Genomic DNA, 105,754 nt, shown 5'->3' with positions numbered 1-105,754 from the left:
GCGGCCTGGCAGACCTTCTCGGACACGACCCGGCCGGTGCCGACACTCTCGCGATCGACGGCAAGAGCGCCCGCGGCTCGCGCCACGGCGCCACCCCGGCCGCGCACCTGCTGGCCGCGATGACCGGCACCGGGATGACCGTCACCCAGCTCAGGGTCCCCGAGAAGACCAACGAGATCACCTGCTTCGCCGCCCTGTTGGACCCCTATGACCTGCAAGGAGTCACGGTGACCGGCGACGCACTGCACACCCAGCGCGACCACGCCCGCTTCCTCGTCGAGGCGAAGCAGGCGCACTACGCCTTCACGGTGAAGCGGAACCAGAAGAACCTCTACGAACAGATGCGAACCCTGCCCTGGGGCGAGGCGACAGCGAAGTTCTACGACCGAACCCAGGGGCACGGCCGCAAGGAGACCCGGGTCGTGCAGGTGCTGACCGTCACCGACCTCGGCGTCGACTTCCCGCACGCCGCTCAGGTCGCCAAGGTCGTACGCCACCGCACCGACACCAAGACCGGCAAGCAGAGCCGCGAGACCGTCTACGTCATCACCGACCTGACCAGCCGCCAGGCATCCCCCGAACGCATCGCGAAGATCTTGAGGGCGCACTGGGTGATCGAAAACAGGCTCCACTTCGTCCGGGACACCGCCTTCCGCGAGGACGCCTCCAAGATCCGCACCGGGCACAGCCCGGAGAACATGGCCACCCTCCGCAGCTTCGCCATCAACCAACTCCGCACCGCCGGCCACACCAACATCGCCGCCGCACTCCGCACGACAGCCCTCCGCCCCTACGAGCGGCCACTGACCATCCTCGGACTCAACTGACCTGCACCAACGCACGATCAACGAACTTTGCAATCGCCCTGACCTCCTGGCCCCTCAGTCCGTCGTGATGGCATCGGGCGTGAACCGGGTGCAGACAAACGCAGAGACCTACTCGTTTCCCGTGATTCGATCCGACTTCACTGCGGGGTTCGTGGGCGGGCTGGATGACCTCCCTACCGGTGGCTTCGGAGCAGCCGCTGAAGGTCACACCGAAGAAGATTGCCGCCGCTGACATGCTCGCCAATGAGCTCATGGACGATGGTGGTTCGGCGTTCCTGGACCCTGTTGCCAAGTCATTGATGCGGTCGCTCTCTCTGGGCTTCGACCGCGAGGCCCTGTTGGGCACGGGCGCCAACAAGGGCTTCGTGGGAATCGCGAACACGCCGGGAATCCAGACACACGCGGTCACGGGAGGGTTCAAGGACCTTGACGCCTTCGTTGCCGCGTTCGGGAAGCTCGAAGCGGTGAACTCGAAGGCAACGGCGGTCGTGATGCACCCGACCACCTGGGCCGACCTCATGGCACTGCGTGAAGCATCGGGTTCCCTGAAGCCCCTCCTGAGCGAGTCCGCTGGTTCACCCACGGCCGGTGTTCAGCGCTCGATTCTGGGCGTTCCGGTGTGGATCTCGTCCTTCATGCCGGTCACGACCGTTCTCGCCTATGAGGCGGACCAAATATTCGCCGTATGGCGCAAGGACGCGGGATTCCAGATCTCCGATCAGTTCGGCTTCCTCAAGGACGGCACTGCGGTGCGCGCCATCGCCCGTGCCGCCATCGCTGTCCCGAACGCCGCCGCCGTCTGCAAGATCACCATTTCCGCGTAAAGAGGAGCTGCCCGAATGCCTTATTTCAACACCACCAACCTGGCAGTGACCATCCGAATGATCGGCTACATGTCCTACAGCCCGACCTCTGACGGCATCCCGTCTCGTGTTCTGGAGAACGGCCAGACCTACGAGGTCCCCCAGAGCGAGGCTGAGTGGCTGGTCTCCGCTGAGCTTGCGGAACTGGTCGCACGTGATCGTTGAATTGACTACCGGCGTGCGCATCGACCGTGCGTCGGTAGGTGCTGGGATGCGCATTGCGTGCCCCTCCGACGTGGCCGGGCATCTGATCGAAAAGGGCTGGGCTCGGCAGGTGGCGACTGGCCACCGGAGCGACGGCCGGACACTGCTCGCGCTCAAGGCCCGCACTGTCCCCGGCACCAACGAGGACCTGAGCGAGTGGCCTTCATGGATGAGACCGGCATGGATCAGGCCGGACGGCCGGGTGTCCCACAGTGGGGATGACCGCCAGTGGGTTCCCGCCCACTGCCGCGCATGCCCGCGCTTCTCTTACGCGCTGAGAGACCGCCTGCCGACTGACGCTCAGCGTGAAGCCAAGTCGGATGCCTGGGTGATCCTCTGCCCACGGTGCCGCGACTGACGTGGACCACGTGGTTCCCCTGTCGCGCGGCGGTGAGGACGTGGACGGCAACGTTCAGGTGCTGTGCCGCCCGTGCCACAAGGCGAAGACCCGCGTGGACCTGGGCTACGCGGGTCTTCCCTTCTGAGTACGCGGGGCCTCAGACGCCGGCGGCACCCTGGATGGCGGCCTGGGTGGCGATGTTCGGGACAACGGTTCCCCAAAGGCCACCGATGGCACTCCCGGCGGTGTTCATGAGGTTGTCAAAATCTGAAGCGCTAGCTGTCGAAGCGGAGAACGCGACAATCGCGACTGCTCCGACGATGACGGCAGTGATGCGACGCATGAACGGCCTTTCCTCTCTTTGGCAGGTTGCCTAGCCATGGCTTCCCGCAAGTGAGCCTGTGCATGTGCTGTGTCGCTCGTGTGGGTGAGGTTCCCCCACTGTGCGGGAGTGGTTGACTAGCTGGTCAGGGCGGGTTGACGTGGTTTCAGATTCAGTTGTTCGGTGCCTGCCTGGTTGGCGTAGTGCTTCTCCTCGAACTCGATGGGGCTGAGGTAGCCGAGTCGTTCCTGGATGCGGCGGGGGTTGTAGAAGCCGTCGATGTAGTTGAAGAGCGCGAGGCATTTCCCTTCCGAAAGAGGGGAGGGGGAGAGCGGTCCGGAAGTTCCCGCGCGTGCCCGCCGGCGATCCCGGCCCCAGCTCGGAAAACGCGCCCTGGGTGCGGCTCCTTTTTTGGGCCCTGGGCGCTGTCTGACCTGGGCAAAGCCCGTTCCGCACCCCTGAGAAAGGCACCCTTAGTGGGCCGCTAAGCCCCGTGAAGCACCCCCGAAGCCCCCGATGGCTACCCGTACCGGGTGGCTGTCGGGGGCTTCGTCGTGCGGCTGGGAGGCTCAACCACCTTGTCCGCACGCCCTCTTGCGCCCGTCAGCCACAGGGGTGAGGCTCGTGCACGCTCATGCAACCGACTCGACAGCGGGAGCGATCGTGAACCTAAAGTTCCTCGGCATCATCCCCAACACGCCGACCGACGAGTCTCCGACGATCTGGCTCGACGAAGAGACCGGCGACCTCCTGATTCAGTCGTATCAAGGCGACTGAGGAAGAGGTGAAGGCATGCCAAGAGATCGGTTCGATCCCGGGCCACTCCACCGATGTGCCGGACCACGAAACGATCATCAGGCTCCCCGCGGTGATGCTGAAGTACATCCCGCGCCCGGACGGCATCGGAGAGGCAGGAAGTGCAGCCACCCGCGCGTAACGCACTGGCCCAGGCCCGGCACTCTGCCGTGCATCTTGAGTTGCGCGACAGCTACATGCGCGACGATCCCGAGTTCATCGCGTGGCAGCAGGGCGCGCGCCTTGAACCGTCCGACCGGTCTTCGTGGTGGGGCGGCTGGCACGACGCCGTGACGGCCGCGACGGCCCGCGGGGTCGTGGTCCGCCGGGCCCGCATCATCTCGGAACCCATCAGTGACTACATCCGGTACGAGTACGACTGCACGTTCACGAACATCGCTGCGGGTGAGTTGGTCCGGTGGCTTCCCCGGCGACAGACGACGGACCTGGCCTTGCCGGGTACGGACTTCTGGGTCTTCGATGGGGCGCAAGCCCTCTTCCACCACTTCACCGGGGACGGCCAGTTGGACGAGGACGGGCGGGAGTACACCGACGACCCCGAGAGGTTGAGCCTGTGCACCACAGCTTTTGAGGCTGTGTGGCAACGCGCTATTCCGCACGAGGAGTACAAGCCGCGCTGACCGGTCACCACTATGGCTGTCTCTCCCTCTTCGAGTGCCCAGCAAGCCCGGCAGGCTTTGGCGAACCGTCTCGCTGAGCTGTGCCGGGATGCCGGGCTGAGTGGACGCGATCTCGCCCGGCTGTGCGGGTGGCATCCGTCGAAGTCCTCCCGGATCATGAATGCCCGCACTCCCCCGTCCGCCGACGACATCCGAGCGTGGTGTCAGGCGTGCGGTGCCGAGGCGCAGACGAACGATCTGATCGCCTCTCTGCGGACCGTCGAGGACATGTGGATCGGCTGGCGGCGCATGGAGCGCGCCGGCCTCAAGCAGGCCCAGGAAGCCCGACTGCCGCTCTTCGAGCGAACCCGCCGGTTTCGCGCCTACTCCTCGTGGTTCATCCCGGGGCTGATCCAGACCTACGGCTACACCGAAGCCGTCTTGCGTGCCGTCCAACGGCGACGGGTCGAAGTGGACGACGTGGCGGATGCCGTCGCAGTCCGCATGGAGCGTCAGCGCGTGCTCTACGAGGGTGCTCGACGCTTCGCGTTCCTGGTTGAGGAATGGGTCTTGCGGAACGGGATCGGCGGTTCGGATGTGCAGGAGGAACAGCTCCGCCATCTCCTCACGGTGGGCTCACTGCCCACCGTCAGCCTGGGCGTGGTCCCCACACGAACCGAGCGTTCCCGGATGCCGGTGGAAGGGTTCTGGATCTCCGACACCGCACAGGTCAACATCGAGCTGGTCTCCGGCTACCTCACGCTGACCCAGCCGAGCGAGGTTGCCGCGTACGCGGACACATTCACCGAACTGGCCGACATGGCCGTCTACGGGGCGAAGGCCCGCGCGCTGATCACGAGGGCCATCCAGACTCTCAGGTGATGGCTGTGCAACCTCGTGCAATCCGCTGGGAGGCGCAGCTCCGGCGTTCCTAGCGTGGTCGCTACACGGACGACACGAGGAGCGGCCCCGTGAAGGCGATCACGTATGCGCAATCCCCGGTAGAGCTGCCGTTGCGAACTGATCCGGAGCGCGTACCGGTGGCCGGCTGCGGGGTCTGCGGCGCCCTTGCGGTACAGCGCCGGGAAGCCCGCCTCCGCGGCGACCACTCCACAGTCAGCGATTGCAACGTGGAGCTCCGGAACCATCCGCATCCCGAGGGAGCGGCATGAGCGTGAGAGCCGTGCTCCGGTACGTCAGCTACGTCATGCACCGCCACCCCTCAGCGGAAACGACGGCTACGGCGCGTTGCCTGAGCCCGGACTGTCAGTGGACTGCCGCGCCGACGGGGAACGCGGACGTGTGCACCGACATGTGCATCCAGCACACCGGCCGGACCGGCCACATGACCTTCCTCCGGGAGTTCTCGGAAGTCGCCGTGGTGGAGCGGGTCCGGTGAGCGGGCGGCCCCGGCTGACGGTCCGGGTAGTCAGCGGGGGCTCGGCTGGCCCGGTGCGGATCTTCCGATCAGGAGAGCCCGTTCAGCTTCTGTCCCGTGATCCCGTCGCTGTGGCTCGGTTCCGGCGAGAGGGCTACTGGCAGGGGTGGGGGGATGAGTTCCCGCCGTGCCGGTGTCCTCAGCACAGGTGAGCCCGCTCCAGCTCCCAGACGGGCGGGCACGGTAGCTCCGGAAGTGATGTCGCTCACGGAGAATGGCCCTGTGCTGGAGATGACGCGAGAAGCCTTCGAAGAGCTGGTGTCCGACGCCCTGGACACGATCCCGCCTGAGCTGACGCGGATCATGGACAACGTGGCGGTGTTCGTCGAGGACGAGCCCCCGGCGGACGACCCGGAGCTTCTGGGGCTCTACGAAGGGACTCCGCTCACTGAGCGGGGCGAGTGGTACGCCGGAGTCCTCCCGGACCGCATCTCGATCTACATGGGGCCGACGCTCCGGATGTGCGAGAGCCCGGAAGACGTTGTTCACGAGGTTGCCGTGACCGTGGTCCATGAGATCGCCCACCACTTCGGCATCGATGACGAGCGGCTTCACGAGCTGGGCTGGGGCTGATCCGGGGCGGCCCGCTCAGGCCGCGAGAGTCACCTGAACAGGGGAATCCTCACTCGAAGAGGTGTACGACGGGATATCGTGCACCACGGTGACCTCCGTTTCCGCCACCACGCTCTCCCGGTCCTCGCACATCCGCAACGTGGGGTTCCGGTAGATGGTGATGCGGTCGGGCAGCACCCCGGCGTACCACTCGCCGCGATCGGTGAGCGGGGTCCCTTCGTAGAGACCCAGCAGCTCGGGGTCGTCCGCGGGCGGTTCGTCCTCGACGAACACCGCCACGTTGTCCATCAGCCGCGTCAGCTCCGGCGGGATGCGGTCCAAGGCCTCTGCGACGAGCTCTTCGAACTCCTCGCGCGTCATCTCCAGCACCCGGCCATTGTCCCTCCGGGGGAAACCGTTTTGGCGATAGCTCCCCGGATCCCATATGCTTCTCACGTCCCCGACGCGCTGCGAAGTGCCCGGCGGGCCTTTAGCCCTCATCGTCTAGTGGCCCAGGACGCCGCCCTTTCAAGGCGGTAGCACGGGTTCGAATCCCGTTGGGGGTACGCATTACCGTGTGTAAGACTTAGGTCTCACACACAGCAAGGACCTGTGGAGCAGTTGGTTAGCTCGCCACCCTGTCAAGGTGGAGGTCGCGGGTTCAAGTCCCGTCAGGTTCGCTGAGGCTGGAAACAGTCTCGTGGCTGGGTAGCTCAGTTGGTACGAGCGATCGCCTGAAAAGCGATAGGTCGCCGGTTCGACCCCGGCCCCAGCCACCACAAGGAAGGCCCCGTCCATCGGACGGGGCCTTCCGCCTTACCCGGCCTCGGCCCCGGCCCCCTCCTCGGCGGCCCGGCGCGCCGTGCGGCGCCACTTCACCAGGCCCACGACCGCCGCCGCTACGGCGATCAGGCCGAGCAGCGCCCAGTCGGGGACCCCGCCGGTGAGCGAGCGGACCCGCTCCTCCACGGCGAACGAGTCGTCCACGTCCAGCAGCCCCGGCAGCGCGCTCGCCCCGTCGTAGACCAGGAACAGCGTCCCGAGCACGATGAAGAACAGCCCGGACAGCACCGAGGTGGTGTGCAGTTCGAAGCGGCCCACCGAGAAGGCCCGCCCGCGCAGCCAGCGCCGCCGGCCCAGGTCGAACCGCTCCCAGAGCAGCGCCAGCAGGAACAGCGGCACCGCCATGCCGAGGGCGTAGACCGCCAGCAGCAGGCCTCCGTAGACCGGGCTGCCGCTGACCGCGGCGACCGTCAGGACGCTGCCCAGGATGGGGCCGGCGCAGAAGCCGGCCAGGCCGTAGACCGCGCCGAGCGCGTACACCGACAGCGCGGTGGTCGGGCGGATGCGCCCCGACAGCTCCGCGATGCGCTTCGAGGCGAAGCCCAGGCCCAGGATCTGCGCGAGGCCGAGCGCGATGATCAGCCAGCCCCCGACGAGGACCAGTTCCTCGCGGTTGCTGTGGAAGAACCGGCCCGCGTACGAGCCCGCCGCGCCCAGCGGTACGAGGGTGCTCGCGAGGCCCGCGTAGAAGATCCCGGTGCGCGCGAGCAGCCTGGAGGCGGAGTCGATCGAGTACGCGAAGAAGGCCGGCAGCAGCAGCGCGCTGCACGGGCTGAGCAGCGCGAGGAGGCCGCCCAGCAGGGCGGCCAGGTATCCGATGTCGGTCACTTCGCGGCCTGGGCCCCGGCCTGGGCCTTCGCCTTGGCGATGGCGGAGGTGAAGGCTTCGAGCGGCTGGGCGCCCGCGATGGGCGTGCCGTTGACGAGGAAGGACGGGGTCGACTGGACGCCGATCCGGTAGCCCTCCTCCTGGTCCTTCTTCAGGGCCGCGGCGGCGCCCTCGCCGGCCGCGTCCTGCTTGAACCTCTCCAGGTCCGGGACCCCGGCCTGGCGGGCGAGCTCCACCAGGCGGTCCTGGCCGAAGCCCTTCTCCTTGGAGCCCTCGGCGTACGCGGCCGCGTGGAACTGCTGGAAGCGGTCCTGCTGCCCCGCCGCCCAGGCGGCCTTGGCGGCGGCCTCGGAGTCGGCTCCGAAGATCGGGAAGTTGCGCCACTCGATGCGCAGGGTGCCGTCCTCGACGTACTTCTTCACCAGTTCGGGTTCGGTGTCGCGGGCGAACTTGCCGCAGTAGCCGCACTTGAAGTCGCTGTACTCGATCAGCACGACGGGCGCGTCGGCGCGGCCGACGGCGAGCCTGTCGCCGGATTCGCGGCGGGCCAGCGCCTTGAGCGCGGCGGCGGGGTCGTTCTTGGGCGCGGCGGAGGCCGTGGCCCCGGACCGGCCGGAGTCCTTCTCGGCGGGGGCGGTGGCCTGCCAGGAGACGATGCCGAGGGTGACCGCGGCGACGGCGACGCCGGCGGCGATCAGCAGGGGCTTGCGGGAGGGGGTCTTGCGGGAGGAGGAAGAGGACATGCGGGTGCGTTCTCCAGTGCTGCGGAAGGGTGGGGCGGACCGGGGCGAGCGGTCCTCCTAGACGCGCATCACGGAGAGCTCCACCGGACCGGGCGCCGGCTGGTCGGGTCCGCGTACGAGGATCCGTACGGCCACCGCCCGCCCGTCGCGGGTCTGGTCCGCCGGGAGGCGCCCGGCCGGTGCGTGGGCGTGGTCGCCCGCGCGGGTCGGCACGGCGGGCGGGCGGCCGTGGTCCCCCGGGCCGGGGGCGCAGGACGGGCCGCCGTCGTGGTGCGCCACCGCGTAGGCCTTGGCGGCCGGCGACGAGGCCGGCGGCGGCTGGGCCGCCCCGGCGGGCACCGCGCACCCCAGCAGCAGCGCCAGTACGGCGCCGAGCAGGCACCAGACAGGGCTGCGGCGGGACAAGGTGGCCTGCCTCTCACTGGGACGACGGGTGGACTCGTCCCGAAATGGTACGGGTCCACCCCACAAATGCGTTCGCCACCCGGAGGGACCAGGTGAGATCCTCGACCAGGTATGTCTACTTCCTTCGCCGCCCTGCAGACGCTTCTCGGTGAGATCTCCCTCCGTGACGCGCACCGCCTCGGCCGCCGCCTCGAAGGCGCCCGCCGTATCCGAAAGCCCGAGGCCAAGCAGGCCGTGCTCGACGAGATCGCCGCGGAGGCCGCGAAGGCCGCCGAGCGACTGGCCGGCCGTGCCTCGCGGATGCCGGAGGTCACGTATCCCGAGAACCTGCCCGTCAGCCAGAAGAAGGACGAGATCGCCGAGGCGATACGCGACCACCAGGTCGTGATCGTCGCGGGCGAGACCGGCTCCGGCAAGACCACGCAGATCCCCAAGATCTGCATGGAGCTGGGCCGCGGGGTCCGGGGCATGATCGGGCACACCCAGCCCCGCCGGATCGCGGCCCGCACGGTCGCTGAGCGCATCGCGGAGGAGCTGAAGTCCGAGATCGGGCAGACGGTCGGCTGGAAGGTCCGGTTCACCGACCAGGTGGACCAGGACGCGACCTTCGTGAAGCTGATGACGGACGGCATCCTGCTGGCCGAGATCCAGACGGACCGCGAGCTGCGCGCGTACGACACGATCATCATCGACGAGGCGCACGAGCGGTCGCTGAACATCGACTTCCTGCTCGGCTACCTGGCCACGCTGCTGCCGAAGCGCCCCGACCTCAAGGTCGTGATCACTTCGGCGACCATCGACCCGGAGCGGTTCTCCCGGCACTTCGGGGACGCGCCGATCGTCGAGGTCAGCGGCCGTACGTATCCGGTCGAGGTCCGCTACCGCCCGCTCCTGGAGGAGGAGGGCGACGACAGCGACCGGGACCAGATCACCGCGATCTGCGAGGCCGTGGACGAGCTCCAGGCCGAAGGGCCGGGCGACGTCCTGGTCTTCCTGTCCGGTGAGCGCGAGATCCGCGACACCGCGGACGCCCTGAACAAGCGCAATCTGCGCTTCACCGAGGTGCTCCCCCTGTACGCGCGCCTCTCGCACGCCGAGCAGCACCGCGTCTTCCAGCAGCACACGGGGCGGCGGATCGTCCTCGCCACGAACGTCGCCGAGACCTCGCTGACCGTCCCGGGCATCAAGTACGTGATCGACCCGGGCACCGCCCGGATCTCCCGCTACAGCCACCGGACCAAGGTCCAGCGCCTCCCCATCGAGCGGATCTCGCAGGCCAGCGCCAACCAGCGCAAGGGCCGCTGCGGCCGCACCAGCGACGGCATCTGCATCCGGCTGTACTCCGAGGACGACTTCAACGCCCGTCCCGAGTTCACGGACGCGGAGATCCTGCGTACGAACCTCGCCTCCGTCATCCTCCAGATGACCGCGGCCGGCCTCGGCGAGATCGAGAAGTTCCCCTTCATCGACCCGCCGGACCACCGCAACATCCGCGACGGCGTGCAGCTCCTCCAGGAGCTCGGCGCGCTGGACCCGGCGGAGAAGGATCCCAAGAAGCGGCTCACGCCCATGGGCCGCCAGCTCTCCCAGCTCCCGGTGGACCCGCGCCTCGCCCGCATGGTCGTGGAGGCGGACAAGAACAACTGCGTGCGCGAGGTCATGGTCATCGCGGCGGCCCTGTCCATCCAGGACCCGCGCGAGCGGCCCTCGGACAAGCAGACCCAGGCCGACCAGAACCACGCCCGCTTCAAGGACGAGACCAGCGACTTCCTGGCCTTCCTGAACATGTGGCGCTACATCCGGGAGCAGCAGAAGGAGCGCGGCTCCTCGGCCTTCCGCCGGATGTGCAAGCAGGAGTACCTGAACTTCCTGCGGATCCGCGAGTGGCAGGACATCTACTCGCAGTTGCGCACAGTCGCCAAGACCATGGGCATCCACGTCAACGAGGCCGATGCCCCCGAGACGAGCGTCCACATCTCGCTGCTGGCCGGCCTGCTCTCGCACATCGGCCTGAAGGACACCGACAAGAACGAGTACCTGGGCGCGCGGTCCGCCAAGTTCGCGGTCTTCCCGGGCTCGGCGCTCTTCAAGAAGCAGCCGAAGTTCCTCATGTCGGCGGAGCTGGTGGAGACCTCGCGGCTGTGGGCGCGGGTGAACGCCAAGGTGGAGCCCGAGTGGGTCGAGCCGCTGGCCCAGCACCTGATCAAGCGCACGTACAGCGAGCCGCACTGGGAGAAGGACCAGGCGGCCGTCATGGCGTACGAGAAGGTCACGCTGTACGGCGTGCCGATCGTCGCCCAGCGGAAGATCAACTACGGCCGCATCGACCCCGAGGTCTCGCGCGAGCTGTTCATCCGCAACGCGCTGGTCGAGGGCGACTGGCGGACCCACCACAAGTTCTACGCCGACAACCGCAAGCTCCTGACCGAGGTCGAGGAGCTGGAGAACCGCGCCCGGCGCCGCGACATCGTGGTCGACGACGAGACGCTCTTCGACTTCTACGACCAGCGGATCCCCGAACACGTGGTCTCCGGGGCGCACTTCGACTCGTGGTGGAAGCACAAGAAGCGCGACGAGCCCGAACTGCTCGACTTCGAGCGCGAGATGCTGCTGACCGAGAAGGCGGCCGGTGTCACCAAGGCCGACTACCCGGACTCCTGGCGGCAGGGGCAGCTGAAGTTCCGGGTGACCTACCAGTTCGAGCCGGGCGCGGACGCGGACGGCGTGACCGTCCACATCCCGCTCCAGGTGCTGAACCAGGTCACCGACGAGGGCTTCGACTGGCAGATCCCGGGCCTGCGGGAGGAGGTCGTCACCGAGCTGATCCGCTCGCTGCCGAAGCCGATCCGCCGGCACTACGTGCCCGCGCCGAACTTCGCGACGCGCTTCCTGGCGACCGCCGTGCCCCTCCAGGAGCCCCTGCACGTGACGCTCGCGCGGGAACTCCAGCGGATGGTCGGGGTACCGGTCACGGCCGAGGACTTCGACCTCGGCCGCATCCCGGACCACCTGAAGATCACTTTCCGGATCGTCGACGAGCGCCGCAGGAACCTCGCCGAGGCCAAGGACCTGGAGGCCCTGCGGCTCCAGCTGAAGCCCAAGGCCCGCCAGGCCCTCTCCAAGGCCGCCGCGGCCACCGCCGAGCGGGCGGGCGGGGAGTCGGTGGAGCGCACCGGGCTGACCGACTGGACGATCGGGACCCTCAGCAAGGTCTTCGAGACCCGCCGGGCCGGCCAGCCGGTGAAGGCGTACCCGGCGCTGGTGGACGAGGGCACGAGCGTGTCCGTACGGCTCTTCGACACCGAGGCCGAGCAGCAGCAGGCGATGTGGCTGGGCACCCGGCGCCTCATCCTGCTGAACATCCCGGTGAACCCGGCGAAGTTCGCCTCGGACCACCTGACCAACCAGCAGAAGCTGGCCCTGTCCAGGAACCCGCACGGCTCGATCCAGGCGCTGTTCGACGACTGCGCGACCGCGGCGACCGACAAGCTGATCGCCGACCACGGCGGCCCCGCGTGGGACGAGGCGGGCTTCCGCAAGCTCTACGAGGCCGTACGCGCCGACCTGGTGGACACGACCGTACGCACGGTGGGCCAGGTGCAGCAGGTACTGGCCGCCTGGCAGGCCTGTGAGCGCCGCCTGAAGGCCACGAGCAGCCTGGCCCTGGTCGCCAACCTCCAGGACGTCAAGACGCAGCTGGCGGCCCTCGTGCCGGCCGGTTTCGTGACGCTGACCGGACTGCGCAGGCTGGCCGACCTGATGCGCTACCTGGTGGCGGCGGACCGGCGGCTCCAGCAGATGCCGACGGGCGTCCAGCGCGACACCACGCGCATGGAGAAGGTCCACGAGATGCGGGACGAGTACCTGTGGCTGCTGGAGCAGCTCCCGAAGGGGTGCCCGGTGCCGTCCGAGGTCACCGAGATCCGCTGGATGATCGAGGAACTGCGGGTCAGCTACTTCGCTCACGCGCTCGGGACGGCGTATCCGATCTCCGACAAGCGCATCGTGAAGGCGGTGGACGCGGCGGCCCCGTGATCGGGTTCGACCGCACCCCCTGAGCTGCTGTACAGTCTGATGCGTAGCCGGGAAGTCGGCAACACAGCAAGGACCTGTGGAGCAGTTGGTTAGCTCGCCACCCTGTCAAGGTGGAGGTCGCGGGTTCAAGTCCCGTCAGGTTCGCAGAAACGTCAGGGCCCGCATCTCGCAAGGGATGCGGGCCCTGACGCGTTTCCCCGGGACTTCCGCGGGTGGAGGGCGCAGCGCCCGGCCACCGCACGCGCGGGCCGTCCGAGGCGTCCGGCCGCAGCGGCCAACCCATCGGCTGATGCACGCCGTCTCCGAAAATCCCCCATCCGCATGATGCGGTCTACGACGCGTGTCCCCCTACGGGGTGGATTACGGGATGAACAAGAGTGATCACCTGTGACGGGAGTCACCACATGAGTTTTTGAGACGCACACATTTATCAAGCCCATACGCGGCCTCGATTTAATATGTGCAATGGCACCCACCCCGCAGGCCCCCGCGCGCAGGGCCGATTCCCCCTGACCTGGGCATAAAAAAGATCGCGCTGGACCCGGCGGAGTCCAGCGCGATCGACGACAGTCGGACCTGTTGGGGCAGGTCCGGTCGTATGAAGCTATGTGGGTTTCATCGGATTGGGGGACCCGATATAGACCCGGTATTAAGCGGTGCTGCGGGACCTCAGGCCTCGCTGCGCTGCTGCGGAATTCCCGCAAGCAGTGCGCGGACCTCAGCCTCGCGGTAACGGCGGTGTCCACCCAGGGTGCGGATGGACGTGAGCTTGCCAGCCTTTGCCCAGCGAGTGACCGTCTTCGGGTCCACGCGGAACATCGTGGCAACCTCAGCCGGGGTCAGCAGCGGCTCGGCATCAGGGGTGCGAGCGGTCATGAGCGGCCTCCTCGGGAGAACCGAACCATCTCGGTTCTTTCCTCTAAATTCTGCACCTTGGCCCGCGTTGCCCGAAATGGACATACGCGGGCCGAGTCGGTTATAGGACGAACGGCTTGTCCTCGGCACTACAACTACACCATCCGTCCAGCCTCGACGGCCAAACCGACGGAATTGCCCTCCGAGGTGTTCATCAGCGGCGGAAGCCGATGGACCGCCCCATAACGGACAGTCACCCCACTGTGACGATCAGTCACAGAGCCATCAGGAGTCGTCAGACCCCCCGTAGCGTGCAATGCCGAGCATTCCGCCCTTAGTTGGGCGGAAGGAACCCTCCCCGGACTCCTTGTCCTATTTTGGCACGAGGGTAGGGGAAGGGCGCAAGGGTGTAGATAGTGCGGTCCGTCACGCTTGGGCCAATGGCCCGTATCGGGACGTAGGTCCTGGAACTAAGTCCTGAATGAGATGATCAAGCACCCGATGGGTGACTTGCACCCACATCCTCGCGCATCGGCCGATCGGCCGATGCGCGAGGGCGGCTCCGGTCCGATCATCCGGCCGACCGATCCCCCGGTCGGGTGTCGGCCGGACGGGTTCCTAGTTGGCGAAGAGCCTCTCCCGGACCGCCCTCCAGCGCTCCGCCAGCTCTCCGTACGCCCCGGCCGCCCCCGAAGCGTCCCCGGCCCGCAGCGCGGCCAGCCCGGCCGCCAGGTCCCGCGCCGAGCGGTCGGCCGCCAGCCGGTCCGCCGGCAGCGCGTGCACCAGCCCGCCGTAGTCCAGCTCGACCATCGAGCGCGGGTGGAACTCCTCCAGCCAGCTCCCGACCTCCACCAGGCCCTCCGCGAGCATCCCGTACCCCTCCGCCTCCCGCAGGGCCCGCAGCGCCCGCGCGAGGCGCCGCCGGGCCTGCACCATCGGCGTCCGGTAGCGCAGCAGCTCGCCCGGCGCGTACTCCCGCTCCTCGTCGGCCACCAGCACGAACCAGCGCAGCGGGACCTGCCACACCCCCGTACGGATCCACGGGCGCGCGTCCGGGTTCCGCTCGCGCCAGCGCTCGTACTCCTCGGCCGCCCGGCGGCGCAGTACGGGCGGCAGGGCCGCGTCCAGCACCGGGGGCGGGAACTGCTCCGCGAGCTCCTGGAGCGCCAGCCAGCCGCGCAGCCGGGTGCGCCACGGGCAGACCAGCAGCACCCCGTCCAGCTCGGCCGTGAAGGCGTCCGCGCTCTCGTGGGCCGGCACCCCCACTACGGGCACCCGTACCAAGTCGGACAGGGACCGACGCAGTTCGTCCTGTGCGGTCGGGGTGACCCCGCGGCGGGCGTAGTCGGCCCAGTGCGTGCGTTCCGGCTCCCGGAAGGCCGCCAGGGGCTCGTAGACGCGCAGGTACGAGGCGTACGGGACGGCGGGCGCGGAACGCGCGGAGGGCAGCCTGGGATCGGGGGATTCGCTCACGCCCTCGTACTCCCCGCTTTGGGGGTCCGGTTCACCTCCGGGCGCCGGAGAGCCTCCCGTACTCCGGGAGTGTTCCGATCCCCGGACAGGGCGGTCACGCGCGCCCCACAGGTCTTACGCTGCTCCCAGCACGCCCTCCCCCACCCGCAGGGCGGGCGTCATTCCGCCGCATCTCTTCCATGGGAGTCACCACCGTGACCGAAATGACCGACGGCGTCCTGCACACCCTGTTCCGCACGGAACAGGGCGGCCACGAGCAAGTCGTGCTGTGCCAGGACCGAGCCACAGGCCTGAAGGCCGTCATCGCGATCCACTCCACCGCCCTGGGCCCCGCCCTCGGCGGTACGCGCTTCCACGCGTACGCCTCCGACGAGGAGGCCGTCCTCGACGCGCTCAACCTCTCGCGCGGCATGTCGTACAAGAACGCTCTCGCCGGGCTCGACCTCGGCGGCGGCAAGGCCGTGATCATCGGCGACCCGGACATCCTCAAGAGCGAGGAACTCCTGCTGGCCTACGGCCGGTTCGTGGAGTCCCTCGGCGGCCGCTACGTGACCGCCTGCGACGTCGGCACCTACGTGGCGGACATGGACGTCGTGGCCCGCGAGACCCGCTGGGCGACCGGCCGCTCCCCCGAGAACGGCGGCGCCGGCGACTCCTCGGTGCTCACCGCCTTCGGCGTCTTCCAGGGCATGCGCGCCAGCGCCCAGCACCTGTGGGGCGACCCGACCCTGCGCGGCCGCAAGGTCGCGGTGGCGGGCGTCGGCAAGGTCGGCCACTACCTGGTCGAGCACCTGCTGGAGGACGGCGCCGAGGTCGTGATCACGGACGTACGGGAAGAGTCCGTGCGCCGGATCCTCGACAAGCACCCGGGCAAGGTCACCGCGGTGGCCGACACCGACGCGCTGATCCGCGTGGAGGGCCTGGACATCTACGCCCCCTGCGCACTCGGCGGCGCCCTGAACGACGCCACCGTGCCGGCCCTGACCGCCAAGATCGTCTGCGGTGCGGCCAACAACCAGCTCGCGCACCCGGGCATCGAGAAGGACCTCCAGGACCGCGGGATCCTCTACGCCCCGGACTACGTGGTCAACGCGGGCGGCGTGATCCAGGTCGCCGACGAGCTCGTCGGTTTCGACTTCGACCGCTGCAAGGCCAAGGCGACGAAGATCTTCGACACCACCCTGGAGATCTTTGCTCGCGCGAAGACGGACGGCATCCCGCCGGCCGCCGCGGCCGACCGGATCGCCGAGCAGCGGATGGCGGACGCCCGCGCCGCGCGCGCGGTCTAGGCAACTCCCGGGGCTCCCGGGTGCGCCCGCCGGGGTGCGGCGAGACGGAACTCACTGCACTTCGGCGGGTCGCGGGCCAGGAAAGCGTTAAAATCGCGGTGACCAGCAAGGACGGGGCGCCTCGCTGGTACTGCACCGGGGCGCGTCATGCGGGCGGCGTACCGTATGGCCGCGGAAGCAGGTACCGTTAAACCCCTACGGACGGTCTCTCCACGGAGAGCCCGCTCCGAACCATGAACGCGTGTCAGACTCTGGGGCCGTCGAGCCCCGTCACCGAGGGGGTCGAGCCATGGGGCGCGGCCGGGCAAAGGCCAAGCAGACGAAGGTCGCCCGCCAGCTGAAGTACAGCAGCGGCGGGACTGACTTGTCGCGTCTGGCCAACGAGCTGGGCGCATCGACCACGGAACCGCTGCCTGTCAGCGAGCCGGTCGAAGTCGATGACGAGCTGGATGACGACGATGACCCGTACGCTCGGTACGCGGAGCTGTACAACAGCGATGACGACGACGAGGACGAAGAGTCAGGTCCGTCGGCACACCGTCGTGGCGCTTGACGCGCTGAGCTGATCACCAGCACGGAATCAAGGCTTCACAGCTTCACAGGGTCAAAACATTGAAACCCGGTCCAGGGCATCGCCCCGGACCGGGTTTCCGTGCTGCTCAGCTCGCGTAGGAACCGGTCATGGTCGCGCCCTCGGCGTGGTCGCCGCGGTCCAGGATCTCGCCGGCGACCCAGGCGTCCACTCCCCGGTCGGCCAGTGCGGTCAGGGCCACGTCCACGGACTCCTGCGGGACCACGGCCATCATGCCGACGCCCATGTTCAGGGTCTTCTCCAGCTCCAGCTGCTCCACCCGGCCGGCCTTGCCGACCAGGTCGAACACCGCGCCGGGGGTCCAGGTCGAGCGGTCGACCGTGGCGTGCAGGTGGTCCGGGATCACCCGGGCGAGGTTGGCCGCGAGGCCGCCGCCCGTGATGTGCGAGTACGCGTGGACCTCGGCCGTACGGGTGAGGGCCATGCAGTCCAGCGAGTAGATCTTGGTGGGCTCCAGGAGCTCCTCGCCGAGGGTCCGGCCGAGCTCCTCGACGTGGGCCTCCAGGGACATCCCGGCCCGGTCGAAGAGGACGTGGCGGACCAGCGAGTACCCGTTCGAGTGAAGGCCGGAGGACGCCATGGCGATGACGGCGTCGCCCGTACGGATACGATCCGCGCCCAGCAGCCGGTCGTACTCGACGACGCCCGTGCCCGCGCCCGCCACGTCGAAGTCGTCCGGGCCCAGCAGGCCCGGGTGCTCGGCGGTCTCGCCGCCCACCAGCGCGCAGCCGGCGAGGACGCAGCCCTCGGCGATGCCCTTGACGATCGCCGCGACACGCTCGGGGTGGACCTTGCCGACGCAGATGTAGTCGGTCATGAAGAGCGGCTCGGCACCGCAGACGACGATGTCGTCCATGACCATCGCGACCAGGTCGTGGCCGATGGTGTCGTACACGCCCAGCTGGCGGGCGATGTCCACCTTGGTGCCGACCCCGTCGGTCGCGGAGGCGAGCAGGGGACGCTCGTAGCGCTTGAGGGCGGAGGCGTCGAAGAGGCCGGCGAAGCCGCCGAGGCCGCCGAGGACCTCGGGGCGCTGCGTCTTCTTCACCCACTCCTTCATCAACTCGACGGCGCGGTCTCCCGCTTCGATGTCGACGCCGGCGGCTGCGTAGCTGGCACCGGTGGTCTTCTCTGTCATGACAGGAGAGAGCTTTCGTGTCGTTTGCTGCGTGGGGTGCCGGGCCCCGGGAGAAGCTTGAAAGACAGGGCCCGGCGCAGGTTGAACCGGAGCTACGGACGACGGAGCGCGTCGGCGGCGTCCGTGCCGCCGGCCAGCTCGGTCTCCAGGAGCTGCTTGCCCAGGAGCTGCGGGTCGGGCAGCTCCATCGGGTACTCGCCGTCGAAGCAGGCACGGCAGAGGTTGGGCTTCTGGATGGTCGTCGCCTCGATCATCGCGTCGAGCGAGATGTAGGAGAGCGAGTCCGCGCCGAGGGACGTGGCGATCTCGTCGACCGTCATGCCGTTGGCGATCAGCTCGGCCCGGGTGGCGAAGTCGATGCCGAAGAAGCACGGCCACTTCACAGGCGGCGAGGAGATCCGGATGTGGACCTCCGCCGCGCCGGCCTCGCGGAGCATCTTCACGAGGGCGCGCTGGGTGTTGCCGCGGACGATCGAGTCGTCGACGACCACCAGGCGCTTGCCCCGGATGACTTCCTTGAGGGGGTTGAGCTTCAGCCGGATGCCGAGCTGGCGGATCGTCTGCGAGGGCTGGATGAAGGTCCGGCCGACGTAGGCGTTCTTGACCAGGCCGGAGCCGTACGGGATCCCGCTCGCCTCGGCGTATCCGACCGCGGCGGGCGTGCCGGACTCCGGCGTCGCTATCACCAGGTCGGCGTCGACCGGGGCTTCCTTGGCCAGGCGGCGGCCCATCTCGACACGCGAGAGGTAGACGTTCCGGCCGGCGATGTCGGTGTCCGGGCGCGCCAGGTAGACGTACTCGAAGACACAGCCCTTGGGCTTCGCTTCCGCGAATCGAGAGGTCCGCAGACCGTTCTCGTCGATCGCGATGAGCTCGCCCGGCTCGACCTCGCGGACGAAGCTCGCACCGCAGATGTCGAGGGCGGCGGTCTCACTCGCGACCACCCAGCCGCGCTCCAGGCGGCCGAGGACCAGCGGGCGGATGCCCTGCGGGTCACGGGCGGTGTAGAGGGTCCCCTCGTCCATGAAGACGAGCGAGAACGCGCCCTTGACCTGCGGGAGGACCTTGGTGGCCGACTCCTCGATGGTCAGGGGCCTGCCGTCGTCGTCGACCTGGCCGGCCAGCAGGGCCGTCACGAGATCGGTGTCATTGGTCGCGGCCACCTGGGTGGCGCGGCCGTCCTGACGCGGGAGGTCGGCGACCATCTCGGCAAGCTCGGCGGTGTTCACCAGGTTGCCGTTGTGACCCAGGGCAATGGAGCCGTGGGCGGTCGCACGGAAGGTCGGCTGAGCGTTCTCCCAGACGGAGGCTCCGGTGGTCGAGTAGCGGGCGTGACCGACCGCGATATGACCCTGGAGCGAGCCGAGAGAGGTTTCGTCGAAGACTTGGGAAACGAGGCCCATGTCCTTGAAGACGAGGATCTGGGAACCGTTGCTCACAGCGATTCCCGCGGACTCTTGTCCACGGTGCTGCAGCGCATACAGTCCGAAGTAGGTGAGCTTGGCGACCTCTTCACCCGGAGCCCAGACACCGAAGACGCCGCAAGCGTCCTGGGGGCCTTTCTCACCGGGGAGCAGGTCGTGGTTGAGTCGTCCATCACCACGAGGCACACCACCGAGTGTAGGCGAGATCGACCACTGGTCCGAATTGGGGACGCCCGGGAAATCTCACAGCACAGAGGGTGACCGGACGGCCTCGTCTCGGTATTCGGGGCCCTTGTTGACATCTACGAACACATTCGTACAGGCTCTCGGCCCACGCAGCCTCTCGGTGACCATTCCGTCACCCTCGTCGAGCGCTGCCACGTAGACCTGGTCCGTGTCGCGAGCGCCACCTGTCGCTGTTCTGCGTAACCGCAACTCTCCTTCCCCTTTTCTCTTTTCCGCTCCGCCCAGCCCTGCCCCGCCGTGCCGCGCGCCGTCCCGCGCCCCGCCCGGGGCGAGGGGCCGAGCCGCGCTGCGGAGTACCTGTGTCTTCGTACAACAGCAAGCTGTCCCGTCGCGCCTTCGGCGGTGCCGTGCCAGTGGGTGCCGCGGCCGCCGCCGTGGGGCTGGGAGCAGCCCCGGCGGGGGCTTTCGAGGCCCATCGGGCGGGGCCCGAGGAGCGGGCGCTGCGCCGCGGGGACTGGAAGTACTACCGCGGCAAGGCGGGCCGGGACCAGGTGGAGCGCGCTCACTCCGCGGCCGAGGCTGCCTCGGCCACGATGCCCTTGGCGTCGGGGCCGGGGCCGGTGAGGGTGAGGGTGCCGCCCTGGATCTTCCAGGTGAGCGGGTTGCTGCCGAAGAGCTCGGTCAGGGCCCGCTCGACCTCGCCCTGTGCTCCCTCGCAGGCCATCCGGGTCGTGACCAGCGGCCCGAAGGTGAGCCGCGTGCCGTCGACGGTGGCCTTGGCGGAGAACCGGTTGCAGCCGAGGCTGCCGCTCGCGGACCCGTCGGCGGCGATCGTGAACCGCGCCCTGCCCTGCGCGTCGACCGGTAGCGAGGCCGCGGTGCCCCCGCTGACCAGGGAGTTCACGATCCACGTGGTGGCGGTGAGCGGGGCGTCCGGGGTACGGGGCTCCGTCGTCATGGTGATGCTGTCCCCCTCGGCGGTGCTGAGCGTGACCCGGCCGGGCTGCGCCTCGATGGTCAGCCGGCCCTGGAACAGCCCGGCGAAGGCCGTCTCGAACGCCATGTCCTCGCAGGCCATCGCGGTGGTCGAGCCCGGCTTCACCGTCATCGCGGAGTCGCTCTCGAAGGTCACCCCGGCGGTGAAGCCGTTGCAGCCGTAGTTGCCCGTGGCCTCGTAGGGCTGCCGGTCCCCGATGGCCAGCTGCGCCGCGGCGGGCGCGCGCAGGGTCCGCCCGTCCACGGTCAGGCTCTGCACCGACCAGGAGTGCCCGGCCGGGGTGGGCGGCACGGACGTGCCGCTCGGGGAGTGCCCGGAGCAGGCGGTGACCGTGGTCGCGGCGGCGAGTGCGAGGGCGGCGAGGACGTGCCGGTGCGTACGCATGCCCCTGGGACGGATCCGCGCCGCAGCCGGTTCCGCCCGGCTCAGCCCGGCTCAGCTCATCAGCGGGAGCAGCGCCGACAGGTCGGCCCGCTCGCCGCTCGCCGTGACCCGGGCCGCGTCCACCGCCTCGGCCCAGCCGGTACGCCCCGTGGCGAGCCGGATCCAGGTCAGCGGGTCGGTCTCCACCACGTTCGGCGGGGTGCCGCGGGTGTGCCGGGGCCCCTCGATGCACTGGACCACCGCGAAGGGCGGGACCCGTACCTCCACCGAGCCGCCCGGCGCCTTGACCGCGAGGGCGTCGGCGAGGAGGCGGGTGCAGGCGGCCAGGGCCTGCCGCTCGATCGGGATGTCCAGCGCGGCGGCGCGGTTCAGGTCGTCGGTGTGGACCACGAGCTCGACGGTCCGGGTGACGAGGAAGTCGGCCAGGGTCATGTCGCCGATCCACAGGTCCAGCACGCGGCTGCCCGGGTTCGCCGCCAGCTCCTCGGCCATCCGGGCTCCGGCCCGCTCGTACAGCTCGGGCAGCGGGGCCCCGCTCAGGGTCTCCCTGGCCGCCTCGGAGATCTTCCCGGCGAGGGAGGCGGTGGCGAAGGGCCACTCGACGGCGGGCAGTTCGGCGACGGCGGCGGGCGGCCGGGCGAGCCCGGCGGCCATCGAGTCGGCGATCCAGGCGATGTGCGCGGCGAGGTCGGCCACGCTCCACTCCCCGAGCCCACTGGGCAGTGCGAGCTGCTCGGGGCTCAACTCCCGTACTGCTTCGGCGACATGCGCGAACTGTGCGGTGACGGCCGTACGGATCTTCGCGGGGTCGTACGTACGCGGCTTCTTCCTGGCGGGCGGCATGGGGCCGACCCTACGCCGCCGGGCGCGGCGCGGCCGAACACCGGCGGCCGGAATCCCAACTGCCGGACCTCAGCGGCCGAGCGCCTGCGGCACCTCTGGCACGACGGTCTCGCAACGCTGCCGGGCGGCCGATCGCAGGGCGGCCTCCCGGGCCAGCGCGGCCAGTTCCCGGGGGTCGAGGGCGTCCACGCGCTCAAGCTCGGAAGCGGCCGTGACCCGGACGGAGGTCACCCCGGTGCCCTCGACCGGAGTGGCGCACTTCGCCGTCACCGCCACATTGCGGCCGCCGGCGTGGTCGAACCCGCTCTCGCCCGGGTCGGCGCCGTGGGAGCTGACCACGGTGAGCGAGAAGAACTCCTGCATGTCCTCCTGCCCCTCGAACGTGCTCGCGCGGCGCAGCACGCACAGGTGCTCGCCCCGCTCGCCCGCGTCAACCTTGTCCGCGTGGCCCGCGAGCCGCATCACCCGATCCGGGTCCACCAGGCCCTGGCAGGCTTCGTTGATCTGCGCCCGGCTGTCCGCGCGCTCCATGCGGGTCTGGTTCCAGTCGTACAGGAACCAGCCGCCCACGCCCACGGCGGCCACGATCGCCAGCACCCCGACCGGACCGATTCTTCGGCCCCTGTTCTCGGACATGTGTCCCCCCGTCGTCAGTGCGGGCATCATGCCGGAAACCACGAGCCCCCGCCCGGAGAACTCCGAACGGGGGCTCGTACGAGAAGAGCGGTGATCAGGCGAGGAGCGCCGGGATCGTCCCCTCGTGGGCGGTGCGGAGCTCGGCCAGGGGGAGGGTGAACTCGCCCTGGATCTCGATCTCCTCGCCGTCCACCACGCCGATGCGCGCGGCCGGGAGGCCCCGGGCGCCGCACATGTCGGTGAAGCGGAGTTCCTCGCTGCGGGGGACGGACACGATGGCCCGGCCGGCCGACTCGGAGAACAGGAAGGTGAAGGCGTCCAGGCCCTCGGGCACCACGATCCGCGCACCGTTGCCGCCGCGCAGGCAGGACTCGGTGAGCGCCTGGATCACGCCGCCGTCGGACAGGTCGTGCGCGGCGTCGATCATGCCGTCGCGCGAGGCCGAGATCAGGATCTCGCCGAGCAGCTTCTCGCGGCCCAGGTCCACCTTCGGCGGCATGCCGCCCAGGTGGTTGTGGACGACCTCGGACCAGGCGGAACCGCCGAACTCCTCGGCCGTGTCGCCGAGCAGGTACAGCAGCTGGCCGGCCTCCGCGAACGCCATCGGCGTACGGCGGTTGACGTCGTCGATCACGCCGAGGACCGCCACGACCGGGGTCGGGTGGATCGCGGTCTCGCCGGTCTGGTTGTAGAGCGAGACGTTGCCGCCGGTCACCGGGGTGCCCAGCTCCAGGCAGCCGTCCGCGAGACCGCGGCAGGCTTCGGCGAACTGCCACATGACGTCCGGGTCCTCGGGGGAGCCGAAGTTCAGGCAGTCGGAGATCGCGAGGGGCTTGGCGCCGGTCGCGGCGACGTTGCGGTAGGACTCGGCCAGGGCCAGCTGCGCGCCCGTGTACGGGTCGAGCTTCGCGAAGCGGCCGTTGCCGTCCGTGGCCATGGCGACGCCGAGGTTGGACTCCTCGTCGATGCGGACCATGCCCGCGTCCTCGGGCTGCGACAGGACGGTGTTGCCCTGCACGAAGCGGTCGTACTGGTCGGTGATCCAGGACTTCGACGCCTGGTTCGGGGAGGAGACCAGGGCCAGGACCTGCGCGCGGAGCTCCTCGGAGGTCTGCGGGCGGGGCAGCTTGCCGGCGTCGTCCGCCTGGAGCGCGTCCTGCCAGGAGGGGCGGGCGTACGGACGGTTGTAGACCGGGCCCTCGTGGGCGACGGTGCCCGGGGGCACGTCCACGATCTGCTCGCCGTGCCAGAAGATCTCCAGGCGCTCGCCGTCGGTCACCTCACCGATGACGGTGGCGATGACGTCCCACTTCTCGCAGATCTCCATGAAGCGGTCGACGTACTGCGGCTCGACGATCGCGCACATGCGCTCCTGCGACTCGCTCATGAGGATTTCCTCGGGCGAGAGCGTCGCGTCGCGCAGCGGGACGGTGTCGAGCTCGACGCGCATGCCGCCGGAGCCGGCGGAGGCGAGCTCGGAGGTCGCGCAGGAGAGCCCGGCGCCGCCGAGGTCCTGGATGCCCGCGACCAGCTTCTCCTTGAAGATCTCCAGGGTGCACTCGATGAGGAGCTTCTCCTGGAAGGGGTCGCCGACCTGGACGGCGGGGCGCTTGGTGGGCTTGGTGTCGTCGAAGGTCTCGGACGCGAGGACCGAGACGCCGCCGATGCCGTCGCCGCCGGTGCGGGCGCCGTAGAGGATGACCTTGTTGCCGGGGCCGGAGGCCTTGGCGAGGTGGATGTCCTCGTGCTTCATGACGCCGATGCAGCCGGCGTTGACCAGCGGGTTGCCCTGGTAGCAGGCGTCGAAGACGACCTCGCCGCCGATGTTGGGCAGGCCCAGGCAGTTGCCGTAGCCGCCGATGCCCGCGACCACGCCCGGCAGGACGCGCTTGGTGTCGGGGTGGTCGGCCGCGCCGAAGCGCAGCGGGTCCACGACGGCGACCGGGCGGGCGCCCATGGCCAGGATGTCGCGGACGATGCCGCCGATGCCGGTGGCCGCGCCCTGGTAGGGCTCGATGTACGAGGGGTGGTTGTGCGACTCGACCTTGAAGGTGACCGCGTAGCCCTGGCCGACATCGACGACGCCGGCGTTCTCGCCGATGCCGACGAGCATGGCGTCGTTCTTGGGGGCCTTCTTGCCGAACTGGGCGAGGTGGACCTTGCTGCTCTTGTACGAGCAGTGCTCGGACCACATGACCGAGTACATGGCGAGCTCGGCGCCGGTGGGACGACGGCCGAGGATCTCGCGGATCCGGGCGTACTCGTCCTCCTTGAGGCCGAGTTCCTTCCAGGGCTGGGAGGCGTCCGGGGTCTCGGTGGCGTTCTTGACGGTGTCGAGGCTCATGCGCTGACCAGCTTCTTCAGGACCGAGGTGAAGAACGGCAGACCGTCGGTGCGGCCCGTCCCGATCAGGGGCTCGACCGCGTGCTCGGGGTGCGGCATGAGGCCGACGACGTTGCCCGCGGCGTTGGTGATGCCGGCGATGTCGCGCAGCGAACCGTTCGGGTTGACGTCTAGGTACCGGAAGGCCACTCGGCCGTCGGCCTCCAGTTCGTCGAGCGTGCGCTCGTCGGCGACGTACCGGCCGTCCATGTTCTTGAGCGGTACGGAGATCTCCTGGCCGGCGGTGTAGTCGCCGGTCCACGCGGTCTCCGCGTTCTCCACCCGCAGCTTCTGGTCGCGGCAGATGAAGTGCAGGTGGTTGTTGCGGAGCATCGCCCCCGGCAGCAGGTGGGCCTCGGTGAGGACCTGGAAGCCGTTGCAGATGCCGAGGACGGGCATGCCGCCCTTGGCCTGCTCGATGATGGTCTCCATCACCGGCGAGAACCGGGAGATGGCTCCGGCGCGCAGATAGTCCCCGTAGGAGAACCCGCCCGCGAGGACGACCGCGTCGACCTGGTGCAGGTCCTTGTCGCGGTGCCAGAGCGAGACCGGCTCGGCCCCCGCGAGGCGGACGGCGCGCAGCGAGTCACGGTCGTCGAGCGTTCCGGGGAACGTGACGACTCCGATGCGTGTGGTCACCGTCAGGCCTCGACCTTCACGGTGAAGTCTTCGATGACGGTGTTGGCGAGGAACGTTTCGGCCATCTTGTGGATGCGGTCGAGGGCGGCCTGGTCGACCGGTCCCTCCACTTCCAGCTCGAAACGCTTCCCCTGGCGGACGTCGGCGATCCCATCGAAGCCCAGACGCGGCAGTGCACGCTGCACCGCCTGGCCCTGGGGGTCGAGGATCTCCGGCTTGAGCATGACGTCGACTACGACGCGTGCCACTGGCACTCCCGATGAGGTGGTTGGTGCGAAGGCGGTTCCCTCAGCGTACCCGGCCAAAATTTCTACGCGGGTAGATATCCCTTGGCCGTCATCTCCCGGCGGTTTCGGCTTCACCAACGCTTCGCAAAATCCACCGGAAAACCACGCACTCGACATTGCGGTGGGACACGCGGAGAGAATTAACTGGGCTTCGCAATACAATGAGAATCGGGGTACAAAGGAATCCTCCCGGGCGGTGGCATTTGTCGCTTCGCGACGGGGGCAGAAAGTTGCATTGCTCCGAAACATCCACACAGGCGACATCGCCGCACGTCAGGGCGGAGCGGTGTCGCACGAAGGGACCGATATACGTGGCGCAGCGCGTAGTAGTCACGATCTCCGACGACATCGACGGCGGGGAAGCGGCGGAAACGGTCACCTTCGGGCTGGACGGTAAGTCGTACGAGATCGACCTCAATCTGGCGAACGCAAAGAAACTGCGGAAGAGCCTCGCCCCCTTCGTGGCGGCGGGCCGTCGCCAGTCCCGTTCCGGGAAGACCTTCAAGCACACGGCCATCGCCCCGGACCCCGCGGTCGTGCGCGCCTGGGCGCGGTCGAACCAGCTGGACGTGCCGCCGCGCGGCCGGATCCCCAAGAGGGTCTACGAGGCGTACAACAGCGCCCACTGAGTGCCGATTTGCCATCCACCCCCATGGGTCCGCTAGTGTGTGGATCACGCCGAGGGGCCAGACCGCAGGTCAAAGCCTCGAAGGTCGTGCGGGTGTAGTTCAGTAGCAGAACGTCCCCCTTCCAGGGGGAAGGCGCAGTGTGCGATCCCTGTCACCCGCTCTGCACGCTTTACCGACCACTCCGGTGGATCGGGTAGAGTGATGCACGCATCGCAGCGACATTCGTGTCGCCGCAAGTATGCGGACGTAGCTCAGTTGGTAGAGCACCACCTTGCCAAGGTGGATGTCGCGCGTTCGAGTCGCGTCGTCCGCTCAGAGTGCAAAGGCCCTGATCATTGATCAGGGCCTTTGTCGTATGTCCCCTCCACTCCGCGACCTCGACGATCCCGTTGATCCCGTTGATCCCGATGACAAATGTCATCGGGGGTCATGACAACACCCACTCCCCTTCCGGCAGGATCACGGCAAGGCTTGGGGCATGAGGACGACGGGGGGACCGGGGCTGTGTCGAGGCTGACCGGATGGTGGAAGAACCGCAGCAGCGCGCAGAAGGTCGAGCTGTACACGCGCTGGTCCTTCCACTTCTTCGTGGTGCTGGAAGCTTTCGCGGTCCTGGTCGGGCTCGTGCCCGAGGGCCGGGCGGCCCTCTTCTGGCTGCTGCCCGTCGGCGCGCAGGTCGCCCTGTGCGGGATCCTGTCCTCCAGGGCGCTGGACTGGGTGCTCGGGCGCCGCGAGCGGCCCGTCCGACTCGCCGTGGCCCTCCTCGCGCTGACCTGCGTACTGTCGGCCACCGCGCTGGTCCTGCGGTCCGCCGGCACCATCACCCACGAGGGTGTGACCCCGGCCCTCGTCGCCAACATGGTGGCCTTCGCCACCGGTTCCCTGACGCTGACCCTGCGCCGGGTCCGCCACATGACCTACGTCGCACCCGGCGCGGCCGTGGCGACGGCGGGCGCGGCCCTGGCGGCCGGCAACCCCGGCGGGGAGGCCGTCGGCTACGGGGTCGGCATCCTCCTGACCAGCGGATTGCTCGCCGTGGCCTGCGGTTTCTCGGCCTGGCTGCTGAAGACGGTCTACGAGCTGGACCACGCCCGGGAGCTCCAGGCCCAGCTGGCGGTGGCCGAGGAGCGGCTGCGCTTCGGCCGGGACCTGCACGACGTGATGGGCCGCAACCTCGCGGTGATCGCTCTCAAGAGCGAGCTGGCGGTCCAGCTGGCCCGGCGCGGGCGCCCCGAGGCGGTGGACCAGATGGTCGAGGTGCAGCGGATCGCCCGGGAGTCGCAGAAGGAGGTCCGGGACGTGGTCCGCGGATACCGGGAGGCGGACCTCGCGGCGGAGCTTGAAGGCGCGCGCGGGGTGCTGTCCGCGGCCGGAATGGACTGCCGGGTCGAGATGGAGGCGGGACGCGAAGCACTGCCCTCCGAGGTGCAGTCGGCGCTCGGCTGGGTGGTGCGCGAGGCGACGACGAACGTGCTGCGGCACGGGGACGCGCGCAACTGCGTGATCCGCCTCACGGAGACGGCGCCCGAGGCGGGGGGCCCGGCCCGGCTGACGCTGCTGGTGGAGAACGACGGCGCCCCCGAGGCACCGGCCGGGCCGCCGGGCTCGGGACTCACCGGGCTGCGGGAGCGGCTCGCGGTGGTGGACGGCACGCTGGACGCCGGCCTGGTGGGCGGCGGCCGGTACCGGCTGACGGCCGTGGTCCCGGGCCGGGAACTGCAACGACTGGAGGCGCGGGCATGAGCCCCGTACGCGTACTGCTGGCCGACGACGAGCACCTGATCCGGGGAGCGCTCGCCGCGCTGCTGGCCCTGGAGGACGATCTGCTGGTCGTCGCCGAGGCGGCCACGGGTCCGGAGGCGCTCGCCATGGCGCGGGCGCACCGGCCGGACGTGGCGGTGCTGGACCTGCAGATGCCGGGGGCGGACGGTGTGAGCGTGGCCACATCCCTGCGGGCCGAACTCCCCGACTGCAAGGTCATGATCGTGACGAGTCACGGCCGCCCCGGGCACCTGAAGCGGGCTCTCACCGCGGGCGTGCGGGCCTTCGCCCCGAAGACGGTTTCGGCGCAGCGGCTGGCCGAGCTGATCCGTACCGTGCAGGCCGGAGGCCGTTACGTGGACCCGGAGTTGGCGGCCGACGCGATCAGCGCGGGGGACTCTCCGCTGACCGCCCGCGAGGCGGAAGTGCTGGAACTCGCGGGGGACGGAGCCCCGATCGCGGAGATCGCGGAGCGGGCCTCGCTGTCGCAGGGGACGGTGCGCAACTACCTGTCCTCGGCGGCGACGAAGCTGGGTGCGGAGAACCGTCACACGGCAGTGCGTCTCGCACGCGAGCGAGGTTGGGTATAGTAGGTCTCGCGTTACGGCGCATGCGGACATAGCTCAGTTGGTAGAGCACCACCTTGCCAAGGTGGATGTCGCGCGTTCGAGTCGCGTTGTCCGCTCTGTAATGCAAGAAGCCCCCGGTCCTCGGACCGGGGGCTTCTTCGTTCCTCAGGACCAGGTCTGGCCGGTGAGCCGCTCGTACGCCTCGACGTACTTGGCGCGGGTCTGCTCGACGACCTCCTGCGGGAGGACCGGCGGCGGGAGTTCACCCTTGGAGTTCCAGCCGGAGGCCGGGGAGGCGAGCCAGTCGCGCACGTACTGCTTGTCGAAGGAGGGCTGGCTGTGGCCCGGCTCCCACTGGTCGGCGGGCCAGAAGCGGGAGGAGTCCGGGGTCAGCACCTCGTCGGCGGCGACGAGCGTGCCGTCGGGCGCGAAGCCGAACTCGAACTTGGTGTCCGCCAGGATGATCCCGCGGTCGCGGGCGATGTCCCGGGCCCGGCCGTACACGGCCAGGGTGGTCTGGCGCAGCCGCGCGGCCGTCTCGGCGCCGGTGGTGCGCGCGACCTCCTCGTACGAGACGTTCTCGTCGTGGTCGCCGACCTCGGCCTTGGCGGCCGGGGTGAAGATCGGGGCGGGCAGCTCGGAGCCGTCCACGAGGCCCTCGGGGAGGGCGAGTCCGCAGACCGTACGGGTCTGCTTGTACTCGGCGAGGCCGGAGCCGGTGAGGTAGCCGCGGGCCACGCACTCGACCGGGACCATCTCCAGGTTCTGGCAGACCAGGGTGCGGCCGGCCCAGTCGGCGGGGGCGCCGGCGGGCAGTTCGGTGCTGATCACGTGGTTCGGGACGAGGTCCGCGAGCTGGTCGAACCACCAGAGGGAGAGCTGCGTGAGGATGCGGCCCTTGTCCGGGATCTCGGTGGGCAGCACCCAGTCGGCGGCGGAGATGCGGTCGCTGGCGACCATGACGAGGTTGCCGTCCTCGTCGCGGTAGAGGTCGCGGACCTTGCCGGTGTGGAGGTGGACGAGGCCGGGCACCTGGACCGGCTCGGGCTTTTCGACGAATCCGGGCACGGAGTCTCCCTGTGGGTCTGTACGAGCGACGAGCGCTGGCCCATTCTCCCGCACGGGAGCCGGTGACCCGGGCAGGGGGGTCAGTCGCGCTTGCAGATCCGGTCGAGGAGATTGGCGGTGGCCCGCTGGACCCGCTCGTCCACGTGCCCGGGCCGGTCCAGGGCCGGGGACCAGGCGAAGGTGCCGGAGGCGAAGACGAGCGCGCCGCTGGGTGCCCGGTAGAGGGAGGTCTCCTGGTGGCGGCGGTGGCCCTCGCTGTCCTCGTACGGGGAGTGCGCGAGCAGGATCCGGTCCTGGTGCTCGGGGAGCTGGGTGCGCGGGAAGTACCGGTCGGCCTCGCCCGCGACCAGTCCTGGCAGCTCATCGTTCTCGGCGGCTCCGGTGGAGTCCCAGAGCCAGTGGGTGGCGTTGCGCACGATCAGGGGCGCGGGCTCGGGGACGCGCCCCGCGTACTGGATGCCGAGCAGTTGCTGCTCCGGGCGGTCCACTTCGCGCCAGAGGCTGGGGCGGCCGGGGCCGCGGCGTTTTCGGCAGGTGAGGAGCCGGTCCTCGACCCCGGAGGGGGAGGGGGCCAGCTCGACCTGCCAGTACATGGTGTTGGCGGAGAGGAAGACGAGGGAGGTGCCGTGGTCGCGGGCCCGCTCGACGGTGCGGCGCATCGGCGCCGACCAGTACTCGTCGTGGCCGGGGAAGACCAGGCCGCGGTAGCGGGAGGGGTCGATGCGGCCGGCGTGCAGGTCGCGGGTGTCGGCGTAGGCGAGGTCGTAGCCGTAGCGCTCGGCCCAGCGGATGAAGTCGTAGGCGTGGCCGACGTGCAGGGGCAGGCCCGCGCCGGCGTAGGGGCGGTCGAAGGAGACGGTGATGGCCGCGTCCTGCTCGCCGAGGAGGCGGCCCTCGTCGTCCCAGGCGTGGTAGAGGCTGGCGCCGGTCCGGCCGTCCTCGGGGTAGAGGTTGTAGGCCTGCCAGGTGATGTCGGGCAGCAGCAGGAGCAGGTCGGCCGGGTGGTCGTCGCGGACCGTGAAGGGGATGTGGGAGCGGTAGCCGTCGGCGGTGGTGAGGACGGCCACGTACGCGCCGATGCTCCAGTAGGAGGGGACCTGGAGCCGCCAGGAAAGCCACCAGTGGTGGCAGGAGACGGTGCGGTCGGCGGTGAGGGGGGGCGGCTGGACGATGCCGGACAGCCGGGGGCTGGTGGTGATCTTGGAGGCGCCGTCGCCGCCGTAGTGGCCGATGCGGTAGACGTCGACGGAGAACTGCTGGGGCGGGTCGACGGTGATGTGGAAGTCGATGGCCTCGCCGGGCGCGACGGCTCCGGTGGAGGCGAACCCCTTGATCTGGCGGTGCACGTCGTCGGCGGTGCGCGGGCCGCCGTTGCCGCGGAGGCGGGGGCTCTGGCCGGCGGCCACCGCGGGGTCGACGTACCAGGGGACGACCTGCCCGGTGTCACCGAAGTACAGCTCGCTGCCCCGGAACCACGGCAGGGGGCCCTGCCCGAAGGGATCGGTCACCGCGTGCGCGAGCGCACCTGACTCCCAACGCCGGATCTGCTCCGCGCTCATACCGCACCCCTCCCTCGTGCCCCCGAACGTCGCGACCGGTCCCAGCACATCACATAACGCACGCAGTCCGTCACCGTTCGTCGCGAATTGACGAGACCGGAACATTCGAATCCGGTTCTGTGTACGAAGAGCTACCCGCGCGGGAGCCTGCCGCGGGGGCGGGCGGACCGTCGGACGAGACGGACCCTCAGGCGAGGCGAGCCGTCAGGCGAGGCGAGAAGAACCGCCGGCGAGGAGAACCGTCACACCAGGCGGACCGGCTTCTCCGGGCGGACGCCGACCGCGGCGAGCCAGTCGCGCAGGGGCTCCGGGTCGCCGTCCTCCACCAGGCACAGCACGCGCGGCGCCAGATCCGCCGGCCGCTCGCCGCCGACCAGCAGCACCGGGCCGTCGAGCCAGTCCAGCCCCGGGGCGGCTCCGGCCGAATCCACGGCCGCGCAGCACACCATCGCCGTCACGTGATCGGCCAGCAGGTCACGCCCGCTGCGCGGCGGCTGGAGCGGGAACAGCGGCAGCGTGTCCGCACCCCGCGCCTTCACCCCGGCGGATCCCGCGGCCGAGTCGGCCCGCTCCTCCCGCGCGAGGTCTCCGCTGAGCCGGCCGGCCAGCGCTTCCCCGGCCGTGCCCCTACCACCGGTGTCGGAGAGGAAGCCCAGCACCCGCTCCACCGTGGAAGCGGCCGGTGTGGACAGTGCGTCCAGCGCGGCCAGCAGCCTCGCCGCCTCCGTACGCCACTTGCGGTCCACGACCTCTTCCGGATACGCCGCCCAGTCCACCGGCGACCAGTCCGGCCCGGCCTCGGCCGGACCGCCGTGGAAGAGCCGCGCGGCCAGCAGCGAAGCCGCCTCGTCGACCGTCCCCGGCTGCTCCAGCAGGTCGCACGCCGGGCGCTCGCCCAGCCGCGAGGTGAACCCCTCGGCCAGCCGGTCCCGCCGGGACAGCTCGGTCAGCGCCGAGACCACTCCCGCGTCGAGGTGCGCCGGCCACCGGCCCATCCGCCAGGCGGGCAGCGCGACCCGGGTCAGCAGCCGGTCCCAGCCCGCATAGGCCAGGCCGACCTGCTCCTGGGCGACGATGCGCAGCCCGTAGTCCACACCGTGCGCCCGCTCGGACGCGGCCGCGGCGACCCCGCGCTCCATCTCGGCGGCGTCCACCCGGCACAGCCGCAGCAGCAGCCGGGCGGGGGCGGCGATCCAGCCCAGGCCGCGCCGGTTGCCCACGTCGACCGCGGCGTCGAGGCCCCGTACGAAACCGCGCGCATCGGCTATGTCCGGGTGCGCGGAGGGGCCCGTACCGGCAACGACGGGCGCGAGTACGGCCCGTAGCTCCGCGACCCGCATCCACCACAGGAACGGCGAGCCGATCACCAGCACCGGCGCCGCGCCCGGCTCGGACTCCGGACCGGGCGCTCCGGCTATGCCGGCGGACACCCGCGCGCCGCGGCGGCGGTGCGCCGCATGGGTACGGTCCTCCAGCCAGCTGTCGCAATCCGGGGTCAGCGCTATCGCGGAGGGGGCCGGGACGTCCATCCGGTCCGCCAGGTCCCGCACGAGCCGGTACAGATCCGGCGCGGCGGCCTCCGACAGCGGCACCGTCGGCGTCACGGCGGGGCTCGCCCGCAGCACCACGGCGGCGAAGACCCCGCCGACCAGCAGCACCAGCGCGGCGACCGCGCACACGACGAGGGTCACCGCCGGCCAGGGGTCACCGGCCAGCCGGCCCGTCATCCGGGCGCTCACCAGCACCACCGCGAAGGCGGCGGGCAGCAGCCCGAGGGCCAGTGCCCTGCTGCGCACGCGCAGCACGGCAAGGGCCCGGGAGCGCGCGGACGGCGGGCCCACTTCCACGATCGAACCGGTTCCGGACACGGCCGGACCTCACCCCCTCTGCCCTGCGGCGGCTTTGCTCACTCCCCCACTGTGACACCAGCCACTGACATCGCAATGCCGGTGGGCCAAGTGCCGGAATGCTTCCGCCGCACCCTAGTTGGGGCGCGGGCGGGCGTCAGGCGGACCGGGTGACGATCACCCGATGGAATGGCTTTGGGTAAAGGTGGATGCGTTCGAACGCTGCCGGAGGCAGTCGCACGCGGCCACGCGCGCGGGCCCGGCCGCACCGTGTGCGTACCGGGCCCGCGCGGGCGCTGAGCCGCCGGTCAGCGGCCTTCGGCGGCCTTCGCCGCGATGTCCGTACGGTGCTGCGAACCGTCGAGCCTGATCCTGCCGAGCGCCTTATACGCCTTCTCGCGCGCCTGTGCCAGGTCGGCGCCGGTCGCCGTCACCGACAGCACGCGGCCGCCCGCGCTGACGACCGAGTCGCCCTCGCGCCGGGTGCCGGCGTGCAGCACGTAGGCGTCGGGCGCGTCCTGCTCGGCGACCTCGGCCAGGCCCTCGATCGGGTCCCCGGTCCGCGGGGTCTCCGGGTAGTTGTGCGAGGCGATGACCACCGTGACGGCGGCGTCCTCGCTCCAGTTCAGCGGCGGTTCGGCGTCCAGGGTGCCGTTGGCCGCGTTCAGCAGCACGCTCGCGAGCGGGGTGCGCAGCCGGGCCAGGACCACCTGGGTCTCGGGGTCGCCGAAGCGGGCGTTGAACTCGATGACCCGGGTCCCGCGGCTGGTGATGGCGAGGCCCGCGTAGAGCAGCCCGGAGAAGGGCGTACCGCGGTGGCGCAGTTCGTCCACGGTCGGCTGGAGGACCAGCTCCATGACCTCGTCGACCAGCTTGGGGTCGGCCCAGGGCAGCGGCGAGTACGCGCCCATGCCACCGGTGTTGGGGCCCTCGTCCCCGTCCAGCGCGCGCTTGAAGTCCTGCGCGGGCTGGAGCGGCAGCACGGTGACGCCGTCGGTGATGGCGAACAGGGAGACCTCGGGGCCGTCGAGGAACTCCTCGATGACGACCCGGTCGCAGCCGAGCGCGTGCGCGCGGGCGGCGGCGCGGTCCTCGGTGACCACGACGCCCTTGCCGGCGGCGAGGCCGTCGTCCTTGACGACGTACGGGGCGCCGAAGGCGTCGAGGGCCGCGTCCACCTCCTCCGGGGTGGTGCACACGTAGCTGCGCGCGGTCGGGACCCCGGCCGCGGCCATCACGTCCTTGGCGAAGGCCTTGGAGCCCTCCAGCCGGGCCGCCTCGGCGGACGGGCCGAAGACGGGGATGCCGGCGGCGCGCACGGCGTCGGCGACGCCGGCGACGAGCGGGGCCTCCGGGCCGACGACGACCAGGCCGGCGCCGAGTTCGGTGGCGAGAGCGGCCACGGCGTCACCGTCGAGGGCGTCGACCGGGCGCAGCTCGGCCACCTCTGCGATGCCGGCGTTGCCGGGGGCGCAGTACAGCGCGTTGACGTCGGGGTCGAGGGACAGAGAGCGGCACAGGGCATGTTCGCGGGCGCCGCCGCCGATGACGAGGACCTTCACGCTGCTCAGCCTAGCCCGCGTGGCCGGTTCCCTTTCGTGCGGCCACCCAACCCGGGGCCGCTACTCGTTCGTGTATTCCTCCACAACGGTGGCTCCGAGCTCGCGCACGATGAGGTCGTGTCCGGTCAGCGCGCTCTCGACCAGATCGGGATCGTCCTCTTCCGGTACGTCATCCTCGGGCGCGACCGGCGGGGGTGCCTGCTGTACGGGCGGCTGCGGCGCGGGGGCGGGCTGCTGCGGCTGCTGCTGGTACTGCGGGGCCTGCGGTGCGGGGGCCTGCTGCACCGGGGGCGGCGGGCTGTACGCGGGGGCGGGCGGTGCGGCGTAGGAGGACGTCTGGACCGGGGCGGGTGCTCCGCCCACGACGGCGTCGATCTTCCAGTTGACCTGGAACTGCTCGGCCAGGACCGCCTTGAGCACCTCCTCGCTGCCGCTGCTCGCGAAGTTGTCGCGGGCGCCGGCGTTGGGGAAGCCGAGCTGGAGGGTGGTGCCGTCGAAGCCGGCGACCTGGGCGTTCTGGCTGAGCAGGATCCAGGTGAAGCGGCGGCGGTTCTTGACGGCCTCCAGGACGGAGGGCCACATCGCCTGGACCTGCCCGGCGCCGGCGGCCATGCCGGGCGACGGCGCGGCGGCGGCCGGCGCGGGGGCGGGGGCGGCGGCCACGGGAGCCGGGGCCTGGACCGGGGCGGCGGCCTGCGGGGCGGAAGCCTGCCCGGCCGCGCTGGGCCAGGCACCGGGGGCGGCGCCACTGCCCGGCTGGGCGGCGCCGGGCCACGCACCGGGCGCGGGCGCGGCGGGGGCGGGGGCTTGGGCGACGGGGGCCGGGGCGGGCGCCTCGGGGGCGGGCGCCCGTACGGCGGCGGGCGCGGGGGCCGCGACGGGCGCGGGGGGAGCGACCGGTGCGGCGGGGGCCGGGTGCGCGGGGGCCGCGTGCGCGGGCGGGGCCATGACGTGCGCCTCGGGGCCGGGGACGTAGGCCATGGCGGGCGGGGCGGCCGGCGCGGCCACGAACCCGGCGGGCGGCCCGCTGCGCTCCAGGCGGTCGAGCCGCGCCTGGAAGGACCGCTCGTCGCCGAAGGCGGCGGGCAGCAGCACCCGGGCGCAGATCAGCTCCAGCTGCAGACGGGGCGAGGTCGCGCCGCGCATCTCGGTGAGTCCGGTGTTGACCAGGTCGGCGGCGCGCGACAGCTCGGCGGCGCCGAAGACGGAGGCCTGGGCCTGCATCCGCTCCACGACATCGGTGGGGGCGTCGATCAGCCCCTTCTCCCCGGCGTCGGGCACGGCGGCCAGGATCACCAGGTCGCGCAGGCGTTCCAGCAGGTCGGCGACGAAGCGGCGCGGGTCGTTGCCGCCCTCGACGACGCGGTCGACGACCTCGAAGGCGGCCGCGCCGTCCCCGGCGGCGAAGGCGTCGATGACGGCGTCGAGCAGGGACCCCTCGGTGTAGCCGAGCAGGGAGGTCGCCATGGCATACGTCACACCCTGGTCGGCGGCGCCGGCGAGCAGCTGGTCCATGACGGACATCGAGTCACGCACGGAGCCGGCACCGGCCCGTACGACCAGCGGCAGCACGCCGTCCTCGACCTTGGCGCCCTCGCGTCCGCAGACCTCGCCGAGGTAGTCGCGCAGGGTGCCGGGCGGGACGAGCCGGAAGGGGTAGTGGTGGGTCCGGGACCGGATGGTCCCGATCACCTTCTCCGGCTCGGTGGTGGCGAAGATGAACTTGAGGTGCTCCGGCGGCTCCTCGACGACCTTCAGCAGGGCGTTGAAGCCCGCCGAGGTGACCATGTGGGCCTCGTCGATGATGTAGATCTTGTACCGGCTGGAGGCGGGGCCGAAGAAGGCCTTCTCGCGCAGGTCGCGGGCGTCGTCCACACCACCGTGCGAGGCGGCGTCGATCTCGATGACGTCGATGGAGCCCGGCCCGTTGCGCGCCAGGTCCCGGCAGGACTGGCACTCCCCGCAGGGGGTCGGGGTGGGACCCTGCTCACAGTTCAGGCAGCGGGCGAGGATGCGCGCACTGGTGGTCTTGCCACAGCCACGGGGGCCGCTGAACAGGTACGCGTGATTGACCCGGTTGTTCCGCAGGGCCTGCATCAGCGGTGCAGTGACATGCTCCTGCCCGATGACCTCGGCGAACGACTCGGGGCGATAGCGGCGGTACAGCGCAAGGGACGACACGTCTACGAGGTTATCCGGGCCCGCCGACAACAGCGGCCCACCGGCGACAGCGGGGCCCGCCCGAACCCGCCCCGGAACGCAAAGCGCCCCCCACGCACCCGCCAGAGCCCACTTACCCTTGCTGCCTTCCGGCCCTGGGGGAGTTGGGTGAGATAGCGCCACGTGAGGGGCTGACCCCACCCTAGCGGATGGCGGCCCCCGGAATCGAGCCGGGGGCCGCCCCGGACCCCGCCCGGCGATCACGTTCGCGAGCACCCCTCAACGTCTTGTATTGTTTGCGGCGGAGGATTCGCCTAGTGGCCTAGGGCGCACGCTTGGAAAGCGTGTTGGGGGCAACCCCTCACGAGTTCGAATCTCGTATCCTCCGCACCCGCCCACCAGGGCAAACGAAGGACCCGACCGCATCGCGGTCGGGTCCTTCGTCGTTTCGTGGTTGCGGTTTTGGTTGCAGTTCCCGATCTACGCTCCTCGCTGCCTCGGGATGGCCGAGGCTCGGCAGGCGTCACAGGCCATCGCGGCGTTGCGCCCGTACCGGCGCATCAGCTGCCCGCAGCCGATGCACGGACCAACCTCCCACGGAGGGCATCCCAGGGTGGCCGCTGCCGCGGCCCGCTCCACCTGCGTGATCCACGTCGCATGCCGCTTCCGCTGCATCGGCATGCGGGCGAGGGTGAAACCGCCCGCGGGCTGCCCAAGATCCCTGACCGGCCTGGCGTCGCTCCGAAACCACCCCTCCTCGCCAGCTCGGCAGGAGCGATCGATCTCCTGCTCGGAGAAGGTGATCTCGTCGTCAGCCTCCGGCTCCTGGACCTTGGGCAGGGGGTCCCACTGACCGGTCAGCTCCCGCCAGGTCCGACACTCGGTACGGGGAACCCACATGTGGCGGCCGGCCCGACCGCCGCCACGGCTCGGCACGAAGACCGGCACGCTGTCGCCGGTGGCACTGGTCAGGATCAGGTCCTCGATCCGGACGGGAGGCTTGGGCGGGTCGCAGAGCGCCGGAAGGAACCACTCGGCGTGGATCGCGCCGCAATGGCCCGTGCCGCCGTTGTCGGGACAGTGGAGCGCGCTACTCGACAGGCAGCGCCAGACCTGTAGGTGCCGGTACCCGCCCCGGATGACCATCTCGCTGCCGTCGGCGATCTCCCGCCAGGACATGTCATCAACCCGGGCCCAGGGCGCTCGGTCGATCAGGGCCGCCGTGTCGTCCTTGGCGACCCACAACGGCGTGATGTCGTGCTCCATGGCGTTGACCGACCGCCGGTGGACGCTGCTGGGGCTGAGTGGGGAGTACTGAATCTCCCAGCCGATCTGGATGCCGGAGGGCCCGGTGACCACGGCGTCGGTGACGCCGCGCCGGTTGGGCATGCCCACCTCGGCATCGGCGGTCAGCCCGTACCCCTTGGCGGTCTCTACGATCCGCTCCTTGGTGGCCTTGTGCTGATCGCTCTCCGCCGGCGTCGGCTTGTGCGTGATCGGCAGGTGGGCGGCAACCAGAGGTGAGCGGCCACCAACGCGAGCCCGGCGGATGAACATCCACGGTGACTTCCCACCCGCCTCGGACGCGCACGGCTTGCCTCGGTGGTGCGCGAGGCACTCCAGCATCTGCGGGTTCCGCTCCGAGACGCTGGTCATGATCTCTTCGAGCAGACCGGGGTAGCCGCGGACCCCCAGGTCTGGCTGGGTCAGGTTGATCTCAATGCCGTATTCGGTATGCCACACGCCATTGGCCATCCATCCACGATAGGAACGTCCGCTGACAGGCAACAGAGCGCGGATCGGCATGACTTCGGCAAGGTCGCTTTCAGCTGACCTTGCCCTCGCCACCTGGGCCCGCCCCTGAACTGCGATGCAGAGGGCGCCGTTGAAACCTCCTCCTCGCCCAACTCGGAATCCGCCGCAGGTGGGCGACCATCCGGGGAGCCAGTCTTCTCCCGAGGTGGTCGCGTTCGAATCAGTAAATGATCGGTTGTAAGCCACCCCAGTGCTGGGCTTTCGGCGTACCCACCGAGTAAACGCTCTGGCTAGAAGTCATCCCGCTTCCGGAGCTGTTGGCGAGAATCCTCCCGCGCGCGCCGCCAAGTGCATCACCATCCGAACCATGAACTACGGAGCAACGCGTGGGTAAGCGCGAACGTCGGCGCAAGCGGGAACAGGCGAAGAGGAAGAACCAAGCGCAGCAGCGGCCAAACACCCCGCAGCCGATCGTCCTGGAGTACCCGGAGGAAGCCCCCCGCATCCGCGTTGTGATCAAGCACGACGCGCCGGAAGACGCCCAGAAGGTCAGCACCCTCTACTGGGAGATCAAGAACGACGGCAGTTGGGCACGGACCGTCAGCAGTATCGGGGTGTCCAGCAACGTCGGCGCGGTGGCAACCGCGCACTCGCACGCTGTCCTGCTCAGCTGCCCGTGCGCGAACTGCTCCGAACCGATCAGCGTCGCGAACAGGTCTTGGGCCAACAAGGTCGGCGGCAAGTACCTCGATACTGAAGCCCCCACCTACCTCTGCTGGGACTGCACGACGGTTCAGAAGCGCCAGGAGACCGAGCGGCAGCAGCGCATCGCCGCGGAGAAGCGGGCTGAGCAGGAGCGCGAGAAGCAGAAGGCCGAAGAGGTCAAACGGCTGATCGCCGAAGCCATCGAGGACGAGGAGGGAAAGTCGGAGGCCATCAGCTGCCTCCCGGAGGACAACGCCCCAGCCTTGGCCCTCTACGTGGCACTGGTCAGCTACGCCGCGCGCAACCCAGGAAAGCCGCTGCCCAGCATCACGAACATCGGCTCCATGGGCTGGACCGGCGACACTGGGCAGGACCGGGAGCTCCTCCTCGCGCTCTACTACGCAAACCTGCTCGCCATCTCCCAAGAAACCCCGGTACAGGCCTTCAGCCTCTCCAAGGACGGCGACGACATCACGTTCGTCGCCAAGGACGTGGCCTGGCGCCTCATCGGCAGTCTCCCGATCGCGCAGGAGCGTGTCGGGGAGATCACGTACGGCTTCCAGACCGCACCTGGGCCGCGGGGATCAGAGGCCCGGAAGGCAGTCGCCGCGCTCACGGAGCAGACGGAGGTCACCAACGTCGCTGCGTACATCAATGGGCTGCTCACCAAGAAGTACAGCTACCCCGAAGTGCCCGAGGCGCGGCGCGAAGAGCTCACCGACGTCATCCGCAAGGGCTTCAACCATGGCTATACCCCTGGGCAGATGATCTGTTTCGCGTGGCGCGCGGCTGACTCTGCCGCAGCCTGGAAGGAGCGCAACGCCCGGATGGGGCCGCCGGAGGCCGCTTCAGCCTCTGTGACGAGCCTCAACGGGAAGATCGACAAGGCGATCGAGCTCCACCACGCCATCCCCGAGTATGAGGCCCCCCGCTGGCACGCGACACCCCTCGCGCTCAGCAGCCTCCGACGCCTCCATGCGGATATCCAGTGGGTCCATAGCCGCGAGGTCATCGAAGCCTGCACACTTTGCGATCACCACGGCCTCAAGGACACCGTTCACCCCGAAACCGGGGCGGGTGCCGTGTGGCGCTGCACGCACCCTGTCGAGATCCCGACCCAACAGCAGGAAGAAGTGGAGCCGAACTGGTGGGATGACGCCCCTGAGCCGGCCGATACGTGAAACCGCCCAGCCGATCCCCGAAGGTCATCGGGGACCGGCTGGCAAAGGTCATCGGCTGCCGAAGGTGATCAGCGGCGCCACCGGTCCCACAGCCACCCGGTGGCCGTGACCGTCACGAAGCCGAGCACCTGCTGCGCCTCGTTACCGATGCCAGCGGTGTAGCCCGCCGCGTAGCCGACCGCGACCGCGGCCACGAACATCTCGAACCTGGGCGGCCGCTCGCTTCCGACCACGGGGACACGCATACTGGACATGGTTCTTCTCCTCATCAGATGGGTTGGACCATCCGCCGGACCCCGGAGATCTGTGGAAGGTGACACGGGATCCGGCGGAAGCATGTGGGCTAGCTGTCGCCGCCGCGCTCCTCAGCCGCCGACAACTCCTCGTACAGCTCGGAGCTCACGAGCTCGCCGAGTCTCGCCGCCATTTCAAGGCGCTGCTGCTCGGACAGGCTACGGAAAGCCCGCCAGGTGAGTTCGGCGGGGGAGCTGGGTCGGCGACCCATGGCGATCCAGGCCAGGATGAGCGACCTTTCCTCTTGGGAAAGATCCTTAAGACGCTCCCAGACCGCCTCCGGGTCCTGGTACCGATGGACCCTGACTGCGTCCGTGAACCGGATCTCCTGGGCACGTTCGACCGATGCCGAATGGAGAGGGGCCAACGGGCGGCGTTCACGCAAGGTGTGAGCGCGGGCACCCGGCTCCCATACGGGATCTCCAGCCTGAACGAAACGGGCCTCGTGAGAGGTGAGGCGCGGGTCATCACGGTTGGTCGCGATGACCCAGCCATGGTCGCGCAGCTCTCGAACCCGGCGGTCGATCTGCGTAACGTCGGGGAACGCCGCCCGCAGCTGCTCCTTGCTGTAGACGTTCCCCTCTCCCACCTCGGTGGCGAGCCACAAGGCGGTGCGCACCTTGGTCGCCATCTTCTGGTCGGTCCAGTCCGGCAGTTGAGACTCCGTCATGCAGCCTCACCTCCTTCGTCGCCGCACTCTCAGTAAAACATATCCGGCGGACTTCGGCGCCGTTTTCCGGCGCAGTCCGGCGCGCGATCGAACGGGAACGCAGAGAGCCCCGACCAGACAGGTCGGGGCCCCCTCCGTACACACCCAGCTACCACTCGTCGGTGTCGCCGTATCTTCCCGGGTTTCGGGCTCGATCCACAGCCTGCGCACACGCCTCTACGAAGGCCGCCTCCACCGCCGCCTTATCCGTTCCCCGCACCTGTGCCTCGACCTCCTGGCCCGAACTGGGGCGTCGCGCCGTGCGCCAGGCCGAGGCGCGGCCGGTGTAGACGTCGGTCTCGAAGTCCCAGGCCGGCACCGACCACAGTTCGGGAAGCGCGGTCACCACGCGTTCCCCACCGGGCAGGAACAGGGCTCGGCCGTGGAAGACCACGGAGCGCTCCGGCATCTGATCGCGAAGGACGCTCGCGCCACCGGGGCCCTGGTGCTCCCAGCGCCAGCGGTCCCACATTTCCACCTCGGCGGCGTGATCAGGCCAGTCCTCGCTCCACCGTGCTACGACCTCGTCGGCGTGCTCGCGGTGGAGGAAAGGAACACGTCGCTCGCCGAGGCGGGCCACATGGATCATCAGCTCGGTGGGTACAGGGCTTCGACCCGCGCCAGCACCACGTTCTTCTGCCCCCTGCTCCGTGCCCCACAGCAGGCCGCCAACCTTGGCAGCCGTGTCATTCAGGACGCGGCTGGTCAGGTGCTGGTAGCGGCGACGCATCCTGGCGGACTTGCCGGGCTCCCAGCCCATGATGGCGTCGACGACCGCGTCGGGGACGCCGAGGATGAGCAGGACGGTGGCCGCGGTGTGGCGGGCGTCGTGGAGGCGGGCATCACGGACGCCAGCGGCCTTCAGCAGCTCCTTCCACTTGTGGTAGTCCGTGTTCGGGTTCAGGGGCTCGCCGGTGGGCGAGGTGAAGACGTACCCCTTCTCAGTCCACAGGTCGCGGGCAAGGGAACGCTCACGGGCCTGTTCCCCCTTGTGCTGGCGCAGCAGCTGGAGCAGCTCATCGGGGGCACCGATGGGCCGCTGGCCTGCGCGGGACTTCGCGTTCTTGGTCTCGCGTCGGGTGTTGATCTTCTGCGGGCAGTAGCCGGGCTTGCGTCCACAGCGGTCGCCGCAACCGTGCTTGTAGCGAGGCCGCAGTCGGCCACGGCGTACGCGGATGACGCCGAGGTCGAAGTCGACGTCGTCCCACTGCATGCCGAGAACCTCGCCCTGTCGCAGGCCCAGGGCCAGGGCGATGACCCAACGGGCGGTGTTGCGGTGCTTGGCGGCCTCGGTGAGCAGGTGCTGGACCTCCTCGACCGTGTACGGCTCGACCTCCTCCTCTTCCAGGCGCGGGGCTTTGGCGATCGTGGCCGGGTTGACCGTGAGGTGGGCGCGACGGACCGCTTCGTTGAGAGCGGTGCGGACGGTGCGGTGGACCTGGTGGGCGGTGCCGACGGCACTGCCGGAGTCCTGCATCTTCTTGTAGAAGCGCTCCAGGTGCTCGGGCTCGAGCTTCTCCAGGCGGTGGGCGCCGAGGCCGGGGATGAGGTGGTGGTTCACCGCGACGCGGTAGCCGTCGATGGTGTTCTCCGAGACATGCGCGGCGGCGATGTTCTCCACCCAGTGCGTCAGCCATGTCTCCAGCGTCCAGCTCTGACCGGCCTTGCGGACGGCGCCCTTGTCGCGCTGCCGTTCAAGCTCGCGTACGAGCTTGGTGACCTCGGGGCGGGTCTTACGGCTGACGTGGCGCCGGTCGGGATTGCCGTTGTCCTTGGTCCCGACGGTGACGTAGCCGTGCCATCGGCCGTCCTTGCCCTGGAAGATCGACGAGGCGCCGTTGGGCTGGCGGGACTTCGGTGCGGAAGCTCGCGTCATGCGGCGGCCCCGAAGTCGCTCGCCGACAGTCGGCGGATGAGGAACTCGTTCACCGCCTCTGCTGGGATGCGGCGCAAGCTGCCGATCTTGACGGAGGCGATCTCCCCGGAGGAGACGTACTCGTACAGCTTGGTACGGCCGATGCCGATCCGGCGGGCGGCTTCAGTGACGGTAAGGCCGACGAGGGTGGTGTCGCTCTGGTCGCCGCTCCGCTCGGCTATGAGCGCTCGGAGCGTGTCCTCGGGGACGTCGAGGAGCTGGGCGATCTGGGCAAGGGGCAGGGAGTGCTGGGGCAAGGGTGTGCTCCTCCTCCGGCGCACGCAGTCGCGGGGCGGCAACCCTCGCGGACCAGGCCGGTGGTGATGTTCAGGGATGGGCGGTGCTGATGCAGTAGGGCATGAGGGCACGCTGACCTGCGCTCGTTCAGGAGTGCTGGCGCTTCCACGCGTCTTCTTCGCGTCGGATCAGCTGTTCGAGTTCGGCCTTGTGCTCGTCGCTGTAGCTAGCGAAGTGCTTCAGCTCGAAGTCTTCATGGTCGATCTGGCGCTCCAGGACCTCCACGTTGCGCTTCGCCCTCGCGAGTGCAGCCTTGTTTTCGATCCATTCGCGGACGATGCCGCGAATGACTGGGTCGGCATGCTTCATGGGCGGCGCGGTCAGCTCGTCCGGGGTTCGTGCTCGCATCACAAGGTTGCTGGCCGGGCCGCTCCGCCGGAACGTCCTCCCACCGCCCCAGGACCGAACTTTCACCGAACTAAGGGGCCTTGCCAGGCCCTTCACCGCTGTGAGCCCGGCACGAGATGGCACTCTGGCCACATGGCAGAACTCAACGGACAACCAGTCGAGCCGTCTCAGCTTCAGACCCTGGCCCTGACCAACTACGGCCACTTCACTTCGATGCGCGTCGACGACGGCCGCGTACGCGGCCTCTCGCTGCACCTGGAGCGGCTCCGGCGTGACTGCCGAACTCTCTTCGGTGTCGACCTCGACCCGCAGCGCGTCCGCGAGCTGGCCCGCCGTGCAGCTCCCGCGACCGGTTCCACGACAGTCCGCGTCACCGTCTTCGACCCTCGACTCGACCTCGGCCACCCGAGCGAGGCCAGAGACCCGCAGGTACTAGTGACCTCCCGACCGGCGGGCGCCCTTCCACTGCCGCCGCTCAGGGTCCAGGCCGCGACGTACGTACGTGACGTCCCGAGCGTCAAGAGCGTCGGCCTCTTCGCGACCCTCCATCACCGCCGTCAGGCGCAGCTGAGCGGATTCGACGATGCCCTCTTCGTCGACCAGGAAGGGGTGATCTCGAAGGGAGGCACCTGGAACATCGGTTTCTTCGACGGCAACCGGGTGATCTGGCCGAACGCCGACTGCCTCGTCGGCGTGACCATGGAGCTCCTCAAGGCCGCCCACGACCACGACACGCGGACGGTCCGACTGAACGACCTGCCGAACGTAACGGCCGCATTCGCCACCAACGCGGCTATCGGCGTCCGTGCCATCAGCTCGATCGACGGCATCGAGCTACCCGAGTCCCACGCGATCATCGACGCGCTCCGCAAGGAGTACACGGAGATCGAAGGCGACTTGTTGTAGCGCTCCGAAGCCGGGCTCCAACTGGCTAGGCTGGTCGGGAACAGCCAGCAACAAGGAGTCCTGGAGTGGCGACAGTTGAGCGATGGTCCGGACTGGAGGTCCGGGCCTTACGCGAGGCATCGCGGATGAGCACCGAGGAGTTCGCGACGCGCCTCGGTGTCAGCGACCGTATGGTGTCCAAGTGGGAATCACGCAAGGACACGATCCGGCTCAGGCAGGTCAACCAGGCGGCTCTGGACACACTCCTCGCCAGCTCCGCTCCTGACGTCCACGAGCGGTTCGCGAGCCTCGCCCGCTCGCTGGGAACGGTGCTCCCTGCCCAGGAGCCGCCAAGCCCCGGGGGCCAGCCTCCGCAGCACCAGGTGCGTCACCCCCGCGACGGCAAGAGCATGGCCTTGGTCGAGGCCGGCACCTTCCTGTCCGGCGAGAAGAACGAGCCTGTCTGGCTCCCGTCCTTCTACATCGACGTCTACCCGGTGACCAACAACGACTACGCCCGCTTCGTGGCCGCCACCGGCCACACTGGCACCGCGGCAAGTGTCCCGACGCCATCTTCGACCACCCGGTGGTCTTCGTCACCTGGCACGACGCCTCGGCCTACGCGGCGTGGGCGGGCAAGGAACTGCCTACCGCCCAGCAGTGGGAAAAGGCGGCCCGTGGCGCGCGCGGGGACTCGTACCCCTGGGGCAACAACCCCACCCCGGCCAAGTGCAACTCCCGCGAGAGCGGCATCGGCTCCACGACCCCGGTGAGCCGCTACCACAGTGGCGTCTCCCCGTACAGGGTCTACGACCTCTGCGGCAACACCTGGGAGTGGTGCTCGACCCGCTCCGAGCCGGGCCGCTACGAGCTCAAGGCTGGTGCCTGGACAAGCCCCTTCGCCCGTGCGGTCCCCGCCGTCTTCAACGACGCCTCCGCCGAGATGCTCGACGACGACACCGGGTTCCGCTGCGCGACTCCCGCGAGCGCGATCGAGGCGCTGACACGTGACGACGCCCGCCTACCCGTTCCACCATCTGGCCAGCGACGGGGTGTGGGAAGTGCGCACCGACCGCGGCCCCGGAAGTCCCGGCAGCTCGGTGCGGGAGCTGCGGGCAGCCAGGGCTGTCGGGCAGCTGGCGCCGGAGCTGCGGGCGGCACTGCGGCGCGAGCCGTCACTGCTGGGTCGGCTCGCGCGCGTACTGCTCGACCAGCACTTCCCACCCTCCCTGCACAGCGAACTATGCGAAGCGATCGGACTGGAACTGGAGCCGGCAGAGACGGGCCGGTCGTCGCCGACGCGGCGGCAGAGGGACCGGCGGATGCGGGAGCTGGTACTGACGGCTTACGAGTACCAGTGCGCCTTCTGCGGCTACGACGGGCGGATCGGAGCGGTGCCGGTCGGGCTGGAGGCCGCGCACGTGCGCTGGTGGGCGTTCGACGGCCCCGATGACGTCGACAACGGCCTTTGCCTGTGTGCGCTGCACCACAAGCTCTTCGACAAGGGCGTCCTCGGTGTCGGCGACGGCCACCGCATCCTCGTCTCGCAGCACTTCGTCGGCCGCAGCCCCACAGCCCGCGAGCACGTCATAGCCCTCGCGGGCCGCCCCCTCGTCGGCCCACAGCCAGGCGTACGCCCCGTGGCGGCTCACCACCGCTCCTGGCACATCAGCCAGGTCTTCCACGGCGCCCCGCGGCCCGGCGCGGATCTTCCACGAAGCCGGTCTCGCGAGGGCTCGCCCATCCGCCCGCAGGTCAGCCCGCGTACTCCCACGGGTTGAGCAGGAGCGCGCCGGTCCGGGCCAGGTGCTTGACGTTCCGGCTCACCAGGGTCCACCCGTTCGCGAGGGCGGTGGCGGCGATCAGCGCATCCGGCGGATCAATGCTGGTGCCGGTGGTCTTCAGCTTCCGATGAAGGGCGAGGTACGCGAGGGCCTCGTTTTCGCCGATGGCCGCGATCCGGTCGCTGTAGTCGACGCGGATACTGTCGAGCACCCGCTCGAAAGCGGCGCGCCGTACCAGGTCCGGTGTCTCCGCAATGCCCGCCTCGATCTCCGCGATCGTGATGACACTCAGGTAGAGGCCGGTAGACGGGACCGAACGGGCCCAGGCCACAACAGCCGGAGCAGGCTTGGGCCGAGTGGTGATCTCGGAGACGACATTGGTGTCGAGCAGATAGATCACTCGCCGCCCGCCGCATCGTCGTAGGAACGCTGCCCGAACTCCAGCCCCTCGAACGGGGCCGACTCAAGCCGATCAAGAAATCCGTCACTGCCGAGGGTGGCCCAGCGGTGAAGCATGTCCGGAAGGGCGTCGATATCTGTGTCGGCGAGTTCGGCATCGAAGTGCCCGAGCTGCCGCTCGGGCAAGGACTCCCGGATCTCCCGAATCGTCCGCAGCGGATGTGGATCTTCAGGCCGACGGGGCGGCAGCGGGAGGTTCGGGGCAGTACTCATGATCGGCTCCTCCACGAAGCGGTCCGCGGGCCCATACCTGAGGACAAGCCTAGGGTGGTCGGCCGTCCCGCAAGCCGGATCCCGCCGAACCCGGGCTGCCCGGTCTCAGTTCTGGTCTCATTCGCGCCTGTCCAGGCCCGTCCGGACGGGGCCACCCTGAACGCTCCGCCGCAGGTCAGGACGGGTACAACCTGAACCGGACAGATGTACGAACATTTGGAAAGCGTGTTGGGGGCAACCCCTCACGAGTTCGAATCTCGTATCCTCCGCACTCGCCCACCAGGGCAAACGAAGACCCCGGACCGCCTCAGCGGCCGGGGTCTTCGGCATGCTGTGGTCTCAGTTTTGGTCTCATCCATTTGCGACATTCACGACATTTATCGCCATGGAGTAGCCGGGAACGGCAGGCTAAGAACTAGGAGTATATTTTATGTAGGCGTACTTCTATATCTGGAGCACCTCGTGGACAAGCCTGCCGAGATGTTCGACCGGGATTACGAGTGGTCGGCGCTGGGCCGGTTCATCACCGACCCTCAGCCAGGAGCGACCCTGGGGGTGGTCTCCGGGCGTCGCCGGCAGGGCAAGACGTTCCTGCTGGATGCCGCCTGCCGAGCCGCCGGAGGGTTCTATTTCGGTGCGACCGAGGCCGCCGATGCCGAGTCGCTACGGCGGATCAGCTCGGCGCTGACCGCCCACGTCCGTCCTGCCAGCCCGTTCCACTTCGCCAACTGGGCAGAGGCCGTCGACGCACTGCTCGCCCTCGGCTCCGAGCGGCCCGTCCCCGTGGTGATCGACGAGTTTCCGTACCTCGCCAAGGCCAACCCCGAGCTGCCTTCGATCATCCAGGAGGCGTTGCGGCCCCTGCGTGACCAGCGCACCGGCTCCCGTACTCGGCTGCTGCTGTGCGGCTCGGCGCTGTCCTTCATGGGCAAACTGCTCTCAGGTAACGCCCCACTGCGCGGACGGGCCGGGCTGGAGCTGGTCGTCCGCCCCCTGGACCACCGCCTCGCCGCCGAGTTCTGGGGCATCACCGACCCACACTTGGCCATGAAGGTCAACGCGATCGTGGGCGGCACCCCGGCCTATCGGCGCGAATTCGCACGCGGTGACACGCCAAAGGGTCCGGGAGACTTCGACGACTGGGTCGTCCGCACCGTCCTCAATCCCGAAACCCCCCTCTTCCGCGAGGCCCGCTACCTCCTGGCCGAAGAACCCGACCTCCGCGACACCGCCCTGTACCTGTCCGTCCTAGCCGCCGTCGCCGACGGCAACGCCACGCGCGGGGGCATGGCCGGCTACCTGGAACGCAAGGCCACCGACATCGCCCATCCCATCAACGTCCTCGAAGACGCGGGCCTGCTGCACAGGGACGCGGACGCCTTCCGCGACAACCGTCCCACCTACCGCATCGCCGAACCGCTGATCGGCTTCTACCACGCGATCATGCGACCGGTCTGGGACCAGCTCGAACGCCCCGGCAGCGCGGCACGGGTCTGGCAAGCCAGCCGTCGCCGCTTCGTCAGCAACGTTCTCGGGCCCCACTTCGAGCAGGTCTGCCGGGACTGGGCCCTGCATCACGCCGACCCCGAACTGCTCGGCGGTCTGCCGGCCCGCGTCGGACACGGTGTCGTTCACGACCCCAAGGCCCGTACCGGCCACGAGGTCGACGTGGCAGTCATCGGAATCGCAGACGGCGCCAAGCCACCACTGCTGGCCATCGGAGAGGCCAAGTGGAACGACACCATGGGCGCTGCCCACATCGAACGTCTCCGGCACATCCGCGGCCTCATCGCTCAGGCAGGCCGATGCGACACCACGAATACACAGCTCTTGTGCTTCAGCGGGGCCGGATTCAACGACAAGGCGCACGCTACAGCGGCGGCGGCCCCGGACATCCGGCTGATCGACCTGGCGACCCTCTACAACCAGGCCTGATATACGCCAGCACCCCGCTGACCGGCATCAACAATGCCGAATCAGACCTCGTCGTGTACGAACTCGCGAGCCCGGTAGCGACGACCCACCTCAGGCTGACCCGGTCGGCTGCCTGGCCTTGCGCAGCATCTTCTTGTGAGCCTTCGTGGCTACGTCCCGGAAGTGCTCGCGTAGTTCATCGGCCCGGCTGCCGCGCGTCTTCATGGCATGGCAGTTTGAGACACAGAGCGATCATATTCTTAGGGTGGTCCATGCCGCCACGTGACAGCTCATCGATGTGGTCGACCTCCAGAATCGGCTTGCCCTTGGGTGTGACATCGTTCGGCATCCCGCCGCAGAGCTTGCTCTCGCAGCGTCCTTTGCTGCGTCTGAGCACTGCCTTGACCGCCCTCCGGTCCCGGTACCAAGCCGTGCCGTCCCGCTCCAGTACCTCCTCACGCTTCCTCGGCTCGGTCGTCACGATCCCCTGGCACAGCGCCGCGTACTCATCGGCACGCCGGGGACGCGCAACCCCTGGGGGAGCCGAAGGTGAGAGGAGAGGGATGAGCCGAGCCCGGAAGTACTCCGCCGCCCCGTCAGACAGATTGACTGGCGGCCGGTACCCATACGCCGCACACTCTTGTCGCACCCAGTCGGGCAGGGTGTCGTACGGTATCCGCCAGTCACCCCGGATCCAGGTCACGGGGCGTCGATTGGCGAAGGCACTACCCGGAGCGCCCTCGTAGTAGGCGGGCCCCTGCACCATGCCGATGTGTACGGCCAAGCCTGCCTTGACTGCGACCACGAAATCACCTTCGGTGATTCCATCGACGAAACGTCGGGCTCCCTGCGCAACCAGCCTGACGTGGCGCTCCTGCCAGGTCGGCGCGGCCTCTTCACGCACGATCGCTTCCATCTGCCAGTCATCAAGGCTGGAAGGCAACTCCGGTAGCCAGTAGGAAAGTGCGCGGATGTCCCCCGTTACTCCCCATGCGGGCAGCGTAATGGCCGCACGACACCGGCCCGCACCGGAATCCTCTGCCAGGACTTCGCCCCATGTGGGTATGGGCTTGGGCTCAGAACGGGATCGTGACGGAGATCGGCAGCGGACGCCGCGGTCTCAGTTCTGGTCTCATTCACCCCCGTCCGGGGGTGTTCGGACGCGACCATCTCACCCGCTCCGCCGCAGGTCAGGACACATACGACCCCAGCCGGACACCCGAACGAACATTTGGGAAGCGTGTTGGGGGCAACCCCTCACGAGTTCGAATCTCGTATCCTCCGCCAGTGCCTCACCGGGCACTTGAAGGCCCCGACCGGAAAGCCGGTCGGGGCCTTCTGCGTTGCCCTGGCGGGGCCGGGGTGGCGGGGTCAGAAGAGGTCCGCGAAGAACTGGTAGCCGGTGGGGTCGCCGGGCATCTGCCAGTGGAAGCCCTGGAGGAAGAAGCAGGCGACCAGGTTGCTGACCGCGACGAAGGCCAGGACGGCCAGGGTGACGGTGGCCGCCCGGCGCAGGGCGGGGGAGGTCCGTGCGGCGTCCAGGGGCTGGGCCACCTGGGTCAGGACCAGGTTGACGGCGGCGGCGAGGACGGCGGTCAGGAAGGTGATGGCGGCCCAGGTGTAGAGGTGCAGGCCGAACAGGGCGCCGGCGTAGCCGGGGTCCGGGGGCACGATGTGCATCAGCACCTGGGCACCGGAGACGGTGCTGCCGATCAGCGCGGAGACGATGGCGATGCCCCAGCCGGAGGCGAACTCGCCGGTGGTCACCGAACCCTTGCGGGAGCGGGCGATGATCACGGCCGGGCCGATGGCGCTGAGCAGCATGAACATGCGCTGGAGCAGGCACATGGGGCAGGGGTACTCCCACAGCCCGAACTGGAAGACGTAGGCGCCGCCGATGGTGGCGCACATGCCGAGGACGTAGGCGTGGGCGAACCAGAGGCCGAGGCGGTTCGACAGCCGGGCGGGGCGGGAGGCGGTGGCGGGGACGGCGACAGGGGTGGTGGCGGTGGTCATTTCGGGTCCTCCTCAGAAGCTCAGGTTGAAGGCGCGGTCGAGGTGGGGGAGGAACGCGAGGGTCGTGACGACCAGGGTTCCCGCCCACAGCAGCAGTCGCGCCCCGCGCGACCAGTCGCGCAGCACCGCCCATACGCATATGGAGATCAAGAGGAAGAGGATGGTGTACATGGTGTCCCTGCTTCATCGGAAGGCTCTTGCCTTCACTCTCGGCCGGTTCACCTCGCGCCGGTAGCGCCAGCGGATCAATGGATCCATAGGGCCGTTCTATGGCCGCCGGGCGATGGCGCACAGGTCCCGGGCCGGGCCTGTCAGGCTCTGGCCGGCCGGCCAGACCGCGCGCAGCGAGCGCTCCAGCTCCAGTCCCGCCACCGGGGGCGACTTCAGGGTCCCGGCCGCCAGCTCCGCCTCCACCGCGAGCGAGCTGACCACCGCCGGCCCCACCCCCGAGGCCGCCGCCCGCTTGATCGCGGTGGTCGAGGACAGCTCCAGCAGGGCGCTCGGCTCCCAGCCGGGCAGCCGGGCGGCCACGGCCTGCTCGAAGGCCATACGGGTCCCCGAGCCGGACTCCCGTTGGATGAGCGGCGTACCGGCGAGCTCGTCGAGCGCGACCGCGGTGCGCCGCGCCCACGGGTGGCCCGGGGCCACCACGACGACGAGCCGGTCCCGCGCGACCAGCCGGCTCTGCAGCCCCTTCGGCGCCCTCGGGCCCTCGATGAAGCCGATCTCGGCACGGCCCTCCAGGACGGCCCGCGCCACATCGGCCGAGTTCCCGGACTGGAGCGCGATGGCGGTGGCGGGCGCGTGCGTGCGCAGGGCCACCAGCCACTCGGGGAAGAGGTACTCGGCGATGGTCTGGCTCGCGGCCACGTTCAGGTGGGAGTGGCGCCGGGCGCGCAGCGTGTCGATGCCCGCGTCCAGTTGCTGCGCAGCCGCCAGCACGGTCTGCGCCCACTCGGCGATCAGCGCCCCGGCCTCGGTGGGCCTGGAACCGAGGGTGGTGCGCTCCAGCACGGGCACGCCGACCAGCTTCTCCAGGTAGCGGATCCGGGAGCTGGCCGAGGGCTGGCTGATGCCGTGCGCCTCGGCCGCCCGGCCCATGCTGCCCAGCTCGATGACGCTGAGGAGCAGGTCGAGGGCGGAGAGGTCGGGGACCCGCGGGGAGAGGCGCATAGAACAATTCTATGGACCCATCGATCCGTTGCCGCTACCCGCGGCGGCGTGCCCGCCGGAGCGTGGGTGCATGAGCAGCACCACCGCGTCCCGTACCGCCGTCCCCGCCATGCGTCCCGCCGCACCTGCCCCGGCCTGTGCCGCCGCGCGGCCGGGCGGCGGCGCAGGTCCCTCCCTCGCCCACCTGGGCCCCAACTGGTTCGCCTCGGTGATGGGTACCGGCATCGTCGCCAACGCGGCCGCCACCCTGCCCCTGCGGTTCCCCGGGCTGCGTACCGCCGCCACCGTCGTGTGGGCCGTCGCCGCCCTGCTGCTGGCCGCGCTGACCGTCGCCTGGGCCGTGCAGTGGGTACGCCACCGGGACGCCGTCCGCGGGCACTGCGCCCACCCCGTGATGTCGCAGTTCTACGGCGCCCCGCCGATGGCCCTGATGACCATCGGCGCGGGCACCCTGCTGCTGGGCCGCGACGTCATCGGCCAGGGCGCCGCGGTGGCCGTCGACTGGGTGCTGTGGCTGGCCGGTACGGCGCTCGGCCTGCTGGTCGCGTTCACCGTTCCGTACCGCATGATCACCCGTCACCGGATGGCTCCCGACGCGGCGTTCGGCGGCTGGCTGATGCCTGTCGTGCCCCCGATGGTCTCGGCCGCGATGGGCGGGCTGCTCATCGCGCACACTCCCGCCGGACAGCTGCGGCTGACGATGATGCTGGCGTGCGTGGCGATGTTCGGCATCAGCCTGATCGCCGCGTTCGTGATCATCAACATGATCTACTCGCGGCTGGTGCACCACGACATGCCCGCGGCCGGCTCCGTCCCCACCCTGTGGATCGTGCTGGGCCCCCTCGGCCAGTCGGTCACCGCGGCCGGACTGCTGGCGAACGCCGCGCCCTCGGCGCTGCCCGGCCCCTACGCCCAGGGCATGCAGGTGTTCGCACTCGTCTTCGGCGTGGTGACCTGGGGGTTCGCCATGCTGTGGCTGGCGCTCGCCCTCGCCGTCACCGTACGGACCGCCCGCCGCACCGGGCTTCCCTTCAACCTGACCTGGTGGGGCTTCACCTTCCCCGTCGGCACCTGCGTCACCGGAACCACCGGCCTCGCCGCGCGCACCGGCGCCGAGGTGTTCACCTGGGCCGCGGTCGCCCTGTACGCACTGCTGCTCGCCGCCTGGGCCGTGACCGCCGTACGCACCGCCCGGGGTGCCCTGAGCGGGACCCTGTTCCTGGCACCCGCAGCAGCTCCTGTGACGGCTCCCGCGGCGGCTCCCACAGCGGCCCCCGCCCGCTGACGAGGACCGGCCCCGTGCACCTCGACGACCTCTGGTTCGCGCTCACCGCCTTCCTGTGGACCGGCTACTTCCTCCTCGAAGGCTCCGCCTTCGGCATCGGCATCCTCAGCGGGCTCCTCGCCCGCGACAGCGAGGAGCGCGGGGTCCTGCTGGCCACCCTCGGCCCCGTGCGGAACGGCAACACGGTCTGGATGCTGACCGCCGTCGGCGCCACCTTCGCCGCCTTCCCCGGCCGGTACGCCGCGCTGTCCAGCGGCTTCCGCCTGCCGGTCCTGGCCGTCGCGGCCTGCCTCGTCGTGCGCGGCGCGGCCCTCGGACACCGGGCCGGGCGGGATGACGAACGCTGGCGGCGCGCCTGCGACCGGTCGGTCTTCTGGTCCTCGCTGACCTGCGCCTTCCTGTGGGGCGCGCTCTTCGCGACCGTGGTGCGCGGCGTGCCCGTCGGGCCGGACGGCACCGTCACCGGCGGCGCGCTGCTCCTCGCGAATCCGGACGCCGCCTTCGGCGGCCTGGCCTCGGTGGCCCTGTTCACCCTCCACGGCGCCCTGTTCGCGGCGCTGCGCACCCGGGGCGCGCTGCGGGCCAGGGCCCGCAGCGCGGCCCGCCGGGCCGGCGTCACGAGCGCCGCGCTGGCCCTGTTCTCCGTGTACTGGCTGCTGGTGCGCACCGGCGGCATACCCGTTGCCGTCACGGCGTCCGTCGTCGCGTTCGCGCTCGTCGTCGTCTCCGAGCTGGGCGACGACCACCGCGAGGGCTGGGCGTTCGCGCTGTCCGGGCTGGTCATCGCCGCCGTGACGGGAACGGTGTTCTGCTCCCTGCACCCGGCGCTCCTCCGGGTGGCGGCCTTCGCGGCCCCGGTGGTGATCGCGTACCAGGCGTGGACGTGCCGGGTGTTCCGCAAGCGGATCGGGGCCGGACGGCGCTAGGTCGTGCGGGGCAGCAGGGTCCCGCGCAGGAGTCCGCGCAGGGTGAGGCAGGCCGTCACGGCCCAGGCCGCGAGCAGGAACGCGTACAGGGCGACGGTCAGCCACTCGAAGGCGTGCAGTCCCGTGTGCCGGGCCAGCCCTTCCGCGCCGGTCACGCAGGTCCCGACGGGGAAGGTGAAGGCCCACCACGTCATGGCGAAGCCCATCCCCTGCCGCCGGGCGCGCAGCACGGCCGCGCTCGCGAGGGCGAGCCACAGCAGCGCGAAGCCCGTCACCGGGACTCCGTAGAGCACCGCGAGCATTCCGAACCCCTGCGCGTACGGGTCCTGGACCACATGGGGCGCGACGTCGGCGAACTTGTTGGCCGCGGTCACGGACTGCCCGAGCGGCCCGAGTACGAGGAACAGCGTCGGCACCAGGAACAGCGGCAGGCGCGGTCCCGTCAGCAGCCGCGCGAAGACGACGGGCAGCAGCACCAGCGTCGCCAGCAGGCTCAGCCCGAACATGCCGTAGCAGCCGAGCAGCAGGGCCTCCTGCCACTGCCCGGCCGGCAGGTGCGGCAGCAGCAGGGGGCCGAGCGCCGCGGAGACCATGGGCGCGACGATCGGCAGCAGCCAGACGGGTGAGGCGCTGCCGGGCCGCAGGCCGTGCCGGGCGGCCATGAGGTACGGGATCGCGACCGCGGCCCCCAGCCCGACGACCGTGCCGGCCGTGAACAGCACCGCGTCCACGGCGACGGCGGCGCGGAGGCCGATCCAGTCCTTGCCGACCAGCATCGTGCCGCCGCCGACCGCCAGCAGTGCCATGGCCAGGCACCCGTAGAACGGGGCCGTCGCGGGGTCGAGCAGATGGGCGCGGGCCTGGTCGCGGTGGTGGATCCAGTGCGCCGCACGGGCGGTGAGCAGTACGGCGAGCATCACCAGGGACAGCGCCCAGAAGAGCAGGCAGAACGTGCGCAGGCCCGGAAAGGACAGCGGAAGGCCGGCGCCCGCGTTGGCGACGATGGCGGTGCCCATCACCGAGGCGTACCAGTTCGGTCCGAGGTGGCGCGCGAAGGCGGCCCGGCCGCCCTCCTCCGGCCGGGACGGGACGCCGGACCGCACCTGTGTGACCACGCCCCCACGTTCGCCCGGAATCAGCGGGAGCGCCAACGGAGGCGTGGCACCGGGTATCGGGTCACGCGTCCGACATGCTCGGCATCTCACCGACCGTTGTCGACATGTCGATCACCGCGAAGACCGCGCCCTGGGGGTCCGCCACCGCCGCGAAGCGGCCGAACGGGCTGTCCATCGGGCCGAAGTGCAGCTTGCCGCCGAGGGCCTTGGTCTTCGCGACCGCCTCGTCGCAGTTCGGGACCGCGAAGTAGACCTGGACATAGGAGGGGAGCTCCGGCGGGAACTCGTCGCCCATCTTCATCCGGCCGAGCACCGGGTTGTCCTTGCCGCCCACGCTGAAGACCTTGAAGTCCATGTCGGCCGTCCCGTGGTCGTCGCCGGCCTCCATCTGCTGGGCTCCGTACGGGAAGACCTTCGACAGGAAGCCGTCCGCCTTGTCGGGCTCCCGGGTGAAGACCTCGGCCCACGCGTACGAGCCCGGCTCGCCCATCTTCTCGAAGCCCTTGTGGTCGCCCGGCTGCCAGACGCCGAAGACCGCGCCGCTCGGCTCCTTCGCGATCAGCATCGTGCCGAAGCTGCCCACCTGCATCGGCTCCATCAGGAGCTCGCCGCCCGCGGCCTTGACCTTCTCGGCGGTGGCCGCCGCGTCGGGCGAGGCGAAGTACAGACACCACTGCGAAGGCGCCTCGCCCCCGGGCATCGGCGGGACCACGGCGGCCACGGCCTTGCCGTCGGAGTAGGCCTGCGTGTAGTTGCCGTACTCGGTCGACGCCTCTCCGAAGGTCCAGCCCAGCACATCGCCGTAGAAGGCCTTGGCGCCCTCCAGGTCGGAGAACATCGCGTCCAGCCAGCAGGGCGCGCCTTCCTTGAACTCAGCCATGATCGATCGACTCCCGTGTCGTGTGCACATGCCTGTCGTACGTGTCGTACGTGTCGCTCCCACGCTAGGCGCGCGGTGCGCCGACCGCGCGGGGAGCGCCGCCCCGCGGGACGCTGGAGGCATGGACAAGGACATCACCATCCGGCTGGCCCAGCAGCCGGAGGCCGACGAGCTGCTCGGCCGCAGCCCGCTCGCCGCGCTGGTCGGGATGCTGCTCGACCAGCAGGTGCCGATGGAGTGGGCGTTCTCCGGGCCCTACACGATCGCCCGGCGGCTCGGCGCGGACGACCTCGACGCCCACGCCATCGCCGCGTACGACCCGGAGGCCTTCGCGGCGCTGCTCTCGCAGAAGCCGGCCGTGCACCGCTACCCCGGTTCGATGGCGAAGCGGGTGCAGCAGCTGTGCGCGTACCTGGTGGAGCACTACGACGGGGACGCCGCGGCTCTGTGGGCGGATGCCGGCACCGGCGCCGAGCTGCTGTCCCGGCTGAAGGCGCTGCCCGGCTTCGGCGAGCAGAAGGCCCAGATCTTCCTGGCGCTGCTGGGCAAGCGGCTCGGCGTCCGGCCCAAGGGCTGGCGCGAGGCCGCCGGGGGCTACGGGCCGGCGAACGTCTACCGCTCGGCGGCCGACATCACGGGTCCCGAGTCCCTGGCCAAGGTGCGGGCGCACAAGCAGGAGATGAAGGCCGCCGCCAAGGCGAAGAAGGCAGCTCAGTAGCCGAGTTGACGCACGGGGGCGGGGTCGCGGCCCCGGCGGTTGTCAGACCCTGACTGTAAGATCATTTCTATGACGGAAACGACTGTTAACCTGACCCGCTCGGCGACGGCCGAGACCATCTCCGACGGCCCGGGCAGCGTGATCACCCTGCTCACCGACACCCCCGAGCTCACCTGCAACACCGCGAGCTTCGAGGCGGGCGCGGCCGGCGCCCCGGTGCACTTCCACACCAAGGCCACCGAGTTCTTCCACGTCACCGAGGGCCGCCTCGACGTGCTCGTCGGGGACGAGATACACACCCTGACGAAGGGCGACTTCCTCTCCGTCCCGCCCGGCGTGAAGCACGCCTTCGCGCCCGCCGCGGACAGCACCGCCGAGGTGCTCGTCGGGTTCACCCCGGGCATGGCGCGCTTCGACTACTACCGCCTGCTGGGCCGGGTGCGCGCGGGCGAGGCCACCGTCCAGGACATCATCGACAGCCAGCCCACCTACGACAACCACTACGCGGAGAGCGACGCCTGGGCCGGGCGCCTGCGCAGCGCCGAGGCGTAGGTCTCGTCGGCGTCGAGCCTGCGCAGCTCCTCCGCGATGAGCTCGGCACTGCTGCGGATCTTCAGGGCCACCTTGCGGTCGGGGCTGCCCGGCAGGACCAGGGTGGCCAGGACCCCGTCCGGGCGGTCCACCCGTATCTCCCCGCCCGTGGTGTCCAGCCGGACCCGCGTGATGACCGGCCCCTCGGTCGCCACCCGGGCCACGGGCACCCCCAGGCGGTCCTCCAGCCAGCGCGCCAGCAGTTCGGCGCTCGCGTTGCCGGGCTCGCTCTCGACCGCCGCGCCCGTCACCGGGAGCGGCTTCTGGTCCAGGGCCGCGGCCAGCAGCGAGCGCCACGGCGTGAGCCGGGTCCAGGCGAGGTCGGTGTCACCGGGGGCGTAGGCCGCGGCCCGCGTGTCGAGGATCGCGACCGGGTCGGGGGCCCACTCCGCGTCCGTGATCCGGCGCTGCGCGAGCGCCCCGAGCTGGTCCCGCGCCGGGTCCTCGGGGGCGTCGGCCGGCCACCAGGCCACCACCGGCGCGTCGGGCACCAGCAGCGGGAGCACCACGGAGCCCGCCTGCCCGGTGAGCGCCCCGTGCAGGCGCAGGATCACGATCTCCCCGGTCCCGGCGTCCGAGCCGACCCGCAGCTCCGCGTCGAGGCGGGACTGGCGGAGCTTGAGCGGGCCCCGCGCGGTGCGCTTGATCACCGCGATGATGCGGCACGGGTGCTCGCGCGAGGTCTCGGAGGCCGCGCGGACGGCGTCGTAGGCGTTCTCCTCGTCGGTGACCACGACGAGGTTCAGTACGAGCCCCATGGTGGGGCTGCCGATGGCCCGGCGGGCTTCGAGCAGGGCGAGGTTGACCTTGCTGGACGTGGTGTCGGTGAGTTCGGTCCGCATGCGCCGAGTCTGTCAGCGACGGAGCACCCGCCGTCACCCGGTTGCCGCAATCGCGGAGGTTGTTCGTGCGGGACGCGAGTCACCTCCGACGGCGTGCCGTCCCGAAGATCGACCGCGAGATCTCCCGGCCCAGCTGAGTGCCGATCGAGCGGGCCAGCGAGCGGAACAGCCCGCTCCCCACCACCTGCTCCGCCAGCGAGGGGTCCGGCTTCGGCGCGTTGCGCGCGGCCTTCTGCGCCTCCTTCGCCTGCTTCTCCGCCTCGGCAGCGGCCGCGGCCGCCTCCGCCTCGGCCTCCGCGGCGGCCTGCTCGGCGCTGATCTTCTCGTACGCCGACTCCCGGTCGACCGGCTCCGCGTAGCGCGAGTACAGCAGCGAGCCCTTCACCGCGCCGTCCAGTGCGGCCGCATCGATCGGCCCCATCAGCGACTGCGGCGCGCGCAGCCTGGTCGCCGCGACCGGCGTCGGCGCGCCCTTCTCGCTGAGCACCGTGATCACCGCCTCGCCGGTGCCCAGCTGGGTGAGCAGTTCCTCCAGGTCGTACTCGGAGTTGGGGAAGGTCTTCACGGTGGCCTTCAGCGCCTTCGCGTCGTCCGGGGTGAAGGCGCGCAGCGCGTGCTGCACCCGGTTGCCGAGCTGGGCCAGCACGTCCGCCGGTACGTCCTTCGGGGTCTGGGTGACGAAGAAGACGCCGATGCCCTTGGACCGGATCAGCCGGACGGTCTGGGTGATGGATTCCAGGAAGGCCTTCGAGGCGCCGTTGAAGAGCAGGTGCGCCTCGTCGAAGAAGAAGACCAGCTTGGGCCGGTCCAGGTCCCCGACTTCCGGCAGGTCGGTGTAGAGGTCGGCCAGCAGCCACATGAGGAAGGTCGAGAAGAGCTGCGGTTTGTCCTGGACGGCCGCCAGTTCCAGTACGGAGACCAGTCCCCGCCCGTCCGCGGCCGTACGGAGGAATTCGCTGGTGTCGAACTCCGGCTCGCCGAAGAATTCGGCGGCGCCCTGCTGCTCGAAGGCGGTCAGCGCCCGAAGGATCACGCCGGCGGTCACCGTGGACAGTCCGCCGATGCCCTTGAGCTCGGCCTTCCCCTTGTCGGAGACGAGGAAGGCGACGACCGCCCGCAGGTCCTTGAGGTCGATGAGCTCCAGGCCCTTGGAATCGGCGTAGTGGAAGATCAGGCCGAGGGACTGCTCCTGCGTCTGGTTGAGCTGGAGCACCTTCGACATCAGCACGGGGCCGAAACTGGTGACGGTGGCGCGCAGCGGAATGCCCGGCCCGATCCCGCCCAGCGAATAGAACTCGCTTGGACAGGCGGTCGCCTCCCATTCCTGGGCGACGTCCTTGGCCCGCTCCTCGATCTTCTCGTTGGCCGTGCCCGGCGCCGAGATCCCCGAGACGTCGCCCTTGATGTCCGCGAGGAAGACAGGGACGCCGCCCGCCGACAACTGCTCGGCGATGAGCTGGAGGGTCTTGGTCTTTCCGGTGCCGGTGGCTCCCGCGACCAGCCCGTGCCGGTTGAGCATCGACAGCGGGATGCGGATCTGCCGCTCCGGCAGACAGGCCCCGTCCCAGAGCAGGGCCCCCAGGTCGAGCGCGGGTCCGGTAAAGGCGTACCCGGCGGCGATCTGCCCGGCCGGGTCGGTGCTCTCGCTCATACATCACTCCCGAATTGGCGCTATTTGCCACTTTTGCACCAACATTGCGAGGCTGCGCCCGCAGGCACCGGCCCGGTAGGCTTTCCGTGTGATCTTCAAGCGCATCGGAAACGGGCGGCCGTACCCCGACCACGGCAGGGAAACCACCCGGCAGTGGGCGGATGTCGCGCCGCGCCCGGTCCGGCTCGACCAGCTGGTGACGACCAAGGGCCAGCTGGACCTCGAGACGCTGCTCGCCGAGGACTCCACCTTCTACGGCGACCTCTTCGCCCATGTCGTCAAGTGGCAGGGCGACCTCTACCTGGAGGACGGGCTGCACCGCGCCGTCCGCGCGGCCCTCCAGCAGCGCCAGGTACTGCACGCGCGCGTCCTCGAAATGGGCTGACACCGGGCCCCCCGGGCGCCGGTTGCGTCCCGGTTGCGCCTTTCGGGTCAGCCTTGCCCTATCAACAGATGATTCAGTGGGCATCGGCAGCGGGCGGCATTACGCTGCGCTCATGAGCATGCTCACTCCCCCCGGCATGGGCGGAAAGTACCGCGTCACGGGAGCGGCTTACCCCCGCATGGCGCGCCCGCGACGCCGCCGCCGGATCGTCCTCGCCGTGCTCGGATCGCTCCTCGGGCTCGCCCTTCTCGGCTACGGGGCCGTGCAGCTCATCGGCGTGTTCCGCGGTGACGACGGCAAACGGAACGCCTCCGCGGCCGCGAAGGACTGCGCCACCCCGGCGCCCAAGGCCGGCTCCGGACCCGCCGCCTCGGCCAAACCGGCCGTCGCGCTCCCCCAGCCCGGCCAGATCACGGTCAACGTCTACAACGCGACCCCGCGCGCGGGCCTCGCCAAGGCGGTCGGCGACGAGCTGAAGAAGCGCGGGTTCACCATCGGCGAGGTCGGCAACGCCCCCGCCGACTTCGACAAGAAGGTGCCGGGCGCCGGGATACTGGTCGGCTCGCCCAAGACCGACCAGGCGGCCTTCTCCGTACTCGGCGTCAACCTGGCCGGGTCCACGCACCAGACCGATGCCCGCGAGACCGCGGACATCGACCTGATCCTCGGCAACGCCTTCAAGGAGCTCACGACGAAGGAGGACGCGGACAAGGCGCTGGCCCTGCTGGCCAACCCCGCGCCCGCGCCCGCCAAGAAGTGCTGAGCCGCCTCGGCCGAGCCACCTCGGCCGAGGCCCCCCTCGTACGGGGTTACTCCGCGGAGCCGTACATGCGGTCGCCCGCGTCGCCCAGGCCCGGCACGATGTAGCCGTGCTCGTTGAGCCGCTCGTCCACCGCGGCCGTCACCACCGTCACCGGCGTGCCCGCCAGTTCGCGCTCCATGACCTCGACGCCCTCGGGCGCGGCCAGCAGCACCACGGCGGTCACGTCGTCCGCGCCGCGCTTGATCAGCTCCTGGATGGCCGCGACCAGCGTGCCGCCGGTGGCGAGCATGGGGTCCACGACGTAGACCTGGCGGCCCGAGAGGTCCTCCGGCATGCGCGTCGCGTACGTGGAGGCCTCAAGGGTCTCCTCGTTGCGGACCATGCCCAGGAAGCCCACCTCGGCGGTCGGCAGCAGTCGCACCATGCCGTCCAGCATGCCGAGACCGGCGCGCAGGATCGGCACGACCAGCGGGCGCGGGTAGGAGAGCTTGACGCCGGTGGTCGGGCCGACCGGGGTCACGATGTCGGCCTGCTCCGTGCGCACGTCCCGGGTGGCCTCGTACGCGAGCAGGGTCACCAGCTCGTCGGCGAGGCGCCGGAAGGTGGGGGAGTCGGTGCGCTTGTCGCGCAGGGTGGTGAGTTTGTGCGCCACCAAGGGGTGATCGACGACCTGCAAACGCACAACTTCCTCCAAGACTCAGCTGCCGGGTTTCGACCTGCGACCAGCGACCCCGCTACCTGCAAAAACGGCCGCAAACACGCGACCCACACCCAAAAGGCTACGCGCTGTGCCCGCCCCTTCGTGCCCGAAGGGGCGGGCACGCCCGGAAAGCCCTGGAGATGCGACCCGCCCGGGCGCCCAGCAGGCTGGGTTGATGAGCAACGGACTGGTGGTCGCGGCCGTCGACGGATCCGAACACAGCCTCAAGGCCCTGGAGTGGGCGAGGGCCGCGGCGCTCCGGCACGGCACCGGACTGCTCGTCGCCCATGTGCTGCCCGACAGCGTCCAGTTGTACGCGGCACGCCGCTCCGCGCTGCATGACGCCTCCGAGCCGGAGGAGCTCTCCGACCCGGTGAGCGAGCGCGTCCGGGCCCTCCTCGGCGCGGCCCCCGACGCGCCGGCCGATGTGCGGTACGAGTCGCTGGAGGGCTCCGTGCCGGAAGCGCTGCGGGCCGTCGGCGCCGATGCCCGGATGCTCGTGATGGGCTCCCGGGGCCGCGGCGGGTTCGCCGCCCTGCTGCTCGGCTCGAACAGCCGTGCACTGGCCACCAGCGCCGCCTGCCCGGTCGTGGTGGTCCCGCACGAGGGACGCACCGTGGAGGCCGCCGCCGAGGCGTCGGCCGGGCGGGTGGTCCTCGGGCTGCACGCCTCGGAGACGCCCGACGACGTACTGGACTTCGCGTTCGCGGAGGCGGCCGCACGGGGGACCACCGTCCAGGTGGTCTCGGCGTACGCCGTCCCGCCGGCTCCCACGATGGTCGTCGACGCCCCGTTCGTGGTGATCCCGCCCGAGGGCCTCGCCGACGGCGGGGACGACGGCGTACCGGCCGAGCGGGAGATGCTGCGCTCCCAGACCGAGCGGCTGGCCCCGCTGCGCGCCCGCTACCCGGACGTGCCCGTGGAGCAGGCCGCCGTACCCGGGGACGCGGCGGGACGGCTCGTCACCGCCTCCCGGTCGGCGGCACTGGTCGTGGTGGGCCGCCACCATCCGCGCCGGCACGTCCGGTCGCTGCTGATCGGCTCGGTGGCGCACGCGCTGCTCCAGCACGCGCACGGGCCCGTGGCCGTCGTGCCCACGCTGCACGAGGACGGGCCCTGACCTGGTCCTGGGTGGCATCAATCGGGCCGTCCGGGGGAAGGTGGGGTGAGGGGGTCTGCTTCGCGCCGGCGGAGGAGGACGACCGGACCAGCCGGGGTGGTGGCCGATGCCCGACATGCAGCCGAGTGAGAGCAACCAGTACGAAGCGCCGGAGACCGCGGCGCAGCGCAGAGCGCGGCGCGCGCAGTTCCTGCGCGATCTTTTGGAGGCCCGGGAACTGCGCGACCGGGTGCAGCCCCGACGTGCCCGCGCGGCCCGGATGCGCCAGCAAATGCGGATGCGCACCTTCCGCTGGTGACCGGCGGCCCCGCACCGCCCGCCGGGGCGCGACACGGCCGCCGCGCAACCGGATCACCGGCGTCCGGCGGGCCCCCGAGCGGCGCCCGTACGGCCCGCGCAGCGCACGGCACGGCACGACGCAAGCGCGGAAGACCTCTCGCAAAGCCGCTGTTTCTGCCACGATGCCGATTGGGCGGGGCACGAAACGGCGAGCACGACGGCCGTTCCACCCCCCAACCTCCGGCCGGGGGGACCTCCAACCGGCACGCCTATGACCAGTGGGAGAGTCACGGTGTATTTCGCCGCACTGCTCGCGCGCACCGAAGACGGGTGGGAAGCGAGCGACATGGAACTCGACGATGTCGAGTCTCTGAGTGATCTGATCGATCTCGCCCGCGCCGCCGCTGTCGACGACGACACGGTGGTCGCCCTCATCGAACAGGAGGACGCCTGGTTCGGCGTCGTCCGTGTGGACGGCGAGGAGGACCCGCGGTACTTCGTCTCCAACGCCTCCGCGGCCTCCCGCAGCTCCTACGGCTCGATGCTGACCGACGAGCTGCTGGGCAGCGACGAGGAGGACGACGAACTCGACGAACTGGACCTCGACGGCACCGAGGACGGCGAGGCCGCCCCCATCGCCTCGTTCACGGACGAAGAAGACGACGACGAGGACGAGGAGGCCGGGTCCGGCGCCGAACCCGTACCCGCCGGTCCGCTCGGCGACCCCCGGCTCCTGGACGACCTCGGGGTCAGCCACAAACAACTGATGACCCTGGACGGGGACGCGCTCTCGGAGATCGCCGAATCGCTCGGCGCCACCGATGTCCTGGAGGCCGTCCGCTAGTGATCGGCACGCAGCACCCCGATCCCGTACGGGACCCGTGGCGGGACTCCATGCGCCTGGCGCTCAAGGAGGCCGCCCGGGCGGCGGCGGCCGGCGACGTGCCGGTCGGCGCCGTCGTGCTCGGCCCGGCCGGGGAACTCCTGGCCACCGGGTACAACGAGCGGGAGGCGACCGGCGACCCGACGGCGCACGCCGAGGTACTGGCGCTGCGCCGGGCGGCCGCCGAGCTCGGGGAATGGCGGCTGCCGGGGTGCACCCTCGTGGTGACCCTGGAGCCGTGCGTGATGTGCGCGGGCGCGCTCGTGCAGTCGCGGGTGGCCCGGGTCGTCTTCGGCACGGGCGACGAGAAGGCGGGCGCGGCCGGGTCGCTGTGGGACCTCGTGCGCGACCGGCGGCTCAACCACCGCCCGGAGGTGATCCGGGGCGTGCTGGAGCAGGAGTGCGCGCGGCAGCTGACGGACTTCTTCCGCGAGCTCTGACGGTCCCGCGCGATACGGATTTCAGCGCAGGGCGGTCCTTGGGCTAAGCTCTCTCTCGGTAGCGTGTCCGAGCGGCCGAAGGAGCACGCCTCGAAAGCGTGTGATGGTGCAAGCTATCCGTGGGTTCAAATCCCACCGCTACCGCTCTGATCGAGAGCCCCGCCCCGCAAGGGTCGGGGCTCTCGGCGTTCGCGCAGGTCCCGCCCGCCCCGCCCCGTGTCTGCTCTCCAGGGGACATCCGCGTGACCGGCCGCCGCCTCGGCCGTTGACACGGCATGACCAAGACCCAGCGCATGCTCGCCGCCATCGCCCTCGCGGGGGCCGCCGCGGGCCTCGCCGCACCGGCCGCCACGGCCGCACCGATCTCGCCGCTCACCCTCCCGGACCTGCCGTCGGCCCCGGGAATGCCGGCGGGCGCCCAGCCGGCCTCCGTCCAGGAGATCGGCGGACAGCTCAGCGGCGGCCTCAACCAGCTCAACCAGCTGATGGACCTGCCGAACCAGCTCGCGCCCGTGATCGCACCCGTACAGCCCCTCACCGACCTGGCCGGCGGCATCGAATAGCCGAACGCCCGGAGGGAACGACAGCCGGAGAAGCGATCCGGAACACGGCCCGGAACACGAAGAAGGCCCCGACCGGAGTCGGGACCTTCGACGGTGGGGACGGGGGAAGTGGCATCGGGGGGACAAGCCACTTCCCCCGATGAGGACGGAACCTGCCAGTCCGAGCCGCAGTCAGGGGGGAAGCTTGCGGCTCGGACCCCGCAGTGAGGTCCTGTCCCTCACCCACCGATTTCCTGCCAGAACCGGTGGGCTCATCACCAATCCTGCGCCTTCCCGGACCCGGGCCCCACCGGCAAAGGGCCTGGAGTGCCGGGTCATTGGTCCTTAAAGGACAGGTGAGGGTTCAAACCTGACCGGTTAGACTCACCCGACTTTGCAGGACCGGTTGGGGAGGCCGACACCGCACGTGGACACCAAGAAGATCATCACGGGCGCCCTCGTCGTGTTCGTTCTCTTCGTCATCATCACCCAACCCGTCAAAGCCGCCGATATGGTGCAAATAGGCTTCCAAGGGATTTCGGACGCCGCCAACGGCATCGGCGAGTTCATGACCGAACTGGTGCGCTGAACCCGTACGCTGAAGCGGCTTCCGGACTTCCCGGCCCCCCACTCCGACGGGTGGGGGGCTTTTTGCATTCCCACCCCAGGGCGCGATGCCCCGATATGCCCAACTTGCCCTCAACACGGCGATATACGGTGCTTGCACACAGTGCACATGTCTTGTGATGCTATGACCGCTTTTGACGGATGGTTGACGACTTGAAGGGGTGGCGTGACAGTGCCGGCCAGTACTGCGCCTCAGGTGCCACCCCAGCAGGACCCTCAGCAGGAGACCCACGCCCCGCACGGCTCCTACGACCCTCGCGACACCCACGGCTCTCACGACACCCACGTGCCGCCCCAGCAGGAGTCCCGCCCGGAGTCCCGCCCGGAGTCGCCTCGGGAGTCACCCCGGGATTCCCCGCCGGAGTCCCCGCCCGGGTCGCCCCAGGAGCCCGCCGAGGCTGCCGCGGCAGCCGCCGGGAAACCCGCCGAGGAGCCCGCCGAGGAGCCCGCCGAGGAGCCCCCGCCCGCCCCCAGGCCGCAGAGCCGGGGCGCGGACACCCGGGCCCTCACCCAGGTGCTCTTCGGGCAGCTGAAGGACCTGCAGCCGGGCACCAGCGAGCACACCCGGGTGCGCGGGGCCCTCATCGAGGCCAACCTCCCGCTCGTCCGGTACGCGGCCGCCCGCTTCCGCAGCCGCAACGAGCCGATGGAGGACGTGGTCCAGGTCGGCACCATCGGCCTGATCAACGCCATCGACCGCTTCGACCCCGAGCGCGGCGTGCAGTTCCCGACCTTCGCGATGCCCACGGTCGTCGGCGAGATCAAACGGTACTTCCGCGACAACGTCCGCACCGTCCACGTCCCGCGCCGCCTCCACGAGCTGTGGGTACAGGTCAACGCGGCCACCGAGGACCTCACGACCCTCCACGGGCGCACCCCGACCACCCCGGAGATCGCCGAGCGGCTGCGGATCACCGAGGACGAGGTCCTCTCCTGCATCGAGGCCGGCCGGAGCTACCACGCAACCTCGCTGGAGGCCGCCCAGGAGGGCGATGGACTCCCCGGGCTGCTGGACCGCCTCGGGTACGAGGACCCCGAGCTCGCCGGGGTCGAGCACCGCGACCTCGTACGGCATCTCCTCGTACAACTGCCCGAGCGCGAACAGCGGATCCTGCTCCTGCGGTACTACAACAATCTGACGCAATCGCAGATCAGCGCGGAGCTCGGCGTCTCGCAGATGCACGTCTCCCGGCTGCTCGCCCGGAGTTTCGCCCGATTGAGATCCGCAAACAGGATCGAGGCGTAACCGGAACGAGTGGTGATCATCCACGCGATTCCAGACAGAACGGGCTGATCTCCTCCCGAGCCTTTCTGTCGCTGGAGATATATGTCGACTTGGCGCTACAGCGTGTTGCCGACATGTGACATTCTGCTGGAACCGCGTTTGCCGCAGCCCCGCCTCCGGTATTCAGGTGGAGGCTGCGTTCCTCCGACGGGCGCGCCGTACGCGACCGTCCGCGACCTCAAGGGGGTGGCATGTCCGTAGACCAGGGCAGCTCCAAGGTGCTCACGCTCGTCAAGAGCGCGGCGCCGACAGCGCCGGCAGCGCCTGTAGCGTCTGACCGCTCGGAAGCCATCGACACCCGCACCCTCTCCCGCTCCCTCTTCCAGCGACTCGCCGCCCTGGACGCGGACAGCCCCGACCGGGCGTACGTACGCGACACGCTGATCGAACTGAACCTGCCCCTCGTGCGGTACGCCGCGGCCCGCTTCCGCAGCCGCAACGAGCCGATGGAGGACATCGTCCAGGTCGGCACGATCGGCCTGATCAAGGCCATCGACCGCTTCGACTGCGAACGCGGCGTGGAGTTCCCGACGTTCGCGATGCCCACGGTCGTCGGCGAGATCAAACGGTTCTTCCGGGACACCTCCTGGTCCGTCCGCGTCCCGCGGCGCCTCCAGGAGCTGCGCCTCGCCCTCACCAAGGCCAGTGACGAGCTGGCCCAGAAGCTGGACCGCTCGCCGACCGTGCCGGAGCTCGCCGCCGTGCTCGGGGTCTCCGAGGAGGACGTCGTCGACGGCCTCGCCGTGGGCAACGCCTACACCGCCTCCTCGCTCGACTCGCCCTCCCCCGAGGACGAGGGCGGCGAGGGCTCGCTCGCGGACCGCCTCGGGTACGAGGACACCGCGCTCGAAGGCGTCGAGTACCGCGAGTCGCTGAAGCCGCTGCTGGCCAAACTCCCGCCCCGGGAACGGCAGATCATCATGCTCCGGTTCTTCGCGAACATGACGCAGTCGCAGATCGGCGAAGAGGTCGGCATCTCCCAGATGCACGTCTCCCGGCTGCTCACCCGTACGCTCGCGCAACTCCGCGTCGGCCTGATCGGCGAGTAACCGCGCACAGCGGCTTCCTAATTGACGGACCGTCAGTGACACTGCCGGGATGCGAAAGGCATCCCGCGCGGCCGCCCTCCTGACCCTGTGCGCCACGGCTGCCGCTGCCCTCACCGGCTGCGGCGGCCCGGCACGCGACGGCTACCTGGCCGTGGGCGCAGCGGCCCCCGGTCCCGAACGGAGCCCGGGGGAGAACGTCGCCCCGCAGGGCCGGGTCGAGTTCCAGCCGCTCGGCGGCGCGCCCGCGACGGGCTCGTCCAGCGCTTCCACCAGTACGTCGGCCACGCCTCCGGGGTCCCAGCCCCCCAGCAGCTCCGCCCAGGGTGGAGCCACGTCCACCGCACCCGGCGGCTCCGCGGCCCCGCCCGCCGCCGCCCCCGGGGTCGGGCCGACCACCAGGCCGCCCGGTACCCCCACCGCGCCGACGGGCCCGGGCACGGGCCCGTCCCAGCCCGGCACCACACCGCCGGCCACCCCGGCGAAGCTGACGCTGAGCACGCCGACCCGCGCCCCGGCGGCCGACCGCTGGTGCGAGCAGGTGACGGTGGCGTTCACCAACACCGGTACCACGGCGGCGCGTTCCGGCACGGTCGGCTTCGCGACGCACATCATCGGCGCCCTCGGCATCGACTGGGCCACCATCACGACGACCCAGCCCCTGCCCGGGCCGATCGCGGGCGGCGCCACGAAGACGCAGACCTACACGGTCTGCGTGGAGTCCTGGCGCGTCCCGCTCGGCATGCGCGTGGAGACGCAGAAGGTCACGGCCACCTGGAGCTGAGCCCCGGGAAGCCGGTCCCTGCGACCCCGAGCGCCCGAGCCCCCCGAGCGGCGCCGGCCGGGCCTCAGCCCAGCGCCAGCCAGGCCGCCGCGCCGGCGACGAGCACAAGCGCGAGGAGCCCGAGCCACAGGCCCGTCTTCGAGCCGGACTTCCGCTGCCCGCGCTGCTGCATCCGGGACCCGGGCACCGTGGGCACCGGCGGGGCGGCCTCGGGCTCCTCGACGAACGCCCGGAACATCTGAGTGCTGCCCGCGGGGTCGTAGTCACCCTCGGGGGCCTGTGAGTTGTGGTTCGCAGCCATGCGCAGGACCCTAGCCGGTTTTCCGATTCCTTTACCGCCCCACCCCCCGATTCATTTGCCTGTAACAACCATCCGATCTTATGGTTGCCCGAAGCAACAAGCTGAGGAGGGGCTGCCGGTGCCCACGGACACGGACACGGACACGGACACGACCCATACGACGGGGACGGGGACGGGGACGGAGACGACGGCCACAGCCACGGCCACGGCCACGGCCACGGCCACCCGCTACGCGGAACTGGCCCGCCAGCTCACCGGAATCGGCTCGGTCAACCGCGACCTCGCCCGCATCCTGCCCCCGGACTGCCCGCCCGGCGCGGCCGTCGTCCTCACCCTCCTCAGCCGCCACGGCGAGATGCGGCTCAGCCGCCTCGCCGCGTTCATGGCCATCGACATCTCCGTGACCAGCCGCCACGTCGCCCAGGTCGCCGAGCGCGGCTGGATCGCCCGCGAGGCCGACCCCGGCGACGGCCGCTGCCGCATCCTGCGGCTCACCCCGGCCGGCCGGGCGCTCCTCGCCGACCTCGGCGAGCGCTACACCGGCGCGCTGGAGAAGGCCCTGGCCGACTGGTCCGCGCAGGACATCGACGTACTGACCACCCTGCTGGCCCGACTCCGATCGAGCTTCTAGAAAAGGAAAAACATGGCCGACACGGCTACGAACACACCGACCGGTGTGCGGGGAGGCGGCCAGTCGGAGACCACGTCCGACGCCACTGCCATGACCCACGCGCAGATCATGAGGGCGCTCTCCGGGCTGATGCTCGGCATGTTCGTGGCGATCCTGTCGTCCACGATCGTCTCCAACGCCCTCCCCCAGATCATCAGCGACCTGGGCGGCACCCAGTCCTCGTACACCTGGGTGGTCACCGCGGCCCTGCTCTCGATGACGGCGGCGACCCCGCTGTGGGGCAAGCTGTCCGACCTCTTCAGCAAGAAGCTGCTGGTCCAGATATCCCTGGTGATCTACGTCCTCGGCTCGGTGGTCGCGGGCATGTCCCAGAACACCGGCATGCTCATCGCCTGCCGCGTGGTCCAGGGCATCGGCGTCGGCGGCCTGTCCGCCCTCGCCCAGATCGTGATGGCCGCGATGATCTCCCCGCGCGAGCGGGGCCGGTACAGCGGCTACCTCGGTGCGGTCTTCGCCGTCGCCACCGTCGGCGGCCCGCTGCTCGGCGGCGTCATCACCGACACCGAGTGGCTCGGCTGGCGCTGGTGCTTCTACGTCGGCGTGCCCTTCGCGATCATCGCCCTGATCGTGCTCCAGAAGACCCTGCGGCTGCCCGTGGTCCGGCGCGACGTCAAGGTCGACTGGCTGGGCGCCTTCCTGATCAGCGGCGCCGTGTCGCTGCTGCTGATCTGGGTCACGCAGGCCGGCGACTCCTACGACTGGATCTCCTGGACGTCCCTGGCGATGACCGGCGGCGCCGTCGTGCTGGGCGTGCTCTTCGTCTACGTCGAGTCCCGCGCGAGCGACCCGATCATCCCGCTGCGGCTGTTCCGCAACAAGACCATCAGCCTCGCCTCGGCGGCCTCGCTGTTCGTGGGCATCGCGATGTTCTCGGGCACGGTATTTTTCAGCCAGTTCTTCCAGTTGGCCCGGGGCGAGTCCCCGACGATGTCCGGAATCCTCACGATTCCGATGATCGCCGGCCTCTTCGTCTCCTCCACCGTTTCCGGTCAGGTGATCACCAAGACCGGCAAGTGGAAGGCCTGGCTCGTCTCCGGCGGTGTCCTGCTGACCGCCGGCCTGGGGCTCCTGGGCACCCTGCGCTACGACACCCCGTACTGGCACATCGCGGTCTACATGGCGCTGACCGGCCTCGGTCTCGGCATGATGATGCAGAACCTCGTCCTCGCCACCCAGAACCAGGTGGCCCCCGAGGACCTGGGCGCGGCCAGCTCGGTCGTCACCTTCTTCCGCTCGCTCGGCGGCGCGATGGGCGTCTCGGCGCTCGGTGCGGTCATGGCCAACCGGGTCACGCACTACGTCCAGGACGGGCTGGCCGCGCTCGGCCCGAAGGCAGCGGCGATGGGGCACGGCGGCACCGGCGGTGGCGGGATCCCCGACCTCGACAAGCTGCCCGCGCCGTTCCGCACGGTCGTGGAGTCCGCGTACGGGCACGGCGTCGGCGACGTCTTCCTCTACGCCGCCCCCACCGCGCTGCTGGCGCTGGTGCTGGTGCTGTTCATCAAGGAGGTCGCGCTGAAGTCGAAGCCGGCGGCGCACGCCCCGGCGGCCTCGGACTCGGCTTCGGCTCCCGCCTCGGGTACGGGTCCGGGTTCGGGTTCGGCTCCCGCTTCGGCCGAGGCGTCCGCGGCCGCCGTTCAGGGCTGAGCGGGGGCGGCCTTCGCCTCGATGCCCGCGATCAGGACGTCGAGCGCGAGGCCGAAGTCCCCTTCGGGCGCCCGCCGGACCGTGCTCCCGCAGCCGAGCAGGAACTGCGAGACGGCCAGGTGGGCGCCGGTCCGGGCGCCGTCCGCAAGTCCGGTGGCGTCCAGCAGCCGCTGCAGGGCGGCGTCGAAAGCCCGCGCGTGCGGGCCGATGTTCGGATATGCGGCGGTGAGCGGAGCCACCCACGGGTGCTCCGCCACCAGTCCGCGGTAGCCGCGGGCCAGCGCCCGCAGCCGGCCGGGCCAGCCCGTCTCGGGAGTCCCGGCCGCCAGCGCGAGCTCGCCCAGGGCACGGTCCAGGGCGAGCTCCAGCAGGTCGTGCTTGGTGTCCACGTACCAGTACAGGGACATCGCGGTCACCCCGAGCCCGGCGGCGAGGCGCCGCATCGAGAACCGGGCCAGTCCCTCGGCGTCGAGCAGCCGCACGGTGGCGGCGGTGATCCGGTCCCGGTCGAGGCCGGACGGGGCCTCGCTCCGGCGTCTGGCGGGTGCGGCGGGACTGGCGGCCAGCCACACACTGGTCCGGGTCTTGCCGGGATCGGCCGCGGTCGCCATGAGGCACCCTCCTCACGCCAGGTGGATCAGCCCGGAATGCCCGGTCCGCCCTCTTGATGCTAGGGGGTGCCCCTTGGATTCCGATGGGATCAGGACGTGCCGCCCGCCGGAGCCGTCAGGTCGTAGAAGGTGGCTCCGCCGATCGTGGTCGCCGTGAAGTTGGCCTTGACCCAGGTCTCGATCGCGCTGCTCGTGCCCCCGCCGGGACCGCCGATCCGGGTCGGCCCCTGGGCCTCGCCGTCCTGGCCGCCGCCTTGCGCGCTGCTCTGGCCGAGGAACCAGTGGATCTTCCCTGTCTTCACGTACTCCTGGAACTGCGCCAGGGTCGGGGAGGGGTCGCTGCCGTTGAAGCCGCCGATCGGCATGACGGGCTCGCCGGAGGCGAGCTGGTAGCTCGCCGCGTTCTGCGAGCCGATGGCGGCCGCCGCCCAGGTGTACTTGTCCGCGTCGGCGCGCAGCGCGGCCGTGGCCTCGGCGCTCGCCTTCGTACCGCCCAGCAGGCCGCCGGGGCCACCGCCGGGACCGGTGAACCGCTCCATGACCCGTCCGCCCCGTCCGCCCTGGCCGCCCTGGCCGCCCTGGGGCGTGCCCTGCGGCGGGGTCGTGCCGCCCGCGCGGCCGGTCTGCTGGGCACCGCCGGGAGCGCCGGCGGGGCCACCACCGGGAACGCCGCCGCCGCCCACGCCGCCCGGGCCGCCCGGGCCGCCCTGGAGCTGCTCGCCGCCGGGGGCTCGCATCATCATCCCGCCGGGTCCGCCCCGGCCGCCCGCCACCGCCGGACCGGCGGTCACGATGGATCCGGTGTGCCCGGTGCTGACGGTGGTCAGGCAGTACGCGAACGGCCCCGCGAGCGCGGCCGCCAGCCCCAGGCCCGCCACGGCCAGCACCGTCCGGCGCCCGGCCCTGGCCGCGAACGGCAGCGCTGCCGCGGCGAGCACTCCGACCACCAGGACCGTCCAGCGCAGCCACGGCAGATAGCCGGTGGCCCGGCCGAGCAGGACGTAGGACCAGACGGCGGTCAGGACGAGGGTGCCGGACAGCGTCAGCAAGGCCGCCCGGCCGCTCCGTTCCTCCCACAGCACGGCGATGCCCATGCCGACGAGCGCGGCCACGAAGGGCGCGAGGGCCACGGTGTAGTACTCGTGGAAGATGCCCTGCATGTAGCTGAAGACGAGCGCGGTGATCAGCAGCGAGCCGCCCCAGGCCAGGAAGGCCGCGCGGGCCATGCTCTGCAGCGAGTCGGTGGCCCGGCGGGCCCGCCAGGTGACGACCAGCCCGGCCACGAGCAGGACCAGCGCGGCGGGCATCAGCCAGGAGATCTGGCCTCCGATATTGGCCGAGAACAGCCGATCGATGCCGGTCTCTCCCCAACCGCCTCCGCCACCGCCGCCACCCGCACGCGCGCCCCCGCCGACGCTTCCGGTCTCGTTGCCGTTGATCCGGCCGAGGCCGTTGTAGCCGAGGGTCAGCTCCAGGAAGGAGTTGGTCTGCGAACCGCCGATGTACGGGCGCGAGTCCGCGGGCCAGAGCTCCACGACGGCCACCCACCAGCCGCCGGCCACCACCATGGCGACTCCGGAGAGCAGCAGCTGCCCGAGCCGCCTGCGCAGCCGGGTCGGCGCGCACACGGCGTACAGCATGGCGAGCGGCGGCAGGATGACGAAGGCCTGAAGGGTCTTGGTCAGGAAGGCGAAGCCGACCGCGACGCCGGCCCAGACGAGCCAGCGGGTGTGCGCGCCGTCGAGGGCCCGCAGCACGCAGTACACGGTGACCGTCATCAGCAGGGTCAGCAGCGCGTCGGGGTTGTTGAAGCGGAACATCAGCGCGGCCACGGGCGTGAGCGCGAAGGCGGCGCCGCTGATGAGCCCGGCCGCCGGCCCGAACTGGCGGCGCACGGCGGCGTAGAGCACCGCGGTGGCGCCGACGCCCATCAGGGCCTGGGGGACCAGGATCTGCCAGGAGCCGAGCCCGAACAGCCGGACCGACAGCATCATCGGCCACAGGGCGGCCGGGGGCTTGTCGACGGTGATGGAGTTCCCGGCGTCGGAGGAGCCGAAGAAGAAGGCCTTCCAGCTCTCGCTGCCGGCCTGGACGGCCGCGGAGTAGAAGGAGTTGGCGTAGCCGGAGGAGCCCAGGTCCCACAGCATCAGGACGGCGGTGAGGAGCAGGAGTCCGGCGAGGGCCGGGCGTTCCCAGCGAGGCCGCGCGATGGCGGCCTCAGCTGCCGCGGCGGCCGGCGGGGCGGGCGGAAAGAGCGGCAGTGCTGCCGTGGTCATCGGGTGTCGTCCTTCGCGTGGGTTCCGCGCCGCTCGGGGAAGACCCAGGCGCGGAAGAGGAGGAAGCGCAGCACGGTGGCGGCGAGGTTGGCGGTGATCAGGACGGCCAGTTCGGTGCCGTGGGCGGGCCGGTCGGTGGCGGCTCCCAGCGCGGCGAGCGAACCGCTCGTCAGCACCAGCCCGATCGCGAACACCACAAGTCCCTGGGCCTGGTGGCGCACGGCCCGGTCCCGGCCCCGGACGCCGAAGGTCAGGCGGCGGTTGGCTGCGGTGTTGGCGACCGCCGAGAGCAGCAGCGCGGCCCCATTGGCGAGCTGCGGCCCGGCCGCCGACCGGAAGACGGTGTACAGCAGCAGGTAGAGCAGGGTGGAGAGCGCGCCGACGGCGCAGAAGCCGAGGAGCTGGCGGGCCAGCCCGCGCGGGAGGCCGGGCAGGGCGGTGCGGTCGCGCGGGTCGTCACCGAAGGGGCGGGCGAGCCGGTCGAGCGGAAGCGCGCCGACGGCCAGGGCCCGGCCCACCCGCCAGACCCCTTTGAGGTCCTCGGTGGCGGTGCGCACGATGTGGACGGTGGAGTCGGGGTCGTCGACCCAGTCCACCGGGACCTCGTGGATCCGCAGCCCGGCCCGCTCGGCGAGCACCAGCAGCTCGGTGTCGAAGAACCAGCCGGAGTCCTCCACGAGCGGCAGCAGCCGCTCGGCCACCTCACGGCGGATGGCTTTGAACCCGCACTGCGCGTCGCTGAACCGGGCGGAGAGGGAGGAGCGCAGGAGGAGGTTGTAGGCGCGGGAGATGAACTCCCGCTTCGCACCGCGGACCACGCGGGAGGAGCGGGCGAGCCGGGTGCCGATGGCGAGGTCGGAGTGGCCGGAGATCAGCGGGGCGACCAGCGGCAGCAGGGCGTTGAGGTCGGTGGAGAGGTCCACGTCCATGTACGCCAGGACGGGCGCGTCGGAGTCGGTCCAGACGGTGCGCAGGGCGCGGCCGCGGCCCTTCTCCTCCAGCCGGATGCTGCGCACTGCGGGGGCGACGGCGGCGAGCCCGGCCGCGACCTCGGGGGTGCGGTCGGTGCTCGCGTTGTCGGCGATGGTGATGCGGAAGGGGTACGGGAAGGTCCGGGTGAGGTGGTCGTGCAGCCGACGCACGCACGGGCCCAGGTCCTTCTCCTCGTTGAAGACCGGGATCACCACGTCGAGGACGGGCTCGCCGGGCACGGGCGCGAGGTGCGCCCGTGCCGGAAGGGCGCCGGAAGAGGTGTCGGTTGTCATGCTCCGACCCTCGCCGGGCGGGCTGTCACCGCTGTGTGGTGAGCCTGTGACCCGTCTGTGAGTCCGTGGAGCCGTTCTCCGGTGCGAGAGGCAGAAGGACCTCGAAACAGGTCCGCCCGGGCTCGCTCCGTACGTCGACCCGCCCGCCGTGCGCCGAGACCACGGCCTGGACGATGGCCAGACCGAGGCCGGTGGAGCCCGCCGCCCGGGAGCGGGAGGCATCGCCGCGGGCGAAGCGCTCGAAGACATGGGGCAGCAGCTCGGGCGGGATGCCCGGCCCGTCGTCCTCGATCCGGAGCCGGACGGCGGATGTTTCACGTGAAACACGCGCTGTGACGGTGGTGCCGGACGGAGTGTGGGTGCGGGCGTTGGCGAGCAGGTTGACCAGCACCTGCTGGATCCGGGCCGGGTCCACGCGTACGGGCGCGGGCTCGTCGGGCAGTTCCAGGCGCCAGTGGTGCTCGGGGCCTGCGGCGCGGGCATCGCTGACGGCGTCGACGACGAGCGGTGCGAGATCGGTGTCGGCGGTGGACAGCGGCCGCCCTGCGTCGAGCCGGGCCAGCAGCAGCAGGTCCTCCACCAGGCCGGTCATCCGGGTGGCCTCGGACTCGATCCGACCCAGTGCGTGCCGGGTGTCGGGGCCGGGCTCCTCCCGTCCCCTGCGCGTCAGTTCGGCGTAGCCGCGGATGGACGCGAGGGGTGTGCGCAGCTCGTGGCTGGCGTCGGCGACGAACTGCCGGACCCGCATCTCGCTCTGCTGCCGGGCCGTGAGGGCGGACGAGACGTGCCCCAGCATCCGGTTGAGCGCCGCTCCGACCTGTCCGACCTCGGTACGGGGGTCGGCCTCGGCGTCGCGCACCCGCTCGTGCAGGGCGGGCTCGCCGCTGTGCAGGGGGAGTTCGGAGACGCGTGTGGCGGTCGAGGCGACCCGGCGCAGCGGGCGCAGGGCGACCCCGACCAGGGCCTGTCCGGCGAGGGAGGCGGCGATCAGCCCGGCGAGGGTGACGCAGACCTCGACCGCGACCAGGCGGTGGACGATGGAGTCGACCCCGCTCAGCGGGAAGCCGATGAGGAGACTGCCGTCGGGGGCGGCGAGCACCCGGTACGCGCCGAGGTCGGGCAGGTCCAGCGCGACCGGGTCCGACGTGCCCGGGGCGGCCTTGCCGGGATCGGAGGCGCCGGGGTCGGAGGTCCCGGGGTCAGAGGTACCGGGGTAGGAGGTGCCCGGGGCGCCCTTGGGGGCAGCCTTGCGGGCGGCCTCGGCGAGCGCTGCCTTCTGGGCTTCCGTGAGGGGCCGGCTGTGGTCGAGCGCGGCCTCTTCGACGGGGGCGCTGCGGGCGCTCCCGGTCACCTTGCCGGCGGGGTCGAGCCGGATGCCGACGGTGCCCAGCGGGGTCCCGGGGGCCAGTACGAAGCCGAGGGAGCTGTCTCGGGCGGCCTTCCCCGCCCCGGGACCCCGGGTGGCCATCTGCAGGGACGTGCGCAACTGGTCGTCGAGCTGGTCGACGAGGTACGAGCGGAGCGCGAGGGTGGTGACGGCGCCGATGGCCGCGCCGACCACGGCGATCAGGGTCACGGCGGAGACGACGAGCCTGGTCCGCAGGGACCAGTTGCGGCGCGGCCGCGTCCGGGGCGTGCGACGCGGCGTGGAACGGGGCTGCCGGGACGCCGGCGACGACCGAGGCTCCCGGGGTGCCCGGCGTCGCCAATGGAGACGAGCGGCCACTATTCGGCCGACTTGATCAGATAGCCCGCGCCCCGCCGGGTGTGGATCATCGGCGGGCGGCCCGGCCCGCTCTCCAGCTTGCGCCGCAGGTAGGAGATGTACAGCTCGACCACGTTGGCCTGGCCGCCGAAGTCGTACGACCACACCCGGTCCAGGATCTGCGCCTTGCTCAGCACCCGGCGCGGGTTGCGCATCAGGTAGCGCAGCAGCTCGAACTCGGTGGCGGTCAGGTGGATCTCCTGACCGCCCCGGGTCACCTCGTGGCTGTCCTCGTCGAGCGTCAGGTCGCCGACCTCCAGCACCGAGCCGCCGCGCGCGGCCTGCGCCGCGCCCGAACGCCGGACCAGGCCGCGCAGCCGGGCCACGACCTCCTCCAGACTGAACGGCTTGGTGACGTAGTCGTCGCCGCCCGCCGTCAGCCCGGCGATCCGGTCCTCGACCGAGTCCTTCGCGGTCAGGAACAGCACCGGCACCTGTGGGATCTCGCGGCGCAGCCGCCCGAGGACGGCCAGCCCGTCCATGTCGGGGAGCATGATGTCGAGGACCACGACGTCCGGCCGGAACTCCCGGGCCGCCCGCACCGCGCCCGCGCCGTCACCGGCGCTGCGGACCTCGCAGCCCTCGTAGCGCAGGGCCATGGAGAGCAGTTCGGAGAGCGCGGCCTCGTCGTCCACGACGAGCACCCGGCAGGGGCCGCCGTCGGACCGCACGAGTGCCGTGGGGTTGCTGGTGGACGTGGACGCGTGGGAGGTGGTCGTCGCAGTCATGCGACCACGCTGACCGCCACCTCTGAGAGCGCTCTTGTCGGTTCCTGTGAATTTCCTGAGAAACCCCGGAGTTCCTGGTCAGGGCAGCCGGAAGAGGCGGGCGGCGTTGTCGTGGCAGACCGCGCGCAGCCAGTCGTCGCCGAGCCCGAGCCGTTCGAGGGCGTCGAGCTGGTGCTCGTAGGGGTAGGGGATGTTCGGGAAGTCGGTACCGAGCAGGATCCGGTCGCCGAGGTCCGCGAGCCGGCCCCGGTCGCCCGGCGGGAAGCCGCTGAACTGTTCCGAGAAGTCGGTGAAGGCCATGGTGGTGTCGAGGCGGACCTCGGGGTACCGGTCGGCGAGGTCGAGGAAGTCGGCGTACTCGGGCATGCCCATGTGCGCGACGATCAGCGGCAGTCCGGGGTGGCGGGCCAGCAGCCGGGCGATCGGCTCGGGTCCGGTGTGCTTGCCCGGGACGGGGCCCGAACCGCAGTGGATCACGATCGGGATGCCCGCCTCGGAGAGCAGGCTCCAGACCGCATCGAGCCGGTCGTCGTTCGGGTCGTACCCGCCGACCTGGAGGTGCGCCTTGAAGACGCGGGCCCCCGCCTCGACGGCCTGGCGCACGTACGCAGTGACGCCCTCCTCCGGGAAGAAGGTCGCGGTGTGCAGGCAGTCGGGGGTCCGGGCCGCGAAGTCCGCCGCCCAGGAGTTGAGCCAGGCGGCCATCGCCGGCTTGTGCGGGTAGAGCATGGCGGTGAAGGCCCTGACCCCGAACTCCCGCAGCAGCGCGACCCGCTGCTGCTCCTCGTGCCGGTAGGTGATGGGCCACTCGACGCCGGTCAGGGGGCCGACCGCGTCGAAGTAGTCCCACACCTTGTCCAGGACCCGCTCGGGCATGAAGTGGGTGTGCACGTCGACCAGCCCGGGCAGCCCGAGCCGCTCCCGGAAGGCCCGGACCGCGTCAGCGGTCGGCGCGGACAAAGCCGTGGCTCCGCTCGACCGTCGCGACGTGCAGGGTGTAGCTCTCGTACCAGTTCGCCCGGCCCTGCTTCATGGCCGCCTGGTGCTCCATGTCCTCGCGCCAGGCGGTGAGGGAGTCGTGGTCCCGGAAGTAGGCGACGGTGATGCCGAGGCCTCCGGGGGTGCGCGCGGACTCGTAGCCGAGGAAGCCGGGGTTCTCGCGGACGATCTCGTTCATCCGCAGGTTGGTCTCGGGGTAGCCGGTCTCGTCGGGGGTGCGGACGTTGCTGAAAACGGCCATCAGGTACGGCGGTTCGAACGCCGGCACGGGCTGAATGCTCATGCCCACCACCCTCGGCGGCGCGGCCCCGGCATGTCCACCGCAAAGCGGCCCGTGAGGCCAAAGGGATCCAAGTTTTGACCTTGGAAAGCCCCGCACGGGGGCAGGTCAGAACAGCCCGTCCTGGCCGGTCTCGGGGACGGGCGGCGTGATCTGCGCGCACGGTACGTCCGTTGCCGCGCTCCCGGCGGCGGCCAGCTCCCAGCCGCCCAGCAGCCGGGTGTCCAGGACGAGCCCGTCCTCGAAGTGCAGATCGGGCCCGGCGGCGGCCACCAGCAGCCCCGCCACCGCCCCGTCGGCCACCAGCTCCGTGACCACCCTGGCCGGTGCGGGGATCCCGGCCAGCCCGAACGCACCGGCATGGTCGGCGACTTCGCAGTCCAGCCGCTCCAGCGACTCCGGCCACCCGGGCAGCGCGGCCGCCCTCGCATGCAGTTCGGCGACCTCCCCGGCCCGCTCGGCCGCCGGCGGCAGCTGTCCCCGTACGGCGCGCTTGCGGGCGTAGGCGATCCGGTCCGGCACGCCGAGCGCGGCCCGCAGCAGCTCCTCCGTACGCCGCGTCGCCATCAGCGGCCCGCGCCCCAGCCAGGTCCAGCTCACCGCACCCTGCTCCAGCAGCCGGGCCGGGCCGCGCTCCTCGGCGGTGATGCCGACCTTGACCATGCCGGGCCCGAACCAGGCCAGGTACACCCGGTAGGTCCGCGGATCACCGGCGTTGGTGTCGGCCGCCACCGAGAACGACCGGTCCAGGCGGGCGCATTCGGGGCACTGGGCATGGCCGGCCCGGGCCGGAACGGCGGCGCCCGTCGGGCACGCGGTCCGTCTCCCGGCCCGCCACACGCCCAGGCAGTGCCGCTCGCCGCGCGCCGCGAAGGCCAGGCGCTGCCCGTACGCGAGCCGGCTCTCGCGCTCGCCGCGTCCCGCCCCGTACCAGCCGATGGCGGGACGGCCCTCGACCCACCGGATCCCGGTGCACCACCAGGTCACAGTGGCAACGGCCGCTCGAAGAAGGTCTCCAGGACAACCGTGGCGTGGGTGCCGCTGACCCCGTCGATGGCGTACAGGCGGCGCAGGACGTCCTGCAGCTGCTCGGTGGTGGCCGTGCGGACCTTGACCAGGACGGAGGCGTTCCCCGCGATGATGTGCGCCTCCTGGATCTCGGCGATCGCCTCGAAGGCGGCCCGGGAGTCACCCATCCAGGCGTTGGAGTCCACCATCACGTAGGCCAGCACCCCGCTGCCGACGGCCGCCGGGTCCACTTCGACCGTGGTGCGCCGGATGACCCCGCGCTCCCTCAGCTTGCGCACCCGCTCGTGGGTGGCCCCGGCGGAGAGCCCCACCGCCGTGCCGAGGGCGGCGTAGGACTGGCCCGCGTCCTGCTGCAGGCGCAGGACGAGCGCCCGGTCGATGTCGTCCACGCGATCTTCCTCCCACAACGCCTGCCACGCCAGCCACGCCTCGCGAAGACGCTAGCTGATCCGGCAATCCCACCATCACGCCGAACAGGATTCGGCACCGCACCCCGAGGTTCGGACTACCGGGCGACGAACTGCGTCAGGATCGCCTGCACCTCGTAGATGTTGACGCCCTTGGTGAAGGTCTTCTCTATCGGTGCGGCGGTGCCCGACACCCATATCTTCAGCTCGGCGTCGAGGTCGAAGTGCCCGGCGGTCTCCACCGAGAAGTGCGTGATGCTGCGGTACGGGATCGAGTGGTACTCCACCTTCTTGCCGGTGATCCCCTGCTTGTCGACGAGCACCAGCCGCCGGTCGGTGAACAGGATCGTGTCGCGGATCAGCAGATACGCGGCGTGCACCTGCTCCCCGTGCCCCAGCAGCCGCGCGTACTCGCGCTGCGCCGACACCGGATCGACGGTGTGCGCATTCCCGAACAGTCCCATGAGAGCCCCCCTACAGGTAAGAAACGATCTACCCGCAACGGTATGCGCGCCCCGGACGCTCCCGCGTCCCCCGGCAGAGCGATCCGACCCCGTAGCTCCCCGGAGCCAGGACTCACCACAAAGGATGACAACGCAAGAGGCCCCCCGGCGAACCGGGGGGCCTCTTGGGCTGTGCACTCGGCAGGATTCGAACCTGCAACCTTCTGATCCGTAGTCAGATGCTCTATCCGTTAAGCTACGAGTGCTTGGCTGGCCGGGGTTTTTCGCCCCGTTGGCCTTGCGAGAACAACAATACATGGACCTCGCCGGGACGCGAAATCCATTAGGCAAACCGCCTCTGAGCTGCGGAAACGAGCTGGAAGAAGATCATCCAGTTGAGCCCGGCCGACCCGGCCCCGCCCAGACTCCGCCCCGGTCCCGCCCCGGACGCACGCCAGAGCGAGCGGATCCGGAAAGCACCGAAGCCCCGGTCCGCAAGGACCGGGGCTTCGTGAAGTGCGGAGGCGGAGGGATTTGAACCCTCGATGGGGGGTAAGCCCCAAACCGCATTAGCAGTGCGGCGCCATAGACCGGACTAGGCGACGCCTCCAGCACACCTTCGCGTACGAAGGTGCGTGCAGATGATGACACAGGCCTGGGGCCGGTCACCAATCCGCTCCCACGGTACAAGGACGGTGGCCCGCAGAGCAAAGCCTTAACCCCACTCCGCACGCAACGTCGGCGCGGCCCCGTCGTTGGTCAGTCGTACGACGTACGGACGACCTGGAGTGCCCCATGCTGCGTCTCGCCGCCTTCGCCGTCACCTCCGCCCTGGCCGCCGCGGCGGCGGGGCCGCTGCCGATCCCTCCCCTCGGGCGGCTGCTGGCGGCGCCCGACCGGCTCACCATCGCCGTGTCCGAGACCGGCAACCCGCTCGCCGACGGCGAGTACCGGCTGGAGTGCGACCCGGTCGGCGGGAACCACCCCCAGCGCGAAGAGGCGTGCGCCCGCCTCGACAGGTTCGCGCAGGAGGGCCGGGACCCCTTCGCCCCCGACAGCACGCGGCGGATCTGCTCCATGCAGGACGGCGGCCCGGCCACCGCCCGCGTCACCGGAACCTGGCACGGCCACAAGGTGGACACCACGTTCCGGCGCCACAACGGCTGCGAGATCAAGCGTTGGAACGACCTGGAACCTGTGCTTCCGCGTGGGCGTTCTTGACCTGGGAGGATGCGCGGGATGTGCGGTTTACACCACACATCCGCCACCCCGCCGCGGGGCAGTGCCCTTAGACTCCTCCCGTGACATGCCGGTAGTTGTGGTCAGGGAGGAAGCTCGTCGTGAGCAGCAGGCCATCCCGAGGCGCTGCTCGCCTCGCAGCAATACTCGACGCTCTTCCGGACGCGCTGTTGCTCGTCAACGCCAACGGCACTGTCGTCAACGCGAATTCGATCGCCCTTGAGGTCATGGAGAGCCCCGGTACGGGACTCGTCGGCCGCGGCGTGCTCGACCTGCTGCCCGAGTTCGACTCCAAGCTGATCCCCGGTTCCATGCGCCGTCCCGGCGAGGACGAGGGCGGCCGCGCCCGGCCCAAGCGGATGGTCGCCCGCCGGACCGACGGCAGCGAATTCCCCGTGGAGGTCACGGCAGCCCATCTCGACGGCCGCGACGCCTACCGCGAGCCGCAGCCCGGCTACACCGGCGACGAGCTGCTGATGCTCGTCGTACGGGACCTCTCGCAGACCATGGACACCGAGGCCGAGCTGGCCCGCTCGCAGCGCCAGACCGAGATGATCCTGCGCGCCGCCGCCGAGGGCGTCGTCGGCACGGACACCGACGGCCGGGTGGTGCTGGTCAATCCGGCCGCCGCCCAGATCCTCGGCTACCGCGCCACCGACCTCGGCAACCGCGAGCTGCACGGGCTGGTCCAGCACTCGAAGGCCGACGGTTCGCCCTTCCCCTTCGAGGAGTCCCCGCTCGCCGACACCCTGCGCAGCGGACGCAAGCACCGGGTCCGCGGGCAGGTGCTGTGGAACAAGTCCGGGCAGCCGGTCGCCGTGGACCTGACCACCTCGCCCGTACGGGACGGGGAGCAGCTCGTCGGCGCCGTCATGACCTTCACCGACCGGCGGCCCTACGACGCCCTGGCAGCGCGGCACGCGCAGCTGCTGGCCGTCCTCGGCGAGTCCCTGCGCGGACCGCTGGAGGAGCTGCGCGGGGAGCTGGCCACGCTGGCCGCCGACGACGCGGGGCAGCTGTGGCCCGAGGCCAACCAGCTGCTGCACCACTTGGCCGCGGGGTACTCCCGGATGAGCACGCTGGTGGACAACGTGCTCGGCTTCCAGCGCCTGGACGCGGGCAGCGAGAAGCTGGCCAAGAAGAAGGTCCTGATCGACGGGGTCGTGGCCGCCGGTGTCGACGGCGCGGTCGAGCTGATCGGGCCCGGCCGTGCGCAGTTCGCCGTGCACGCGCCGACCATCGAGGCGGAGATCGACGCGGGGCGGATCGCCACCGCCCTCGCGCACCTGGTCGCCGATGTCGCCGGGGTGGACGCGACCGGCAAGACCCGCCAGGGCAGCGGCTACGCCGACTCGACGATCGTGGTGGCCGCCGCGCAGCGCGGTGAGGTCGTACGGATCGAGGTGCGCGGGCCGTACGAGGGCGGGAACCCCGTCCACGAGCCCATCGTGCGGGGCATCGTGGCCGCGCACGGCGGTGTGCTGCAGACGGTGGAGGTGCCGGGCGCGCCCGGCGGGGCGTACGTGCTGGAGCTGCCCCTCGGGGCCGGTGCCGGGACGGTGACCCTGCCCGAGCCCACGAAGGAGCCCGTGGCGGCCGAGGAGGGCGCCAAGACCACCGGCGGTCGGCGGGCCCGGCGCGGGGTGGACGCCTTCCTGGAGGACGAGGCCGAGGAGGCCAGGGCCAAGGCCGGCGCCGCGGACCGGCCCGCCGACGGCGGGGCCGCACTGGCCCTCCCCTCCGGGCGGCGCCGGGCGGGCGAGGCCGGACCGGGCCGGGGCGGCTCGCAGCCGACCGGGCCCGCGGAACTCGCTCAGTCCCCGGTGAACCCGGCGGGCCTGGGTACCGGCCGCCGACGCGGCCGGGCCGGCGACGGCAACGAAGGCGGCGCGGGCAGTCAGGGCGGCCCGGGTGGCCAGGGCGGTCAGAGCGGTCAGAGCGGCCCGGCCGGCCCCGGGCAGCCCGTGCCGCCGCAGGGCACCGGCATGCCCGCGCTGCCTCCCGTGCCCCCGGTGCCGTCCGTGCCGGTGACCGAGCACCCTGCGGCCCGGCGGCGGGCCCTGGGCGCCGCGGGGCCCGCACAGCCCGGCGGTCCGGTGCCGGCGGCCGGGCTCGGCCCGACGCCCCCTGCCACGCCTCCGACGCCTGCTGCCCAGCGGCCCGTCGCCCCCGAGGGCGGCTTCGCGCTGCCCGCGGGACCCACCCCCGCTCCGGCGGACGCGCAGACGCCCGCCGCGGCCGGTCCGGCCGCCGCTCCCGCCGAGGCCGAGGCCGAAGCCCCGGGCGGGCGGCGCGGGCGGCGGGTACTGGGCTCGCCGGCCGAGCCCGAAGCCCCCGCCGAGCCGTCGGCCGAGGGGGCGGAGGAACCCGTACCCCCGACGGGGCGGCGGCGTGCGCTGCCCGCGACCCCGGCCTGGCCGGTTCCGGCGGCCCGTACCGCCCCCGAGGACGAGGCCGCCTCCGGGCAGGTCGCGGTACCCGGGGCCCGGCAGCCGCAGGACACCCCGGGGGAGGCCGCGCAGCCGATCAGCGTGCGCGCCCTCGGCACCCTTGGCCAGGGCATCTCGGTCGACGCCAGCGGCTCCGGCCGTCGGCGCCGGCTCTCGGAACCCGCGCCCCAGGGCCGCGCCTTCGCCATAGGAGCCCCCGAGGCGGGCTCCGACGAGGGCCCCGAGCCGCTGGACGGCCCCGGAGGCGCCGTAGAGGTCGTCAACCGGCCCGTACCCCGTCCGGTGGACGACGAGCTGCCTCCGGAGCCGCTGGACAACCCGCGCCGGCTCCTGGTGTGGCCCGCGCCCGACGTCCAGACGCAGCAGGCGCTCAGCGACCGCGGCTACCGCCCGGTGATCGTGCACTCCCGCGAGGAGGTGGACGCGCAGATCGCCGCGTTCCCCGCCGCGCTGTTCGTGGACCCGCTGACCGGGCCGATCACCCGGACCGCGCTCCAGTCCCTGCGCCAGGCCGCCGTGGCCGCCGAGGTCCCCGTCCTGGTCACGGCCGGGCTGGGGCACGCCACGCGCGAAGCCGCGTACGGGGCCGATCCGGCCGTCCTGCTCAAGGCGCTCGCGCCTCGCGACAGCGAGCAGCACCCCTCGCGGGTCCTGCTGATCGAGGAGCACGACGAGATCGCGACCGCGCTGACGGCCGCCCTGGAGCGGCGCGGCCTCCAGGTCGCGCGGGCGGGCGCCGATACGGACGCCGTGGAACTGGCGACCCGGATGCGGCCCAACCTGGTGGTCATGGACCTGATGCAGGTACGCCGGCGCCGGGCGGGGATCGTCGACTGGCTGCGTGCCAACGGGCAGCTGAACCGCACTCCGCTGGTCGTCTACACGGCCACGGGCATCGACCCCGCCGAACTGCCGCGGCTGGCCTCGGGCGAGAGCGTGCTCTTCCTCGCCGAGCGGGCCACCACCGAAGAGGTGCAGGGCCGCATCGTGGATCTGCTGGCCAAGATCGGCACCAACTAGTCATCCTGGCCCGATGGCCATCACCGACACGACCGAGCAGACCGTCCCCGCCGACAACGGTGAGGTCAGCCTCCTGATCGCCCGGCAGGTGGAGCCGGGCTACGAGGAGGCCTTCGAGACGTGGGCGCGCGGGATCCTGGAGACCGCCGCCACCTTCCCGGACCACCTCGGGTACGGGTTCTTCCGGCCCGCCACCGAGGGCGCGCCGTGGTTCCTGGTCCACCGCTTCCGCAACCAGGACGCGCTCCAGCGGTGGCAGGACTCCGCCGAGCGGGCCGAGTTCTTCGCCAACTGCCAGGGCCACCACCACACCGAGATAGCCCGGCGTGAACTGCACGGCATGGAGACCTGGTTCGCCAAGCCGGGTACGACCCGGCCCGCGCCGCCGCGGTGGAAGATGGCGATCAGCTCGGGGCTGGCCATCTTCCCGATCTCGCTGGCCGGCAACGCGGTGCTCGGGCCGTACCTGGTGGATCTGCACTTCGTGCTGCGCACGGCGGCCTTCGCCGTCGTCTTCAGCACCCTGATGACCTACGTGGCCATGCCCGCCGTCAGCAGGCTGCTGCGGCCATGGCTCACGAAGGGCTGAGCGGTCAGTCCAGCTTGGTCACGGCCAGCACGCCGTCGGCGTACTGCTTGCGGATCACCTTCTTGTCGAACTTGCCGACGCTCGTCTTCGGCACGGCGTCGACGGCCGTCCACCGCTCCGGCAGCTGCCACTTGGCGATGGCCCGGCCGAGGAAGGCGCGGAGCCCTTCGTAGTCCACGGTCGCGCCCTCCTTGAGGACGACGGTGGCCAGCGGCCGCTCGCCCCACTTGTCGTCGGGGACGGCGACGACCGCCGCCTCGGCGACCTCGGGGTGGGCCATGAGCGCGTTCTCCAGCTCCACACTGGAGATCCACTCGCCGCCGGACTTGATGACGTCCTTGGCCCGGTCGGTGAGGGTGAGGTAGCCGTCGGGGCTGATGACTCCGACGTCCCCGGTCTTGAGCCAGCCGTCGGCGCTGAACTTGTCCTCGGGACGCAAGGGCTCGCCGGCCGCGCCCCCGTAGTAGGCGCCGGCGATCCAGGTGCCGCGCACCTCCAGCTCGCCCGCCGACTCTCCGTCCCAGGGCAGTACGTCGCCCGCCGGGCCGACCAGCCGCGGCTCGACGCCCGCCGGGAACCGGCCCTGGGTGAGGCGGTAGGGCCACTCCTCCTCGGCGCTCAGCCCGGCCGGCGGGTGCGCCATGGTGCCGAGCGGGGAGGTCTCGGTCATGCCCCAGGCGTGGCAGACCCGGACGCCCAGCTTGTCGTACGCCTCCATGAGGGAGGGCGGGCAGGCGGAGCCGCCGATGGTGACCTGCTTCATCGAGCTGAGGTCGCGCGGGTTGGCCGTGACCTCGGCCAGCAGTCCCTGCCAGATGGTGGGGACCGCCGCCGCGTGCGAGGGCTTCTCCCGCTCGATCATCTCCGCCAGCGGGGCGGGCTGCAGGAACCGGTCCGGCATCAGCATGTTGATGCCGGTCATGAAGGTGGCGTGCGGCAGGCCCCAGGCGTTGACGTGGAACTGCGGGACGACGACGAGGGTGGTGTCGCGGTCGGTCAGCCCCATCGACTCGGCCATGTTGACCTGCATGGAGTGCAGGTAGATCGAGCGGTGGGAGTAGACGACGCCCTTGGGGTCCCCGGTGGTGCCGGAGGTGTAGCACATGGCCGCGGCCTCGCGCTCGTCCAGCTCGGGCCAGGCGTAGGTGTCGGGGCGGCCCGCGAGGAGGTCCTCGTACTCGTGCACGCGCACGTCGAGGCCGTCGAGCGCGGAGCGGTCGCCGATGCCCGCGACCACGACGTGCTCGACGGTCGGCAGGTGCGGCAGCAGCGGCACGAGCAGCGGCAGCAGGGTGCCGTTGACCAGCACGACCCGGTCGACGGCGTGGTTGACGACGAAGACCAGCTGCTCGGGAGGCAGCCGCAGGTTGAGGGTGTGCAGAACGGCGCCCATGGAGGGGATCGCGAAGTACGCCTCGACGTGCTCGGCGTTGTTCCACATCAGGGTGGCCACGCGGTCGCCCTGCTGGACCCCGAGGTCGTCGCGCAGGGCGTTCGCGAGGCGGGTGGCGCGGATACCGATCTCGGCGAAGCTGCGGCGGTGCGGCTCGGCTTCCCCGGTCCAGGTCGTGACCTGGGACTTCCCGTGGATCGTCATCCCGTGCTGGAGTATGCGGGAAACGAGAAGCGGTACGTCCTGCATGGTGCTCAGCAAAGCGTCCTCCCGGTGAGCGCTGCGGCGCTGCGGCGGCTACGGATGCTGCCGATTCTGCGCACGTACCGGTCGGCATGTCACTACCCGGGGGTACAAACGGCCGCGGATGTTTCACGTGAAACATCGCCGGAGTGGCCGGAAGGTCAGCGCACGAGGGTGAGTTCCGGGTCCTCGCGGAGCTTGACCATCGCGCGGGAGACGGCGCTCTTGACCGTGCCGATGGAGACCCCGAGCAGCTCCGCGGTCTGGGCCTCGCTCAGGTCCTCGTAGTAGCGCAGGACGACCATCGCGCGCTGCCGGTCGGGCAGCCGGGTCACCGCGCGCCACATCGCGTCCCGCAGGGCCTGGGACTCCGCGGGGTCGGCGGAGGGCGGCGCCTCGCTCTCCGGGAGCTCGTCGCAGGCGAACTCGTCGACCTTGCGCTTGCGCCACTGGGAGGTGCGGGTGTTGACCAGGGCCCGCCGGACGTAGCCGTCCAGGGCCCGGTGGTCCTCGATGCGGTCCCAGGCGACATAGGTCTTGGCCAGGGCCGTCTGCAGGAGGTCCTCGGCATCGCACGGGTTGGCGGTGAGCGAGCGCGCGGTGCGCATCAGGACCGTGCCGCGGGTCCGTACGTACGCCGAGAACGACGGGTACGGCGTCGGGTTCGAGGCGAGCGTGCACACAGGCGTGGTCATGCCTCCACGCTAGGAGCGGCCGCCCGCCCTGGGATCGGCCGCAAGTGCCGAAGCCGTGTCCATCTCAGGTTGTAGGAGTAGGGCTGGCCCCACCTCCTGAAGGTGGAGGAGGCGGGGCCACGGCGTCATCGGGGCCAGGCGTCCGCGCCGGGTGTCAGGCATCCGCGCCGGGGACTAGGCGTCCGCGCCGAGGATCAGGCCGGAGGTCGGGACCCCCGTGCCGGCGGTGACCAGTACGTGCCCCGCCCCCGCGACCTGGTTCACGGAGCTGCCGCGGAGCTGGCGGACGGCCTCGGCGATGCCGTTCATGCCGTGCAGGTACGCCTCCCCGAGCTGCCCGCCGTGCGTGTTGAGCGGCAGCGCGTCCGCGGCCACGAAGTCGGCGGCCTCGCCCGGCTTGCAGAAGCCGAACTCCTCCAGCTGCATCAGGACGAAGGGCGTGAAGTGGTCGTAGAGGATGCCGACGTCGATGTCCGAAGGCCGCAGGCCGCTGGTCCGCCACAGCTGGCGCGCGACCACGTCCATCTCCGGCAGCCCGGTGAGGTCGTCGCGGTAGAAGGAGGTCATGCCCTCCTGGCGGCGGCCCGCGCCCTGCGCGGCGGCTGTGATCACGGCGGGTGCCTGGCGCAGGTCCCGGGCCCGCTCGGTGGTGGTGACCACGATGGCCTGCCCGCCGTCGGTCTCCTGGCAGCAGTCCAGCAGCCGCAGCGGCTCCACGATCCAGCGCGAGGCGGCGTGGTCGGCGAGGGTGATCGGCTTGCCGTGGAAGTAGGCCGCGGGGTTGTTCGCGGCGTGCCGCCGGTCGGTGACCGCGACGTGGCCGAAAGCCTCCGGGGTCAGGTTGTACGCGTGCAGGTAGCGCTGGGCGGTCATCGCCACCCAGGAGGCCGGGGTGAGCAGCCCCCACGGCAGGGACCACCCCAGCGCCGCGCCCTCGGCCGAGGGCTCGCGCTGCTGGACACCGGAGCCGAAGCGGCGGCCCGAGCGCTCGTTGAAGGCGCGGTAGCAGACCACGACCTCCGCCACCCCGGTGGCGACGGCGAGGGCGGCCTGCTGGACGGTGGCGCAGGCCGCGCCGCCTCCGTAGTGGATGCGCGAGAAGAAGGAGAGGTCCCCGATGCCGGCGGCCTGGGCCACGGTGATCTCGGGGCTGGTGTCCATCGTGAAGGTGACCATGCCGTCCACGTCGGCGGGCGTGAGCCCGGCGTCGTCGAGGGCGGCGTGCACGGCCTCGACGGCGAGCGTGAGCTCGCTGCGGCCGGAGTCCTTGGAGAACTCGGTCGCGCCGATGCCGGCGATGGCGGCGCGGCCGCCGAGGTCGTCCCGGATGCGGACGCTCATCCCGCGGCCCCCAGGGTGACGGTCACGGTGCCCGTGACGTGGTGGCCGATGCCGTTCGCGCCGACGACGCGGACCTCGGCGGTGTCCCCTTCGAGGGCGGTGACGGTGCCGGTGAGGGTCATGGTGTCGCCCGGGTAGTTGGGGGCGCCCAGGCGGATGGCCACCTTGCGCAGGACGGCGTACGGGCCGAGCCGGTCGGTGATGTACCGGCCGACCAGGCCGTTGGTGGTCAGGATGTTCATGAAGATGTCCGGGGAGCCCTTCTCCCGCGCGAGTTCCGCGTCGTGGTGCACGTCCTGGTAGTCGCGGGAGGCGATCGCACCCGCGACGATCAGCGTGCGGGTGATCGGTACCTCCAGCGGCGGCAGCGTGTCGCCGACCCTCATCGCTCAGCCCTCCTGCGCCAGTACGGCGCCCAGTTCGGACAGCAGCTCGCTGCCGCAGCCCAGGTAGGCGTCGAGCTGGCGCCCCCACAGGAAATGCCGGTGCACGGGGTGGTCCAGGTCCGCGCCCATCCCGCCGTGCAGGTGCTGGCCGGCGTGCACGACCCGTTTGCCCGCCTCGGAAGCCCACCAGGCCGCCGTCAGCGCGTGTTCCCGCGCCGCGAACCCCTGGTCGATGCGCCAGGCCGCCTCGTACGTCGTGACCCGGATCGCCTCGGTGTCCATGTACGCGTCGGCCGCGCGCAGCATGACCCCCTGGTTGGTGGAGAGCGGCCGGCCGAACTGCTCGCGGGTGGAGGTGTACTCCACGGCGCGGGCGAGCGAGCCCGCGCAGACGCCCGCCTGGAGTCCGGCGAAGGCGGTGCGCGCGACGGCGAGGGTGTCGGCGTAGGCGTCCCCCTCGCCGTCCCCGCCACCGAGCCGCTCGCCCTCGGCGCCGGTCATGGTGAGTCCTGCGGCCGCCCAGGGGGCGGTGGTGTCCACCGGCGAGACCCGCACGCCGGGCGCGTCGGTCCGTACGAGCCACAGGGCCCCGTCCGCGTCCGGGACCAGTACGTGCGTGGCCTCGCGCAGCCAGGGCACGGCCGGGGCGGTGCCGGTGAGCCGGCCCGCCGCAGCGGTGATCCGGCCGCGGGCCGGGAAGGCGCCGGTGGCGACGGCCTCGCCCGTACCGAGTGCGGGAAGCAGGCGGGCGCGCTGCTCGGCGCTGCCGTGCCGGGCCACCGCGAGGACTCCGTAGACGCAGGTGGCGGCGTACGGGACCTGAGCGGTGGTGCGCCCCTGCTCCTCCAGCAGCAGCACCAGGCCGAGCAGGCCGATGTCCTCGACGGCGGCGATCAGACCGGCGGCGGTGAGGGCCTTCCACAGTTCGGCGTCACTGCCGGTGCCCGCGGCGGCCAGGCGTTCGTGGGTGGCCAGGTCGCCGAAGATCCGGGCGGCGAGCCCGGCCGCGGCGGCCTGCTCCTCGGTGGGGTGGAAGTCCATCAGCCCTCACTTCCCCGGAAGACGGGCAGTTCCAGTTCCTCGTCCACGCGCAGGAACTCCAGTTGCACGGGCAGCCCGATGCGGACCTTGTCGTACGGGACTCCGGTGATGTTCGTGACCATCCGGACGCCCTCGGCGAGTTCGACCAGGGCCACCGCGTACGGCGGGTCGAAGGCCGGGAAGGGCGGGTGGTGCATGACGACGTAGCTGAAGACCGTGCCCGAGCCGCTCGCCTCGACGGTGTCCCAGCGCAGGCTCGCGCAGGCGTTGCAGCCGGGCAGCCAGGGGAAGCGGAGGGTCTCGCAGTCGACGCAGCGCTGGATCAGCAGCTTGTGCTCCCGGACCCCGTCCCAGAACCCCTGGTTGTCGCGGTTGACCACCGGACGGGGGCGCTGGGCCCCGGGCTTCTTCTCCGGCTTGGCGGCGGGCTTCTTCTCCGGCTTGACGGCGGGCGCGAACTTCAGGATCCGGAAGCGGTGAGTCCCGGCGAGTTCGCCGTCCGCGCGGACGTCCATGCGGGTGGTGACGAAGTGGCCGGTGCCGAGCTTGGTCGTCTTGCGGGCCGATACGGACTCGATGACGGCGTCGAAGGTGACGGCGTCGCCGGGGCGCAGCGGCCGCAGGTACTCCTGCTCGCAGTCGGTGGCGACCACGGAGGTGTAGCCGGCGCCGTCTAGGAGCGCGAAGAGGTCCTCGTAGGCGGGGGAGCGGTCGGTGTGGCCGGAGAGTCCGCCCATGGTCCAGGCCTGGAGCATGGTGGGCGGGGCGATGGCCTCCGGCCCGGTGTAGGCGGGGTTCGCGTCGCCCATGGCCTCGCACCAGTGGCGGATCATCGGCTCGTTGACGGCGTCCTTGGCCCGGCCCGCGGTGGCGGCGGGCCGCCCTTCGAAGGCCTTGAGCAGCTCGTGGAACCGGGCAGCCCCGTCGGCTTCCGCCGTCGCTCCGGATTTCCCGGTCGCTCCGGATTTCCCGGTCGCTCCGGATTTCCCGGTCGCTCCGGATCGCCCGGTCGGTCCGGCCTGCCCGGCCTGCGCGTGCGCGGTCATCGCTTCCTCCCCTTCATGCCGAGCCGCATCATGGCGACGATCTCCCGCTGGACCTCGCTGACCCCGCCGCCGAAGGTGTTGATCTGCGCGGCCCGGTTCATCCGCTCCAGCTCGCCGCCCGCGAAAGCGGCGGGCCCCCTGACGAGGGCCTCCTCTCCCACCACCTCCTGGCAGATCCGGTACACCTCGACGGTGGACTCGGTGCCCAGGAACTTCACGCCGCTCGCATCCCCGGGGGCCAGGGTCCCGCCGCCGACGTCCTGTACGAGGCGCCAGTTGAGCAGGCGTACGGCCGCGAGGCGCGCGTGCGCCTCGGCCAGCCGGGACTGCACCCAGGACCGGTCCGCGGGGCGCTCGCCGGTGGCCGGATCGGGGGTGCGGGCATGGCGGAACGCGTGGGCGTAGAAGTCCTCGGCCTGCATGCCGATGGCGGCGAGGGCGACGCGCTCGTGGTTGAGCTGGTTCGTGATCAGGCCCCAGCCGCCGTGCTCGGGGCCGACGAGGTTGCCGGCGGGCACGCGGATGGAGTCGTAGTACGTGGCCGTGGTGGTGAGCCCGCCGACGGTATCGATCGGGGTCCAGGCGAAACCGGGGGCGTCGGTGGGCACCAGGATGATGGATATGCCCTTGTGCTTCGGGGCCTCGGGGTCGGTGCGGCAGGCGAGCCAGATCCAGTCGGCGTTCTGGGCGTTCGAGGTGAAGATCTTCTGCCCGTCGACGACCCAGTCGCCGTCGGGCCCGCCCTCGCGGACGGCACGGGTGCGCAGCGAGGCGAGGTCGGTGCCGGCCTCGGGCTCCGAGTACCCGATGGCGAAGACGATCTCCCCTCGGAGGATCCGGGGGAGGAAGAAGTCCTTCTGCTCCCGGGTCCCGTACTTCATGAGCGTCGGTCCGACGGTGTTCAGGGTGACCATGGAGACGGGCGCTCCGGCCCGGTAGGCCTCGTCGAAGAACACGAACTGCTCGTCGGGGCCCCGTCCTTGGCCGCCGTATTCGGCGGGCCAGCCCAGGCCGAGAAGTCCGTCGGCGCCGATGCGGCGCAGCAGCGCGCGCTGCGCGACCGGATCCTCGGGGACCCCGTCGGGCAGCAGGTCCTGGAAGTACTCCCGCAGTTCGGCGCGCAGCCGCAACTGGCCTTCGGTCGGGGCGAGGTGCACGGCGCTGGCCTCCCGGCATCGCATCGTCAAGTGGAGCTGACTGTCCGTCAGATTCCTGTTGGATGTCAAGGCCGGAACGCGCGAGGGCGCCTGCGCTACCGGACCCCAGCCGGTCCGGTCGCACAGGCGCCCTCATCACTGTGAGCGGCTCAGGCCGCGGCTACCACCAGGGGTAGAAGTTCACCGCCACGGTGGAGTTGTGCTGTTCGATCGCCGTGAGGGCCGAGCCGTTGACCTGCGCAGTGTTGTTCTGGTTGGACGCACCGGAGCCGGTGGCCACCTGCTGCGAAGTGGAGGAGTTGCCGTGGTTGTTGCCGCCCACGCCGCTGCCGATGATGCTGGCGACGCTCGCATTCGATCCGTCGTTCGCGAAGGAGCCGTTGTCGGCCGACGCCACCCCGCCGAACAGGGCGACGGCGAGGGGGAGAGCGGCGACAGCGGCGATGACGCGGGCGGTACGGATGCTTGCCATGTCTTGATCCTCCAGAAAACCGAAGTGGGGTTTGCTCCAAGGCAGTTGGCCGACCGCCTCGGTCGTTCCGTGTGGTGACGACGTCGCGATTCCAGAGTTGCCCACCGAATCCCCGGCGAACCACCCCGGAGTCTGCGATTCCCCCGCAAGCATGACCAACATCGGATAAACCCGGTTCGCGCCCCCGACGCCCCAGCTCAGCACCCCTGCCCCTGGCGGAACTCCTGCCACGCATGAGCTGAACCGTTCCGCCAAACCCATCCGCCCCAGGCATGCCGAAAAGGGCCGCGCCGTCCGGGAACCCCACCGTCTCCCGGGCCTGCGGCCCTGCAATGCCAAGCTTTGCGCCCCCTGCGCGCCCCCGGCGTCCGCCGGGGTGATCCGTCCGTGCCCCGCTCCCGGGGCACCCTCGCGGCGCGATCCGCGGTCATGAGGTCGACCGGGCTCCAGCGCCTGTTGTTCCTGCCGTTGCTGCTGTTCCTGCTGTTCCTGTCGTTGCTACTGCTGTTCCTGCTAATGCCGTTGCAGCCGTCGTACGTACGCGGGCGGGCCTACGCGGCGAGCACCATCTCCCGGCGGGCGGCGGCTCGGGCACCGATGGCGGAGGCGACCTCGGCATCAAGGGTGTTGCGGGAGTCGGCGGCGAGGGCGGCGGCGGTGGTCGAGCGGCGGACGGACGGGGTCTTGCCGTGGGCCTCGGCGCGGATGCGCTGCTTGATGGTGGGCGGGAGCGAACCGCCCCGCATCATCGCCCGCCAGGTCCGCCGGGCCATCACCGCCGGCCGGCGCACGGCGGGGGCGACGGTGCCGGCGGCACCGACGGAAGCGGCGGGGGAAGCGGCCGGAGCGGCCTTGGCGCCGAAGCCGAGGCCGGCGAAGAGGGCCACGAGCGCGGCGAGGACGGTGGTCCAGATCGACGTGATGGTGCTGCGGTGAGCCATGACGGGTCCCTCGTTTCGCGATGTTCTGACGGGCGGATCTGAATACATTCGTCATGATGCGACCGCAACCGCACCGCCCCCACAACGCGCGCCGATCTTCCGACAAACACCACTCAAAGGGCCTAAACCGACCCCTCAGGCCCCCCGAGCACGGCCTCGAAGGTCGCGTACGCCACCGCGTCGAAGAGCACGAACCGCACCTCCTCCACCTGGGTACGGGCCGCCCGTACGGTCTCCACGGCGATCCGCGCGCCGTCGTCCATGGGCCACCCGTAGATCCCGGTGGAGATCGCCGGGAACGCGACCGTACGGGCCCCCAGCCCGTCGGCGACCCGGAGGGATTCCCGGTAGCAGGAGGCCAGCAGCGCGGAGCGGTCCTCGTCCCGGGACCAGACGGGACCGACCGTGTGGATCACGTGCTCCGCCGGAAGCCGGCCGGCCGTGGTGGCGACGGCCTGGCCGGTCGGCAGACCCTTGCCGTAGTGGGAGCGGCGCAGGTCCTCGCATGCGGCGAGGATCTCGGGCCCGCCCCGACGGTGGATGGCCCCGTCGACTCCCCCACCGCCGAGCAGCGAGGAATTCGCGGCATTGACCAACGCGTCCGCCCGCTCCGCCGTGATGTCTCCCTGCACGAGAACGATGCGCATGATCTCGGGTCCCTTCTCCGTCTTCGCCGGCTTCCCGCCGTCGGTACTTGCCACCATTGCCGGGAACCGGCCCGGCGGCAACGGAGATGCACACGGCCTCGGCCGACGGCGCGATCAGCCGTTCAGGAACTCCCTCATGAGCGCGATGTCACGCAGGTCCTTGTCGCGCCCACGACCGGTGGCCACGAATCCGGATTTCCACTCGAGCACCTTCTCCAGGGGCGCGAACCGCACCCCTTCGAAAACCTCGGCACCCAGGATCAACGCGTCCACCGAGTAGTCGAACCAACCGTTCAGGATCTCGATCGACCCGTCGAACAGCAGGATGTGCTGCGCCCATCCGAGCGGGGCTTCCCGGGGTGTTCCGAAATTCCTGGCGCGCTCCCAGGCCGCGCCGCGCACCACCACGTCGAGGTCTCCGACCTCCCGTCTGATGCCGTGCGCCAGGAGCGGGCCGCTCCCGAAAATCACGTAGTCCTCGGCCGGAAGTTCCAAGGAGATCAGATTCTGGAAGTACGGGTGATTGCGAAGCATCGTACGCAGCCTCCTGGAGGCGTGATGGCCCGAGCGCAATTCTGGTGAGGCCCGCCGCCCCAGGACCTACCCCGTTCCGGCCGCGCCACGCTCGCGGGCGCATGCACCGACGGCGAAGGGGCGCCCCGAGTTCCGGGGCGCCCCTTCCGACCAGCGCTCACGCGCCGGCCTGCGGCGGTGGGTGTGGGATTTGAACCCACGGTGACTCGCGCCACGACGGTTTTCAAGAGAGTGCTGGGGAAAGTGTCCTCTCCGTGGCTGACCTGCTCGTTGCCCGCTCTCGGGGCTCCTCTCCGCCGATAGCGGTCCACACCTGGTCCACTGGCAGGGTCCCAGTCACCGAGCTCGATTCAGCTCCTCCAGCATGCGTGCCGCGTCCGTCTCGGTGATCTCCCACCGATCGATGTCACCGCTGACCTTGAAGAACGGCTCCAGATTGGCAAGTGCCACCTTGGCCTCGTGCATCGCATCAACGAATCGGTCGATCCCGCGCTCCCGGAGCCGCTGGTTGAAGGCTTCGACGGTTGCCTGATCACCGCCCACGTAGAGAGCCGGCACTTCGTTGGCGAAGTGCCGAGTCACCTGAGCGACCCGCAACGCAGCGATCGCAGCGCTAAACGCCTCCCGACGAGCACGGCGCCACGCGAGATGCGATGTCATCCAAGGTGCCAGAGAAGCGCCGATGAATGCGCCAACCAAGCCCAGTACCGGAGTCAGCCATAGTGGCATCCCAGCACCCACCTCTACTCTTCACGAAGACCATGCTCTGGCGTCCACATCATGCTGGACCGCAATGCTGTTGTGGACTTGGACTTGGGAATCACCTCTCATCCACCTCCGATGTCGTCACTCTGACGTGAATTTGCGCGAAGCTAGATGGAGTTCAGCCCGGCTCTGCGATGCTGGAGGCCGATCGAGAGGGGCCGCAGCGATGCAGTGGAAGATCCACGGGGAACGTCCGATCTACGAGAACAAGTGGGTGAACCTCTGGCTCACCGACGTGGAGACCCCGGACGGCCACCGCTGGGAACACCACGTGGTCAAGCTGCGCCACCTGGCCGTGGCCGCCGTGGTCAACGACCGCCAAGAGGTCCTGATGATGTGGCGTCACCGCTTCATCACTGACGCGTGGGCCTGGGAGCTGCCCATGGGCCTGGTAGAGGCGGACGAGACGCCCGGCGAGGCTGCCGCCCGAGAAGTCCTCGAAGAGACCGGCTGGCGTCCGGGCCCGATGAAGCCGCTGATCTACGCTGAACCGGCGAACGGCATCACGGACTCCCAGCACCACCTGTTCCGGGCCGACGGCGCCACGTACGACGGGCCGCCGACCGAGAAGAACGAGTCGGACCGGATCGAGTGGATCCCCCTGGCGAACATCCGGGGCATGATCGACCGCCGCGAGATCGTCAGCAGCGGCTCCCTCGTCGGCCTCCTCTACGTCCTGATGGACGAAGGAGTTCGCTGACCCTGCGGGGGCAGCATCGCTCGTAGGTGGGCCTCGAAGGCAACCGCGGCCGGCACCTCGCGATAGGGCGCAAGCTGCTCGTAGAACTCGCGAAGGTGCCCGGCCACCCGCTCGGACGACACGGCTGCGGCGGGCACCAGCGCCTCGATCGCCGTGTGGCACGCCTGGTCGAGCTTGCCGCGCTGGAGCTGCGTACGGGCTAACCAGAAGGCGTGAAACGCCCTACCGCGCTGGTTCGCGGGGGCCTCCCGCTCCAGGGCGTCTGCGATCAGCGGCTCGGCGATCGCCGCCTCGCCGAGTCGGCCGTGTGCGATGCCGGTGTCCACGATGAGCTTCGGCTCGTCGAAGTAGGTCACCCATGCCGGGTCCGGGTCGTCCGCCTTGATCCGGCCGAAGTGGCTGTGGGCCTCGGAGATGGCGGTGTGGGTCGCTGTCCGGTCGCCCAAGGTCGCGTGCGCGAACGCCTCACGCATGGCCAGCATGGCCCGGACTCTCGGCGTCGTGCCGATGGCCGCTCGGGCCTGGTCTTGGGCAGCAGACACCAGCGCAAGCGCGTCCGCCGGCTTGTCCTGGTAGGTCGCTTGCAGGCTCATGCACGCCAGCACGTTGGCCATGAATGGGTGGTCGTCAATCTCCCGGGCCAATTGCAGAGCTTCCGAGAAGTACGCGCGGGCCTGGTGGTACTGCCGAGCATCGAAGTACGTCCACCCGGTCAGCCGCGCCAGCTCCGCCGCGATGCCGTACAGGCCGTGCTGGATCGGCGCTGGCCGCTGGTCCTTCAGTAACCCCTCGACGTATCGCAGTTGGCCGACGACGGCAGGCCGGAGCGTCTCGCCCCCGTGCGCGTCGTCACGACGCCAGTAGTCCTCGATCGAAGAACGCAGGGCGTGCAGTGTGGATGGGCTCGGGTTCGTCCCGGCGGCCAGGGCCAGGATGCTGTCTACCTCCACGCCCGGTAAGGCACTGATGGGCCTCGGCACAGCGGGTAGGTGATCGAGCTCCGGTCCCTCCCGCTCGGCACAGCCAAGACGGCCGGCGTCTCCCACGTACGACGGGCAAGCCCGAGCATGTGCCCCGGGATACGCAACCCATCGGCGATCCGCTCGATCACGTCCATGTGGACGAGCTGCCGCTGACCCGCGATCACCTCTCCCACCCGGCTCGGCGTCAGCTCGCACTGCCGCGCGATCATCGACGGGTAGATGCCCGCGCGCGTCTTCACCAGCCGGAAGACCCTCGCGAAGTCACGGACACGGCACGCCTCGATCATCTCGGGCTCAGTGAGCAGACTCGCCGGAAGTTCCTTCGTGCGACGTGACTCGGGCATCGGGGCACGCTCCGGAGGAAGACTACGGATCGCTTCAAGGTCTCAACCGAACGTGATGTTACCCAAGTTGGGTAATCCGCTGGACCTTTCTGGCCATGCTCCCCGCTGACGATCCTTCTCCACATGGCGAAGCGACAGAGGACGACCGCCTTGGAGACACACGGTGGCACTCCTGACTCAGAGCGAACGACCCACGGGGCGACCCCGGACCTGGGCGCCGAACCCCGCGTCTTGATGAGCCTCCGGGTCTCCCGGGATTCGGGCCGGACGTGGATGCGGAGCACGCGGGTTCTGGAGGGGGAGCCGTTCGACGTCCTCTCCGACCCCGGCCGCTATCCCCCGTGCGGGTGCCCGCGCTGTGGCGGTGCGTCCTCGTCGGCCCGCACCCTTCGGCCGGCATCCATCCCGCCGGGAGCGGCGTAGTGACCGCCTGCCGATGGTGACCCCCTTAGAGCGGGACTCCCGTGTACGTGACCGATCACCGTGGGGCTGGCGCCAACAGCTCGCCGTGCTCCTCTACGCCGCTGCCGTCACAGTTTGGTGGTCACCCTGGCCATCGCCGGTGATCCCGGCCGCTGACCGGCAACCAGCTTCCGCTGCGAATCCCGCACTCGCTCGACTCGTGGCCTCGCGCCACCCCTGTCTCCCCACCGGCCCGGAATCAATGGGCCGGTGAGGCACGCCCCATCGGGGCTGGGCCGGCACCCGTCGGCCCTGGACTTCCAGGAAATGGAGACACACATGGCAGCACAGAAGGAAGACCTGCTGATCGGCGTCGAGAGCCTGATCAAGGTCCAGGACCGCTTCACCGCCGCCGCGGCCGAGTCCGACTCCACCGGTACCTCCGCGGGCGACGACGGCGAGAACCGCGACGGCCTGAACCTCCCGCAGGAGTAGCACCCACCAGCACCAACCGGGGGCCCGCCATCCACGACGGGTCCCCGGGCCCGCACGCCCATGACGCTGACCGGAGGAACACGTGGACCACCACTTCGTCACCGCGCTGGAGAAGGCCCTCGGCTGGAACGGGCCCGGTGAACTCGGAACCGGTTTCGCACGGGGAACGATCAAGGACCTTGCTCTGCTCGATCGCCTGCTCAACCCCAGGAAGCTGCTCGACCTGGTGATGCGCCGCAGCGTCACCACGCCCCAGTTCCGCATCTTCCAGGACGGGGCTGAACTGCACCCCGGCCGCTACATCCAACCCTCCGTTACCCGGCGGGGACAGGCCATCCCCATGGCCGACATGCGCCGCGTCGGCGGACTGATGCGCGAGGGGTGCACCATGGTCTTGGACGAGGTCGACTTCTTCGACCCGGCCATGGAGGCCACCTGCCGCGCGCTTCAGTGGTGGGCCCGCGAGCTGGTGCAGGTGAACGCGTACCTGACCACTCAGGACGCCAGTGGCTTCAAGCTCCACTGGGACGACCACGACACCCTGATCGTCCAGCTCGCCGGCCGCAAGAGCTGGGAAGTCCGCGGCACCTCGCGCAAGGTTCCGATGTACCGGGACTCCGCCCCCAACGCCGAGCCCAGCGAGGACATCGTCTGGCAGGACGTCATGGAGCCCGGCGACGTGATGCACATCCCGCGCGGCTTCTGGCACCAGGCCACCCGCGACGACCAGGGCGACGGCTACAGCCTCCACGCCACCTTCGGCATCGTGAAGCGCGTCGGCGTGAACTGGCTGGCCTGGCTCGCCGACCAAGCCCGCACGCAGGACCTGTTCCGGTACGACCTGGACCGCTGGAACTCCCCCGGCCAGTGGGACGGGCAACAGCAGCTCCTGGCCGACGCCGTCGCCGAGATGGCTACGAAGCTGACCCCGCAGGACTTCTTCGATGCCCGCGAGCGGGAACGCCTGGCCGCCCGGCATGTCCCGGCTACCGGCCTGTTCGGCAAGTCCGCGGCCGTCGTGTGCGTCACCGACTTCGAGCCCGTGATCGAGCAGCACCACGACACGGTGGACGTGCTTGCGGCGGGCAAGAAGCTCACGTTCGCCGGCAAGGCGTACCCCGCCCTCGCCCTGCTGCTGAGCGGCCACCCTGTCGACATCGCCGACGCCGCCGAAAAGACCGGCCTGGACGTGGAACAGCTCGCCGAGATCCTGCTGAAGGAGGAACTGTGCACGGAGCTGACCCCCGCCTTGTCCTCGGCCTACACCGGTCTCGTCACCACCGAGACATCCTGACGGCCGCACTCGACCTCGGCGTCACCGCCCTGGACACTGCGGCTCCCTACTTCGGCTTCCGCTCGCACACAGTGCTGGCCGAGACGGCCGCCGATCTGCTGCCGAGGTTCACCCTCTCCACGAAGGTGGGCTTCTTCCCGGGCGCTGGAGGCGCTGAGCACTCACTTGATCCGGTCCGGCTGCGACTCGCCGTCGAGCGTGCGGCGAAGGAACTCGGCAGGGAACCTGACACCGTGCTCCTACACAACCCCGAACGGAGCCTTGCCGGTCTACCTCCTGCCGATGGCCGCGCCCTCCTCGGCAATGCCTGCACCTCTCTGGCCGGCGCCGCCCGCGACGGCCTGTGCCGCGCCTGGGGTGTGTCCTCCTGGGATACGCGGTCGCTCGGCATGATCCGCGTGGAGGACCTTCCCTCTCCGGACGTCCTCATGGTCCGCGCGGGTCTCCTCGTGGGCATCGACCTCCTCGACTCCACCGCCGTCCTGCGCACCGCCTGGCAGGCACGCGAGACCTTGGGCATGAGCCCCTTCGGTGGCGGCCACCAGAAGGTGTGGGAGGACTTCGACCCGCGCCCGTTCCTCCGACCGCCCCACGGTGCCCTGTCCCGCGTGCAGGCGGCGTTCCGAACCGCGTTCCACCTGCCCACGGCCTCGGCGATGGCGGTCGGTACCGACAACCCCGGGCACCTGGCCCGGTTGGTCCAGGCCCTGGGCGCGGAGGTGGACACCGCCGCCGTCAGTCAGTACCTGCGAGCCCTCCACGGGCTCCGTCAGAGCTGAAGCTCGGCCACCAGGCGCTCCGCCTCCTTCCGGGCCGGCGCGAGTAGCGGATCCTCCTCGTACGCGTAGGGTCCGACGATCTTCGACAGGAAGAACAGCGACATCAGCTTGCCGTCCCGGCTCTCCAAGTCCGCACGCCGCTCCTGGTGGACACGGGCCGCGAGCCCCGGGACGGCAAGCGCGTTGCCCCACAGCGTCGCGGCGTCCAGGCCCCGGGGCGCCATGCCCCAGTCCTCCCAGTCGATGAGGGAGAACTTCGGTCCCATCACGTTGGCCCACGTGAGATCTGCATGAGCCGGCGCCCATCGCTCGATCTGCGTATCGGCCACCCCGGGGAAGACCGCCCCGAGGGTCTGGGTCACTTGCTCCTGTGTGATCGTCACCGTGTCCGGCGTCGCGATCCGCGGCGTCTGCTGCGAGGCAAGCGCGTCCAGCGAAGCGTTCAGCGCCTCCCACCACTCGTCAGGCAGGCCCGGGTCTTCGAGCACCAGGGCTCCCTTGCCGACCGACGACGATGGAATCAGCTCCAGCTCATCCGCGCGCCACATCACCGGCTCGCCCAGCTCGCGCCACGCCACGCCCTGGTACCACTCGGGCATAGAGACCCCTTGCAGCACAGCGGCGGCCTCGGTCCCGTTCCAGCCCTGCGGGCCGATCCGCTCGAATCCCCGCCGCTCGATGCGCACCCACGTACCCCGCTCCGTACGGCCTCCCAAGGAACGACGCTTACGCAGGAGCGCTTGCCGATCCAGCCGCACGTGTAGAGCTTCTTCGACGCGCTTCAGCACGTCTTCCACTGGCTGACGGCGTAGATCCACCTGGGCAGCAACGGGCAGGGACCCATTCATTACGACCTCCTCGGCGAACGGATGACCGTAGCAGGAAGAGGCCCGTCGGGACGATCTGTCCGTCAATATGAATGCGTCAACTCCCGCCCATAGGCTGACCGTTGCCCATGTCGGCCGGGCAGGTTCCCTCGCCGGTGGCCGGAGCGGCTTTGGCCGGTGTCCTGTTCGGGTTGGGGTCGGGCATGTTCAGGGGGCCTTACGCTGTCCGGCAACTCGGGCAGGCTTTGATCCTGCCCGGAATTTGATCGAGTGGCCCCCTGGACTTGCCCGACGCGGGCCCCGAGTCGAACAGGTGGGTAAAGCCGTGGAGGCCACCGGCCCCAGCCACGGTGGTTTGCACCCGCAGTTCTGCACACGGTTCCGAGGGTTGCCCGAACCCCTCCGCTGAATGTCTGATTCCGCGCTTGTCGCTTCCTTTGCCGATCTGATTACGTTTCGAGAGCAAATTTCGGCAAGTGAACGGAGTGGCACGTGCGGATCACCAAGCAAGTCCTCGTGGCGGTGGCGGCAGCAGCTCCCAGCCGTCGGCTTCGGCGTGGCGCCGGTCAGCGCTGCGCCTCAGAGTGAAGGTGCACACAAGGGGCTGGTTCAAGTAGACGGTGGAAAGGCGGGTTGGGTCTCCGTCGACTACCTCAAGAAGCACCCTGACGCCGTTCCGGGAGTGTCCTTAAGCAGCGCCCCGGCCCCCCTGGGCGCGTTAAGCACCAACAAGTGTGACGACAACGTGTGCTTGACCATCATCGGGAAGGGTCTGCGCATCGACACCTGGTCGACTAATGCGTTTGGCAACGTGGGGTGCACCCAAGCAACCTTCGACTTCTTCGACAACGACTACAAGGACAGGCACAGCAGCATCATCTGCCCCGATGGCCCCGGACCTGGCGTCTACTACAGCGCAGGTGGCCCGGCCGGCTGGTACCAGCACGGCACCGAGGTGTGCAACTACTGGCTGAAGATAGATGGTTACCCCTGTGCGGAGATCCGCCAGTAGCACCACGAAGGGCGCTGTGAATGACGGATGACATTGAAGTGCTGTCCGGTGGACGAGCCGACGGGTTGACGTGGCACGTCACGGTAGGAGATCGCCCGCGCAGCTCGATTGGGGTCATGCTCCACCACCAGATGGGGGAGGTTCGTGCTTCAACAGGGTTCCGGCGAGGCCCTGAAAGAGGCGACCGGGAAGCCATCATGTCCTTCGGACAGTCCGAGGGCCTCCCCCCGTTTGTTCTGGTGTGCACTCTCCCCTCGGTTATCAAGATCGAGGCCGAGTTGGACGACGGCACCATTCAGAACGTCGAACTTTCCCCTGAGGTAGAGCAATTCGGACTGCGGTTCGCGGCAGCACCCCTTCCAACAGGTCGGGCGCTCGTCGCCTATCGCTTCGAGTCGGCCTCGGGGGTTCACCGTCGCTCGATCTTCACAGGTGGCTCGCCCGGGAGTCCGGCAATCTGAGTTGCAGAAGGGGTTCAAAGCAAGGTTAGAGTCCCGGCCGCCCACCCATTAGCCTCGATCTTTCGTGACGGTCCGTCGGTTTCTTCGCCGGGCCGTTTCGGTTGTTCGGGCTGGTGGCGGCCAGGCCGATGGCCCGGCTGTCGCGTCGGGTGGGCGCCGGGTTCCACGGCTCCGGTCGGGGTGGTGCTGCTCGCAGGGACGGGAACGTGCTGGTCAGCCGGGGTTCGGGAGGGCTTCGAGCCGTGCCAGGGCGGCGGTGATCACGTCGGTCCAGGGCCAGTGGCGGGCGAACCTCAGGTGCCGGCGGCGGGCGGTGGTGACGATCTGGGCGGCGGCGGAGAAGAGGCGGAGCCGGCGGCGGCGGGGTTCCCACCTGCGGGTTTCGCCGGTGAGGGCGAGCATGGGCATCCAGGCGAGCAGGTCGAGAGCGAGCTGGACGATCTCCAGCCAG

105 protein-coding genes, 11 tRNA genes, 1 other RNA gene and 5 pseudogenes are annotated in these 105,754 nt (G+C 70.6%); 55 read left to right on the top strand and 67 right to left on the bottom strand.

From position 1 onward, the window contains the following. From AB0M99_RS26445 to AB0M99_RS26430, 4 genes are all read left to right on the top strand, one after another. The coding region (locus AB0M99_RS26445) for an ISAs1 family transposase (RefSeq protein WP_365924529.1) at positions 1-827 on the top strand (827 nt) is incomplete at its 5' end. Between the two features lie 179 nt (positions 828-1,006). Further along, positions 1,007-1,651 carry a phage major capsid protein gene (locus AB0M99_RS26440; protein WP_365924527.1) on the top strand — a complete coding sequence of 215 codons (645 nt, stop codon included), beginning with the start codon at positions 1,007-1,009 and terminating at the stop codon, positions 1,649-1,651. A gap of 15 nt (positions 1,652-1,666) precedes the next feature. Further along, positions 1,667-1,855 (top strand): hypothetical protein, encoded by a 189-nt coding sequence (locus AB0M99_RS26435; protein WP_365924526.1) that lies wholly within the window; start codon positions 1,667-1,669, stop codon positions 1,853-1,855. A 398-nt stretch (positions 1,856-2,253) separates the two neighbouring features. Continuing rightward, positions 2,254-2,379 (top strand): HNH endonuclease signature motif containing protein, encoded by a 126-nt coding sequence (locus AB0M99_RS26430; RefSeq protein ID WP_365924524.1) that lies wholly within the window; start codon positions 2,254-2,256, stop codon positions 2,377-2,379. A gap of 12 nt (positions 2,380-2,391) precedes the next feature. On the opposite strand, the gene AB0M99_RS26425 is transcribed toward AB0M99_RS26430, so the two are convergent. Then, complete coding sequence (locus AB0M99_RS26425) at positions 2,392-2,577, bottom strand: hypothetical protein (RefSeq protein WP_365924522.1); 186 nt, start codon at positions 2,575-2,577, stop codon at positions 2,392-2,394. A gap of 116 nt (positions 2,578-2,693) precedes the next feature. Then, positions 2,694-2,843: pseudogene (locus AB0M99_RS26420) on the bottom strand (IS3 family transposase); the annotation flags it as partial. Between the two features lie 376 nt (positions 2,844-3,219). On the opposite strand from AB0M99_RS26420, the pseudogene AB0M99_RS26415 reads away from it, so the two are divergent. From AB0M99_RS26415 to AB0M99_RS26395, 5 genes and pseudogenes are all read left to right on the top strand, one after another. Then, a pseudogene (locus AB0M99_RS26415) lies at positions 3,220-3,493 on the top strand (hypothetical protein). Further along, the gene (locus tag AB0M99_RS26410; RefSeq protein WP_365924520.1) at positions 3,474-3,992 is read left to right on the top strand and encodes a DUF6879 family protein; all 519 of its coding nucleotides are present in this window, start codon (positions 3,474-3,476) and stop codon (positions 3,990-3,992) included. Before AB0M99_RS26415 ends, AB0M99_RS26410 begins: the two are co-directional and overlap by 20 nt. A 12-nt stretch (positions 3,993-4,004) precedes the next feature. Next, entirely contained in the window at positions 4,005-4,853 is an 849-nt protein-coding gene (locus tag AB0M99_RS26405) for a helix-turn-helix transcriptional regulator (protein WP_365924518.1), read from the top strand. A 98-nt stretch (positions 4,854-4,951) separates the two neighbouring features. Next, positions 4,952-5,143 (top strand): hypothetical protein, encoded by a 192-nt coding sequence (locus AB0M99_RS26400; RefSeq protein WP_365924547.1) that lies wholly within the window; start codon positions 4,952-4,954, stop codon positions 5,141-5,143. Between the two features lie 488 nt (positions 5,144-5,631). Continuing rightward, positions 5,632-5,982 (top strand): metallopeptidase family protein, encoded by a 351-nt coding sequence (locus AB0M99_RS26395; protein WP_365924516.1) that lies wholly within the window; start codon positions 5,632-5,634, stop codon positions 5,980-5,982. A 15-nt stretch (positions 5,983-5,997) separates the two neighbouring features. Here the strand turns inward: AB0M99_RS26395 and AB0M99_RS26390 are convergent, their stop codons facing one another. Next, positions 5,998-6,351 carry a metallopeptidase family protein gene (locus AB0M99_RS26390; protein WP_365924514.1) on the bottom strand — a complete coding sequence of 118 codons (354 nt, stop codon included), beginning with the start codon at positions 6,349-6,351 and terminating at the stop codon, positions 5,998-6,000. 103 nt (positions 6,352-6,454) lie between these two features. Here AB0M99_RS26390 and AB0M99_RS26385 point away from each other — a divergent pair. The 3 genes from AB0M99_RS26385 to AB0M99_RS26375 all read left to right on the top strand — a co-directional run bounded on the left by AB0M99_RS26385 (position 6,455) and on the right by AB0M99_RS26375 (position 6,740). After that, positions 6,455-6,527, top strand: a tRNA-Glu gene (locus tag AB0M99_RS26385). 40 nt (positions 6,528-6,567) lie between these two features. Beyond that, positions 6,568-6,641, top strand: a tRNA-Asp gene (locus tag AB0M99_RS26380). A 22-nt stretch (positions 6,642-6,663) separates the two neighbouring features. After that, a tRNA-Phe gene (locus tag AB0M99_RS26375) sits at positions 6,664-6,740 on the top strand. 37 nt (positions 6,741-6,777) lie between these two features. Here the strand turns inward: AB0M99_RS26375 and AB0M99_RS26370 are convergent. From AB0M99_RS26370 to AB0M99_RS26360, 3 genes are read right to left on the bottom strand one after another with little or no spacing between them, the layout of a single operon-like run. After that, positions 6,778-7,632, bottom strand: a complete 855-nt coding sequence (locus tag AB0M99_RS26370) for a cytochrome c biogenesis CcdA family protein (protein ID WP_365924513.1) — start codon at positions 7,630-7,632, stop codon at positions 6,778-6,780. After that, a complete protein-coding gene (locus AB0M99_RS26365; RefSeq protein ID WP_365924511.1) occupies positions 7,629-8,375 on the bottom strand; it encodes a DsbA family protein in 747 nt (248 codons plus the stop codon). The genes AB0M99_RS26370 and AB0M99_RS26365 overlap by 4 nt, the downstream gene beginning before the upstream one ends. A gap of 57 nt (positions 8,376-8,432) precedes the next feature. Then, complete coding sequence (locus AB0M99_RS26360) at positions 8,433-8,780, bottom strand: hypothetical protein (protein ID WP_365924509.1); 348 nt, start codon at positions 8,778-8,780, stop codon at positions 8,433-8,435. A gap of 111 nt (positions 8,781-8,891) precedes the next feature. Between AB0M99_RS26360 and hrpA the strand changes: the two genes are divergently transcribed. Together hrpA and AB0M99_RS26350 are read left to right on the top strand one after the other, a co-directional pair. Beyond that, positions 8,892-12,815 (top strand): ATP-dependent RNA helicase HrpA, encoded by a 3,924-nt coding sequence (gene hrpA / locus AB0M99_RS26355; RefSeq protein ID WP_365924507.1) that lies wholly within the window; start codon positions 8,892-8,894, stop codon positions 12,813-12,815. A 70-nt stretch (positions 12,816-12,885) separates the two neighbouring features. Further along, positions 12,886-12,959, top strand: a tRNA-Asp gene (locus tag AB0M99_RS26350). Positions 12,960-13,484: 525 nt separating this feature from the next. Here AB0M99_RS26350 and bldC read toward each other — a convergent pair. Together bldC and AB0M99_RS26340 are read right to left on the bottom strand one after the other, a co-directional pair. Further along, entirely contained in the window at positions 13,485-13,691 is a 207-nt protein-coding gene (bldC, locus tag AB0M99_RS26345; protein ID WP_003949541.1) for a developmental transcriptional regulator BldC, read from the bottom strand. Between the two features lie 597 nt (positions 13,692-14,288). Then, positions 14,289-15,143 (bottom strand): hypothetical protein, encoded by an 855-nt coding sequence (locus AB0M99_RS26340; RefSeq protein ID WP_365924505.1) that lies wholly within the window; start codon positions 15,141-15,143, stop codon positions 14,289-14,291. A gap of 194 nt (positions 15,144-15,337) precedes the next feature. Between AB0M99_RS26340 and AB0M99_RS26335 the strand changes: the two genes are divergently transcribed. Both AB0M99_RS26335 and AB0M99_RS26330 read left to right on the top strand, forming a co-directional pair. After that, positions 15,338-16,432: a Glu/Leu/Phe/Val dehydrogenase dimerization domain-containing protein gene (locus AB0M99_RS26335; protein WP_365924503.1), complete on the top strand. Its 1,095-nt coding sequence runs from the start codon at positions 15,338-15,340 to the stop codon at positions 16,430-16,432. A gap of 289 nt (positions 16,433-16,721) precedes the next feature. Continuing rightward, positions 16,722-16,985 (top strand): DUF3073 domain-containing protein, encoded by a 264-nt coding sequence (locus tag AB0M99_RS26330; protein WP_365924501.1) that lies wholly within the window; start codon positions 16,722-16,724, stop codon positions 16,983-16,985. A gap of 106 nt (positions 16,986-17,091) precedes the next feature. Here the strand turns inward: AB0M99_RS26330 and purM are convergent, their stop codons facing one another. Beyond that, positions 17,092-18,162, bottom strand: coding sequence for a phosphoribosylformylglycinamidine cyclo-ligase (gene purM, locus AB0M99_RS26325; protein ID WP_365924499.1), 1,071 nt, complete (start codon positions 18,160-18,162; stop codon positions 17,092-17,094). Between the two features lie 92 nt (positions 18,163-18,254). Then, positions 18,255-19,772, bottom strand: coding sequence for an amidophosphoribosyltransferase (gene purF / locus AB0M99_RS26320; RefSeq protein ID WP_365924497.1), 1,518 nt, complete (start codon positions 19,770-19,772; stop codon positions 18,255-18,257). A gap of 114 nt (positions 19,773-19,886) precedes the next feature. On the opposite strand from purF, the gene AB0M99_RS26315 reads away from it, so the two are divergent. Continuing rightward, positions 19,887-20,015 (top strand): putative leader peptide, encoded by a 129-nt coding sequence (locus AB0M99_RS26315; RefSeq protein WP_365924545.1) that lies wholly within the window; start codon positions 19,887-19,889, stop codon positions 20,013-20,015. A gap of 319 nt (positions 20,016-20,334) precedes the next feature. On the opposite strand, the gene AB0M99_RS26310 is transcribed toward AB0M99_RS26315, so the two are convergent. From AB0M99_RS26310 to purS, 6 genes are all read right to left on the bottom strand, one after another. Then, positions 20,335-21,153 (bottom strand): META domain-containing protein, encoded by an 819-nt coding sequence (locus tag AB0M99_RS26310; RefSeq protein WP_365924495.1) that lies wholly within the window; start codon positions 21,151-21,153, stop codon positions 20,335-20,337. A gap of 51 nt (positions 21,154-21,204) precedes the next feature. After that, complete coding sequence (locus AB0M99_RS26305; protein ID WP_365924493.1) at positions 21,205-21,996, bottom strand: sterol carrier family protein; 792 nt, start codon at positions 21,994-21,996, stop codon at positions 21,205-21,207. 69 nt (positions 21,997-22,065) lie between these two features. Further along, a complete protein-coding gene (locus tag AB0M99_RS26300; protein WP_365924491.1) occupies positions 22,066-22,632 on the bottom strand; it encodes a hypothetical protein in 567 nt (188 codons plus the stop codon). A gap of 94 nt (positions 22,633-22,726) precedes the next feature. Then, a complete protein-coding gene (gene purL / locus AB0M99_RS26295) occupies positions 22,727-24,976 on the bottom strand; it encodes a phosphoribosylformylglycinamidine synthase subunit PurL (RefSeq protein WP_365924489.1) in 2,250 nt (749 codons plus the stop codon). Beyond that, on the bottom strand, positions 24,973-25,653 hold the full coding sequence (gene purQ, locus AB0M99_RS26290; protein WP_365924487.1) for a phosphoribosylformylglycinamidine synthase subunit PurQ: 681 nt from the start codon (positions 25,651-25,653) through the stop codon (positions 24,973-24,975). Before purQ ends, purL begins: the two co-directional genes overlap by 4 nt. Before the next feature lie 2 nt (positions 25,654-25,655). Next, positions 25,656-25,901 (bottom strand): phosphoribosylformylglycinamidine synthase subunit PurS, encoded by a 246-nt coding sequence (purS, locus tag AB0M99_RS26285; protein ID WP_042801325.1) that lies wholly within the window; start codon positions 25,899-25,901, stop codon positions 25,656-25,658. Positions 25,902-26,251: 350 nt separating this feature from the next. Between purS and AB0M99_RS26280 the strand changes: the two genes are divergently transcribed. The 6 genes from AB0M99_RS26280 to AB0M99_RS26255 all read left to right on the top strand — a co-directional run bounded on the left by AB0M99_RS26280 (position 26,252) and on the right by AB0M99_RS26255 (position 29,015). Next, positions 26,252-26,569, top strand: a complete 318-nt coding sequence (locus tag AB0M99_RS26280) for an Lsr2 family protein (RefSeq protein ID WP_365924485.1) — start codon at positions 26,252-26,254, stop codon at positions 26,567-26,569. 88 nt (positions 26,570-26,657) lie between these two features. Then, positions 26,658-26,729: transfer RNA gene (locus AB0M99_RS26275), tRNA-Gly, on the top strand. Between the two features lie 80 nt (positions 26,730-26,809). Then, positions 26,810-26,882, top strand: a tRNA-Gly gene (locus AB0M99_RS26270). A gap of 191 nt (positions 26,883-27,073) precedes the next feature. Then, a complete protein-coding gene (locus AB0M99_RS26265; RefSeq protein WP_365924483.1) occupies positions 27,074-28,312 on the top strand; it encodes a histidine kinase in 1,239 nt (412 codons plus the stop codon). Next, the gene (locus AB0M99_RS26260; protein WP_365924481.1) at positions 28,309-28,920 is read left to right on the top strand and encodes a response regulator transcription factor; all 612 of its coding nucleotides are present in this window, start codon (positions 28,309-28,311) and stop codon (positions 28,918-28,920) included. Before AB0M99_RS26265 ends, AB0M99_RS26260 begins: the two co-directional genes overlap by 4 nt. A 22-nt stretch (positions 28,921-28,942) precedes the next feature. Then, positions 28,943-29,015 (top strand) — tRNA-Gly (locus AB0M99_RS26255). 49 nt (positions 29,016-29,064) lie between these two features. Here AB0M99_RS26255 and AB0M99_RS26250 read toward each other — a convergent pair. The 6 genes from AB0M99_RS26250 to ffs all read right to left on the bottom strand — a co-directional run bounded on the left by AB0M99_RS26250 (position 29,065) and on the right by ffs (position 37,291). Continuing rightward, positions 29,065-29,967, bottom strand: a complete 903-nt coding sequence (locus tag AB0M99_RS26250) for a phosphoribosylaminoimidazolesuccinocarboxamide synthase (RefSeq protein WP_365924479.1) — start codon at positions 29,965-29,967, stop codon at positions 29,065-29,067. An 80-nt stretch (positions 29,968-30,047) separates the two neighbouring features. After that, on the bottom strand, positions 30,048-31,526 hold the full coding sequence (locus tag AB0M99_RS26245) for a N,N-dimethylformamidase beta subunit family domain-containing protein (protein ID WP_365924477.1): 1,479 nt from the start codon (positions 31,524-31,526) through the stop codon (positions 30,048-30,050). A 242-nt stretch (positions 31,527-31,768) separates the two neighbouring features. Next, positions 31,769-33,394 (bottom strand): hypothetical protein, encoded by a 1,626-nt coding sequence (locus AB0M99_RS26240; RefSeq protein WP_365924475.1) that lies wholly within the window; start codon positions 33,392-33,394, stop codon positions 31,769-31,771. A gap of 287 nt (positions 33,395-33,681) precedes the next feature. Beyond that, positions 33,682-34,935 (bottom strand): phosphoribosylamine--glycine ligase, encoded by a 1,254-nt coding sequence (gene purD, locus AB0M99_RS26235; RefSeq protein WP_365924473.1) that lies wholly within the window; start codon positions 34,933-34,935, stop codon positions 33,682-33,684. Positions 34,936-34,995: 60 nt separating this feature from the next. Continuing rightward, positions 34,996-37,116, bottom strand: coding sequence for a DNA polymerase III subunit gamma and tau (locus tag AB0M99_RS26230; RefSeq protein WP_365924471.1), 2,121 nt, complete (start codon positions 37,114-37,116; stop codon positions 34,996-34,998). 76 nt (positions 37,117-37,192) lie between these two features. Continuing rightward, an RNA gene (gene ffs, locus AB0M99_RS26225) (signal recognition particle sRNA small type) lies at positions 37,193-37,291 on the bottom strand. 107 nt (positions 37,292-37,398) lie between these two features. On the opposite strand from ffs, the gene AB0M99_RS26220 reads away from it, so the two are divergent. Then, positions 37,399-37,483: transfer RNA gene (locus tag AB0M99_RS26220), tRNA-Ser, on the top strand. A gap of 92 nt (positions 37,484-37,575) precedes the next feature. Here AB0M99_RS26220 and AB0M99_RS26215 read toward each other — a convergent pair. Continuing rightward, positions 37,576-38,901: a hypothetical protein gene (locus AB0M99_RS26215; RefSeq protein WP_365924469.1), complete on the bottom strand. Its 1,326-nt coding sequence runs from the start codon at positions 38,899-38,901 to the stop codon at positions 37,576-37,578. A gap of 335 nt (positions 38,902-39,236) precedes the next feature. Here AB0M99_RS26215 and AB0M99_RS26210 point away from each other — a divergent pair, with 335 nt between their 5' ends. Further along, positions 39,237-40,736, top strand: coding sequence for a hypothetical protein (locus tag AB0M99_RS26210; RefSeq protein WP_365924467.1), 1,500 nt, complete (start codon positions 39,237-39,239; stop codon positions 40,734-40,736). A 68-nt stretch (positions 40,737-40,804) separates the two neighbouring features. On the opposite strand, the gene AB0M99_RS26205 is transcribed toward AB0M99_RS26210, so the two are convergent. From AB0M99_RS26205 to AB0M99_RS26185, 5 genes are all read right to left on the bottom strand, one after another. Then, positions 40,805-40,990: a hypothetical protein gene (locus AB0M99_RS26205; protein WP_365924465.1), complete on the bottom strand. Its 186-nt coding sequence runs from the start codon at positions 40,988-40,990 to the stop codon at positions 40,805-40,807. Positions 40,991-41,079: 89 nt separating this feature from the next. Next, entirely contained in the window at positions 41,080-41,700 is a 621-nt protein-coding gene (locus AB0M99_RS26200) for a hypothetical protein (protein ID WP_365924463.1), read from the bottom strand. A gap of 148 nt (positions 41,701-41,848) precedes the next feature. Then, positions 41,849-43,615, bottom strand: coding sequence for a site-specific integrase (locus AB0M99_RS26195; RefSeq protein ID WP_365924461.1), 1,767 nt, complete (start codon positions 43,613-43,615; stop codon positions 41,849-41,851). Then, positions 43,612-43,911: a helix-turn-helix domain-containing protein gene (locus AB0M99_RS26190; protein ID WP_365924459.1), complete on the bottom strand. Its 300-nt coding sequence runs from the start codon at positions 43,909-43,911 to the stop codon at positions 43,612-43,614. Before AB0M99_RS26190 ends, AB0M99_RS26195 begins: the two co-directional genes overlap by 4 nt. 127 nt (positions 43,912-44,038) lie before the next feature. Then, a complete protein-coding gene (locus AB0M99_RS26185) occupies positions 44,039-44,299 on the bottom strand; it encodes a hypothetical protein (RefSeq protein ID WP_365924457.1) in 261 nt (86 codons plus the stop codon). Positions 44,300-44,431: 132 nt separating this feature from the next. On the opposite strand from AB0M99_RS26185, the gene AB0M99_RS26180 reads away from it, so the two are divergent. The 3 genes and pseudogenes from AB0M99_RS26180 to AB0M99_RS26170 all read left to right on the top strand — a co-directional run. Beyond that, the gene (locus AB0M99_RS26180) at positions 44,432-45,205 is read left to right on the top strand and encodes an aminotransferase class IV family protein (protein WP_365924455.1); all 774 of its coding nucleotides are present in this window, start codon (positions 44,432-44,434) and stop codon (positions 45,203-45,205) included. Between the two features lie 125 nt (positions 45,206-45,330). Continuing rightward, positions 45,331-46,064: pseudogene (locus tag AB0M99_RS26175) on the top strand (SUMF1/EgtB/PvdO family nonheme iron enzyme); the annotation flags it as partial. Positions 46,065-46,194: 130 nt separating this feature from the next. Beyond that, positions 46,195-46,965: pseudogene (locus AB0M99_RS26170) on the top strand (phosphorothioated DNA-binding restriction endonuclease); the annotation flags it as partial. On the opposite strand, the gene AB0M99_RS26165 reads toward AB0M99_RS26170, so the two are convergent. Both AB0M99_RS26165 and AB0M99_RS26160 read right to left on the bottom strand, forming a co-directional pair. Next, positions 46,940-47,368 carry a type II toxin-antitoxin system VapC family toxin gene (locus AB0M99_RS26165; protein WP_365924453.1) on the bottom strand — a complete coding sequence of 143 codons (429 nt, stop codon included), beginning with the start codon at positions 47,366-47,368 and terminating at the stop codon, positions 46,940-46,942. The pseudogene AB0M99_RS26170 and the gene AB0M99_RS26165 sit on opposite strands and share 26 nt — an antisense overlap. Further along, on the bottom strand, positions 47,365-47,640 hold the full coding sequence (locus tag AB0M99_RS26160; RefSeq protein ID WP_365924451.1) for a hypothetical protein: 276 nt from the start codon (positions 47,638-47,640) through the stop codon (positions 47,365-47,367). Before AB0M99_RS26160 ends, AB0M99_RS26165 begins: the two co-directional genes overlap by 4 nt. Before the next feature lie 462 nt (positions 47,641-48,102). Between AB0M99_RS26160 and AB0M99_RS26155 the strand changes: the two genes are divergently transcribed. Further along, positions 48,103-49,575: an ATP-binding protein gene (locus AB0M99_RS26155; RefSeq protein WP_365924449.1), complete on the top strand. Its 1,473-nt coding sequence runs from the start codon at positions 48,103-48,105 to the stop codon at positions 49,573-49,575. Positions 49,576-49,750: 175 nt separating this feature from the next. On the opposite strand, the gene AB0M99_RS26150 is transcribed toward AB0M99_RS26155, so the two are convergent. The 4 genes from AB0M99_RS26150 to AB0M99_RS26135 all read right to left on the bottom strand — a co-directional run bounded on the left by AB0M99_RS26150 (position 49,751) and on the right by AB0M99_RS26135 (position 52,743). After that, positions 49,751-50,470 (bottom strand): HNH endonuclease signature motif containing protein, encoded by a 720-nt coding sequence (locus tag AB0M99_RS26150; RefSeq protein ID WP_365924447.1) that lies wholly within the window; start codon positions 50,468-50,470, stop codon positions 49,751-49,753. 455 nt (positions 50,471-50,925) lie between these two features. After that, positions 50,926-51,570, bottom strand: coding sequence for a disulfide bond formation protein B (locus tag AB0M99_RS26145; RefSeq protein WP_365924445.1), 645 nt, complete (start codon positions 51,568-51,570; stop codon positions 50,926-50,928). A gap of 12 nt (positions 51,571-51,582) precedes the next feature. Next, positions 51,583-51,741 (bottom strand): hypothetical protein, encoded by a 159-nt coding sequence (locus AB0M99_RS26140; RefSeq protein WP_365924443.1) that lies wholly within the window; start codon positions 51,739-51,741, stop codon positions 51,583-51,585. 96 nt (positions 51,742-51,837) lie between these two features. Further along, the gene (locus AB0M99_RS26135) at positions 51,838-52,743 is read right to left on the bottom strand and encodes a LysR family transcriptional regulator (protein ID WP_365924441.1); all 906 of its coding nucleotides are present in this window, start codon (positions 52,741-52,743) and stop codon (positions 51,838-51,840) included. Positions 52,744-52,813: 70 nt separating this feature from the next. On the opposite strand from AB0M99_RS26135, the gene AB0M99_RS26130 reads away from it, so the two are divergent. Beyond that, a complete protein-coding gene (locus AB0M99_RS26130) occupies positions 52,814-54,028 on the top strand; it encodes a TDT family transporter (protein ID WP_365924439.1) in 1,215 nt (404 codons plus the stop codon). Positions 54,029-54,042: 14 nt separating this feature from the next. Beyond that, complete coding sequence (gene cydB, locus AB0M99_RS26125) at positions 54,043-54,954, top strand: cytochrome d ubiquinol oxidase subunit II (protein ID WP_365924437.1); 912 nt, start codon at positions 54,043-54,045, stop codon at positions 54,952-54,954. Here the strand turns inward: cydB and AB0M99_RS26120 are convergent. Further along, on the bottom strand, positions 54,951-56,057 hold the full coding sequence (locus AB0M99_RS26120) for a TDT family transporter (RefSeq protein ID WP_365924543.1): 1,107 nt from the start codon (positions 56,055-56,057) through the stop codon (positions 54,951-54,953). The two genes, cydB and AB0M99_RS26120, sit on opposite strands and share 4 nt — an antisense overlap. 73 nt (positions 56,058-56,130) lie before the next feature. Further along, the gene (locus AB0M99_RS26115) at positions 56,131-56,949 is read right to left on the bottom strand and encodes a VOC family protein (protein WP_365924435.1); all 819 of its coding nucleotides are present in this window, start codon (positions 56,947-56,949) and stop codon (positions 56,131-56,133) included. Positions 56,950-57,070: 121 nt separating this feature from the next. Here AB0M99_RS26115 and AB0M99_RS26110 point away from each other — a divergent pair, with 121 nt between their 5' ends. Both AB0M99_RS26110 and AB0M99_RS26105 read left to right on the top strand, forming a co-directional pair. Further along, entirely contained in the window at positions 57,071-57,667 is a 597-nt protein-coding gene (locus tag AB0M99_RS26110; RefSeq protein WP_365924433.1) for an HhH-GPD-type base excision DNA repair protein, read from the top strand. A 69-nt stretch (positions 57,668-57,736) separates the two neighbouring features. After that, positions 57,737-58,219, top strand: coding sequence for a cupin domain-containing protein (locus AB0M99_RS26105; RefSeq protein WP_365924432.1), 483 nt, complete (start codon positions 57,737-57,739; stop codon positions 58,217-58,219). On the opposite strand, the gene opcA is transcribed toward AB0M99_RS26105, so the two are convergent. Further along, complete coding sequence (gene opcA, locus AB0M99_RS26100) at positions 58,168-59,100, bottom strand: glucose-6-phosphate dehydrogenase assembly protein OpcA (RefSeq protein ID WP_365924430.1); 933 nt, start codon at positions 59,098-59,100, stop codon at positions 58,168-58,170. The genes AB0M99_RS26105 and opcA overlap by 52 nt on opposite strands. 79 nt (positions 59,101-59,179) lie before the next feature. Continuing rightward, entirely contained in the window at positions 59,180-60,751 is a 1,572-nt protein-coding gene (locus tag AB0M99_RS26095) for a helicase HerA-like domain-containing protein (RefSeq protein ID WP_365924428.1), read from the bottom strand. 88 nt (positions 60,752-60,839) lie between these two features. On the opposite strand from AB0M99_RS26095, the gene AB0M99_RS26090 reads away from it, so the two are divergent. Next, entirely contained in the window at positions 60,840-61,136 is a 297-nt protein-coding gene (locus tag AB0M99_RS26090) for a type II toxin-antitoxin system VapB family antitoxin (protein WP_365924426.1), read from the top strand. A 112-nt stretch (positions 61,137-61,248) separates the two neighbouring features. Continuing rightward, the gene (locus AB0M99_RS26085; protein WP_365924424.1) at positions 61,249-61,899 is read left to right on the top strand and encodes a LytR C-terminal domain-containing protein; all 651 of its coding nucleotides are present in this window, start codon (positions 61,249-61,251) and stop codon (positions 61,897-61,899) included. A gap of 46 nt (positions 61,900-61,945) precedes the next feature. On the opposite strand, the gene upp is transcribed toward AB0M99_RS26085, so the two are convergent. After that, a complete protein-coding gene (gene upp, locus AB0M99_RS26080; RefSeq protein ID WP_365924422.1) occupies positions 61,946-62,581 on the bottom strand; it encodes a uracil phosphoribosyltransferase in 636 nt (211 codons plus the stop codon). 193 nt (positions 62,582-62,774) lie between these two features. On the opposite strand from upp, the gene AB0M99_RS26075 reads away from it, so the two are divergent. From AB0M99_RS26075 to AB0M99_RS26030, 10 genes are all read left to right on the top strand, one after another. Continuing rightward, positions 62,775-63,719, top strand: a complete 945-nt coding sequence (locus AB0M99_RS26075) for a universal stress protein (protein WP_365924420.1) — start codon at positions 62,775-62,777, stop codon at positions 63,717-63,719. A 106-nt stretch (positions 63,720-63,825) separates the two neighbouring features. After that, on the top strand, positions 63,826-64,017 hold the full coding sequence (locus AB0M99_RS26070; protein ID WP_365924418.1) for a hypothetical protein: 192 nt from the start codon (positions 63,826-63,828) through the stop codon (positions 64,015-64,017). Between the two features lie 273 nt (positions 64,018-64,290). Beyond that, a complete protein-coding gene (locus AB0M99_RS26065) occupies positions 64,291-64,842 on the top strand; it encodes a hypothetical protein (RefSeq protein WP_365924416.1) in 552 nt (183 codons plus the stop codon). 50 nt (positions 64,843-64,892) lie between these two features. Further along, positions 64,893-65,321 (top strand): tRNA adenosine(34) deaminase TadA, encoded by a 429-nt coding sequence (gene tadA, locus AB0M99_RS26060; protein ID WP_365924541.1) that lies wholly within the window; start codon positions 64,893-64,895, stop codon positions 65,319-65,321. Positions 65,322-65,378: 57 nt separating this feature from the next. Then, positions 65,379-65,465, top strand: a tRNA-Ser gene (locus AB0M99_RS26055). Positions 65,466-65,596: 131 nt separating this feature from the next. Next, positions 65,597-65,884: a hypothetical protein gene (locus AB0M99_RS26050; protein WP_365924414.1), complete on the top strand. Its 288-nt coding sequence runs from the start codon at positions 65,597-65,599 to the stop codon at positions 65,882-65,884. A 406-nt stretch (positions 65,885-66,290) separates the two neighbouring features. Then, complete coding sequence (locus AB0M99_RS26045) at positions 66,291-66,452, top strand: hypothetical protein (protein WP_365924412.1); 162 nt, start codon at positions 66,291-66,293, stop codon at positions 66,450-66,452. Positions 66,453-66,776: 324 nt separating this feature from the next. Next, entirely contained in the window at positions 66,777-67,736 is a 960-nt protein-coding gene (locus tag AB0M99_RS26040) for an RNA polymerase sigma factor SigF (protein ID WP_365924539.1), read from the top strand. Positions 67,737-67,966: 230 nt separating this feature from the next. Then, positions 67,967-68,824, top strand: a complete 858-nt coding sequence (locus AB0M99_RS26035) for an RNA polymerase sigma factor SigF (protein WP_365924410.1) — start codon at positions 67,967-67,969, stop codon at positions 68,822-68,824. 49 nt (positions 68,825-68,873) lie between these two features. Continuing rightward, positions 68,874-69,605, top strand: a complete 732-nt coding sequence (locus AB0M99_RS26030; protein ID WP_365924408.1) for a hypothetical protein — start codon at positions 68,874-68,876, stop codon at positions 69,603-69,605. Positions 69,606-69,669: 64 nt separating this feature from the next. Here AB0M99_RS26030 and AB0M99_RS26025 read toward each other — a convergent pair whose 3' ends face one another. Beyond that, positions 69,670-69,906 (bottom strand): hypothetical protein, encoded by a 237-nt coding sequence (locus tag AB0M99_RS26025; protein ID WP_365924406.1) that lies wholly within the window; start codon positions 69,904-69,906, stop codon positions 69,670-69,672. A 238-nt stretch (positions 69,907-70,144) separates the two neighbouring features. On the opposite strand from AB0M99_RS26025, the gene AB0M99_RS26020 reads away from it, so the two are divergent. Further along, on the top strand, positions 70,145-70,537 hold the full coding sequence (locus AB0M99_RS26020) for a MarR family transcriptional regulator (protein ID WP_365924537.1): 393 nt from the start codon (positions 70,145-70,147) through the stop codon (positions 70,535-70,537). Between the two features lie 90 nt (positions 70,538-70,627). Next, entirely contained in the window at positions 70,628-72,244 is a 1,617-nt protein-coding gene (locus AB0M99_RS26015; RefSeq protein ID WP_365924535.1) for an MDR family MFS transporter, read from the top strand. On the opposite strand, the gene AB0M99_RS26010 is transcribed toward AB0M99_RS26015, so the two are convergent. The 12 genes from AB0M99_RS26010 to AB0M99_RS25955 form a co-directional block, all read right to left on the bottom strand. Then, entirely contained in the window at positions 72,235-72,855 is a 621-nt protein-coding gene (locus AB0M99_RS26010; RefSeq protein WP_365924404.1) for a TetR/AcrR family transcriptional regulator, read from the bottom strand. The genes AB0M99_RS26015 and AB0M99_RS26010 overlap by 10 nt on opposite strands. Positions 72,856-72,944: 89 nt before the next feature. Next, positions 72,945-75,131: a glycosyltransferase family 39 protein gene (locus AB0M99_RS26005; protein ID WP_365924402.1), complete on the bottom strand. Its 2,187-nt coding sequence runs from the start codon at positions 75,129-75,131 to the stop codon at positions 72,945-72,947. Beyond that, complete coding sequence (locus AB0M99_RS26000) at positions 75,128-76,396, bottom strand: bifunctional glycosyltransferase family 2/GtrA family protein (RefSeq protein WP_365924400.1); 1,269 nt, start codon at positions 76,394-76,396, stop codon at positions 75,128-75,130. Before AB0M99_RS26000 ends, AB0M99_RS26005 begins: the two co-directional genes overlap by 4 nt. 25 nt (positions 76,397-76,421) lie before the next feature. Then, a complete protein-coding gene (locus tag AB0M99_RS25995; RefSeq protein WP_365924533.1) occupies positions 76,422-77,999 on the bottom strand; it encodes a HAMP domain-containing sensor histidine kinase in 1,578 nt (525 codons plus the stop codon). Positions 78,000-78,121: 122 nt separating this feature from the next. After that, positions 78,122-78,889 carry a response regulator transcription factor gene (locus AB0M99_RS25990; protein ID WP_365924398.1) on the bottom strand — a complete coding sequence of 256 codons (768 nt, stop codon included), beginning with the start codon at positions 78,887-78,889 and terminating at the stop codon, positions 78,122-78,124. A 78-nt stretch (positions 78,890-78,967) separates the two neighbouring features. Next, positions 78,968-79,849: an amidohydrolase family protein gene (locus tag AB0M99_RS25985; protein ID WP_365924396.1), complete on the bottom strand. Its 882-nt coding sequence runs from the start codon at positions 79,847-79,849 to the stop codon at positions 78,968-78,970. Continuing rightward, the gene (locus AB0M99_RS25980; RefSeq protein ID WP_365924394.1) at positions 79,830-80,171 is read right to left on the bottom strand and encodes an antibiotic biosynthesis monooxygenase; all 342 of its coding nucleotides are present in this window, start codon (positions 80,169-80,171) and stop codon (positions 79,830-79,832) included. The genes AB0M99_RS25985 and AB0M99_RS25980 overlap by 20 nt, the downstream gene beginning before the upstream one ends. 105 nt (positions 80,172-80,276) lie before the next feature. After that, entirely contained in the window at positions 80,277-81,155 is an 879-nt protein-coding gene (locus AB0M99_RS25975; RefSeq protein WP_365924392.1) for a DUF2797 domain-containing protein, read from the bottom strand. Then, positions 81,152-81,586: an Lrp/AsnC family transcriptional regulator gene (locus AB0M99_RS25970; RefSeq protein WP_365924390.1), complete on the bottom strand. Its 435-nt coding sequence runs from the start codon at positions 81,584-81,586 to the stop codon at positions 81,152-81,154. Before AB0M99_RS25970 ends, AB0M99_RS25975 begins: the two co-directional genes overlap by 4 nt. A 116-nt stretch (positions 81,587-81,702) precedes the next feature. Next, positions 81,703-82,068 (bottom strand): PH domain-containing protein, encoded by a 366-nt coding sequence (locus AB0M99_RS25965; RefSeq protein WP_365924388.1) that lies wholly within the window; start codon positions 82,066-82,068, stop codon positions 81,703-81,705. Positions 82,069-82,240: 172 nt separating this feature from the next. After that, a tRNA-Arg gene (locus AB0M99_RS25960) sits at positions 82,241-82,313 on the bottom strand. A 253-nt stretch (positions 82,314-82,566) separates the two neighbouring features. Continuing rightward, a tRNA-Ser gene (locus AB0M99_RS25955) sits at positions 82,567-82,657 on the bottom strand. A gap of 185 nt (positions 82,658-82,842) precedes the next feature. Between AB0M99_RS25955 and AB0M99_RS25950 the strand changes: the two genes are divergently transcribed. The 3 genes from AB0M99_RS25950 to AB0M99_RS25940 all read left to right on the top strand — a co-directional run bounded on the left by AB0M99_RS25950 (position 82,843) and on the right by AB0M99_RS25940 (position 87,345). Further along, complete coding sequence (locus AB0M99_RS25950; RefSeq protein WP_365924386.1) at positions 82,843-83,268, top strand: SSI family serine proteinase inhibitor; 426 nt, start codon at positions 82,843-82,845, stop codon at positions 83,266-83,268. A gap of 119 nt (positions 83,269-83,387) precedes the next feature. Further along, positions 83,388-86,756, top strand: coding sequence for a PAS domain-containing protein (locus AB0M99_RS25945; protein WP_365924384.1), 3,369 nt, complete (start codon positions 83,388-83,390; stop codon positions 86,754-86,756). A gap of 13 nt (positions 86,757-86,769) precedes the next feature. Next, positions 86,770-87,345, top strand: a complete 576-nt coding sequence (locus AB0M99_RS25940) for an antibiotic biosynthesis monooxygenase (RefSeq protein ID WP_365924382.1) — start codon at positions 86,770-86,772, stop codon at positions 87,343-87,345. A 4-nt stretch (positions 87,346-87,349) separates the two neighbouring features. Here the strand turns inward: AB0M99_RS25940 and AB0M99_RS25935 are convergent, their stop codons facing one another. The 12 genes from AB0M99_RS25935 to AB0M99_RS25880 form a co-directional block, all read right to left on the bottom strand. After that, positions 87,350-88,999, bottom strand: a complete 1,650-nt coding sequence (locus AB0M99_RS25935) for a long-chain fatty acid--CoA ligase (RefSeq protein ID WP_365924380.1) — start codon at positions 88,997-88,999, stop codon at positions 87,350-87,352. Between the two features lie 143 nt (positions 89,000-89,142). Then, positions 89,143-89,676, bottom strand: coding sequence for a SigE family RNA polymerase sigma factor (locus tag AB0M99_RS25930; protein WP_365924378.1), 534 nt, complete (start codon positions 89,674-89,676; stop codon positions 89,143-89,145). 174 nt (positions 89,677-89,850) lie between these two features. Beyond that, positions 89,851-91,017, bottom strand: coding sequence for a lipid-transfer protein (locus AB0M99_RS25925; protein WP_365924376.1), 1,167 nt, complete (start codon positions 91,015-91,017; stop codon positions 89,851-89,853). Next, entirely contained in the window at positions 91,014-91,403 is a 390-nt protein-coding gene (locus tag AB0M99_RS25920) for a MaoC family dehydratase (RefSeq protein WP_365924374.1), read from the bottom strand. The genes AB0M99_RS25925 and AB0M99_RS25920 overlap by 4 nt, the downstream gene beginning before the upstream one ends. Before the next feature lie 3 nt (positions 91,404-91,406). Next, positions 91,407-92,444, bottom strand: coding sequence for an acyl-CoA dehydrogenase family protein (locus AB0M99_RS25915; protein WP_365924372.1), 1,038 nt, complete (start codon positions 92,442-92,444; stop codon positions 91,407-91,409). Further along, positions 92,444-93,490, bottom strand: coding sequence for a bifunctional MaoC family dehydratase N-terminal/OB-fold nucleic acid binding domain-containing protein (locus AB0M99_RS25910; RefSeq protein WP_365924370.1), 1,047 nt, complete (start codon positions 93,488-93,490; stop codon positions 92,444-92,446). The genes AB0M99_RS25915 and AB0M99_RS25910 overlap by 1 nt, the downstream gene beginning before the upstream one ends. Continuing rightward, entirely contained in the window at positions 93,487-94,647 is a 1,161-nt protein-coding gene (locus tag AB0M99_RS25905; protein ID WP_365924531.1) for an acyl-CoA dehydrogenase family protein, read from the bottom strand. The genes AB0M99_RS25910 and AB0M99_RS25905 overlap by 4 nt, the downstream gene beginning before the upstream one ends. A 160-nt stretch (positions 94,648-94,807) precedes the next feature. After that, a complete protein-coding gene (locus AB0M99_RS25900) occupies positions 94,808-95,119 on the bottom strand; it encodes a hypothetical protein (RefSeq protein WP_365924368.1) in 312 nt (103 codons plus the stop codon). A gap of 551 nt (positions 95,120-95,670) precedes the next feature. After that, the gene (locus AB0M99_RS25895; RefSeq protein WP_365924366.1) at positions 95,671-96,060 is read right to left on the bottom strand and encodes a DUF6344 domain-containing protein; all 390 of its coding nucleotides are present in this window, start codon (positions 96,058-96,060) and stop codon (positions 95,671-95,673) included. A gap of 122 nt (positions 96,061-96,182) precedes the next feature. After that, positions 96,183-96,707, bottom strand: coding sequence for an O-acetyl-ADP-ribose deacetylase (locus AB0M99_RS25890; protein ID WP_365924365.1), 525 nt, complete (start codon positions 96,705-96,707; stop codon positions 96,183-96,185). Positions 96,708-96,821: 114 nt separating this feature from the next. Next, the gene (locus AB0M99_RS25885) at positions 96,822-97,241 is read right to left on the bottom strand and encodes a hypothetical protein (RefSeq protein ID WP_365924363.1); all 420 of its coding nucleotides are present in this window, start codon (positions 97,239-97,241) and stop codon (positions 96,822-96,824) included. A gap of 336 nt (positions 97,242-97,577) precedes the next feature. Then, positions 97,578-97,970 (bottom strand): hypothetical protein, encoded by a 393-nt coding sequence (locus AB0M99_RS25880; protein WP_365924361.1) that lies wholly within the window; start codon positions 97,968-97,970, stop codon positions 97,578-97,580. Positions 97,971-98,172: 202 nt separating this feature from the next. On the opposite strand from AB0M99_RS25880, the gene AB0M99_RS25875 reads away from it, so the two are divergent. After that, positions 98,173-98,706 carry an NUDIX hydrolase gene (locus tag AB0M99_RS25875; RefSeq protein ID WP_365924359.1) on the top strand — a complete coding sequence of 178 codons (534 nt, stop codon included), beginning with the start codon at positions 98,173-98,175 and terminating at the stop codon, positions 98,704-98,706. Here the strand turns inward: AB0M99_RS25875 and AB0M99_RS25870 are convergent. Continuing rightward, positions 98,676-100,033, bottom strand: a pseudogene (locus AB0M99_RS25870) (helix-turn-helix domain-containing protein). The gene AB0M99_RS25875 and the pseudogene AB0M99_RS25870 sit on opposite strands and share 31 nt — an antisense overlap. A gap of 741 nt (positions 100,034-100,774) precedes the next feature. Between AB0M99_RS25870 and AB0M99_RS25865 the strand changes: the two are divergent. The 3 genes from AB0M99_RS25865 (at position 100,775) to AB0M99_RS25855 (ending at position 103,003) form a co-directional block, all read left to right on the top strand. Beyond that, on the top strand, positions 100,775-100,930 hold the full coding sequence (locus AB0M99_RS25865) for a hypothetical protein (RefSeq protein ID WP_157853303.1): 156 nt from the start codon (positions 100,775-100,777) through the stop codon (positions 100,928-100,930). An 82-nt stretch (positions 100,931-101,012) separates the two neighbouring features. Beyond that, a complete protein-coding gene (locus AB0M99_RS25860) occupies positions 101,013-102,224 on the top strand; it encodes a cupin domain-containing protein (RefSeq protein WP_365924357.1) in 1,212 nt (403 codons plus the stop codon). Beyond that, positions 102,158-103,003, top strand: coding sequence for an aldo/keto reductase (locus tag AB0M99_RS25855; RefSeq protein WP_365924355.1), 846 nt, complete (start codon positions 102,158-102,160; stop codon positions 103,001-103,003). Before AB0M99_RS25860 ends, AB0M99_RS25855 begins: the two co-directional genes overlap by 67 nt. On the opposite strand, the gene AB0M99_RS25850 is transcribed toward AB0M99_RS25855, so the two are convergent. Beyond that, on the bottom strand, positions 102,994-103,851 hold the full coding sequence (locus AB0M99_RS25850; RefSeq protein WP_365924353.1) for a hypothetical protein: 858 nt from the start codon (positions 103,849-103,851) through the stop codon (positions 102,994-102,996). The genes AB0M99_RS25855 and AB0M99_RS25850 overlap by 10 nt on opposite strands. A 730-nt stretch (positions 103,852-104,581) precedes the next feature. On the opposite strand from AB0M99_RS25850, the gene AB0M99_RS25845 reads away from it, so the two are divergent. Beyond that, positions 104,582-104,842, top strand: coding sequence for a hypothetical protein (locus tag AB0M99_RS25845; RefSeq protein WP_365924351.1), 261 nt, complete (start codon positions 104,582-104,584; stop codon positions 104,840-104,842). Between the two features lie 674 nt (positions 104,843-105,516). On the opposite strand, the gene AB0M99_RS25840 is transcribed toward AB0M99_RS25845, so the two are convergent. After that, the coding region (locus AB0M99_RS25840; RefSeq protein ID WP_365924350.1) for a transposase at positions 105,517-105,754 on the bottom strand (238 nt) is incomplete at its 5' end.

It is taken from the genome of Streptomyces sp. NPDC051183, assembly GCF_040682455.1.
GTDB lineage: Bacteria > Actinomycetota > Actinomycetes > Streptomycetales > Streptomycetaceae > Streptomyces.
The sequence above is the reverse complement of the archived record's forward strand: the minus strand, read 5'-3'. Positions and strand labels throughout refer to the sequence as shown.

Bases quoted from the DNA above. Each gene is read 5' to 3' on its own strand.
- AB0M99_RS26035 (WP_365924410.1), top strand. From the start codon at position 67,967: ATGTCCGTAGACCAGGGCAGCTCCAAGGTGCTCACGCTCGTCAAGAGC.
- tadA (WP_365924541.1), top strand. From the start codon at position 64,893: ATGCGCCTGGCGCTCAAGGAGGCCGCCCGGGCGGCGGCGGCCGGCGAC.
- AB0M99_RS26260 (WP_365924481.1), top strand. From the start codon at position 28,309: ATGAGCCCCGTACGCGTACTGCTGGCCGACGACGAGCACCTGATCCGG.
- AB0M99_RS26115 (WP_365924435.1), bottom strand. From the start codon at position 56,949: ATGGCTGAGTTCAAGGAAGGCGCGCCCTGCTGGCTGGACGCGATGTTC.
- AB0M99_RS25865 (WP_157853303.1), top strand. From the start codon at position 100,775: ATGGCAGCACAGAAGGAAGACCTGCTGATCGGCGTCGAGAGCCTGATC.
- AB0M99_RS25895 (WP_365924366.1), bottom strand. From the start codon at position 96,060: ATGGCTCACCGCAGCACCATCACGTCGATCTGGACCACCGTCCTCGCC.
- AB0M99_RS26135 (WP_365924441.1), bottom strand. From the start codon at position 52,743: ATGCGCCTCTCCCCGCGGGTCCCCGACCTCTCCGCCCTCGACCTGCTC.
- AB0M99_RS26140 (WP_365924443.1), bottom strand. From the start codon at position 51,741: ATGTACACCATCCTCTTCCTCTTGATCTCCATATGCGTATGGGCGGTG.
- AB0M99_RS26310 (WP_365924495.1), bottom strand. From the start codon at position 21,153: ATGCGTACGCACCGGCACGTCCTCGCCGCCCTCGCACTCGCCGCCGCG.
- AB0M99_RS25925 (WP_365924376.1), bottom strand. From the start codon at position 91,017: ATGAGCGTCCGCATCCGGGACGACCTCGGCGGCCGCGCCGCCATCGCC.
- AB0M99_RS26075 (WP_365924420.1), top strand. From the start codon at position 62,775: ATGAGCAACGGACTGGTGGTCGCGGCCGTCGACGGATCCGAACACAGC.
- AB0M99_RS25900 (WP_365924368.1), bottom strand. From the start codon at position 95,119: ATGGCAAGCATCCGTACCGCCCGCGTCATCGCCGCTGTCGCCGCTCTC.
- AB0M99_RS25910 (WP_365924370.1), bottom strand. From the start codon at position 93,490: ATGACCGCGCACGCGCAGGCCGGGCAGGCCGGACCGACCGGGCGATCC.
- AB0M99_RS26070 (WP_365924418.1), top strand. From the start codon at position 63,826: ATGCCCGACATGCAGCCGAGTGAGAGCAACCAGTACGAAGCGCCGGAG.
- AB0M99_RS26305 (WP_365924493.1), bottom strand. From the start codon at position 21,996: ATGCCGCCCGCCAGGAAGAAGCCGCGTACGTACGACCCCGCGAAGATC.
- opcA (WP_365924430.1), bottom strand. From the start codon at position 59,100: ATGCGGACCGAACTCACCGACACCACGTCCAGCAAGGTCAACCTCGCC.
- AB0M99_RS26200 (WP_365924463.1), bottom strand. From the start codon at position 41,700: ATGACGGAGTCTCAACTGCCGGACTGGACCGACCAGAAGATGGCGACC.
- AB0M99_RS26050 (WP_365924414.1), top strand. From the start codon at position 65,597: ATGACCAAGACCCAGCGCATGCTCGCCGCCATCGCCCTCGCGGGGGCC.
- AB0M99_RS25980 (WP_365924394.1), bottom strand. From the start codon at position 80,171: ATGAGCATTCAGCCCGTGCCGGCGTTCGAACCGCCGTACCTGATGGCC.
- AB0M99_RS26005 (WP_365924402.1), bottom strand. From the start codon at position 75,131: ATGACCACGGCAGCACTGCCGCTCTTTCCGCCCGCCCCGCCGGCCGCC.
- AB0M99_RS26085 (WP_365924424.1), top strand. From the start codon at position 61,249: ATGAGCATGCTCACTCCCCCCGGCATGGGCGGAAAGTACCGCGTCACG.
- AB0M99_RS26330 (WP_365924501.1), top strand. From the start codon at position 16,722: ATGGGGCGCGGCCGGGCAAAGGCCAAGCAGACGAAGGTCGCCCGCCAG.
- purM (WP_365924499.1), bottom strand. From the start codon at position 18,162: ATGACAGAGAAGACCACCGGTGCCAGCTACGCAGCCGCCGGCGTCGAC.
- AB0M99_RS26365 (WP_365924511.1), bottom strand. From the start codon at position 8,375: ATGTCCTCTTCCTCCTCCCGCAAGACCCCCTCCCGCAAGCCCCTGCTG.
- AB0M99_RS25915 (WP_365924372.1), bottom strand. From the start codon at position 92,444: ATGGACTTCCACCCCACCGAGGAGCAGGCCGCCGCGGCCGGGCTCGCC.
- AB0M99_RS26405 (WP_365924518.1), top strand. From the start codon at position 4,005: ATGGCTGTCTCTCCCTCTTCGAGTGCCCAGCAAGCCCGGCAGGCTTTG.
- AB0M99_RS26185 (WP_365924457.1), bottom strand. From the start codon at position 44,299: ATGCGAGCACGAACCCCGGACGAGCTGACCGCGCCGCCCATGAAGCAT.
- AB0M99_RS25885 (WP_365924363.1), bottom strand. From the start codon at position 97,241: ATGCTTCGCAATCACCCGTACTTCCAGAATCTGATCTCCTTGGAACTT.
- AB0M99_RS26110 (WP_365924433.1), top strand. From the start codon at position 57,071: ATGGACAAGGACATCACCATCCGGCTGGCCCAGCAGCCGGAGGCCGAC.
- AB0M99_RS26205 (WP_365924465.1), bottom strand. From the start codon at position 40,990: ATGTCCAGTATGCGTGTCCCCGTGGTCGGAAGCGAGCGGCCGCCCAGG.
- AB0M99_RS26245 (WP_365924477.1), bottom strand. From the start codon at position 31,526: ATGAGCGCGGAGCAGATCCGGCGTTGGGAGTCAGGTGCGCTCGCGCAC.
- AB0M99_RS25965 (WP_365924388.1), bottom strand. From the start codon at position 82,068: ATGGGACTGTTCGGGAATGCGCACACCGTCGATCCGGTGTCGGCGCAG.
- AB0M99_RS26105 (WP_365924432.1), top strand. From the start codon at position 57,737: ATGACGGAAACGACTGTTAACCTGACCCGCTCGGCGACGGCCGAGACC.
- AB0M99_RS26145 (WP_365924445.1), bottom strand. From the start codon at position 51,570: ATGACCACCGCCACCACCCCTGTCGCCGTCCCCGCCACCGCCTCCCGC.
- AB0M99_RS26180 (WP_365924455.1), top strand. From the start codon at position 44,432: ATGGCAGAACTCAACGGACAACCAGTCGAGCCGTCTCAGCTTCAGACC.
- AB0M99_RS26435 (WP_365924526.1), top strand. From the start codon at position 1,667: ATGCCTTATTTCAACACCACCAACCTGGCAGTGACCATCCGAATGATC.
- AB0M99_RS25950 (WP_365924386.1), top strand. From the start codon at position 82,843: ATGCTGCGTCTCGCCGCCTTCGCCGTCACCTCCGCCCTGGCCGCCGCG.
- AB0M99_RS25930 (WP_365924378.1), bottom strand. From the start codon at position 89,676: ATGACCACGCCTGTGTGCACGCTCGCCTCGAACCCGACGCCGTACCCG.
- hrpA (WP_365924507.1), top strand. From the start codon at position 8,892: ATGTCTACTTCCTTCGCCGCCCTGCAGACGCTTCTCGGTGAGATCTCC.
- AB0M99_RS26095 (WP_365924428.1), bottom strand. From the start codon at position 60,751: ATGAGCGAGAGCACCGACCCGGCCGGGCAGATCGCCGCCGGGTACGCC.
- AB0M99_RS26015 (WP_365924535.1), top strand. From the start codon at position 70,628: ATGACCCACGCGCAGATCATGAGGGCGCTCTCCGGGCTGATGCTCGGC.
- AB0M99_RS26150 (WP_365924447.1), bottom strand. From the start codon at position 50,470: ATGGAAGCGATCGTGCGTGAAGAGGCCGCGCCGACCTGGCAGGAGCGC.
- AB0M99_RS26030 (WP_365924408.1), top strand. From the start codon at position 68,874: ATGCGAAAGGCATCCCGCGCGGCCGCCCTCCTGACCCTGTGCGCCACG.
- AB0M99_RS26025 (WP_365924406.1), bottom strand. From the start codon at position 69,906: ATGGCTGCGAACCACAACTCACAGGCCCCCGAGGGTGACTACGACCCC.
- AB0M99_RS26425 (WP_365924522.1), bottom strand. From the start codon at position 2,577: ATGCGTCGCATCACTGCCGTCATCGTCGGAGCAGTCGCGATTGTCGCG.
- AB0M99_RS25940 (WP_365924382.1), top strand. From the start codon at position 86,770: ATGGCCATCACCGACACGACCGAGCAGACCGTCCCCGCCGACAACGGT.
- bldC (WP_003949541.1), bottom strand. From the start codon at position 13,691: ATGACCGCTCGCACCCCTGATGCCGAGCCGCTGCTGACCCCGGCTGAG.
- AB0M99_RS25875 (WP_365924359.1), top strand. From the start codon at position 98,173: ATGCAGTGGAAGATCCACGGGGAACGTCCGATCTACGAGAACAAGTGG.
- AB0M99_RS26160 (WP_365924451.1), bottom strand. From the start codon at position 47,640: ATGAGTACTGCCCCGAACCTCCCGCTGCCGCCCCGTCGGCCTGAAGAT.
- AB0M99_RS25990 (WP_365924398.1), bottom strand. From the start codon at position 78,889: ATGACTGCGACGACCACCTCCCACGCGTCCACGTCCACCAGCAACCCC.
- AB0M99_RS25850 (WP_365924353.1), bottom strand. From the start codon at position 103,851: ATGAATGGGTCCCTGCCCGTTGCTGCCCAGGTGGATCTACGCCGTCAG.
- AB0M99_RS26130 (WP_365924439.1), top strand. From the start codon at position 52,814: ATGAGCAGCACCACCGCGTCCCGTACCGCCGTCCCCGCCATGCGTCCC.
- purL (WP_365924489.1), bottom strand. From the start codon at position 24,976: ATGAGCCTCGACACCGTCAAGAACGCCACCGAGACCCCGGACGCCTCC.
- AB0M99_RS26300 (WP_365924491.1), bottom strand. From the start codon at position 22,632: ATGTCCGAGAACAGGGGCCGAAGAATCGGTCCGGTCGGGGTGCTGGCG.
- AB0M99_RS26000 (WP_365924400.1), bottom strand. From the start codon at position 76,396: ATGACAACCGACACCTCTTCCGGCGCCCTTCCGGCACGGGCGCACCTC.
- AB0M99_RS26010 (WP_365924404.1), bottom strand. From the start codon at position 72,855: ATGGCGACCGCGGCCGATCCCGGCAAGACCCGGACCAGTGTGTGGCTG.
- AB0M99_RS25890 (WP_365924365.1), bottom strand. From the start codon at position 96,707: ATGCGCATCGTTCTCGTGCAGGGAGACATCACGGCGGAGCGGGCGGAC.
- AB0M99_RS26195 (WP_365924461.1), bottom strand. From the start codon at position 43,615: ATGACGCGAGCTTCCGCACCGAAGTCCCGCCAGCCCAACGGCGCCTCG.
- AB0M99_RS25880 (WP_365924361.1), bottom strand. From the start codon at position 97,970: ATGCCACTATGGCTGACTCCGGTACTGGGCTTGGTTGGCGCATTCATC.
- AB0M99_RS26215 (WP_365924469.1), bottom strand. From the start codon at position 38,901: ATGCCGATCCGCGCTCTGTTGCCTGTCAGCGGACGTTCCTATCGTGGA.
- AB0M99_RS25920 (WP_365924374.1), bottom strand. From the start codon at position 91,403: ATGAGGGTCGGCGACACGCTGCCGCCGCTGGAGGTACCGATCACCCGC.